This window comes from Rhizobium sp. WYCCWR 11152 (assembly GCF_013087615.1).
In the GTDB taxonomy this organism is placed as follows: Bacteria; Pseudomonadota; Alphaproteobacteria; order Rhizobiales; family Rhizobiaceae; genus Rhizobium; species Rhizobium indicum.
Genome location: NZ_JABFCP010000003.1, coordinates 169,955 through 285,297, shown reverse-complemented (window position 1 = coordinate 285,297; position 115,343 = coordinate 169,955). Strand labels below are relative to the sequence as shown.

104 protein-coding genes and 2 pseudogenes (2 of these 106 running past the window's edge) are annotated in these 115,343 nt (G+C 60.8%); 66 read left to right on the top strand and 40 right to left on the bottom strand.

What is annotated here, in order from left to right; genetic code table 11:
• Positions 1-60 carry the 5' portion of a hypothetical protein gene (locus G9X67_RS03785; RefSeq protein ID WP_171598126.1) on the bottom strand. Its footprint begins 150 nt before the window's first position, so the window shows 60 of its 210 coding nt (coding positions 1-60); it begins with the start codon at positions 58-60; its stop codon lies off the left edge, out of view.
• 12 nt (positions 61-72) lie between these two features.
• On the opposite strand from G9X67_RS03785, the pseudogene G9X67_RS34835 reads away from it, so the two are divergent.
• The 20 genes and pseudogenes from G9X67_RS34835 to G9X67_RS03690 form a co-directional block, all read left to right on the top strand.
• Positions 73-238 (top strand): annotated as a pseudogene (locus tag G9X67_RS34835) (LysR family transcriptional regulator); the annotation flags it as partial.
• 412 nt (positions 239-650) lie between these two features.
• Positions 651-1,661 carry a GlxA family transcriptional regulator gene (locus G9X67_RS03780; RefSeq protein ID WP_171598125.1) on the top strand — a complete coding sequence of 337 codons (1,011 nt, stop codon included), beginning with the start codon at positions 651-653 and terminating at the stop codon, positions 1,659-1,661.
• Positions 1,662-1,845: 184 nt separating this feature from the next.
• Entirely contained in the window at positions 1,846-3,525 is a 1,680-nt protein-coding gene (locus G9X67_RS03775; RefSeq protein WP_210258766.1) for an ABC transporter substrate-binding protein, read from the top strand.
• Between the two features lie 69 nt (positions 3,526-3,594).
• Positions 3,595-4,608 (top strand): ABC transporter permease, encoded by a 1,014-nt coding sequence (locus tag G9X67_RS03770; RefSeq protein ID WP_171598123.1) that lies wholly within the window; start codon positions 3,595-3,597, stop codon positions 4,606-4,608.
• A 3-nt stretch (positions 4,609-4,611) separates the two neighbouring features.
• Positions 4,612-5,487: an ABC transporter permease gene (locus G9X67_RS03765; protein WP_171598122.1), complete on the top strand. Its 876-nt coding sequence runs from the start codon at positions 4,612-4,614 to the stop codon at positions 5,485-5,487.
• Positions 5,488-5,519: 32 nt separating this feature from the next.
• On the top strand, positions 5,520-7,574 hold the full coding sequence (locus tag G9X67_RS03760) for an ABC transporter ATP-binding protein (RefSeq protein ID WP_246705356.1): 2,055 nt from the start codon (positions 5,520-5,522) through the stop codon (positions 7,572-7,574).
• Positions 7,574-8,833: an MFS transporter gene (locus tag G9X67_RS03755; protein ID WP_171598120.1), complete on the top strand. Its 1,260-nt coding sequence runs from the start codon at positions 7,574-7,576 to the stop codon at positions 8,831-8,833. The genes G9X67_RS03760 and G9X67_RS03755 overlap by 1 nt, the downstream gene beginning before the upstream one ends.
• Positions 8,830-10,263, top strand: a complete 1,434-nt coding sequence (gene hydA / locus G9X67_RS03750) for a dihydropyrimidinase (protein ID WP_171598119.1) — start codon at positions 8,830-8,832, stop codon at positions 10,261-10,263. The genes G9X67_RS03755 and hydA overlap by 4 nt, the downstream gene beginning before the upstream one ends.
• A complete protein-coding gene (locus G9X67_RS03745) occupies positions 10,260-11,021 on the top strand; it encodes an SDR family oxidoreductase (protein ID WP_171598118.1) in 762 nt (253 codons plus the stop codon). The genes hydA and G9X67_RS03745 overlap by 4 nt, the downstream gene beginning before the upstream one ends.
• 33 nt (positions 11,022-11,054) lie before the next feature.
• On the top strand, positions 11,055-12,092 hold the full coding sequence (locus G9X67_RS03740; protein ID WP_171598117.1) for an NAD(P)-dependent oxidoreductase: 1,038 nt from the start codon (positions 11,055-11,057) through the stop codon (positions 12,090-12,092).
• Positions 12,092-13,000, top strand: a complete 909-nt coding sequence (locus tag G9X67_RS03735) for an allantoinase PuuE (protein ID WP_171598116.1) — start codon at positions 12,092-12,094, stop codon at positions 12,998-13,000. Before G9X67_RS03740 ends, G9X67_RS03735 begins: the two co-directional genes overlap by 1 nt.
• The gene (locus tag G9X67_RS03730; RefSeq protein ID WP_171598115.1) at positions 12,993-14,678 is read left to right on the top strand and encodes a thiamine pyrophosphate-requiring protein; all 1,686 of its coding nucleotides are present in this window, start codon (positions 12,993-12,995) and stop codon (positions 14,676-14,678) included. Before G9X67_RS03735 ends, G9X67_RS03730 begins: the two co-directional genes overlap by 8 nt.
• A 17-nt stretch (positions 14,679-14,695) precedes the next feature.
• Positions 14,696-16,030 carry a dihydroorotase family protein gene (locus G9X67_RS03725; RefSeq protein WP_171598114.1) on the top strand — a complete coding sequence of 445 codons (1,335 nt, stop codon included), beginning with the start codon at positions 14,696-14,698 and terminating at the stop codon, positions 16,028-16,030.
• Positions 16,031-16,040: 10 nt separating this feature from the next.
• Positions 16,041-16,814: an SDR family oxidoreductase gene (locus G9X67_RS03720; protein WP_171598113.1), complete on the top strand. Its 774-nt coding sequence runs from the start codon at positions 16,041-16,043 to the stop codon at positions 16,812-16,814.
• 45 nt (positions 16,815-16,859) lie between these two features.
• Positions 16,860-17,645, top strand: coding sequence for an SDR family oxidoreductase (locus tag G9X67_RS03715; RefSeq protein WP_171598112.1), 786 nt, complete (start codon positions 16,860-16,862; stop codon positions 17,643-17,645).
• Between the two features lie 711 nt (positions 17,646-18,356).
• Complete coding sequence (locus G9X67_RS03710) at positions 18,357-18,671, top strand: EamA family transporter (RefSeq protein ID WP_033183755.1); 315 nt, start codon at positions 18,357-18,359, stop codon at positions 18,669-18,671.
• A 148-nt stretch (positions 18,672-18,819) separates the two neighbouring features.
• Positions 18,820-19,569 carry a sulfite exporter TauE/SafE family protein gene (locus tag G9X67_RS03705; RefSeq protein ID WP_171598111.1) on the top strand — a complete coding sequence of 250 codons (750 nt, stop codon included), beginning with the start codon at positions 18,820-18,822 and terminating at the stop codon, positions 19,567-19,569.
• 357 nt (positions 19,570-19,926) lie between these two features.
• A complete protein-coding gene (locus G9X67_RS03700) occupies positions 19,927-20,187 on the top strand; it encodes a DUF982 domain-containing protein (RefSeq protein WP_171598110.1) in 261 nt (86 codons plus the stop codon).
• A 57-nt stretch (positions 20,188-20,244) separates the two neighbouring features.
• On the top strand, positions 20,245-20,487 hold the full coding sequence (locus tag G9X67_RS35390) for a hypothetical protein (protein ID WP_348649095.1): 243 nt from the start codon (positions 20,245-20,247) through the stop codon (positions 20,485-20,487).
• Positions 20,480-21,181, top strand: coding sequence for a DUF899 family protein (locus tag G9X67_RS03690; protein WP_171598109.1), 702 nt, complete (start codon positions 20,480-20,482; stop codon positions 21,179-21,181). Before G9X67_RS35390 ends, G9X67_RS03690 begins: the two co-directional genes overlap by 8 nt.
• Positions 21,182-21,190: 9 nt before the next feature.
• Here G9X67_RS03690 and G9X67_RS03685 read toward each other — a convergent pair whose 3' ends face one another.
• From G9X67_RS03685 to hutI, 6 genes are all read right to left on the bottom strand, one after another.
• On the bottom strand, positions 21,191-21,820 hold the full coding sequence (locus G9X67_RS03685) for a DnaJ domain-containing protein (protein WP_171598108.1): 630 nt from the start codon (positions 21,818-21,820) through the stop codon (positions 21,191-21,193).
• A 171-nt stretch (positions 21,821-21,991) separates the two neighbouring features.
• Positions 21,992-22,567, bottom strand: a complete 576-nt coding sequence (locus G9X67_RS03680) for a HutD family protein (protein ID WP_138389760.1) — start codon at positions 22,565-22,567, stop codon at positions 21,992-21,994.
• A 5-nt stretch (positions 22,568-22,572) separates the two neighbouring features.
• Positions 22,573-24,246 (bottom strand): urocanate hydratase, encoded by a 1,674-nt coding sequence (gene hutU / locus G9X67_RS03675; RefSeq protein ID WP_017992264.1) that lies wholly within the window; start codon positions 24,244-24,246, stop codon positions 22,573-22,575.
• A gap of 24 nt (positions 24,247-24,270) precedes the next feature.
• Complete coding sequence (gene hutG, locus G9X67_RS03670; RefSeq protein ID WP_138389759.1) at positions 24,271-25,074, bottom strand: N-formylglutamate deformylase; 804 nt, start codon at positions 25,072-25,074, stop codon at positions 24,271-24,273.
• Between the two features lie 202 nt (positions 25,075-25,276).
• A complete protein-coding gene (hutH, locus tag G9X67_RS03665; RefSeq protein WP_171598107.1) occupies positions 25,277-26,812 on the bottom strand; it encodes a histidine ammonia-lyase in 1,536 nt (511 codons plus the stop codon).
• Positions 26,809-28,071: an imidazolonepropionase gene (gene hutI, locus G9X67_RS03660; protein ID WP_171598106.1), complete on the bottom strand. Its 1,263-nt coding sequence runs from the start codon at positions 28,069-28,071 to the stop codon at positions 26,809-26,811. The genes hutH (G9X67_RS03665) and hutI overlap by 4 nt, the downstream gene beginning before the upstream one ends.
• Before the next feature lie 122 nt (positions 28,072-28,193).
• Between hutI and G9X67_RS03655 the strand changes: the two genes are divergently transcribed.
• The gene (locus tag G9X67_RS03655; protein WP_171598105.1) at positions 28,194-29,540 is read left to right on the top strand and encodes a formimidoylglutamate deiminase; all 1,347 of its coding nucleotides are present in this window, start codon (positions 28,194-28,196) and stop codon (positions 29,538-29,540) included.
• Positions 29,541-29,702: 162 nt separating this feature from the next.
• Positions 29,703-30,422, top strand: coding sequence for a histidine utilization repressor (hutC, locus tag G9X67_RS03650; RefSeq protein ID WP_171598104.1), 720 nt, complete (start codon positions 29,703-29,705; stop codon positions 30,420-30,422).
• A 38-nt stretch (positions 30,423-30,460) separates the two neighbouring features.
• On the opposite strand, the gene hutC (G9X67_RS03645) is transcribed toward hutC (G9X67_RS03650), so the two are convergent.
• Positions 30,461-31,216 carry a histidine utilization repressor gene (hutC, locus tag G9X67_RS03645; RefSeq protein WP_171598103.1) on the bottom strand — a complete coding sequence of 252 codons (756 nt, stop codon included), beginning with the start codon at positions 31,214-31,216 and terminating at the stop codon, positions 30,461-30,463.
• Between the two features lie 197 nt (positions 31,217-31,413).
• Here hutC (G9X67_RS03645) and G9X67_RS03640 point away from each other — a divergent pair, with 197 nt between their 5' ends.
• The 5 genes from G9X67_RS03640 to hutH (G9X67_RS03620) all read left to right on the top strand — a co-directional run bounded on the left by G9X67_RS03640 (position 31,414) and on the right by hutH (G9X67_RS03620) (position 36,203).
• On the top strand, positions 31,414-32,256 hold the full coding sequence (locus G9X67_RS03640; protein WP_171598102.1) for a transporter substrate-binding domain-containing protein: 843 nt from the start codon (positions 31,414-31,416) through the stop codon (positions 32,254-32,256).
• 218 nt (positions 32,257-32,474) lie between these two features.
• The gene (locus G9X67_RS03635) at positions 32,475-33,200 is read left to right on the top strand and encodes an ABC transporter permease subunit (protein ID WP_171598101.1); all 726 of its coding nucleotides are present in this window, start codon (positions 32,475-32,477) and stop codon (positions 33,198-33,200) included.
• Positions 33,201-33,210: 10 nt separating this feature from the next.
• Positions 33,211-33,915 carry an ABC transporter permease subunit gene (locus tag G9X67_RS03630; protein WP_171598100.1) on the top strand — a complete coding sequence of 235 codons (705 nt, stop codon included), beginning with the start codon at positions 33,211-33,213 and terminating at the stop codon, positions 33,913-33,915.
• 27 nt (positions 33,916-33,942) lie between these two features.
• Complete coding sequence (locus tag G9X67_RS03625) at positions 33,943-34,719, top strand: ATP-binding cassette domain-containing protein (RefSeq protein ID WP_027687824.1); 777 nt, start codon at positions 33,943-33,945, stop codon at positions 34,717-34,719.
• The gene (gene hutH, locus G9X67_RS03620; RefSeq protein ID WP_171598099.1) at positions 34,716-36,203 is read left to right on the top strand and encodes a histidine ammonia-lyase; all 1,488 of its coding nucleotides are present in this window, start codon (positions 34,716-34,718) and stop codon (positions 36,201-36,203) included. Before G9X67_RS03625 ends, hutH (G9X67_RS03620) begins: the two co-directional genes overlap by 4 nt.
• A 6-nt stretch (positions 36,204-36,209) precedes the next feature.
• Here the strand turns inward: hutH (G9X67_RS03620) and G9X67_RS03615 are convergent, their stop codons facing one another.
• Positions 36,210-36,752: a hypothetical protein gene (locus G9X67_RS03615; RefSeq protein WP_171598098.1), complete on the bottom strand. Its 543-nt coding sequence runs from the start codon at positions 36,750-36,752 to the stop codon at positions 36,210-36,212.
• 192 nt (positions 36,753-36,944) lie between these two features.
• Here G9X67_RS03615 and G9X67_RS03610 point away from each other — a divergent pair, with 192 nt between their 5' ends.
• A complete protein-coding gene (locus tag G9X67_RS03610; protein WP_171598097.1) occupies positions 36,945-37,682 on the top strand; it encodes a phosphatase PAP2 family protein in 738 nt (245 codons plus the stop codon).
• Between the two features lie 11 nt (positions 37,683-37,693).
• Here G9X67_RS03610 and G9X67_RS03605 read toward each other — a convergent pair whose 3' ends face one another.
• From G9X67_RS03605 to G9X67_RS03580, 6 genes and pseudogenes are all read right to left on the bottom strand, one after another.
• Positions 37,694-39,214, bottom strand: a complete 1,521-nt coding sequence (locus G9X67_RS03605; RefSeq protein WP_171598096.1) for a mechanosensitive ion channel family protein — start codon at positions 39,212-39,214, stop codon at positions 37,694-37,696.
• 380 nt (positions 39,215-39,594) lie between these two features.
• On the bottom strand, positions 39,595-42,156 hold the full coding sequence (locus G9X67_RS03600; RefSeq protein ID WP_171598095.1) for an FAD-dependent oxidoreductase: 2,562 nt from the start codon (positions 42,154-42,156) through the stop codon (positions 39,595-39,597).
• A gap of 129 nt (positions 42,157-42,285) precedes the next feature.
• Positions 42,286-42,381, bottom strand: a pseudogene (locus tag G9X67_RS34830) (bifunctional methylenetetrahydrofolate dehydrogenase/methenyltetrahydrofolate cyclohydrolase); the annotation flags it as partial.
• Positions 42,382-42,432: 51 nt separating this feature from the next.
• A complete protein-coding gene (locus G9X67_RS03590) occupies positions 42,433-42,672 on the bottom strand; it encodes a hypothetical protein (RefSeq protein ID WP_017957896.1) in 240 nt (79 codons plus the stop codon).
• Between the two features lie 9 nt (positions 42,673-42,681).
• Positions 42,682-42,942, bottom strand: coding sequence for a hypothetical protein (locus tag G9X67_RS03585; protein ID WP_171598094.1), 261 nt, complete (start codon positions 42,940-42,942; stop codon positions 42,682-42,684).
• A gap of 3 nt (positions 42,943-42,945) precedes the next feature.
• On the bottom strand, positions 42,946-43,266 hold the full coding sequence (locus G9X67_RS03580) for a helix-turn-helix transcriptional regulator (protein WP_171598093.1): 321 nt from the start codon (positions 43,264-43,266) through the stop codon (positions 42,946-42,948).
• A gap of 250 nt (positions 43,267-43,516) precedes the next feature.
• Here G9X67_RS03580 and G9X67_RS03575 point away from each other — a divergent pair, with 250 nt between their 5' ends.
• The gene (locus G9X67_RS03575) at positions 43,517-44,578 is read left to right on the top strand and encodes a class I SAM-dependent methyltransferase (RefSeq protein WP_171598092.1); all 1,062 of its coding nucleotides are present in this window, start codon (positions 43,517-43,519) and stop codon (positions 44,576-44,578) included.
• 25 nt (positions 44,579-44,603) lie between these two features.
• Here G9X67_RS03575 and G9X67_RS03570 read toward each other — a convergent pair whose 3' ends face one another.
• Positions 44,604-45,629 (bottom strand): AraC family transcriptional regulator, encoded by a 1,026-nt coding sequence (locus G9X67_RS03570; RefSeq protein WP_171598091.1) that lies wholly within the window; start codon positions 45,627-45,629, stop codon positions 44,604-44,606.
• Between the two features lie 60 nt (positions 45,630-45,689).
• Between G9X67_RS03570 and G9X67_RS03565 the strand changes: the two genes are divergently transcribed.
• The 9 genes from G9X67_RS03565 to G9X67_RS03525 all read left to right on the top strand — a co-directional run bounded on the left by G9X67_RS03565 (position 45,690) and on the right by G9X67_RS03525 (position 56,002).
• Complete coding sequence (locus tag G9X67_RS03565; protein WP_065284163.1) at positions 45,690-47,156, top strand: alpha-glucosidase/alpha-galactosidase; 1,467 nt, start codon at positions 45,690-45,692, stop codon at positions 47,154-47,156.
• 123 nt (positions 47,157-47,279) lie between these two features.
• The gene (locus G9X67_RS03560) at positions 47,280-49,367 is read left to right on the top strand and encodes an ABC transporter substrate-binding protein (RefSeq protein ID WP_171598090.1); all 2,088 of its coding nucleotides are present in this window, start codon (positions 47,280-47,282) and stop codon (positions 49,365-49,367) included.
• A 119-nt stretch (positions 49,368-49,486) separates the two neighbouring features.
• Positions 49,487-50,494: an ABC transporter permease gene (locus tag G9X67_RS03555; protein ID WP_026188757.1), complete on the top strand. Its 1,008-nt coding sequence runs from the start codon at positions 49,487-49,489 to the stop codon at positions 50,492-50,494.
• A gap of 1 nt (position 50,495) precedes the next feature.
• Positions 50,496-51,632 carry an ABC transporter permease gene (locus tag G9X67_RS03550; protein WP_171598089.1) on the top strand — a complete coding sequence of 379 codons (1,137 nt, stop codon included), beginning with the start codon at positions 50,496-50,498 and terminating at the stop codon, positions 51,630-51,632.
• Between the two features lie 10 nt (positions 51,633-51,642).
• A complete protein-coding gene (locus tag G9X67_RS03545) occupies positions 51,643-53,310 on the top strand; it encodes an ABC transporter ATP-binding protein (protein ID WP_171598088.1) in 1,668 nt (555 codons plus the stop codon).
• 22 nt (positions 53,311-53,332) lie between these two features.
• Entirely contained in the window at positions 53,333-54,703 is a 1,371-nt protein-coding gene (locus G9X67_RS03540; RefSeq protein ID WP_171598087.1) for an alpha-glucosidase/alpha-galactosidase, read from the top strand.
• Between the two features lie 357 nt (positions 54,704-55,060).
• On the top strand, positions 55,061-55,300 hold the full coding sequence (locus tag G9X67_RS03535; protein WP_138389742.1) for a DUF982 domain-containing protein: 240 nt from the start codon (positions 55,061-55,063) through the stop codon (positions 55,298-55,300).
• 64 nt (positions 55,301-55,364) lie between these two features.
• Positions 55,365-55,571 (top strand): hypothetical protein, encoded by a 207-nt coding sequence (locus G9X67_RS03530; RefSeq protein WP_138389741.1) that lies wholly within the window; start codon positions 55,365-55,367, stop codon positions 55,569-55,571.
• Between the two features lie 209 nt (positions 55,572-55,780).
• Entirely contained in the window at positions 55,781-56,002 is a 222-nt protein-coding gene (locus G9X67_RS03525; protein WP_171598086.1) for a hypothetical protein, read from the top strand.
• A 736-nt stretch (positions 56,003-56,738) separates the two neighbouring features.
• On the opposite strand, the gene G9X67_RS03520 is transcribed toward G9X67_RS03525, so the two are convergent.
• Entirely contained in the window at positions 56,739-57,173 is a 435-nt protein-coding gene (locus G9X67_RS03520; protein WP_171598085.1) for a hypothetical protein, read from the bottom strand.
• Between the two features lie 203 nt (positions 57,174-57,376).
• Here G9X67_RS03520 and G9X67_RS03515 point away from each other — a divergent pair, with 203 nt between their 5' ends.
• Positions 57,377-58,273, top strand: coding sequence for a GGDEF domain-containing protein (locus G9X67_RS03515; RefSeq protein WP_171598084.1), 897 nt, complete (start codon positions 57,377-57,379; stop codon positions 58,271-58,273).
• A 182-nt stretch (positions 58,274-58,455) separates the two neighbouring features.
• Here the strand turns inward: G9X67_RS03515 and G9X67_RS03510 are convergent, their stop codons facing one another.
• A complete protein-coding gene (locus G9X67_RS03510; protein ID WP_065283845.1) occupies positions 58,456-58,755 on the bottom strand; it encodes a hypothetical protein in 300 nt (99 codons plus the stop codon).
• A 284-nt stretch (positions 58,756-59,039) separates the two neighbouring features.
• On the opposite strand from G9X67_RS03510, the gene G9X67_RS03505 reads away from it, so the two are divergent.
• The 4 genes from G9X67_RS03505 to G9X67_RS03490 all read left to right on the top strand — a co-directional run bounded on the left by G9X67_RS03505 (position 59,040) and on the right by G9X67_RS03490 (position 62,293).
• Positions 59,040-59,951 (top strand): HNH endonuclease, encoded by a 912-nt coding sequence (locus tag G9X67_RS03505; RefSeq protein WP_171598083.1) that lies wholly within the window; start codon positions 59,040-59,042, stop codon positions 59,949-59,951.
• Between the two features lie 338 nt (positions 59,952-60,289).
• Positions 60,290-60,865 (top strand): ATP-binding protein, encoded by a 576-nt coding sequence (locus G9X67_RS03500; protein ID WP_171598082.1) that lies wholly within the window; start codon positions 60,290-60,292, stop codon positions 60,863-60,865.
• Positions 60,866-60,879: 14 nt separating this feature from the next.
• The gene (locus tag G9X67_RS03495; protein ID WP_171598081.1) at positions 60,880-61,716 is read left to right on the top strand and encodes a bis-aminopropyl spermidine synthase family protein; all 837 of its coding nucleotides are present in this window, start codon (positions 60,880-60,882) and stop codon (positions 61,714-61,716) included.
• Positions 61,709-62,293: a hypothetical protein gene (locus tag G9X67_RS03490; RefSeq protein WP_171598080.1), complete on the top strand. Its 585-nt coding sequence runs from the start codon at positions 61,709-61,711 to the stop codon at positions 62,291-62,293. The genes G9X67_RS03495 and G9X67_RS03490 overlap by 8 nt, the downstream gene beginning before the upstream one ends.
• On the opposite strand, the gene G9X67_RS34700 is transcribed toward G9X67_RS03490, so the two are convergent.
• From G9X67_RS34700 to G9X67_RS03440, 11 genes are all read right to left on the bottom strand, one after another.
• Positions 62,276-62,929 carry a hypothetical protein gene (locus G9X67_RS34700; RefSeq protein WP_210258765.1) on the bottom strand — a complete coding sequence of 218 codons (654 nt, stop codon included), beginning with the start codon at positions 62,927-62,929 and terminating at the stop codon, positions 62,276-62,278. The genes G9X67_RS03490 and G9X67_RS34700 overlap by 18 nt on opposite strands.
• Before the next feature lie 7 nt (positions 62,930-62,936).
• Positions 62,937-63,932: an ImmA/IrrE family metallo-endopeptidase gene (locus G9X67_RS03485; RefSeq protein ID WP_171598079.1), complete on the bottom strand. Its 996-nt coding sequence runs from the start codon at positions 63,930-63,932 to the stop codon at positions 62,937-62,939.
• A 44-nt stretch (positions 63,933-63,976) separates the two neighbouring features.
• Entirely contained in the window at positions 63,977-64,738 is a 762-nt protein-coding gene (locus G9X67_RS03480; RefSeq protein WP_171598078.1) for a hypothetical protein, read from the bottom strand.
• Between the two features lie 434 nt (positions 64,739-65,172).
• The gene (locus tag G9X67_RS03475) at positions 65,173-65,985 is read right to left on the bottom strand and encodes an ABC transporter ATP-binding protein (protein WP_171598077.1); all 813 of its coding nucleotides are present in this window, start codon (positions 65,983-65,985) and stop codon (positions 65,173-65,175) included.
• The gene (locus G9X67_RS03470) at positions 65,982-66,971 is read right to left on the bottom strand and encodes an ABC transporter ATP-binding protein (RefSeq protein ID WP_171598076.1); all 990 of its coding nucleotides are present in this window, start codon (positions 66,969-66,971) and stop codon (positions 65,982-65,984) included. The genes G9X67_RS03475 and G9X67_RS03470 overlap by 4 nt, the downstream gene beginning before the upstream one ends.
• A 1-nt stretch (position 66,972) precedes the next feature.
• The gene (locus G9X67_RS03465) at positions 66,973-67,830 is read right to left on the bottom strand and encodes an ABC transporter permease (protein WP_171598075.1); all 858 of its coding nucleotides are present in this window, start codon (positions 67,828-67,830) and stop codon (positions 66,973-66,975) included.
• A 3-nt stretch (positions 67,831-67,833) separates the two neighbouring features.
• Positions 67,834-68,838 (bottom strand): ABC transporter permease, encoded by a 1,005-nt coding sequence (locus G9X67_RS03460; RefSeq protein WP_003548897.1) that lies wholly within the window; start codon positions 68,836-68,838, stop codon positions 67,834-67,836.
• Positions 68,839-68,950: 112 nt separating this feature from the next.
• Positions 68,951-70,855 (bottom strand): ABC transporter substrate-binding protein, encoded by a 1,905-nt coding sequence (locus G9X67_RS03455; RefSeq protein ID WP_171598074.1) that lies wholly within the window; start codon positions 70,853-70,855, stop codon positions 68,951-68,953.
• A 190-nt stretch (positions 70,856-71,045) separates the two neighbouring features.
• Positions 71,046-72,554 carry an alpha-N-arabinofuranosidase gene (locus G9X67_RS03450; RefSeq protein WP_171598073.1) on the bottom strand — a complete coding sequence of 503 codons (1,509 nt, stop codon included), beginning with the start codon at positions 72,552-72,554 and terminating at the stop codon, positions 71,046-71,048.
• A 210-nt stretch (positions 72,555-72,764) separates the two neighbouring features.
• Complete coding sequence (locus G9X67_RS03445) at positions 72,765-73,691, bottom strand: ArsR family transcriptional regulator (protein WP_171598072.1); 927 nt, start codon at positions 73,689-73,691, stop codon at positions 72,765-72,767.
• Positions 73,692-73,793: 102 nt separating this feature from the next.
• Positions 73,794-75,083: a cytochrome-c peroxidase gene (locus G9X67_RS03440; RefSeq protein WP_171598071.1), complete on the bottom strand. Its 1,290-nt coding sequence runs from the start codon at positions 75,081-75,083 to the stop codon at positions 73,794-73,796.
• Between the two features lie 198 nt (positions 75,084-75,281).
• Here G9X67_RS03440 and G9X67_RS03435 point away from each other — a divergent pair, with 198 nt between their 5' ends.
• Positions 75,282-76,826 (top strand): acid phosphatase, encoded by a 1,545-nt coding sequence (locus G9X67_RS03435; protein ID WP_171598070.1) that lies wholly within the window; start codon positions 75,282-75,284, stop codon positions 76,824-76,826.
• Between the two features lie 55 nt (positions 76,827-76,881).
• On the opposite strand, the gene G9X67_RS03430 is transcribed toward G9X67_RS03435, so the two are convergent.
• Positions 76,882-77,640: an IclR family transcriptional regulator C-terminal domain-containing protein gene (locus G9X67_RS03430; protein ID WP_171598069.1), complete on the bottom strand. Its 759-nt coding sequence runs from the start codon at positions 77,638-77,640 to the stop codon at positions 76,882-76,884.
• 157 nt (positions 77,641-77,797) lie between these two features.
• Between G9X67_RS03430 and G9X67_RS03425 the strand changes: the two genes are divergently transcribed.
• The 4 genes from G9X67_RS03425 (at position 77,798) to G9X67_RS03410 (ending at position 80,979) form a co-directional block, all read left to right on the top strand.
• On the top strand, positions 77,798-78,505 hold the full coding sequence (locus tag G9X67_RS03425) for a 3-oxoacid CoA-transferase subunit A (RefSeq protein WP_130705548.1): 708 nt from the start codon (positions 77,798-77,800) through the stop codon (positions 78,503-78,505).
• Positions 78,502-79,206: a 3-oxoacid CoA-transferase subunit B gene (locus G9X67_RS03420; protein WP_130788450.1), complete on the top strand. Its 705-nt coding sequence runs from the start codon at positions 78,502-78,504 to the stop codon at positions 79,204-79,206. Before G9X67_RS03425 ends, G9X67_RS03420 begins: the two co-directional genes overlap by 4 nt.
• An 8-nt stretch (positions 79,207-79,214) precedes the next feature.
• Entirely contained in the window at positions 79,215-80,420 is a 1,206-nt protein-coding gene (gene pcaF / locus G9X67_RS03415; RefSeq protein WP_171598068.1) for a 3-oxoadipyl-CoA thiolase, read from the top strand.
• 76 nt (positions 80,421-80,496) lie between these two features.
• Positions 80,497-80,979 carry a GNAT family N-acetyltransferase gene (locus tag G9X67_RS03410; protein ID WP_171598067.1) on the top strand — a complete coding sequence of 161 codons (483 nt, stop codon included), beginning with the start codon at positions 80,497-80,499 and terminating at the stop codon, positions 80,977-80,979.
• Here the strand turns inward: G9X67_RS03410 and G9X67_RS03405 are convergent, their stop codons facing one another.
• Positions 80,980-81,888: a LysR family transcriptional regulator gene (locus tag G9X67_RS03405; RefSeq protein WP_138389719.1), complete on the bottom strand. Its 909-nt coding sequence runs from the start codon at positions 81,886-81,888 to the stop codon at positions 80,980-80,982. It lies immediately after the preceding gene.
• 244 nt (positions 81,889-82,132) lie between these two features.
• Between G9X67_RS03405 and G9X67_RS03400 the strand changes: the two genes are divergently transcribed.
• From G9X67_RS03400 to G9X67_RS03385, 4 genes are read left to right on the top strand one after another with little or no spacing between them, the layout of a single operon-like run.
• Positions 82,133-83,425, top strand: coding sequence for a sugar ABC transporter substrate-binding protein (locus G9X67_RS03400; protein ID WP_171598066.1), 1,293 nt, complete (start codon positions 82,133-82,135; stop codon positions 83,423-83,425).
• A gap of 2 nt (positions 83,426-83,427) precedes the next feature.
• A complete protein-coding gene (locus tag G9X67_RS03395) occupies positions 83,428-84,390 on the top strand; it encodes a sugar ABC transporter permease (protein WP_171598065.1) in 963 nt (320 codons plus the stop codon).
• On the top strand, positions 84,387-85,244 hold the full coding sequence (locus G9X67_RS03390; RefSeq protein WP_138389716.1) for a carbohydrate ABC transporter permease: 858 nt from the start codon (positions 84,387-84,389) through the stop codon (positions 85,242-85,244). Before G9X67_RS03395 ends, G9X67_RS03390 begins: the two co-directional genes overlap by 4 nt.
• 37 nt (positions 85,245-85,281) lie before the next feature.
• On the top strand, positions 85,282-86,775 hold the full coding sequence (locus G9X67_RS03385; RefSeq protein ID WP_171598064.1) for a sulfatase: 1,494 nt from the start codon (positions 85,282-85,284) through the stop codon (positions 86,773-86,775).
• Positions 86,776-86,934: 159 nt separating this feature from the next.
• Here G9X67_RS03385 and G9X67_RS03380 read toward each other — a convergent pair whose 3' ends face one another.
• Positions 86,935-88,740, bottom strand: coding sequence for a caspase family protein (locus tag G9X67_RS03380; RefSeq protein WP_171598063.1), 1,806 nt, complete (start codon positions 88,738-88,740; stop codon positions 86,935-86,937).
• 302 nt (positions 88,741-89,042) lie between these two features.
• Here G9X67_RS03380 and G9X67_RS03375 point away from each other — a divergent pair, with 302 nt between their 5' ends.
• The 8 genes from G9X67_RS03375 (at position 89,043) to ligD (ending at position 101,409) form a co-directional block, all read left to right on the top strand.
• Positions 89,043-90,257, top strand: coding sequence for an MFS transporter (locus tag G9X67_RS03375; protein WP_171598062.1), 1,215 nt, complete (start codon positions 89,043-89,045; stop codon positions 90,255-90,257).
• Positions 90,258-90,852: 595 nt separating this feature from the next.
• Entirely contained in the window at positions 90,853-95,331 is a 4,479-nt protein-coding gene (locus G9X67_RS03370) for a caspase family protein (RefSeq protein ID WP_348649093.1), read from the top strand.
• Positions 95,318-95,758, top strand: coding sequence for a hypothetical protein (locus G9X67_RS03365; protein WP_138389712.1), 441 nt, complete (start codon positions 95,318-95,320; stop codon positions 95,756-95,758). Before G9X67_RS03370 ends, G9X67_RS03365 begins: the two co-directional genes overlap by 14 nt.
• On the top strand, positions 95,755-96,345 hold the full coding sequence (locus tag G9X67_RS03360) for a hypothetical protein (protein WP_138389711.1): 591 nt from the start codon (positions 95,755-95,757) through the stop codon (positions 96,343-96,345). The genes G9X67_RS03365 and G9X67_RS03360 overlap by 4 nt, the downstream gene beginning before the upstream one ends.
• Before the next feature lie 111 nt (positions 96,346-96,456).
• Complete coding sequence (locus tag G9X67_RS03355) at positions 96,457-97,251, top strand: SDR family oxidoreductase (protein WP_003548952.1); 795 nt, start codon at positions 96,457-96,459, stop codon at positions 97,249-97,251.
• Between the two features lie 103 nt (positions 97,252-97,354).
• A complete protein-coding gene (glgX, locus tag G9X67_RS03350; RefSeq protein ID WP_171598060.1) occupies positions 97,355-99,511 on the top strand; it encodes a glycogen debranching protein GlgX in 2,157 nt (718 codons plus the stop codon).
• Between the two features lie 15 nt (positions 99,512-99,526).
• Positions 99,527-100,534 carry a DNA topoisomerase IB gene (locus G9X67_RS03345; RefSeq protein WP_171598059.1) on the top strand — a complete coding sequence of 336 codons (1,008 nt, stop codon included), beginning with the start codon at positions 99,527-99,529 and terminating at the stop codon, positions 100,532-100,534.
• Positions 100,531-101,409 (top strand): non-homologous end-joining DNA ligase, encoded by an 879-nt coding sequence (ligD, locus tag G9X67_RS03340; protein WP_171598058.1) that lies wholly within the window; start codon positions 100,531-100,533, stop codon positions 101,407-101,409. Before G9X67_RS03345 ends, ligD begins: the two co-directional genes overlap by 4 nt.
• Positions 101,410-101,421: 12 nt before the next feature.
• On the opposite strand, the gene G9X67_RS03335 is transcribed toward ligD, so the two are convergent.
• A complete protein-coding gene (locus G9X67_RS03335) occupies positions 101,422-102,147 on the bottom strand; it encodes a glutathione S-transferase (protein WP_171598057.1) in 726 nt (241 codons plus the stop codon).
• 5 nt (positions 102,148-102,152) lie between these two features.
• A complete protein-coding gene (locus G9X67_RS03330) occupies positions 102,153-102,443 on the bottom strand; it encodes a DUF3175 domain-containing protein (protein WP_138389706.1) in 291 nt (96 codons plus the stop codon).
• 218 nt (positions 102,444-102,661) lie between these two features.
• Here G9X67_RS03330 and G9X67_RS03325 point away from each other — a divergent pair, with 218 nt between their 5' ends.
• Entirely contained in the window at positions 102,662-103,021 is a 360-nt protein-coding gene (locus G9X67_RS03325; RefSeq protein ID WP_171598056.1) for a hypothetical protein, read from the top strand.
• Positions 103,022-103,052: 31 nt separating this feature from the next.
• Here the strand turns inward: G9X67_RS03325 and G9X67_RS03320 are convergent, their stop codons facing one another.
• The 4 genes from G9X67_RS03320 to G9X67_RS03305 all read right to left on the bottom strand — a co-directional run bounded on the left by G9X67_RS03320 (position 103,053) and on the right by G9X67_RS03305 (position 107,132).
• Positions 103,053-105,770: a response regulator gene (locus G9X67_RS03320; protein ID WP_171598055.1), complete on the bottom strand. Its 2,718-nt coding sequence runs from the start codon at positions 105,768-105,770 to the stop codon at positions 103,053-103,055.
• Positions 105,771-105,945: 175 nt separating this feature from the next.
• Positions 105,946-106,119, bottom strand: a complete 174-nt coding sequence (locus G9X67_RS03315) for a hypothetical protein (protein ID WP_018071066.1) — start codon at positions 106,117-106,119, stop codon at positions 105,946-105,948.
• A gap of 315 nt (positions 106,120-106,434) precedes the next feature.
• Positions 106,435-106,689, bottom strand: coding sequence for a DUF2934 domain-containing protein (locus G9X67_RS03310; protein WP_171598054.1), 255 nt, complete (start codon positions 106,687-106,689; stop codon positions 106,435-106,437).
• 122 nt (positions 106,690-106,811) lie between these two features.
• Entirely contained in the window at positions 106,812-107,132 is a 321-nt protein-coding gene (locus G9X67_RS03305) for a uracil-DNA glycosylase family protein (RefSeq protein WP_246705355.1), read from the bottom strand.
• 266 nt (positions 107,133-107,398) lie between these two features.
• On the opposite strand from G9X67_RS03305, the gene G9X67_RS03300 reads away from it, so the two are divergent.
• From G9X67_RS03300 to G9X67_RS03290, 3 genes are all read left to right on the top strand, one after another.
• Positions 107,399-108,862: a phosphatidylserine/phosphatidylglycerophosphate/cardiolipin synthase family protein gene (locus G9X67_RS03300; RefSeq protein ID WP_138389878.1), complete on the top strand. Its 1,464-nt coding sequence runs from the start codon at positions 107,399-107,401 to the stop codon at positions 108,860-108,862.
• Between the two features lie 92 nt (positions 108,863-108,954).
• Positions 108,955-109,770, top strand: coding sequence for an endonuclease/exonuclease/phosphatase family protein (locus G9X67_RS03295; RefSeq protein ID WP_171598053.1), 816 nt, complete (start codon positions 108,955-108,957; stop codon positions 109,768-109,770).
• Between the two features lie 210 nt (positions 109,771-109,980).
• Positions 109,981-110,871, top strand: coding sequence for a LysR substrate-binding domain-containing protein (locus G9X67_RS03290; RefSeq protein WP_171598052.1), 891 nt, complete (start codon positions 109,981-109,983; stop codon positions 110,869-110,871).
• A 105-nt stretch (positions 110,872-110,976) separates the two neighbouring features.
• Here G9X67_RS03290 and G9X67_RS03285 read toward each other — a convergent pair whose 3' ends face one another.
• Both G9X67_RS03285 and G9X67_RS03280 read right to left on the bottom strand, forming a co-directional pair.
• Positions 110,977-112,551: a carboxylesterase family protein gene (locus G9X67_RS03285; RefSeq protein ID WP_246705354.1), complete on the bottom strand. Its 1,575-nt coding sequence runs from the start codon at positions 112,549-112,551 to the stop codon at positions 110,977-110,979.
• A gap of 419 nt (positions 112,552-112,970) precedes the next feature.
• A complete protein-coding gene (locus G9X67_RS03280) occupies positions 112,971-113,249 on the bottom strand; it encodes a hypothetical protein (RefSeq protein WP_171598050.1) in 279 nt (92 codons plus the stop codon).
• 353 nt (positions 113,250-113,602) lie between these two features.
• On the opposite strand from G9X67_RS03280, the gene G9X67_RS03275 reads away from it, so the two are divergent.
• Both G9X67_RS03275 and G9X67_RS03270 read left to right on the top strand, forming a co-directional pair.
• A complete protein-coding gene (locus G9X67_RS03275) occupies positions 113,603-114,325 on the top strand; it encodes a FadR/GntR family transcriptional regulator (protein ID WP_171598049.1) in 723 nt (240 codons plus the stop codon).
• On the top strand, positions 114,322-115,343 hold the 5' portion of the coding sequence (locus tag G9X67_RS03270) for a PLP-dependent transferase (RefSeq protein WP_171598048.1). It continues 151 nt past the right edge of the window; only the first 1,022 of its 1,173 coding nucleotides appear in the window; the start codon lies at positions 114,322-114,324; its stop codon lies beyond the right edge, outside the window. The genes G9X67_RS03275 and G9X67_RS03270 overlap by 4 nt, the downstream gene beginning before the upstream one ends.

Below are 115,343 nucleotides of genomic sequence, written 5' to 3'. Positions count from 1 at the left end.
CTCGTAGATATCGAGCAGCTTCTGCTTTTTGGCCTCGCTGTCGATCTCGCCGGCTTCCATCCTCTCCACAAAGTTTACGCCGGTCTCGGCATCGGCTTTGCGCCGGAATGGTCGACTGACAGTCCAAACCGCACGTTCGTGCTCAAGGGGGCTCGGTATTGCCCGGTCGACGGAGCATCCGACGGCCTCACGGCATGATGTCGTCGAGATTGCCAAGTCGCCGGTCCGGCGCAGCTAACCCTTGGCGATCATGTACCGACTGCTTTCAAGCCGCCGCTGACATGGGTGTGGTGACGTCGCCTCTGGTTCGTCGCTGAGTTTGTTCCCGGTTCTGTCGAGCTTCCTGGTGGCCATTGCCACCACATCCTACCCCAGCTCTGGTCCTTCCGGATTGGCAACTGAATATCATTCGTTTTGCCGCTGGCTGGGGCTCACGTCGGCTGCGCGCGATTAGCGCCTTCGGTGCTGCAACCCATTCAACGCCGCCCTAAATCGACCGCGCTTGCAATTCGCACTTGAATTGCAGGGCAGCGCGCCGCTTAGTCTATATGTTCGGGGCAGGGCAACACGTTGCGGATCAGAAGGCCGACCATTCCGGGATACTTTTAGAGAAACGAGGCCGCGAGACTCCCATTTATTGGAATTTCCCGATGACAGAGCAGACATACACTCTTAAACAACTGGCCCAAGGTGACCGACCGATCCGGATCGGCTTTTACCTGGTCCCTGATTTCCCCTTGATGACCTTTGCCGCAGCACTCGACTCCCTTCGCCAGGGCAATCGTCTGACAAAACGAAAAGCCTTTGAGTGGCTCATTCTGTCGGCTGACGGCGGCCATGTGAAATCCAGTAGTGGGTTGGGTTTCGATGCTGACGCCTCGATCGGCAGGGCGCCACGCTGCGATATCGTCATTCTCTGTGCCGGCATCAACTATGCCGATGCCTATGACGCCAATGTGTTTGCATGGTTGAGGCGCATCCATTCGGAAGGATGCGTGCTCGGAGCGGTCAGCACGGCCGTGTTCTTCCTGGCAAAGGCCCGATTGCTGGAAGGGCGGCGATGTGCTGTCCATTGGGAGTCGCTTGCGAGCTTTCGCAGCGAGTTTCCGAACTGTCTTGCCACGGACGACATTTTCGCGATCGACGGACGTTTTCTGACCTCGTCGGGCGGAACTGTCACATTGGACATGATGCTTTACCTCATCTCGGCCGTGGAGGGTCGGGAGTTGGCAGCACTCATTTCGGACCAGTTCAACCACGCGCGCATACGGCGCCAGGACGACGTTCAGAGGATGTCGCCCGAAGATCGTTTCGACATCCGGAATGCCAAGCTCGCCTTCGTGGTTCGTCGGATGGAAGCCAGCCTCGGCGATCCGGTCGAAATTTCCGATCTCGCCAGTAGCGTGGCACTTTCGCTTCGGCAGCTCGAGCGGCTGTTTCACGCCAATCTCGGCAAGAGTCCTACCCATTTCTACATAGAGCTTCGCATGACACGCGCGAAAGAACTGCTGGTCTACACGGAATTGGCGATCGGTGAGATCGCCGAAATCTGCGGCTATCAGTCGGCTTCGCATTTCGGCCGCTCATACCGCACGCGGTTTCGCGAGAGCCCTGCCGCGACTCGAAAGGCAGAGAAACGGCGAGAGGAGCCAATGTCATGAACAATGTCGATTCGCGCAGAGAAGATGTCGGATCACCGCATGTCACAGAGGTCCATCCCGTTTTAACGTAATCAAGACGGATGGGTGACGGACAAAAAGTCCGCTGCGACCGAGCCTGGGGCGAGTGTCTCGCCGGCCGGTCCGACCAACAAAAATTCGGAACAGTTAAAGCGCTAACTAGGAGATGACTACCGTGGACAAGTCTCAGCATTCCTATATCCCGACTCTGGTCGAACAGATGTCGAGCGGCTCGATCGGCCGCCGAGAATTTCTGCGTAAAGCGACGCTTCTTGGTGTTTCGGCCGCAGCCGCATATTCTCTGGCCGGCGTTCCAATGCCGGGCGACGGCGCCCGGGCCGACGATATGCCGAAGGGCGGAAACTTGCGTATCGGCATGCGTTGCATGGAAATCAAGGATCCGCATCTGGCCGATTTCGCCGAGAAGTCGAACGTCATCCGCCAAGTCTGCGAGTATCTGACCCTCACCGATCGCAACAACATTACCCATCCTTATCTGCTGGAAAAATGGGAAGTCAGCGACGACCTGAAGACGTGGACGCTCCATCTCCGCACGGACGTCAAGTGGCGCAAGGGCAGGCCGTTGACCGCAGACGACGTGATCTGGAACCTGAAGCGCGTCTGCGATCCAGCAATCGGTTCGTCGATGCTCGGGCTCTTCACCGGTTATCTCGTGCAGGAATACGAAACCGGCGAAAAGGACGAGAAAGGCAATCCCAAGAAGTCGAGCAAGCTCTGGGCCGACAACGCCATCGAGAAAGTCAACGACCACACCGTGCGTCTCAACTGCTCCTCGCCGCAGATTGCCGTGCCCGAGCACCTCTATCACTACCCGATGTTCATCATCGATCCCGAAGAAAATGGCGCTTTCGGTGCTGACGCGAACGGCACGGGTCCCTTCGTTATCACCGAATACGTCGTCGGCAAGGGTGCCAAGTACAAAGCCCGCACCGACTATTGGGGCACCGGGCCTTATCTCGATACGTTCGAATATGTCGACCTCGGCGACAATCCGGGGGCCGGTATCGCGGCCATAGCTTCCAAGCAGGTAGATGGCCTGTCGGAAGCCGACGCGGTCCAGATCAATGCGATGAAGAATTTCCCGCATGTCGCGGTCCATCAGGTCGAGACGACCCAGACGGTCGTTGCCCGCATGCACCCCGATATCGAGCAGTTCAAGGACAAGCGCGTGCGCCAGGCGATGCGCTATTCGATCGACCGCGACAAGGTCATTCAGACGGCACTCCTCGGCGCCGGTATTCCCGCCGAAGACCATCACGTCGCGCCCTCGCATCCCGAATACGCGGCACTGCCGAAATATCCGCGCGACATCGAGAAGGCGAAGAAGCTTCTGGCCGACGCCGGCTATCCGGATGGTTTCGAATTCGACATGGTCACACGCCCTGATCCGATCTGGGAGCTCAACACCGCACAGATCCTCGCCGAACAGTTCAAGGACATCGGCGTCAAGATCAACATCAAGTCCCTGCCCAGCGCTCAATATTGGGAAGTCTGGACGACGGCGCCATTCAGCCTGACGGCCTGGGGCCACCGGCCGCTGGCAATCATGACGCTGTCGCTTGCCTATCGTTCGAATGCCGCCTGGAACGAGTCCAATTATTCCAATGCGGATTTTGACAGGCTGCTGACCGAAGCCGAGGGCATCCTCGACCCGAAGGAGCGCAGCAAGGTCATGGCGAAAATCGAGGCGATCATGCAGGATGATGGCCCGATCGTTCAGCCCTTCTGGCGGGTGTTCTCGACCGTCATGGACAAGAAGGTCAAGGGCTTCGAGCTCCATCCTTCGCAATACATCTTCGCGCATCAATACGCGATCTCGGCGTAACCTCCCGGCTGGCACCTGGCCGCGTCCGCGCGGTCGGGTGCTGGCCCGGACATTGGGATTCCTCCGGCTATGGCGAACTTTCTTCTTAAGCGCTTGGCGATGATGGTCGTGACGATGCTCTGTGCTTCGTTTCTCGTCTTCGCTGTCTGCGAGTTCACTCCCGGCAGCGTGGCGCGCAAGTCGCTCGGTCCTTTCGCTACCCAGCAGCAAGTGGACCTGCTGTCGCAGAAACTGAAGGCCAATGATCCGCTCCTGGTGCGCTACGGTCGCTGGCTCGGCGTGCTCGTCGGCGCAATCCCCGATCCGCTTCAGGATTCGGCCACCGGGTTGAACTTCAAGGATCCGCGTGGCGCCCAGTATTTCGGTAACTTCGGCTACTCCACCCTGAACAAGCTGCCCGTCAACGATGTCATCTGGGATCGTCTCGGCAATACCTCGATCCTCGCCGGGCTGGCGTTCCTGCTGATCGTCCCGCTGTCGATCATTTTTGGCATCCTCTCGGGGTTGAAAGAAGGTGGGGTGCTGGACCGGACGCTATCGGTCATCTGTATCACCTTCACGTCTATTCCGGAGTTCGCGTCAGGCGTCTTCCTGGTGACGCTTTTCGTGATCCTCTGGCCGATCCTGCCAGGTACCAGCCCGCTCAACAGCGATGGCGGCTGGGCGGTGCCCTACCAGTTCGTCCTGCCGGTTGCCGTGCTGGTCATCTATGACTTCGGCTATGTGGCCCGCATGATCCGCGTCTCGATGATCGGCGTCATGGAGCGACCTTATATCCGCACCGCAATCCTCAAGGGCATGAGCACGCGCCGTATGGTCCTAGGGCACGCACTCCGCAATGCGATGATCGCGCCGTTCACCGTGCTCCTGCTGCAAATCAACTTCCTGATCAGCGGCGTCGTCGTCACCGAGCTCGTCTTTGCCTATCCGGGCTTCGGCCGCCTGATCCTCGATGCAAGTCTGTTCGGCGATATCGCAACGCTTGAGGCCGCCACATTGATCACCGTCGCCATCGCCGTTGTCACGCAGCTGCTTGGCGACCTTGGCTACATGCTGCTCGATCCACGCATCCGGGTGAGGTAAATCATGGCTGTTCAAGACAATATCAGTGGAGCGGTCGCCGCGCCGTCAAAGCGTGCCGCAAGGCCCAGCTGGATGCGCATTTTCCATTCGCGCACGGCCGTCGTCGGTCTCTGCCTTGTTCTCTTCTGGGTGCTCGCAGCCCTTCTTGCGCCCGTCCTGCCGCTACCGTCGCCGACGGATTCCGATGTCATGGCGATGAGCAACCCCTATCCTTCCTCTGCCCACTGGCTGGGGACCGATATTCTCGGTCGTGATATGCTGTCACGGTTGATCTTCGGCGCCCGCACAGTGCTCTCCGTTGCGCCGCTCTCGGTGGCGGTTGCCATGATCGTTGGCATCACCATGGGGATGATTGCAGGCTATTATGGGGGCTGGGTCGACGTGCTGATCAGCCGCTTCTCGGACATCATACTGGCATTTCCGGTTCTCGTTATCTACGTCATCCTGATCGCCAATATCGGACCCTCGGTCCTGAACATCGTCATTGCGACGATGATCGCCTCGGCGCCGGGTATCGGTCGCATAACGCGCGGCCTGGTGCTGGGTCTGAAGCAGCAGGAATATGTCGCGGCAGCAAAGCTGCGTGCGGAAAGCACGCTCTACATCATGATCGTCGAACTGCTGCCGAACTGCCGCAGCCTGCTGATCGTCGATGCCTGTCTTCGCATCGGCTACACGATCATCACCATCGGCATCCTCGGTTTCCTCGGCCTCGGTCTGCCGCCACCGAACCCCGACTGGGGTGGCATGGTCAAGGAAAGTGTCACTGTACTGAACGTCTGGCCACACATGTCGCTTATCCCGTCTGCCGCGCTCGTCAGCCTGGTCCTCGGCTTCAACCTGCTCGCCGACGGCATGCGGGAGGCATGGAAACCATGAACATCATCGCGTCCAGTCTTCAAGGAGCGGCCATGTCCATCACGCCATTGATCGATCGCGAACCCGTTCTCGACATTCAGAATCTGCGCATCGAGTTTCGCGGCAAGAGCGAAACAGTGGTTGCGATCCCCGATCTCTCGTTCAAGGTTATGCCCGGCGAAAGCTACGGTCTCGTGGGTGAATCGGGCTGCGGCAAGAGCACGACGGCCATGGCGATCATGGGTTATCTCGGCGCGACCGGCGTTGTTGCCGGCGGCAGCATCCGCTTCAACGGCAAGCAACTGGTCGATGCCTCCCCCAAGGAACTGCGTTCCATCCGCGGGCGGCAGATCGCGATGGTTTACCAGGATCCGATGAGCGCACTCAATCCGGTGAAGACGATCGGTGCGCAGCTTGCCGAAGTCCCCCTGCTTCACATGGGCGCCAGCAAGAAAGACGCCATTGCCATGGCGGAAGCGATGCTTGCCGACGTCCGCCTGCCGGACCCCGGCGACATGATGAAGCGGTATCCGCATCAGCTCTCCGGTGGCCAGCAGCAGCGCGTGGTCATCGCCATGGCACTGCTTGCCAAACCGTTGCTGTTGCTGCTCGATGAGCCGACAACCGGCCTCGATGTGACTGTCGAGGCTGCGGTCATCGATCTGATCGCCGAATTGCGCCAACGCTATTCGACCAGCCTGCTGTTCATCTCGCACAATCTCGGCCTGATCGCAGAGAGCTGCGATCGTCTCGGCATCATGTATTCCGGCGAGATGGTAGAAGAGGGAACGACATCAGAAGTATTCCGCCGACCGAAACATCCGTATACGCGCGGCCTTATCGATTGCATTCCCGACATTACCGGCGATAAGCGCAGCCGCACGCTCGCTGCCATCCCGGGTTCGATCCCGCTGCCGCAGGAGCGGCCGCAGGGCTGTCTTTTCGGGCCGCGCTGTTCGAGTTTTGTCTCCGGCCTCTGCGACCGTCCGGACCTTGCTCTGGAGCCGGCGGCGGAAGAGCATCTGGTGCGCTGCGTCCGCTGGCCCGAAATTTCGGCAGTAGAAGCCACGCTTGCTCCGGTCGAGACACAGATGATTGCAAGATCGACGGCGATAACGCTGTCCGATGTGAACCGTCTCTATCCCGTCGGCCGCCAGAAGACCGTTAAGGCAAACGAAGCGGTCAGTTTCGAAGCGGCAACAGCCGAGATCGTGGCGCTGGTCGGCGAGTCCGGCTGTGGAAAATCCACGCTGGCGCGCATCGTGACGGGTCTCGACAAGGCGACGTCGGGCGAAATCCGCATGGCTGGCGAAAACATCGCCGAACTGCAGGCCAGCGAACGTCCACGCGCGCTGCTGCAACAGATTCAGATGATCTTTCAAAATCCGGATAGCACGCTCAATCCCTCGCATTCGGCCGCTTTTTCCATTCGTCGTTCGATCAAGAAATTCGGTATCCGCAAAGGAAAGGCCGAGATTGAGCAGCGCGTCCGCGAGCTCCTGGAAATGGTGCGTCTGTCTCCGGCCGTCGCGGACCGAAAGCCGAACCAGCTGTCCGGCGGTCAGAAGCAGCGTATCGCCATCGCACGCGCCTTTGCGGCGGAACCTTCGCTCATCGTCGCCGACGAACCGGTCTCGGCACTCGACGTCTCGGTGCAGGCCGCGGTCGTGACGCTTCTTCTCGATATTCAACGGGAAAAGCATGCCACGATGCTGTTCATCAGCCACGACCTGGCGCTGGTTCGCCACGTGGCAGACAAGGTTGTGGTCATGTATCTCGGCAAGATCATGGAGCAGGGGCCCGTCGAGGAAGTCTTCGGCGAGGGCGCACATCCCTATACCGAAGCACTTCTCTCAGCGATCCGCAGCCCGCATCCGGATGAAGCGCCGCGCGAGCGTATTCGCCTGTCCGGCGAAACACCGAGCGCGGTCAACGTACCCGCCGGCTGCCGTTTTGCGACGCGGTGCCACCGCAAGCTCGGCAGCATCTGCGACACCGCTCCGCCCCCACTGCGCAAGATGTCCGATACACACGAGATTCTCTGCCACATCGATCAGGCAGATCTGGCCGCCCGGCCTTCCGTCCTTGCTTTTGCCGAAAAGGCATAATGATGCGCGATCCCGATCGGATTGGTGACTTCTGGCGAAAAGCCGCGGGGCTTCGTGCAATCCTGCATGTCATGGCGAACATCTGCATCGTCGCGACTGGCAATTCTCTTCTGACGACCACGGTTTCTCTGCACCTCAGTGACCCCGCAATCGATCCCCACATCGTCCAGTTGTTGCTGACGGCGTTTCCCATAGGCTTCCTTGCCGGCTGCCTGTCAGCTCGTGTCATGGTCGTCCGCTTGGGACATGAGCGGGCTTTTCTGGCCGTCGCATTGCTCGCTGCTTTCGGCGCCTGCGGCTACATGCTGACGGAAGCCGCTCCGGTCTGGTTCTGCCTGCGTCTGATAAACGGTTTTTCCATCGCAACGCTGTTCGTCGTTTCCGAAAGCTGGATCAATCTTTATGCCGACCAGAAGAACCGCGGAGCCTATTTCTCGCTCTATATGCTGATGACGTCGCTGGCGACGCTGTTTGCGCAATTGCTTGTAGAAGCGGCCGGAGCGGACTCTCCCCATCTCTTTCAGATCGTGCTCGGTGTCATCCTGCTTGGACTGATCTACGCCCGCTTTGTCGGCGGACCTTGGCCCACGTTGCGCCTGCCGCTGGCAGTAACGGTCGAGGCCGGTAACGCTCACTCCGGGCATCGGTATGGCATCTGGCGGCTCGTCGCTCTCGCACCGGTGGCTGTCGTCTGCGTCTTTCAAGCGGGCATGACGAATATGAATGTCTATACGATGACGCCGATCTATGCGGAGCGGGTGCACCTTGACGCGGCGGTGGCCGTGACACTGGTAACCGCCTTCAGCCTGGGCGGCATGCTCGCTCAGGCGCCGGTCGGATGGTTGTCGGATCGTATGGACCGGCGCGTTCTACTTCTCGTTCAGGGATTGGCGGGAGCAGGACTGTGCGCAGCAATCGCCTGGCCTGGAACCTATCCGCAGATGCTTCTCTACGGTCTGTTTTTCGCCTATGGCGCAATTGCGCTGACGATTTATCCGGTCGGTATCGCTTACGCTAACTCACAGCTCGACAGCCGCCTTATGGTCTCGGCATCGGGTAGCCTGCTGCTCCTTTATTCGATCGGCAACATCATGACACCTGGGCTCGCCGCCCAGCTGATGGAGCTGTTTGCACCTCAAGCACTCTTCCTTCTGCTCGGGAGCGGCGCATTCCTGGTTGCTGTCGCTGCCTGCTTCAATCTCTTTCGCCGTCCGATCGGCGCCACCAAACCTTGCCTCGTTTCGGGAGAAAGCGAATGACGCCCGCCAAGCCTTATGACCTCGTGATCCGTCGTGGCCGTGTGGTGCTGCCGGATGCGACCAGGCAGATAGATATCGGCGTTCGCGACGGCGTGGTTGCGGCGCTCGGGCCGGATCTGCCCGAGGGGAAACATGAAGTCGCGGCCGAGGGGCGTATCGTGCTTCCCGGCGGCGTCGACAGCCATTGCCACATGGATCAGCAGCCCTGGGAAGGGAAGGCGACAGCGGACGATTTCAACACCGGCACGCTGTCGGCGATGTGCGGCGGCACGACAACGGTGGTGCCTTTCGCCATGCAGATGCGTGGCCAGTCGCTACGCGACATCGTCGAGGATTATCACGAGCGCGCCCGTCCGAAAGCGCATATCGACTATGGTTTTCACCTGATCGTCGGCGATCCCTCAGCCGAAGTGTTGCGCAGCGAAATTCCTCAACTGATCGCCGAAGGCTGCACCTCGATCAAGATCTACCTCACCTATGACGGTTTGAAGCTCGATGACTATGAGGTGCTGAATGTGCTCGACCTTGCCCGCGCGCAGGGCGCAATGGTCATGGTTCATGCGGAGAACGATGCCTGCATTCGCTGGCTGACCGAAAAGTTCATTGCCGCGCGCAAGACCGAATTGCGCTACCATGAAAAGGCACATTCAGCGATCGGCGACCGTGAAGCGACCTTCCGGGCGATCAGCCTTTCAGAACTGATCGAAACACCGATCCTCGTCAGCCATGTCGCTGCGGGCGGCGCCGTCGAGGAGATCCGCCGCGCCAAGGCGCGCGGGCTCCCGATCTACGCCGAAACCTGCCCGCAATATCTCTTCCTTTCGGCCGAGGATATCGACACCCATGATCTCTCCGGCTCCAAATGCGTCTGCACGCCGCCGCCGCGCGACAAGTCGAACCAGCCTGCAATCTGGGCCGGTATCCTGGACGGAACGCTGGAGGTTTTTTCTTCGGATCATTCGCCGTGGCACTATGCCGATAAGATAGCGGGCGGGCCGGGGACGCCGTTCCACCGAATTCCCAATGGCATTCCCGGCATCGAGACGCGACTTGCTTTGCTGTTTTCAGCTGGGGTGAATGGTGGCCTGATCTCGCTGCAGAAATTCGCCGACCTGGCGTCCGGCGCGCCGGCACGCCTTTTCGGGCTTGCTCCGCGCAAGGGGCAGATTGCCGTCGGGGCAGACGCCGATATTGCGATCTGGGATCCGGATCGCAGCGTGACGATCAGCAATTCCCTGCTGCACCACGCCACCGACTACACGCCCTACGAGGGGCAGGTGGTCAAGGGCTGGCCCGTCATGACGATCTCGCGGGGCGATATCGTCTGGGACGATGGAAAGATCTTGGCGGAACCGGGCCGTGGCCAGTTCATCGCCAGAGAGCGGCCTTTCCCGCCGCAGCAGGGACTTTCGAAGGTGCTGGCATCATGACGACGCCGATGTCACGCCTTGAAGGCAAGGTAATCTTTCTGACGGGCGCGGCAAGCGGCATCGGCGCGGCGATCGCGCGCCGCTGCATCGACGAGAAAGCCTTCGTCATCTGCGCAGACCAATCGCTCGATGGAGCCGACGCGCTTGCAAAATCTCTCGGTCGGCAGGCGCTGGGCATTCAATGCGAGGTTACCGAGAGCGGCTCGGTCAAGCGTGCGGTGGAGGCTGGCGTTGAACATTTCGGGCGCCTCGATGGCCTCGTGCACAATGCGGCTGCACCCTCGATGGATGGGAGTGTCGTCGACCTTGCCGAGCCGCAATGGCGGCTGGAGATCGATGTCATCCTGACCGGCGCCTTCCTTGCCAGCAAACATGCGCTTCCGGCCATGATCGAAGGTGGCGGCGGCTCGGTCGTCTTCATTGCATCGCAATTCGCTCATGTGGCAACCGGCAAGGCCGTCGCCTACTGCGCCGCAAAGGCCGGTCTCGTGCATCTCGCCAAGGCCATGGCGGTTGACCATGCGGCTGATGGCATCCGCGTCAACAGCCTTTCGCCCGGGGCCGTCGCCACTCCGCGGCTGCTGCAACGGTGGCCGGATCTCGAGGCGGCCAATGCCGGGTTGGGGCCTGCGCATTTGCTCGGACGCATCGGGCAGCCGGAGGAAATAGCCGCCGCCACCGCCTTTCTATTGTCGTCGGATGCATCGTTTGTCACCGGAACCGATCTCCTGGCCGACGGCGGCTACGCGACGCGCTGATACCTGTGTTGAAAATCTTTGGATGGATTTGAAATGACCCTTCTCGTCACCGGTGGAACCGGCTTCGTCATGAGCGTCCTTGCACGGCAATGGCTCGAACGCGATGCAGACGCGCGCGTCGTCATTCTCGATCGCGCCAGCCTTGATGCGATGGCGGAGCGCTATTTTGCGCCGGTCCGCGATCGACTGACGGTGGTCACCGCCGACATCTCCGAGCCCATTCAATGGGAAGCGACACTCGACAGCCACGATATCCGCTACGTGGTGCATGGCGCCACCGTCACCCCCATTTCGCGCGGCAGCGCGGCTGAGGCAAAGCGTCAGCCAGAGGCCGAAGATCCGGCCAGGATCGTCGATGTCAATTTCATGGGCACGGTGCATGTTCTCGAATGGCTGAGAAAGCGTCCCGGCATCCAACGCCTCGTCTTCGTCAGCTCGGGATCGGTCTACCGTCATCACGGGCCGGACTGGACGGGCGAACCGCTTCCGGAAGACGGCTATGTTGCACCACTGACGCTGTACGGCATTTCCAAGTTTGCAGCTGAGATGGTCGTCAACCGCTACGCCGATCTTTTCGGCCTGTCGGCAGCCTCCGTCCGGCTTGCATCGGTCTATGGACCGATGGATCGGGTCACCGGCAGCCGCAATTTTCGGCATGTGCCAAACCGAGTCGCCCATATGGCGCTTGCCGGGGAGACCGTCCGGCCGAACAGCCTGGAACCTGTCGGCGACTATGTCACCTCGACGGATGTGGCTGATGCAGTCATCGCGCTGCTTCTCGCAGAGCGCCTCCGTTACCGGCACTACAATATCGGCAGTGGCGAAACCTCGACCATCGGCGACATCATCGGCTGGGCGAAGGAGCGCGCGCCTTCTCTGCAGGTCGAAGTGAGCCCGGCGGAAACCGCCAACATCATCCAGGACATTTCACTGAAGGACGGCATGTGGGGAGCCTACGACATCGCCCGCATCGCGCGGGACACGGGCTGGCAGCCACGCAGCGCCAGGCAGTCGTTCCACGACTACATGGACTGGATCGTCGAAAACGAACATCAGAGCGAGGGAAAGTGATGAGCGCTGGTGCAAAAGACCAATCGCGCGATTTTGTCGGCTATGGCCCGAACCCACCGGTCATCACCTGGCCAGGTGGCGTCAAACTGGCGATCAACCTCGTGCTGAACTACGAGGAGGGCGCCGAATATTCCTGGCTCGAGGACGGACGAAACGATAATTGGGGCGAGTACAATATTCCCAACAGCCCGCCGCTGCGCGACCTCGGCACCGAGACCCATTTCGAATACGGCAGTCGCGCCGGCGTCTGGCGCTTGGCACGACTGTTCGACCGCTACGATATCCCGGTAACGGTCTCGGCCTGTGCCGTTGCGCTGGAGAAGAACCCGGCTGTCGTCGAGTGGATGAATGCCCGCGGTCATGATCTGCTCGGCCACGGCCTGCGCTGGAGCGAATATTCCGGCATGCCACGCGATGAAGAGGAGCAGCAGCTCCACGAAGCAGTCGCCCTCTATGAGAAATTGACCGGCAAAAGGCCGATCGGCTGGAATTGCCGCTCCTTTCCGAGCGTCAACACCCGTGACCTCATCGTCAGGGAAGGCGGCTTCCTCTATTATTCAGACCCCTGCAACGACGATCTTCCGTATTTCCTCGATCATGAGGGTACGAAGCTTCTCGTCGTACCCTATTCGAAGACGCTGAACGACAGCCGCTATCTGATCGCGCCGGGCTACAGCAATCCGCGCGACTTTGCCGAAGATTGCCGATCGGCGATCGACTACATGATCGGCGAAGCGGACGAAACCGGTGGGCGCATGCTGACGATCGGCGTACATGCGCGCTGGATGGGCCAGCCCAATCGCGCCTCCGGCCTGCGTGACGTTATCGAACACGTCAAGAAGACCCCCGGCGCCGCCTTCATGCGGCGCGAGGACATCGCCCGTTACTGGATCGATCATCATGGCTGACGGCACGCATGCACTGCCGGACGGCCATTTGCGTACGGAGACGATGAGTGGCGCGGAATATATTGCCGGAGTCCTAAAGGAGGAAGGTGTCAAGCAGATCATCGGCTTCCCGGCGAGCGAGCTTTTCGATGCCTCAGCAGCGCTCGACATTCCGCCGCTGATTGCGCGGACGCAGCGCGTCGCCGTCAATATCGCAGAAGGCTATGCCCGAGCGACAGCCGGCAAGGAGCTTGCCGTGGTCACTGTGCAATATGGTCCGGGAGCCGAGAGTGCATTTGCTGGCATTGCCCAGGCTTTCAACGACCGCGTGCCAATGCTGTTCCTACCGACCGGTTACCCGCGCGGATCAGAAGCGATCGCCCCCAATTTCGAATCCCGCCGCAACTTCCGGCACATCACCAAATGGTGCGAGGCGGCAGCGCAGGTCGATGATCTGCCGAAGCTCATGCATGCTGCGATATCGCGGGTCAGGAATGGGCCACCGGCGCCGGTCCTGCTCGAATTGCCGGTCGACTTGTTGGCCGAAAGGCTTGATGCTCTGCCGGCCGATCATCGCCGCCCGCGTCGCAGCGTACCGCAGGCTGGCGACCGTGAGGTGGTCGATCTAGTCGAAAGTCTGCTCGCCGCCAAAAATCCGGTTATTCTCGCGGGGCAGGGAGTGCTGTCAGCATCGGCCACGCCGGAGTTGATCGAGCTTGCCGAACTCTTGAACATTCCGGTCATGACGACGCCGAACGGCAAGAGTGCCTTTCCGGAAGATCATCCGCTTGCTCTCGGAACGGCCGGACGCGCCCGGCCCGCGACCGTCGACCACTTTCTCGAAAAGGCGGATGTGGTGTTCGCACTCGGCAGCAGCCTGACGCGCTCTTACTACATCCTGCCGGTCCCGGACGATAAAACCATTCTCCAGGTCACGCTCGACGAGGCGGATCTCGGCAAGGACTATGCGGTTGCCCACGGCGTGGTCGCAGACGCCGCCTCGGTCCTGAAACAGATGATCGCACTCATCCGCAGCGATCACCTGCCTCTCGGCGAACGTCAGCAGCCGGCGACGGAAATCGCCGCCATCCGCGCGGCTTTCATGGAAAAGTGGATGCCGCTCCTGACATCGGACAGTACGCCGATCTCACCTTACCGTGTCGTCTGGGAGATCATGCAGGCGATCGATCCGAAGACCTCGATCGTCACGCACGACGCCGGCAATCCGCGCGACCAGTTCTGCCCATTTTATGTGGCAAGCACACCCGGCAGCTACATCGGTTGGGGCAAGACCACCCAGCTCGGAAGCGGCCTTGGGTTTGCGATGGGGGCCAGGCTTGCTCGCCCCGATGCGACCGTCGTCAATCTGATGGGAGAGTCCGCGTTCGGAATGGTCGGCATCGACTTCGAAACCGCGGTCCGCTGCAATCTGCCTGTCTTGACCATCGTGCTGCGCAACAACGTGCTCGGCGGCTACGCGAAAAGCATGCCGATTGCCACCACGAAATACGGCGCGAATCGGGTGACAGGCAGTTACGCGCCGATCGCGGAAGCTCTCGGTGGTTACGCGGAATGCGTCGTGGACCCGGAAATGCTGCGCCCCGCGTTGCTACGTGCCCTCGACAAGGTCAAGGCCGGGCAGGCGGCCCTTATCGAGGTCGTCACGCACGAAGAGCCGCGGCTCGCGGGTCTATGGTAGGGGAGGCGGAGGCGACTATGTTCGACACGCTGATCAACGGCGGCATGGTCGTCAACGCAAGCGGTCAACTTCCTGCGGATATCGGCATTCTCGACGGACGCGTCGCGGCCCTCCTTGCGCCTGGCGAGCCCGCCATGGCACGCGGCTTCATCAATGCGAGCGGCAAAAAGGTGCTGCCCGGCCTGGTCGATGCGCATGTTCATCTGCGCGAACCGGGAATGACGCAGAAGGAGGATTTCGAAAGCGGCACGCACGCAGCGGCGCTCGGCGGCGTGACGACCATCCTCGACATGCCGACGGACGATCCCTGGACGGCGACTGCGCAGCAATTGTCGGATAAGATGGCGAGCGCGGCGGGGGGTATTCACGTCGACGTCGGCTTTCAGGCCGTGGTTTCGAAGAGTTATGACAGCCTGGAGGACCTGCTTGCTTTGTCGCCGGTCTCTCTTGAACTGTTCACGGCCGACGTACCCGTCGACTATCGGTTCGATAGTCTGGATGCTGTCACCGAGATGCTGCGCCGGCTGGCGGGTACCGGCGCGGTGATAGGCGTTTCCCCCGGCGACCAGTCGATCCTCGAGGGTGCCGGCTTGCGTGAGCGCAGTGTTGGTATTCCGGCATTTCTGGCCAGCAGACCGCCGCTCGCCGAGGCCGGCGGTATCGCACGCGCGGTACTGGCGGCGGCTGAGACCGGCGCGCGCGTGCATGTGCGTCAAATCAATTCGAGGCTCGGCGTCGAGACCTGGCGCCGTCTTCGGAGCATGGCTGATGTCACCGTCGAAACGACACCGCAGAACCTGTTCTTCACATCCGACGACTACGAGACGGAAGGCGCCCGGCTGAAGGGATCGCCTCCGTTTCGCGGCCGCGACGATGTCGCCGCCTTGCGCCGAGCGGTCTCTGAGGGCCTGATCACAATCATGGCAACGGATCATGCGCCGCACAGCCCGGCCGAAAAGTCGGCAGTCTATGGATCTTTCGCAGATATTCCGGGCGGGATGCCGGGTCTTCAGACATTGCTCTCGGTGATGCTGGACCTTGTGGCGGAGAAGGTAATAGGGCTTCCGGATCTCGTGCGGATCTGCGCCTACAATCCCGCCCATCGCTTCGGACTTGGACGTTCGAAAGGGTCGATTGCCGTCGGCAGCGATGCCGACATTCTAATTGTCGATATGGACCGATCGGCTGTTATCACCAATACCGAGCAGGCCTCCCGTGCCGCCTATTCACCATTTCACGGCAAGCGCACGGCCGGCCGGTTGACCGACGTCTTCCTGCGCGGCGCACGCATCGTCAAAGACGGAACGCTTCTTAGTCCCCGTCGCGGCCAGGTCGTCCGCAGGACTGCATAAAGGAACGCCAATGCCTTTCCTCGATAGGAAAATTGCCATTGTCACTGGCGCGAGTTCCGGCCTCGGCCGCGCGATCGCACTTCGCTACGCCGAAGAGGGCGCGACCGTCGTGATCGCCGACGTCTCCGAGGCCCCGATCGAGGGTGGTGAAACGACCCTTTCCTGCATCGTCGCGGCAGGCGGAAAGGGCATGTTCCTAAGGACCGACATCTCTAACTGGGCAGACGTCGATGCGCTGGTCTCACAAACGGTGAAAGAGTTCGGTCGGCTCGACATCATGGTCAACAATGCCGCGATCTACACCTCGACCAATCTCCTTGAAACCTCGCCCCAACAATGGGATAGGGTGATCGCCGTCAATGTCACCGGGTTCTTTTATTGCTGCAAGCGAGCCGCGCAGCAATTTCTGGCGCAGGAGCCGACCGGTGAAACGCGTGGCCGCATCATCAACATTTCATCGCAGCACGGCATGGTCGCTTGCCCTGGTGATTTCCCATACGGCGTCAGCAAGGGTGCAGTCGTGCAAATGACCCGGCAAATTGCCGTCGACCATGCTGCGACAGGTATCGTTTGCAATGCGATCGCCCCCGGCAAGATCGTCACCGGCAAACCGGGTGTCGCCAACGATCCCGACGCTCTCGATTATTCGCGTCGTCGCACGCCTTGGCCGCGGCTCGGCGAGCCACACGATGTCGCGAGTGCCGCGCTTTTCCTCGCCAGCGACATGGCGAGCTACATGACCGGCGTTAACCTGATGGTCGATGGCGGCTGGATGGCGGGCTAATCTGATGCCGAACAAAAATCGACAACAACGGAAAGGAAACGGACCATGGATCTGGGATTGAAAGGCAAGACAGCTCTTGTATTGGGGGCTGGCGGGGGATTAGGCGGGGCGATCGCAAAAACGCTTGCCGCGGAAGACGCGCAGATCGCGGTTGCCGACCTCAACAAGGAAGCGGCTGAAAAGACGGTTGCCGATATTCGCACGGCCGGTGGCTCGGCGTTGGCACTGGAGTGGGACCTTGCCAGTCTCGACGTGATCGCACCCAATCTCGCTGCCATCGAAAAGCAGTTCGGTTCGGTTGATGTGCTCGTCAACATTACCGGTGGCCCGCCGCCGACGCTAGTATCCGGTCAGAGCGCCGACAACTGGCGCAAATATTTCGACAGCATGGTACTGTCGGTCATCGCCATCAGCGATGCCGTTCTTCCGAAGATGCGCGAAAAGAAATGGGGCCGCATCATCACCTCGACGTCGTCTGGTGTCGTGGCGCCCATCCCCAACCTCGGGCTTTCGAATTCGCTGCGCATGTCACTTCTCGGCTGGTCGAAAACGCTGGCGGGCGAAGTCGGCCGCGATGGCGTGACTGTCAATGTCGTGCTTCCGGGACGTGTTGCAACCCAACGCATCACCTTCCTTGACGAACAGAAAGCCAAGCGAGAAGGCAAATCAGTTGAGGACGTCTCGGCAGCTAGCACGGCGTCGATCCCAATTGGTCGCTATGGTGATCCGCAAGAGTATGCTGATGTCGTCGCTTTCATGGCGAGCCGCCGGGCATCCTATCTTACCGGCTCGATTATTCGCGTCGACGGAGGCTTGATACAAAGCGTTTAGGGGCGCTCGGCCTGAATTCAACCCTGCCGCGATCGGTCAAAGCAAACAGTCGCAGGGCGCATGCCGGGAATACGGCCAAACCGGACAACGCTATTCGCCAGCATACCCGAGGTCGGCGGCCGGGTGTTTGAAAGATACGCGATGAGCGGGCTGCCGATGTTGCTCTACGCAGAGGGGCGAGGACAGCGTTACATAGAAGATCATCTCATCCGGACATTTTCAGGTCTGATTGCCATGAGGGTCAACGCTCCGTCGTCGGCTCTAAGCCACTGAGCACGTTCTCTAAATGCCACGCGGCCTGGCCAGGTGAGGGGCAGTGCAAAGCGATGACATACATCGCAAGTACGGTTCCTGCTTCCTCAAGGATACGCGCTGGTCCGGAACGGTGATGCCATCGCCCCTACTCCTCCAACAAGGCGACTGACGTCATAATGTCCGATTTCACAAGCTACTCGGGCTGGATGTTCCGGGTGCTATCTAGTGCTTCATGGCTTATGTCCGGGGCAGTTCGTGCAAGGCGTTTGGCATGTTTTGAAAAGCCAGAATGCTGGTTGAAGGACGCACTCAGAAAGCCCGCGCCTCGAAAGCCGTCGAGCTGGGTGTAACGTCGACTGATTACCAACTAGGCCCCACCTCGAGATCGAGGACTAGTCTCTGATGGATTGACGGGCCGCCCGGCGTTAGACAAAACGCGTCAGCAGGAGTTTATCGATGCGTGTTGCCGCCATCCTCTTCATAGCCGTCTGCCTATTCCTGGCGGGAGCGACCGCTTCCCGCGCATACGTGAGCAACTCGAACCTTTGGCTGCTCGCCACTGCGCTTGTCCTCTACACATTAGGCAATCTTTCGATGATCGCTCTCATGCGGACAAGCGGGCTTTCCCTTGCTATTTCGTTATCGTCGGTCGCGCAGCTCATCGCCATCAACGCGATCGCCGTTTTGGTTTTCGACGAGAGGCTCGGCTGGCATCAGGCGGTTGGCGTACTCCTCGGGATAGCATCGGTTACGCTCATGGTGATCGGATGAATGGCTCTCGATTGCGTTTCCTTGACTACGGCGAATGGCGGTCGTGGGGTGGACTCTTCTGGACGCGCAACGGCGTGCGGCGATTTGACGGCGGTATTGGACAAGAGGCTCGGCCGGAATCAGGCTTGGGTGCTAAGGCGACCTGAACATGTACGATATCATGCTTCTTTTCCTTGCTGGCTTGTTAGCAGGCAGCATGAATGCGTTGGCGGGCGGCGGGTCGTTCGTATCCCTGCCTGCGTTGATATCGGTCGGAGTGCCGTCGGTAGCCGCAAACGCCACGAGCACCTTAGCCTTGTTTCCCGGCGGTATGGCGAGCTCGTGGGTCTACCGTGACGGGGTTAAGAGTGTGTGCGGCGTCAATGTGGTGCCCATTGCCATCGTGACGGTGATGGGTGGTGTGGCCGGAAGCATTCTATTACTGCTAACCCCATCCAGGATTTTCGATGGTCTCCTGCCATGGCTTTTGCTCGTGGCGACATTGATGCTGACTGCAGGTCCGAGGCTCAGCGCCCGGTTCCAGACGCAGGCACGTGCGAATGTTCTGGCGTTTGCAACGGTTCAGTTCTTTCTCGGTCTTTATGGCGGCTATTTTGGCGGCGCGGTGGGTCTCATGATGCTTGCGGCATGGAGCGCGCTCGGGGGCGGGGACATCAAGAGTCTGAATCCGACAAGAATGGTGATGGTCACAGCCGCCAACGCGGTCGCCGTCGTCGTCTTCATACTTGCCGGGGCTATTGTATGGCAGGAGTGCATTCCCATGACGATTGGAGCCGTTATCGGCGGATGGATTGGAGCGCATATTGGACGTCGTCTGCCATCATCGGTCGTCCGGTTGCTAACCCTCGCGGTCGCCATTTTGACGACCGCGATGTTCTTTTCGCGAGCTTACCTTTGAGCGGAGGTCCGGCACCTCTCAGGCTCTCAGTCAATAACTCTCTTGTTTTATAGGTATTGAGCTTCCTGCGATTGTGCGCCGCCTCCATTGGAGCCAGCCGGCCGAAGGCAGAGCTGATCGATCTTTCGGCGGCGGCCTTATCGGCTTCAGCATGGCGGGTAATGAGGCCGGCAACCGTTTCCCTGCCAACAGGTGCCCATGCTGACGCTGGCGATGCTGAGGCGACTAAAGCGCCCTTTAAGACATGTTCTCCTTTTCATTATGCAGCCTCCGAAACCAGCTTCGGCATGCCAGCGGAGATCACGGAACGGTTCTTGCACGGTTACTAATATGTTTACTGTGGGGAGACCTAATGTCATGAAGTGGCGCACATCTGCAGAGTTTGCCCCTCTGATGCTCGTTGTGAGTGGGTCGGAAAAATACAAGCTTGTCGCAACCCTTTTTCAGGCTGCCGAGATGCTGACGGCTGGCTGGCCGATCGACGACGGAGAAGAATATCTCATAGCGATTAGGGCGTGCCGGAATGCAATTCATGGGGAAATTCCGGCTCAGGACGCGCGAGCAGCGCTTATCCGTGCCGCCGACGAAGCCGGCATTCCGGTGATCACCGTTCATTGAGTTTCGCAGCCGACGGTGAAATGAGTTCACGGGGCGGCGCCCTCTCGGAAGGGCGCAATGCTGATGATGAGCGGGTTCGATGGTCCGCATTTCGGAACGCGCGATCTTGATCTGCTGGGCTTTGGCGATCCGGGCGCTGAGCCGGCCAAAGCACGGGGCGATTATTTTCCGTCGGCTCTGTCGATTTTCGCCTCAGCCGATCGTCCTTGTAATGATGTGCTGGCACCCGGTCGTGGCTTCAGCACGTCCTTTGCGCGTCTGAGACGCGCGGCAATAGAAGGAGGATATCGTCATGGATAATCAGCATCTGGTACCCGCCGCCGTGCTTGCGGCCAAGAACGGCGTTCGGTTTCCCAATGAGAGTGAGGCGTATCGCAGCGCCCGCGACGCGCTGCTGGCTGAAGAGATCGAATTGCGCCGGCACATCGAGCGCGTGGCGGTACAGCGCCGGGCGCTGCCGCCGGGCGGCGAGGTGACGAAAGACTACCGCTTCGAAGGCAGCGATGGGCCGATATCCTTCAGCGAGCTCTTCGCCGACAAGGAGACGCTGATCGTCTACAGCTACATGTTCGGCCCGCAACGCGAGCGCCCGTGCCCGATGTGCACCTCGCTGCTGTCGGCCTGGGACGGCGAGGTGCCCGATATCCAGCAGCGCGCAGCCTTGGCCGTCGTCGCCCGCTCGCCGATCGAAAGGCTGCTCGCCTTCAAGAAGGAACGCGGCTGGCATCACCTGCCGCTCTATTCCGACATGACGGACGATTACAGCCGCGACTATCGCGCGATCGGCGGAGACGGCAGCGATGGCGCCGCCTTCAACGTCTTCACGCGCCGCGACGGCACCATTCGCCATTTCTGGAGCGAGGAGATGGGCGAGGCGACGGCCGACCCGGGCGAGGATCCGCGCGGCGCGCCCGACCTGATGCCGCTCTGGACCGTGCTCGATGCGACGCCGGAAGGTCGGGCACCGGACTGGTATCCGAAGCTGTCCTATTAGGATCAGCCGTCAGCCGGTGGAGCGGTTTCTGGAGGGCTCGGCCCATTCGATGCTGGTGACCGCGTCATCCGGCAGTGGCGGCGGATCGATGTCGTAGACATAGCCGGAGATCATGTCGGCGGCGCGTTCCGTCGCCTTGATCTTCGCCTCGGTTTCCGAGACCGCCTTGGATATCGCCTCGATGCGGGCGCGGAACATGTGGGCGAGCACATCGCGGCCGGACTGTTTTTCTAGCCGCTCCAGATGCAGGCCGATTCGCGAGGCGTGGCGCTCCAGCTCGCTCTTGCTGAAACGCGCCTTGCGCAGTTCCTCGGAAAGGCTGTCTTGCATGACGGCGACGGGATCGAAACTTCCTGGTGCGCGCTCGTCGAGGACTGCGTCGGTGACGAGCTTCTCGATCATCACAAGCGCCTGCAATTCGGCCGCATCGGCGAATTCGACGTCGTAGCCGGTATCGTCGTAGACCTTGCGCCGGACCGGATCGAGAAGCAGCCCGTAGGCTTTCTGCAGATGGGCGAAGGCGTCCGAATCACCGCCTGAATCGGGGTGGGCAACCTTTGCCAGGCGCCGATAGGCGGCCTTCAGCTGCGCCTCGTCCGCATCGCGTTCAACGCCGAGAATATCGTATGGATCCGTCACGCCTGCTCCCTTGCTCCCCGCCACGTTGCGGGCAGTCTAGGTCTTCTTCTTCATCAGAAGGGCGAAGTTTAGACCGAAACGAGGAATGACGTCCATGGCCCGAGATGGCGATGGTTTATGCAGATGCTTCGTCAAACCTCGATTGCTTAATGTTTTTAAGTTGTTCGAAGATCAGCCCGTGGTGATCGAGGCGAGATAACATCTGGCTTCGCCATCGATTTCCAGCACGGTGGCAGTCGCGTCCTCGATCAGCAGCGCATCGCCGGCCGCAAGCGCGCCGGTCTCGTCCTCCCGCCGGAATGACACCGCACCGCGATGGCAAAGCAACAGGCATGCCGAGGGCGAAAGCCGCACGGTCTTGCTGCCATCGAGGTCGATGCGGATCAGCGTATGGGCGAGCCCGTCACGGCGCGTCATGACGTTGAGATCGGTGATCGCTCCGTCCTCGAGCCTGGCCGCGACGGGGACATCCGCCGGGAAGGCCAGCGGATCGCTTGTCGTTGTCAGCAGCACGGGCGAGCTGCCTGCGACATCGAGCACCATGCCGTTGCCATCGAGGATCGCCAGCGTGCGGTCGATGCCGGGAAAGATCGAAAACGGGCCGTCCTCGGCGACCGTCGCCATGCTGATGCGCCAGTCGAAGTCGTTGATCGAAGCGCCGGGTGGAAAGACGGCGATTTCCACCGTCTCTCCCTTGCCGTTTTTCCAGGGCATGCGTTTGTGATCGCCGGCGCGCAGGATCCTCACCGGGCTCAGTTCCCGAGAATGCCGGGCAGGCGCAGGCCCTTTTCCTTGGCGCAGTCGATGGCGATTTCGTAGCCGGCATCGGCGTGGCGCATGACGCCGGTCGCCGGGTCGTTCCAGAGCACGCGCTCGAGGCGTCTTGCGGCATCGTCCGTGCCATCGGCGCAGATGACCATGCCGGAATGCTGCGAGAAGCCCATGCCGACGCCGCCGCCGTGATGCAGCGACACCCAGGTGGCGCCCGACGCCGTGTTGAGCAGGGCGTTGAGCAGCGGCCAGTCGGAGACGGCGTCGGAGCCGTCCTTCATCGCCTCCGTCTCGCGGTTCGGCGAGGCGACGGAGCCGGAGTCCAGATGATCGCGGCCGATGACGATCGGGGCGGAGAGTTCGCCTGTTCTCACCATCTCGTTGAAGGCGAGGCCGAGCTTGTGACGGTCGCCCAGGCCCACCCAGCAGATGCGCGCCGGCAGGCCCTGGAAGGCGATGCGCTCCCTGGCCATGTCGAGCCAATGATGCAGGTGCTTGTTGTCAGGCAGCAATTCCTTCACCTTGGCATCGGTCTTGTAGATATCCTCCGGATCGCCGGAAAGGGCTGCCCAGCGGAAGGGGCCGATGCCGCGGCAAAACAGCGGGCGGATATAGGCCGGCACGAAGCCCGGGAAGGCGAAGGCGTTTTCGAGGCCTTCGTCCTTGGCGACCTGGCGGATATTGTTGCCGTAATCGAGGGTCGGCACGCCGGCGTTCCAGAAGGCGATCATCGCTTCGACATGCTCGCGCATCGAGGCGCGCGCCGCTTTTTCCACGGCCTTCGGATCGCTTTCGCGCTTTGCCTTCCACTCACCCATCGTCCAGCCCTTCGGCAGGTAGCCGTTGATCGGGTCGTGGGCCGAGGTCTGGTCGGTGACGATATCGGGGCGGATGCCGCGGCGAACCATCTCCGGCAGGATTTCGGCGGCGTTACCGAGCAGGCCGACGGACTTCGCCTCGCCGGCCTTGGTCCAGCGGTCGATCATCTCAAGCGCTTCATCCAGCGTCTCCGCCTTGGCGTCGACATAGCGGGTGCGGAGCCGGAAATCGATCGAATCGGGATTGCATTCGACGGCAAGGCAGCAGGCGCCGGCCATGACGGCGGCGAGCGGCTGGGCGCCGCCCATGCCGCCGAGGCCGCCGGTCAGGATCCATTTGCCCTTGAGATTGCCGCCGTAGTGCTGGCGGCCGGCCTCGACGAAGGTCTCGTAAGTGCCCTGCACGATGCCCTGGGTGCCGATATAGATCCACGAACCGGCCGTCATCTGGCCGTACATGGCAAGGCCCTTCTTATCCAGTTCGTTGAAATGATCCCAGGTCGCCCAATGCGGCACGAGGTTGGAATTGGCGATCAGCACGCGCGGCGCATCCTTGTGGGTGCGGAACACGCCGACCGGCTTGCCGGATTGCACGACCAGCGTTTCTTCTTCCGTCAGCGTCTTCAGCGTCGCGACGATGCGGTCGAAATCCTCCCAGGTGCGGGCGGCGCGGCCGATGCCGCCATAGACGACGAGCTCGTTCGGATTTTCGGCGACGTCGGGATCGAGATTGTTCATCAGCATGCGCAGCGGCGCTTCGGTCATCCAGCTCTTGGCATTGAGATCGTTGCCGCGGGGTGCGCGGATTTCGCGGATATTATGGCGTGGATTGTTCATGGCGGTTCCCCTGTCGAGAGATCGTTATCGTTTCAGGCCTGGCGCAATCTGTTCGATGCGCACCAGAATGTTTTTGAGATGAACGCGAAGTCTGTCTGCCTTGGCGGCGTCGTAGGCAAAGGGCGCAGTCTCGGTCTGGAGATGGGTCGATTGTGCGAGCTCCATCTGGATCGCGTGCACACCAGTGTCGGGCCGACCATAGTGGCGTGTCGTCCAGCCGCCCTTGAAGCGGCCATTGAGCACGCCGTCGTAACCTTCGGCGGCTGCGACGACTGTGAGCGTCGCCTGCTCGATCGCGCTGTCGCAGGTCTTTCCCATATCGGTGCCGATATTGAAATCCGGCAGCTTGCCTTCGAAGAGAAAGGGAATGTGCGACCGGATCGAGTGGCAGTCGTAGAGGATTGCGACGCCGTGGATTGCCTTGACGCGTTCGATCTCGGCGGCAAGCGCAGTATGATAGGGGGCATGAAAATCCCGCAGCCGCGCCGCGATGTCGGCCTCATCGGGTGCAGCGCCTTCCTTCCAGATCGCCTTGCCGTCGAAATCCGTCTGGGGAATGAGGCCGGTGGTGTTCTGGCCGGGGTAGAGGCTCACGCCTTGGGGATCGCGGTTGGCGTCGATCACGTAGCGGTGGAAGGTGGCGCGCACCACTGTGACATTGTCGAGCAGGCCATCATAGAGGCGGTGGATGTGCCAGTCGGTGTCGGCGAGGATGCGGCCGTTGTCGTTGAGGCGGTCGGCGATCTCAGGCGGCACGTCGGTGCCGGTATGGGGGAAGCCGAGGATGACGGGGGAGGTGCCCTGGCGGATTTCGTATGGTGTGGTCATAGGCAAAGCGCTCCGGTGTCTGGGGCGCTACCCCCCTCTGTCCTGCCGGACATCTCCCCCACAAGGGGGGAGATTGACTCGTGGATGGGGCTTTGCCAAACAATTGATGTCGGAGCGAGCGGGGCCAACCAGCCGATCTCCCCCCTTGTGGGGGAGATGCCCGGCAGGGCAGAGGGGGGTACCAAGTCCAGAACCATCACGATCAACCCTCCAGAACCGGCAGAATACCATTCGAAACCGAGGCGTTCAGGGCGCCCGTTGCCACCAGTTCGGCGGCGGCGGCGAGGTCGTTTGCCATGTAGCGATCGACGTCGAGGCTCGAAACCTTGGTGCGGATCGCGGTGATCGCCTTGCTCAGTTCCGGGCTCGTCGACAGCGGTGCGCGCAGTTCGACGCCTTGGGCGGCGGTCAGCGCCTCGATGCCGATGATGCCGAACAGGTTCTCGGTCATGCCGAGGAGCCGGCGGGCGCCGTGGCAGGCCATGGAGACATGGTCTTCCTGGTTGGCCGATGTCGGCGTCGAATCGACCGAGGCCGGGTGCGACATCTGCTTGTTCTCGGACATCAGCGCCGCAGAGGTGACCTCGGCGATCATCAGGCCGGAATTCAAGCCTGGCTTCTTGGCGAGGAAGGCCGGCAGGCCGTAGGAGAGGGTCGGATCGACCAGCAGCGCGATGCGGCGTTGCGAAATCGCGCCGATCTCGCAGACGGCCAACGCGATCTGGTCAGCAGCGAAGGCGACGGGTTCGGCGTGGAAATTGCCGCCGGAAACGACGGAATTGTCCGAGAGCACCAGCGGATTGTCGGTGACCGCGTTGGCCTCGATTTCAAGGGTGCGGGCGACCGAGCGCAGCAGATCGAGACAGGCGCCGTCGACCTGCGGCTGGCAGCGGATGCAATAGGGATCCTGCACACGCTCGTCGCCCTCGATGTGGCTCTGGCGAATGATGGAGTTTTCGAGCAGCGCGCGAAGGGCTGATGCCGTGTCGATCTGGCCCTTGTGGCCACGCAATGTGTGAATATCCGGATGGAACGGCGCCGAAGAGCCCATGGCGGCGTCGGTGGACATCGCGCCGGTGATCAGGGCGGCCTGCGCGGCACGATGGGCGCGGAAGAGGCCGGCGAGCGCCAGCGCCGTCGAGGTCTGGGTGCCGTTGATCAGCGCTAGGCCCTCCTTGGCGGCGAGCACCACCGGTCTGAGGCCAGCTTTTTCGAGGGCTTTGGCGCCTGAGAGGCGTTGGCCGGCGAAGAAGGCTTCGGCCTCGCCCATCATCACCGCCGCCATATGGGCAAGCGGAGCAAGATCGCCGGAGGCGCCGACCGAGCCCTTTTCCGGGATCAGCGGAATGACGCCCTTTTCCAGCATGGCTTCGATCAGCCGCACCAGCTCCAGCCGCACGCCGGAGGCGCCGCGCCCGAGCGAGACCAGCTTCAGCGCCATGATCAGCCGCACGATATTCTCAGGCAGTGGCGCGCCGACACCGCAGCAATGCGACAGGATGAGATTGCGCTGCAAGGTGGTCACATCGGCGCTGTCGATCTTGATCGAGGCGAGTTTTCCGAAGCCGGTATTGATGCCGTAGACCGGCGCGTTGCCGGCGGCGATCTCGGCGATGCGGGCAGCGGCCTTGGCGATCCCCGTATCGAAGGCTGGATCGAGCCTTGCCGGCACACCGGTCCAGTAGATGGTTTCGAGGTCCTTAAGCGAGACGGAGCCTGGGTGGAGCGTGATGGTCATCGACCGTTCCTTTCGCCCTTGAAGACGCGTGCGTGAAGCGGATTGAAGCCGATGCGGTAGACGAGTTCGGCAAGGCTTTCGATATTCCAGACGGCGAGGTCGGCGGATTTGCCGGCTTCGAGCGTTCCCGTCTTGTCGAGCAGGCCGAGCGCGCGGGCGCCTTCGCGGGTGGCGCCGGCGATGCATTCCTCGACGGTGAGACCGAAAAGTGTGGCCGACATGTTCATGGTGAGCAACATCGAGGTGAGCGGCGAGGTGCCGGGATTGCAATCGGTGGCGATCGCGATCGGCACGCCTGCCCGCCGCAGCGCCTCTACCGGCGGCTTCTGCTTTTCATGGATGGCGTAGAAGGCGCCGGGCAGCAGCACGGCGACGGTGCCGGCTGCGGCCATCGCCGCAACGCCATCTTCGTCGAGATATTCGAGGTGATCGGCCGAAAGCGCGCCATAGGATGCGGCGAGCTTGGCGCCGCCGAGATTGGAGAGCTGCTCGGCGTGCAGCTTGACCGGCAGGCCGAGCGCCTTGGCCTTGTCGAAGACGCGGGCGATCTCGGTCGTGGAAAAAGCGATGCCCTCGCAAAAGCCGTCGACGGCATCGGCAAGACCGAGGCCATGCATGTCGTCGAGACCGGGCAGGACGACATCATCGAGATAATCGCCGTTGCGACCCTTATATTCCACAGGCGTCGCATGGGCGCCGAGATAGCTGGTGGCGACGCGGACCGGTCTGATATGGCCGAGCAGGCGGGCGCTCTGCAGCATCTTCACTTCACCGGTCCGGTTCAGCCCGTAGCCGGATTTGATCTCGATCGTGGTCACGCCTTCGGCAAGCAGCGTGTCGAGCCGCGGCAGGGCCTGCGCGACAAGCTCCTCGACCGACAGCGCATTGGTCGCCTTCACCGAGGAAACGATGCCGCCGCCGGCGCGGGCGACCTCCTCATAGGTCGCGCCTGCAAGGCGCATTTCGAACTCGCGGGCGCGGTTGCCGCCGTGAACGATATGGGTGTGGCAGTCGACGAGACCGGGCGTTACCCAGCGGCCTTCGAGATCGACGATGTCGGAATGTTCGATGGCCGATGCCGGCAGCTCGCTTTCGGCGCCGGCAAAGGCGATGCGGCCGTTTTCGATCAGCACGGCGCCTTTTTCGACGATGCCGAGCCCTTCTTTAGCAGGCGCCAGCGTGGCCAGCCGCGCATTGCGCCACAGCGCCGGGCGGGTGTCGGCAGATGGGGCTTCGTCTGAAAAATTGTTCCCGGTCATCAGCTTTGCGCCTTTCCTTATGCCAAAACATGTATATACATAATCGACAGGTGACAAGAGAAATTTTGTGCGCTTTTCTGGAAAAGAAAGATCGGCGGCACGGCAAGAGGAGAGGGAAGGCCATGACCACACTTCACGCAGACACGGCGCTGACGCCGCAGGGCTGGCAGAAGGACGTGCGGCTGACGCTCGAGGCCGGGCGCATCGCGCGGGTCGAAATCGGCACTGCTCGCGAGCCCGGCGACGAACGCCACGCTCTCCTCGTTCCCGCCATGGCGAACCTGCACAGCCATGCCTTCCAGCGGGCGATGGCCGGCCTTGCCGAAGTGCGCGGCCCGGCCAATGACAGCTTCTGGAGCTGGCGCACTGTCATGTACAAGTTTGCCCTGGCGATGACGCCGGAGCATGTCGAAGCGGTCGCGGCCAAGCTTTATACAGAGATGCTGGAGGCCGGTTTTTCCCGCGTCGGCGAGTTCCACTATCTCCACCACGACAGGGATGGCGGCACTTACGCCAATATCGCCGAGCTTGCCGAACGCATCGGTGCGGCAAGCGAAGAGGCCGGTATCGGGCTGACGCTGCTGCCGGTCTTCTATGCCCATTCCGGCTTCGGCGGAGCTGCCCCGATCGACGGCCAGCGGCGTTTCATCAATTCGCTCGAAAGCTTCGAAAGGCTGATGGAGGGATGCCGGGCAGTGACCGGCCGGCTCGACGGCGCCGAGCTCGGGCTGGCACCGCACAGCCTGCGCGCTGCAACACCGGACGAGCTCACACGGCTCGTGCCGATGGCGGGGGACGGCCCCATCCATATCCATGTCGCCGAGCAGGTGAAGGAAGTCGAGGACTGCATCGCCTGGTCCGGTGCGCGGCCTGTGCAATGGCTGCTCGATCATGCGCCTGTGGATGAGCGCTGGTGCCTGATCCATGCGACGCACATGACCGAGGACGAAACGCGGCGGATGGCGAAAAGCGGCGCTATCGCCGGCCTCTGCCCGATCACCGAAGCCAATCTCGGTGATGGCGCCTTTGCCGCACCGCTCTTCCTCGAAGAGGGCGGGCGTTACGGCATCGGTTCGGATTCCAACGTGCTGATCTCGGTGCCGGAGGAACTGCGCCAGCTCGAATATTCGCAGCGCCTGGCGCTTCGCGCCCGCAACGTCATCGCAGCACCCGGCGGTTCGACGGCGCTTTCGCTGTTTACCCATGCACTTGCCGGCGGCGGTGCCGCATTGAAAGCACCGGCAGGTCTCGTCGAGGGCTATCACGCCGATATCGTATCGCTCGATGTCACGGCCGTTCCTTATCTCGCAGGCGACCAGGCCCTCGATCACTGGCTGTTTGCAGGCGGCATTTCCGTCGATTGCGTCTGGGCGCGCGGCCGCAAGCAGGTGGAGGGCGGACGCCATCTCAGGCGCGACGCCATCGACCGGCGATTCCTCGCTGCGATGGGGGAATTGCTTGCTGCCTGAAAAGGAGCTTTTCCTGGCGGGCTATTGGAATTACAGCGCCGCGTGTCTTTTCAGGCGCGCAAAGGACGCTGTAACACTTTGAATCGACGCATCGTGCTTCCGAGAATCGATTTCGATTTTCGGGCCGATGCGCTAGAGCGGGAGACCAACCGGAGCGTGGCAATGGACCAAAGCAGGGATCCGACCTTGCATCAGCGCATCCTGAGCGACATCGAGGGCCATATCGTCTCGGGCGTATGGCCGCCGGGGCACCGCATTCCCTTCGAGGTCGATCTCGCCACGCAGTATGACTGCTCGCGCATGACGGTGAACAAGGTGCTGACCCAGCTCGCCAAGGCCGGCCTCATCGAGCGCCGCAAGAAGTCCGGCAGCTTCGTCACCCAGCCGCAGGCACAATCGGCCATTCTCGAAATCCACGACATCAAGGCTGAGGTGCAGTCGCTGAACCTGCCTTATTCCTATGCGGTTTCGAAGAAGGTGAGCCGCAAGGCCAAGGCGGACGACAGCCGCCGTCTGGAACTGCCTGTGGCGTCCTCGGTCGTCGAGGTCGTCTGCATCCACAATGCCGGCGCGCGGCCCTTTTGCCTGGAGGAGCGGCTGATCAGTCTTGCGACGGTACCTGAAGCCGCCGATGCCGATTTCCTGACGATGGCGCCCGGCCCCTGGCTGCTCAACCAAGTGCCGTGGAGCACGGCCGAACACCGGATCCATGCCGTCTCAGCTGGTGCCGAGCTGGCCGCGGCTCTCGATATACCACGCAATACCGCCTGCCTCGTGGTAGAACGCCGCACCTGGAGCAATGCCGGCCCAGTGACGCATGTGCGCTTCACCTATCCGGGCGATCGTCACGCGCTGGTGGCACGTTTCACGCCGGCATCCTAATAGCTGCCCATGTTCCATATACAACACGGGCAGTGTTTTCATTCCTCGAACATCTTGCCACTGCGCGCTTCGAGCCGATAGCGGTGGCCGGGATAGACGAGACGGGCGGTTGAGACCACCTGTTTTGCCGACCATGTGCGCCGGCGGATCGTCAGGCACGGTTCGGTCTTCATGATGGTCAAGAGCTTGCATTCCCAGGCCTGCGGCATCGCCGCCTCGACGACATGCTCGGAGCCGCTGAGCGGGGCCGCGGCCGTCAGATAGGCGTTCGGCGTCAGCGTCGAAAAATCCTGAGCGAGATATTCCGGGGCAGCCTCCGGATGGACGAAGCGGTCCTCGATCTGCACGGGAACGCCGTTTTCGCTGTGGACGATCAGCGAGTGGAAAACCGCAGCGCCAATCGGCAGTTCGAGCGCGTCGGCAACCTCGGGAGAGGCGGTTTCCTGGGCGAGAACGACGACGGAGGCCTCGTGGACATGGCCGCGTTCGGCGATTTCCTCGGCGATGTTGCGCACTTCGAACAGCGCCGAATAGCCCTTGCGCTCGGCGACGAAGGAGCCGACGCCCTGGATGCGGATGAGCTCGCCCTCATTGGCAAGTTCGCGCAGTGCCCGGTTGGCGGTCATCTTGCTGACGCCGAGTTCGACGACCAGCTCGTTTTCCGAGGGCACGCGGTATTTCGGCGGCCACTCGCCGCTCTGGATGCGGTCGAGGATCACCTGCTTGACGCCGGCATAGAGCGGGGTGCTGTCATTTTCCGCCAATTCGCGCTTCATCTCGCCGGGACGTTTCATTGCCTATTCCTTTTGCACGAAGGGAATTCGCCACATAATTCGACTTTCCCTCTTGCATATCACAAAATATCTCATATGGTACCATATACAACCTCCCAATCGGTCCTTGAAACAGAAATAGGACGGGAAAGGGCAAGCCGGCGAAGATCGGCCGTGGTGCCGCAAGGTCTGTTTCAACTCCAGAGGAGAATTCACAAATGAAATTCAGCGCAATCCTGTTTTGCGGTGTGGCGGCTTTTTCCGCCTTTGCCGCGCCTGCCTTTTCCAAAGACTGGACGAAGGCGACGATTACCCTCGAAGGCGCCTACGCGCCTTGGAACCTCACCAATGCCGACGGCACGCTCGGCGGCTTCGAACCGGAACTCGCCAAGGTGCTGTGCGAGCGCGCCAAGATCGAATGCACGCTCGTTGCCTCCGATTGGGACGGCATGATCCCGGCGCTCAACGCCGGCAAGTTCGACGTCATCATGGATGCGCTGTCGATCACAGAGGAGCGCAAGCAGGTGATTGGTTTCACCATTCCTTACGCCGCCACCCCTGCAGCGTTTGCCACCGCCAAGGATAGCCCGCTGGCAAAGGCCGCCGGCACCGGCGCCACGATCAAGATGACACCCGGCCAGACCGGCGTGAAGGAGATCGACGCGCTGAAGGAAGTCTTCAAGGGCAAGACGATCGGCATCCAGGCGGCAACCGTCTATGCCAAATTCGTCTATGACAATTTCGGCGACATTGCCGAGATCCGCGAATACAAGACCGGCGCCGACCGCGACCTCGACCTGCAGAACGGCCGTATCGACCTCGGCTTCGATGACGCCGTCTATTTCGCCAACGCGTTTAAGGCTGCCAACGACACGCTCGACTTCACCGGCCCGGAGATCGTCGGCTCGATCTGGGGCGAGGGCGAAGGTCTCGGCATCCGCAAGGCCGATACGGATCTGCGCGACAAGTTCAACGAGGCGATCAAGTCGACGCTTGCCGACGGCACGGTCAAGAACCTGTCGATGAAGTGGTTCAAGGTCGACGTCAGCCCGCAGGAATAAGCGTTTCGGCCTTTCGGCCGCAAACACCTGTCTCCGGCTTTATCGCCGGAGACAGCATGCTCGAACAGGATGATTTTAGGCCGGGCCGGCCTAAAATCTGAATCCTGTTCTAAATAAAAGAGTTAGAGCATGATGTCGTCCGAAAACCGCTCACACTTTTCGGCATCATGCTCTGGTGTCAATCCGCAAAACACTGCCACGGACGGGGAACGGACGATATGGCAAGCTTGGAACTGCTCGGCTTCGGCTCGACCGGATGGGGCGCGCTGCTCATTGCCGCCGCCTTGATGACGCTGGCCGTCACGGCAACGGCGCTGGCGATCGGCGCGGTACTCGGCGCGATTGTCGCGGCGGCGAAACTCTCCGGCAATCTTATCCTCGTCGCGCTCGGCAATGTCTATACGACCGTGTTTCGCGGCGTGCCCGAACTGCTGATCATCTATCTCATCTATTTCGGTGGCTCCTCGGCCGTCACCGCGATCGGCCAGGCGATGGGTTACGAGGGTTTCCTCGGCTTGCCCTCCTTCATCGCCGGCGCGCTTGCCGTCGGCATCATCTCCGGCGCCTATCAGGCGGAGGTGTTCCGCGGCGCTTTTCTCGCCATTTCCAAGGGCGAGCTCGAAGCCGCCTCGGCGATCGGCATGCATCGTGGCATGCGTCTTCGCCGCATCATCATGCCGCAGGTGTTTCGCCTCGCCATTCCCGGCCTCGGTAACGTGTGGCAGCTCAGTCTCAAGGATTCGGCGCTGATCTCCGTCACCGGGCTTGCCGAGCTGATGCGCACCAGCCAGGTTGCGGCAGGCTCGACCCGGCAATATTTCCTGTTCTTCATCGCCGGCGGTTGCCTCTATCTGCTCCTGACCAGCCTTTCGGACCGCATCTTCAACGGGGCGGAGCGCCGCGCCAACCGCAGCATGCCGGCATCCGCCATGGGCCAGGCGTAAGGAGGCGACAATGGATTTCACCTTCATCGCCTCGACCATGGTCACCTTGCTCAAGGCCGTACCGACTACGCTCATCCTGTTTTCGCTGTCGATCATCACAGGTGGCCTGCTGGCACTCGTCATCGTCTGGATGCGGACCAGCGGTAACCCGGTGCTTACGAGCTTCGCAAAGGGTTACATCTTCATCTTCCGCGGCTCGCCGCTGCTGATCCAGATGTTCCTGGTGTTCTACGGCCTCGGCCAGTTCGGCTTCATCCGCTATTCCTTCCTCTGGCCGTTCCTGCGCGAGCCGATGGTCTGCGCCGTGCTGTCGCTGGCGCTCTGCACGGCCGGCTATACGGCGGAGATCTTTCGCGGCGGCATTCGCGCCGTCTCGCCGAAGGAGATCGAGGCGGCGCGCTCGATCGGCATGTCCGGCTTCCTGCTGGTCCGCCGGATCCTCGCGCCAATCGCCTTCCGCCACGCACTGCCGGCCTATTCCACCGAGATCGTGCTGATGATGAAGTCGACGGCGCTCGCAAGCCTCGTCACCGTCTGGGAAGTCACCGGCGTCGCCCAGCGGCTGATCTCGCAAACCTACCGTACGATGGAAGTCTTTCTCTGTGCGGCGATCATCTATCTCATTCTGAACTTCATCATCCTGCAGGGCATGGCTCTGCTCGAATATTCGCTCTCCCGACACCGCCGCGCGGCCCCGCAAGCGCTGAAGGCGTGAGCGGCTTTTGACCCGATTGGAGCACCCATGCCAGGCGTAACCCGACTATCGGTCCGCAATATCCGCAAGAGCTTCGGTACGCACGAGGTCTTGCGCGGAATTTCCCTCGATGCGGAAGACGGCGATGTGATTTCGCTGCTCGGCGCCTCCGGCTCCGGCAAGTCGACCTTTCTGCGCTGCATCAACATGCTCGAAACCGCCAGCGACGGCGAGATCTGGGTCGACGGCGAGGAGATCCGCATGGTGCACAAGAACGGGCGGAGCAAGCCGGCCAGCCAGAAGCAGGTGGACCATATCCGCTCCGAACTCGGCATGGTGTTCCAGTCCTTCAATCTCTGGTCCCACATGACGATCCTGCAGAACGTCATCGAGGGGCCGATCCATGTGCTGAAGCGGCCGCGCGCCGACTGTATCGCCGAGGCCGAAGCGCTGCTCGAAAAGGTCGGCATCGCCGATAAGCGCCATGCCTATCCGGCCCATCTCTCCGGCGGCCAGCAGCAGCGCGCCGCAATCGCCCGGGCGCTGGCGATGAAACCGAAGGTGATGCTGTTCGACGAGCCGACTTCGGCGCTCGATCCGGAGCTTGTCGGCGAGGTGCTGCGCGTCATGCGCGCGCTTGCCGAGGAAGGCATGACCATGCTCGTTGTCACCCATGAAATGAGCTTTGCCCGCAACGTCTCGAACCGCGTCGTCTTCATGCGCGAAGGCCTGATCGAAAGCAGCGGCAAGCCGGACGAGATGTTCACCGGCGGCGCGACCCCCGCTTTCCGCCAGTTCATCGGCCATTTCGGAAGCGGTCAATGACAATCACGATCCAGTCCGTACTGACTTGGCGCGATGTCGCGCGCGTCGGGGCAGGGGAAGCGCTTGCGCTGTCGCCCGCCGCCTCAGCGCGCGTCGAGCAGGCAAGCCGCATCGTCGCGCGCATCGTCGAGACGGGAGTGCGCGCCTACGGCGTCAATACCGGCGTCGGGGCGCTGGCCGATACGGTGGTCGATCGCGCCTCGCAGAGCCTGTTGTCGCGCAGCATCGTGCTCAGCCATGCCTGCGGCGTCGGGCCATTGCTGGCTGCCCGCGAGGTGCGCGCTATCATCGCAGCACAAATTGCCAATTTCGCCCATGGTCATTCCGGCGTGCGGCGCCAGATCGTCGAGCATCTTGCGGCCATGCTGGAGCATGATTGCATTCCCGATGTGCCGTCCAAGGGCTCTGCCGGCTATCTCGTCCACAACGCCCATATAGCGCTCGTTCTGATCGGCGAAGGCAGCGCCCACCTGGGCGGCCGGCGCATGAGCGGTCGCGAGGCGCTTGCCGCGATCGACCTCGAACCACTGGTGCTCGGCGCCAAGGAGGGCTTGAGCTTGGTCAACGGCACGGCCTGCGCCACGGGCCTGACCACTGTCGCGCTTTCGCGCGCCGAGCGGCTGCTCGATTGGGCCGATGCGATCGCAGCACTGACGCTGGAAGCGGCGGGCTGCCAGATCGCCGCCTTCGACGCGACCGTGCTGGCGCTGCGCCCATCGGCGGGAATCGAGAAAGTGGGCGCGACGCTGCGTGCGCGGCTTCAGGGCAGCGGCCTTGTCGCCGCCGCCTTCGGCCGGCGCACGCAGGATGCGCTCAGCCTTCGTTCGGTGCCGCATGCGCATGGCGCCGCCCGCGATGTCTTCGACAATTCCGCCCGCGTCGTCAATCAGGAGCTTGCTTCGGTGACGGACAATCCGGCTGTCTCAGGCACGCCGGAACAACCGATCGTCTCCTCCGAGGCCCATGCGGTTGCCCCGGCGCTCGGGCAGGCGGCAGATAGCCTGGCGATTGCGCTCGCGCAGATCGGCGCGATCAGCGAACGGCGCATGGACCGGCTGGTAAATCCGCTGGTGAGCGGCCTGCCGCCCTTCCTCGCCAGCGATGCCGGCAGCCATTCCGGGTTCATGATCGCCCAATATACCGCTGCCGCACTCAGCAACGAGAACCGCCGCCTTGCCGCACCCGCGGCCATGGACGGCGGGCTGACCTCGGGCCTGCAGGAGGATTTTCTCGCGCACCCGACGGCCGCGGCCGGCAAGCTGCTCACCGTCATCGACAACGCCGAATATATCCTGGCGATCGAATTGATGGCGGCGGCACAGGCGCATGATTTCCTGGCGGCGACGGCGGCGCGGGCGGCAGGCACGGACCTTGTCTATAAAGCCGTGCGGAAACATGTTTCCCATTACGGCGACGAGCGGCCGCTCAACGGCGATATCGAGGCTGTCCGCAGCCTGATCCGCGAGACTGCGCCGCCGCTATAATCGGCCTCAGAACGGCTGGGTCTCGGAATTCTGCTTTGGTTTTTCGCCGGCCTCGAGACGTTTGAGGCACTGGACGAAGGTCGGGTAGAGCTGCTCCACCCGCGAGAGCGGCAGCGTCCAGTCGCCTTCGTCACCGGCAAAGGTGATCTGCACGTCAGGCATTCCGGCAAAGGAATTCTTGATGATCTTCTTCAGTCCGGCGCTCCCCTTGCTGGCCGGACCCCAGAGGCGAAGCGTGTTCTTGTCGAAGAAATCGGCAGCGATTACCTTCGTCGCCATGCGGTCGGTCAGCGTCACCTCGGTCTTGGTGCCGGCCGGAATGTCCCATGTGGTCTTTGCGACCAGCCAGAACGTCTCGGTCGCGCTCTGGCGGAATTCCATGGTCTTGCCGATTTCGCTGTCCCACAGCAGGCGGCAATAGGGATGCGGGCTCTCATTGGCGAAACCGACCGACCATTGTCTCGCGCCACCGATCCATTCGGTCTCGCCGAAGGCTGAGACCGGCTGCAGGAGGGCTGCCATCAGAACCATCACTGTCGGAATTTTCATCGCCGAAATCACCTCCACCGCAATCGTCTCCAGCGATAGCAAAAGAAGGTTGAGCTTTTGCTACCAAGCGTGTCCAGATCAGGTTACGGCCGCCCTCGGGAATGTCCTTGAATCCCGCAAGGTCTTGAAACCTCGCTTCACATTGCCGATTTGGCGAGGACCGGCACGATTAAAGGGAGCTCGACGGCAGGCATGACCGAGGTTCAACGACGAGGTTTTCTGACAAGGCTTACCGCCTATGAACCGCTGACGCTGATTACGCTCGCATCGATCGCCGGCGGGCTGTTCGTGCTCCAGCGGCTGACCAGCGAAGTCCTGGAAGGCGAGACCTTTCGCTTCGACGAGGTGATCCTGCTGGCGTTGAGACGCGCGGATGATCTTGCCGTGCCGATCGGCCCCGACTGGCTGACGCATGCCGTCGACGATATCACCGCCCTCGGCGGCATTACCGTCCTCTCGCTGCTGACGGCACTGATCACCATCTATCTTCTGTTCGACCGGCGCTGGCCGATCGCCATCTTCGTCGTTTCCTCGGTGCTGACCGGCTGGCTGGCGAGCGCGACGCTGAAGATTCTCGTCGCCCGGCCGCGTCCCGATATCGTGCCGCATCTGGTCGAAGTGAGCGATCTCAGCTTTCCCAGCGGACATGCGATGGTCTCGGCGGTGACCTATCTGACGCTAGGCGCGCTCGTGGCGCGAACGCAGCGTTATCCGTCGACGCGGATCTTCGTCATGGGTGCCGGCGTCTTCCTTGCCGTCGTCGTCGGTTTGAGCCGGATCTATCTCGGCGTTCATTACCCCACGGACGTCTTCGCCGGATGGTGCGCCGGCGCGCTCTGGGCGCTCGGCTGCTGGCTGATCTCGAAGCGGTTCATTCCGAGCCGCGCGCCAGATGAGGCCGTCGAGGCTGGAAACGGCGACAGCAGATAGCAGCGCGGAGCCTATTGCGGCACCTGGAACAGGTGGCGGATACGCGTCACCAGCGAGCTCACCGAGCGGCCGTGCAACGTGGCGCCTTCGGCCGCGAAGGAATGCTGGCCGGTCTCGATACGGTGTAAGAGGGTAGCGGCAAGCTCTTCGGCGATGCCGGGCCGGTCGTGCAGCAGCGGCGTCAGGCTTGCCTGGGCGATCTCGTAGACGACGACGAAGGTCAGGGCACGCAGGCTGGCGGCCTCGCCGACCCCGATCAACAGTCCGCTCTCACCGAAATAATCGCCCGGCGCCAGCCGGCCGAGTTCGATTTCCTTATGGCCTTCCTGACGCGTGGCGACCAGGGCGCCGCTGCGCACGATCATCAGCGATGCGACCGTATCGCCCTGCTCGATAAGAATGGAATCCTTCTTGTAGGTTCGCCTGGTCATCGAGGCTGCGATCGTTTCCTTCTCGTCCTCGGTCAACGAGGAAAACAACGGGATGGCGTCGAGAAGCTTGAGCGGCGTCGGCCGGTGCGGCTTCACCACCTCTTCCGACTGCAACTGCTCGGGCGGTGGGCCGGCGGCGTCGAGCGGCCGTGCCAAGGTGAGGCCGGCGGCCTTGATATGGCGGTAGATGAGATCGAAAATCTCGTTCTTCGCCGGCCCCGTCTGGCCGATATCCCTGACGCGGAAGGAGAGCTCCAGCTCCACTGCATCTGATGTCAGCGATTTGATCTGCACGCCGGGTTTCGGCTCAGTCAGGATCGAGCCGCTGCTCAAAAGCACGGCGCGCATGACCTCGATGATCGCCGACGGCCCGATCGTCGGCACGACCCGGACCGTCAGTGAGGCGCCGTGACTGCGGTCGGGGCTGCTGAGATTGGTCAGGCCGACTTTGGCCAGAAAGCTGTTGGGCAGGACGACGAGGTCGTTCGAGCCGTTCAACAGATGGGTGGAGCGCCAGTTGGTTTCGACGACACGACCCTCGACGCCGTCATTCAGCACGATCCAGTCGCCGATCGTATAGGGCCGGCCGAGATTGAGCGCGATGCCGGAAAAGACGTCGCTCAGGGTGCTCTGCATCGCAAGGCCGAGGATGATGGCAAAGACACCCGAGGTGGCGATCAGCGTGCCGACGGGAAAGCTGAAGACATAAGCGACCACCGAGAGTATCGCGCCGAGATAGATCAGGCCGATGACCAGATCCTGAACGAGACGACCTTCGCGCGGTTGGCGCTCGAAGATCAGGAAGACGCGGACGAAGGCGATCAGCGCCCAGGCGGCATTGATCCACCAGACCACCTTGGCAAGGGCGATGAAGACGCGTTCGAAGGTCGAAGCCGTCGTCGGCCCGACTTCGTAGGGCACGATGTCGTGATAAAGCAGCAGGACGGTGAGCGCCGCGAAGAAAAACACCTGGCCGGCGAGCTTCCAGCTCGGGAAGGGCCGAAGCGCTATGCGCGTGATGATCGCACCGACCACGGCCAACGTCCCGGCCTGGACGACAGGATCGGCAAGCACTCCGGACCATGTGGGATTATCAAGCATTGACTGTCCACTCGCCAGAGCATGATGCTGAAAAGTGTGAGCGGTTTTCGGACGACATCATGCCTCACTCTTGAATTCTAATGATGGCTTCGCCGCATCCTGACTTCCAATCCGACTGCGAGGCAACCGTAAAATAGCGCCAGCACCCAGAGCGTCGGAAGCGGACAGTTGACGGATCTGGGTCACCAGCGACCATCCGAGCCGCCGTTCAGCGTGGCGCTGACGATCAACCTCATGTCTGTGGTGTCCCATCCTTGCGGCGTCACAAGTGCTGGAGCGCTTACAGCGCCGCGCGTCTTTTAAGACACGCGGCGCTGTAACACTTTCAATCCTCGCACGTGCTTTCCGAAAATCGATTCCGATTTGCGGGGCCGATGCGCTTAGGTGCGCGGCTTCAGATTTTCTGGGTCATAGATCGGCTTGTACCCGACGCCGACAACCTCCACCGGATAAGTCTCGGCAAAATACTCGACATTCAGCCTGCGTCCGACCTGGCAATGCGACCAGGGTAGATAGGCCAAAGCAATGTTCTTTCCGACCGTCGGGCCGTAGGCGACCGAGGTCGTGTACGACCGACGGCCAAGCTCGTCGACCAGAACCTCTCCCGTGGCGGGATCGACAACCGGCATGCTGCCGACGGGATAACGCTTCACGCCTGACTTGTCGGTATTCTCGGTCATAACAAGGGTGCAGAGCATGGCCGGCTGGTGCTCGCGCGCCTTGTATTCCAGATGTTTTGCCTTGCCGCGGAAATCGGCTTCCTTGACCTTCGGACGGGCGAGATCGGCTTCGATCAGGTTGTACTGGGTCAAGAGGTCGGCGTTCTGCAGGCGCAGGCTCTTTTCCATGCGGCGCGAGTTTGCATAGGTTTCGACGCCGAAGGCCATCACACCGGTCGAGCGCAGCGCATCCCAGACGGCGAGGCCGTCTTCGTACTTCATGTGCAGTTCCCAGCCCTGCTCGCCGACATAGGAGATGCGGAAGGCGGTGATTGGCTTACCGGCGATTTCGATCGGCTTGATCGCCGCAAAGGCGAAGTTTTCCTGATCGAGGCCGGCCGGATCGGCCACGGCCTTCTTCAGAGTGTCGCGTGCGTTCGGACCCCAGATGCCGATCGTCACGAATTTTTCCGAGACGTCGGTGATGGTCACGTCAAGGCCGCGGTCTTCGGCGACGCGCTTCATATAGTGCAGGTCGCGCGGACCGGCATCGGCGCCGTTGACGAGACGGCACCGGTCGGCCATGCGGAAGACGGTGAAGTCGGCGCGGACCATGCCTTCGTCGTCGAGGAAGTGGGTGTAAACGCCCTTGCCGATGTTCGCATCGCCACCGACCTTGGCGGCGCACAGCCATTCCATCAGTTCGACATGGTCAGGTCCCTCGATATCGACCATGTGGAAGTGGCTGAGGTTGACGATGCCGCAATCCTCGCTCATCGCCAGATGCTCGGCATTCGAAACGCGCCAGAAATGGCGGCTGTCCCATTCATTCTCGCGGACCGGGACGCGGTCGGCGTATTTCTCCAGAAGGTGCTCGTTGGCGGCGTAGCCATGCGCACGCTCCCAGCCGCCAAGTTCCATGAAGTAGCCGCCGAGCTCCTTTTCGCGCTCGTAGAAGGGCGAGCGCTTGGCGTCGCGGCCGGATGCATAGGGTTCGCGGGTGTGAACAGCCGGGAAATAGATCTTCTGGGCGGCTTCATAGCAGCGGCCCTCGATGAACTCTTCCGTCAGCTGATGCGGATAGAAGCGGGCGTAGTCGATGCTGTTGTGATCGATCTCGGTACGGCCATCGGTCATCCAGTCGGCGATCAGCTTGCCATAGCCCGGGCCGTCCTTGACCCAGATGGCAACGCAATACCAGAGGCCGCGCACCTTCTGGCTCTCGCCGCAGGATGCGCCGCCGCCGGCGGAAACCTGCAACAGGCCGTTGAAGGAGTGACCCTCGTTATAACCGAGTTCGCCAAGGATCGGCGTCAGTTCCATGGCGCGCTCGAGCGGCTCGATGATCTGTTCCATCTCGAGGTCACGCTGCGAGGGCGAAAGGCGCGCTTCGTGTTTTTCGAGAATATCGCGCGGATGGCACATGCGCGGATTGGTGGCTTCGTAATAGCCCCACTCGATCTGGCCGCCCTCCGTCGTCGCCGGGTCGCCGGTATCGCGCATATAGGCGGAGTTGCCCTGGTCGCGCAGCAGCGGGAAGCCGATTTCCTTGCCGGTGCCTTCGAATTCATTGTACGGGCCGAAGAAGGTGAGCGGGTGATCGACCGGCATGACCGGCAGGTCTTCGCCGACCATCTCCGCGATCAGGCGCCCCCAGAGGCCGGCACAGACGATGACGTGGTCGGCCATAACAGTGCCGCGATGGGTGACGACGCCCTTGATGCGGCCGCCTTCGACGATCAGCGACTTCGCCGGCGTATTGCCGAACACCTTAAGCTTGCCGGCCTTTTCGGCGGCATCGACCAGCTTGCCGGCAACGGTCTGCGAGCGCGGAATGACGAGGCCGGCATCCGGATCGTAAAGGCCGCCCATCACCTGATCTTCCTCGATCAGCGGGAACTTCTCCTTGATCTCGGAAGGGCTGACATAATGAGCGCGGGTGCCGAAAGCGCGTGCCGAGGAAAGCTTGCGCTTGATTTCCTCCATCCAGGTATCGTCGCCGGTGCGCGCCACTTCGAGGCCGCCAATGCGGGCGTAATGGCCCATCTTCTCGTAGAAATCGATCGAATATTGCGTGGTCCAGACCGACAGATAGTCGTGGCTCGTGGTGTAACAGAAGTCCGAGGCATGGGCTGTCGAGCCGATATCTGTCGGGATGCCCGACTTATCGATGCCGACGATATCGTCCCATCCCCGCTCGACGAGATGATGCGCGATGGAGGCACCGACGATACCGCCGAGCCCGATGATGACGACCTTTGCCTTTTCCGGAAATGCTGCCACGTGCTGTTCCTTCTATTTATCGCACGAATTAAAATGACCTAGCCGCGCTTGACGTACGCTTCGCGCGTGAGATGCAGGAGCCATGTCAGCCTCGTAAGGGGTGTCACATTTGCCGAAGCAGCGCCCCCCCCGACCGCTCCGCATGGAAGCTGCGATGAGGGTATTATGCATAAGGCGCGTGATCGTCATTGGTCCTACGCCGCCTAGTAACGGCGTAATTGCGCCAGTCCGGATCGAGGCGGCGAGGCAACCGCAAAACAGCGCCAGCGCCCGGGATCACGGCGCCGCAATCGCTGCAAGTCGGTCGATGTCCACCAGCACGATGTCTTCGGAAACAGGCTCGCGATTGTGCAGCCGGAACCATTCGGCCGCTTCGCGCACGCGGTCACCATGCGGCGGCGGATAGGCGCCAAGTCCGAGAACCCATTCCCGCACGGTCTCGCGCTCCATCCGCCCGGCCCGGTATCGATCGCAGACGGTTTTCGCTGATGCGACCAGATCATTGATGCTTTTCACAAATATTCCTCAATGCACGGATGGTTCTTCATCTTCGAGAAACGATCGGATGCCGTCCCGCGCGACGATGGCCAGGAATTCGTCGAAGGCATCCCGGTCAGTCGCAAATGGCTCGTCCCAGCGGATCAGATCTTCCGCCTGCGTGACCACCTCCATCGTCCAGTCTTCATTGCTGCCCGATGTACGGAAGATATCGACGAGCACGGTGATCCCGTCATCGGTGAATTCTCCTGCCAGTTCGGAGTGTTCGAGCTTTTCTTTCTTTGCCATCATTCAGCCACCTGCACCGGGCGGTGCGTCGTTTTTGAGATATTCTTCATATTGAACCGTCTCGGTCTCATTCGTGTCGATCGACGCATCGGCGCGTTTTGCAAGGCGAACACCTGCACCCCCGCCATTTTCGGGGATGAAAGCAACACCTGCGCCTTCCAGGGCGTGTTTCATATCCTGAAGGGTTCGTTCGTAGGGAGAGCGCTTCCCGGCCTCGAAATTAGCAATCGTCGCTTTGGCGACTTTTGAGGCCGACGAGAGATCGTCCTGAGACCAAGCCAAAAGGGCACGAGCGGCGCGGCATTGAGCGGAAGATAGACACAAAACAATAACCTTGCATCAAAAGTGTGATTCTGCCTCGGGGAGATTATATTAAAAACGTAATCTCGATACAAGCGATGATGAGAGCGGGTGCATGACGGCACAGCATGTTGTGAGCCCTGGAATGGGCACGCCTATTCCATTCTTTCGGCCTTTAATACTCCACGCTCATCTATCGAACGACCAGGTTGATTGACTGAATATTATTAAAGTCTAATTTAGATTACCTTTATCACGCACCCGGGAGGTAACAATGCGTGAGCCAGATATGCAAAAACTCGATGCGCTTGTCGGTCGTCTTGTTGGGGACGTCGGCGCCGCCATGTCAGGTGCCTTGGTCGTGCTTGGCGACCAGGTCGGAATCTATAAGGCGATGGCCGACGGAACGCCGATGAGCGTCCAGGACCTTGCCGCGAAAACGGGGATAAAGGAGCGTTATCTCAGGGAATGGCTGAGCGCCCAGGCGGCTGCCGATTATGTCGCTTACGATGAAAAGACCGATCGTTTCAGCCTGACGCCGGAACAGGCGATGGTGTTTGCCGAGGAAAACAGCCCGGCCTTTTTCGTCGGCGCCTTCGAGGTCGTGCAATCCATGTGGATGGACGAGTCAAAGGTCGCCGATGCTTTCCGTACCGGCAAGGGTCTCGGCTGGCATGAGCACAGCACCTGCCTTTTCCGAGGCACCGAACGGTTCTTTCGCCCGGGCTACAACAGCCATCTCGTAGCCGAATGGATTCCGGCTCTTGCCGGGGTCGAGGCAAAGCTCAAGGCCGGCGCCAGTGTCGCCGATGTCGGCTGCGGTCATGGGGCATCGACCATCCTGATGGCGCAGGCCTATCCCGCCTCCCGCTTTACCGGCTTCGACTATCACGGCCCGTCCATCGAAAGGGCAAAGGCCGCCGCGAAGGATGCGGGTGTCTCGGACCGTGTGACCTTCGAGCAGGGCTCGGCGGCGGAATTTCCGGGGCGCGGCTATGACATGGTCGCCATGTTCGACTGCCTTCACGACATGGGCGATCCGGTCGGCGCCGGCCGGCATGTCAAGGAAACGCTGGGGCCGAACGGCACGTGGCTCATCGTCGAGCCCTTTGCCCATGACCATCTCAAGGACAATCTCAACCCGGTCGGCCGCGTCTATTACGGAGCATCGACGATGATCTGCACGCCGGCGTCACTCTCCCAGGAGGTGGGGCTTGGGCTCGGCGCACAGGCGGGAGAAATGAAGCTTCGAAAGGTCGCGCTCGACGCCGGATTCACGCATTTCCGCCGCGCCACGGAAACGCCGTTCAACATGGTGTTCGAGGTGCGGGCCTGAAGGTTCTGGGTTGCCAGGCGGCCGGCTATCTCAATTTTCCGATGCTGGCATACATGCCCGTCGTGCGGAATTCGGTGGGATTGGTGCCGTAGACGCGGCGGAAGACCTTGGAGAAATAGTTGGGGTCCTCGAAGCCGCACATGATGGCGACTTCCTTGACCGGCAGGAAGTCGGCCTTGGTCAGAAGCTTGACGGCGCGCTGCAGGCGCTGCTGCAGCACGAATTCGGCCGGCGGCATGCCCTCGCTCTCGGCAAAGCTGCGCGAGAAATGCGCGCGGCTGAGGCCGACGATGCTGGCAAGCTCGCTGACCGGTAGCGCCTTTTCGAGATTGGCGTTGATATGGTCGATCACCGGCTGCATGAAGCTGAGCTCGGCGGCAAAGGCCGGCGAGCCGAAGACATCGTCGTAAAGCGCCATCGCCGCTTCATAGGCAATCGCCGAGGCAGCACCCGGCGACGTCGCGCCCTTGACGAGGCGCAGGCTGCAATCGGCGAGATGGTCGATGGTCGAGGGCTGCAGCTTCAGCACCGGGCCGGCGGTGGAAAGCACCATCTGGTGGATGCGCAGCGTTTCCTCGCCATTCATCGAGATCCAGAAATATTCCCAGCGATCGCCCTTCTCCAGCCAGTAGCGATGATTGTGCGGCACCAGAACGAGCAGCGTGTCGCCGCCCTGAAGGCGATAGTTGCGGTGCTGGTAGCGCAGCTGGCCGCTGCCGCTGATCGTGTGCTGCAGCACGGTGAAGGGAGTCTGGCCGCGCCGGCGGCCGTCCCAGTCATAGCTCTCGTTCTCGCGCACTTCGTAGCCGGCGCTGGTCGGCATGGCGTGCAATCGCTGGCGGCCGCGGGGCAGCGAAACCGTCCTCATCGACTGTCCGTTGGCGATCAAATCCTGCAGCACAAATTTACCCCTGAAAGCATAATCCTTCTCTGGTCGCCCTGCCGATTTCGGGCATAATCCCGGCCGACAAGAGGAAGAGACCACGGCCGATAGAGCGGCCGGGAGGAAAAAGGCAGATTTTACGGTGTTTTCAGCCACATGCGTCAGCATGCGGCCTGATCCTCCATGGCCTTCTTTTCCTTAGCATTCGATTGGGTCGAGGTGAAGATCATGAGTTTCAAAATCGCTATCATCGGTGCGGGCAGCGTCGGTTTCACCAAGAAGCTGTTTACCGATATATTGTGCGTTCCCGAGTTTCGCGACGTCGAATTCGCGCTGACCGATCTCAGCGAACACAATCTCGAAATGATCAAGGCGATCCTCGACCGCGTCGTCGAGGCGAACGGGCTGCCGACGAAGGTGACGGCGACCACCAACCGGCGCCAGGCGCTGGAAGGCGCGCGTTATATCATCAGCTGCGTCCGGGTCGGTGGGCTCGAGGCCTATGCCGATGATATCCGCATTCCGCTGAAATACGGCATCGACCAGTGTGTCGGCGATACGATCTGCGCCGGCGGCATCCTCTATGGCCAACGCAACATCCCGGTCATCCTCGACTTCTGCAAGGATATCCGCGAGGTCGCCGAGCCCGGCGCGAAATTCCTGAACTATGCCAACCCGATGGCGATGAACACCTGGGCGGCGATCGAATATGGCAAGGTCGATACCGTCGGTCTCTGCCACGGTGTCCAGCATGGCGCCGAACAGATCGCCGAAGTGCTCGGCGCGAAGTCGCTGAGCGAGCTCGACTATATCTGCTCCGGTATCAACCACCAGACCTGGTTCATCGACCTGCGCCTCAACGGCCGCAGGATCGGCAAGGACGAGCTCATTGCCGCCTTCGAGGCGCATCCGGTCTATTCGCAGCAGGAGAAATTGCGCATCGACGTGCTGAAGCGTTTCGGCGTCTATTCCACCGAAAGCAACGGCCATCTCTCGGAATACCTGCCCTGGTATCGCAAGCGGCCGGACGAAATCACCCGCTGGATCGACATGTCCGACTGGATCCACGGCGAGACCGGCGGCTATCTCCGCCATTCCACCGAAACGCGCAACTGGTTCGAGACGGAATATCCGCAATTCCTGGAATCCGCCGCAAAGCCGATCGATCCCGCCAAGCGCTCGAACGAACACGCGAGCCATATCCTCGAGGCGCTGGAAACAAACCGGGTCTATCGCGGCCATTTCAACGTCAAGAACAATGGTGTCATCACCAACCTGCCGTCCGATGCGATCATCGAATCGCCAGGCTTCGTCGACCGATTCGGCATCAACATGGTTTCCGGCGTCACCCTGCCGGAAGCCTGCGCGGCCACCTGCATCGCCTCGATCAACGTTCAGCGCATGTCGGTGCATGCGGCGATATCGGGCGACATCGACCTCTTGAAGCTTGCCGTGCTGCACGATCCGCTGGTCGGCGCCGTCTCGACGCCGGAAGAGGTCTGGCAGATGGTCGATGAAATGGTCGTTGCCCAGGCGCGCTGGCTGCCGCAATATGCGCATGCCGTGCCGGCCGCCAAGGAGCGGCTGTCGAAATCGAAGGTGCAGACCCGCGACTGGGCGGGGGCCGCACGCCGCAACGTTCGCTCAATCGAGGAGCTGCGCGCGGAAAAGGCGGCGCTGAAACAGGCCGTCTGATTTTCTTGAAGGATGGGTCGTCATGGGTTTCCGGGAGGGAAATCCATGGCGTCAGGCCCGCTTTCATGTCGTTCGAGGAAAAAGGAGCCGCGTGATCGCGCTCCGGAACAAGAGGGAGAAACGATGATGAATTTCCGTAACGCAGGCATCCTGGCCGGACTGGCGCTCAGCGTCTCAGCCGCGGCGCTGAATGCATATGCCTCCGAGCCAACCATCCCACCTGCACCGGCGGACTTTCCGGCCGAAGGCAAGATCAACTATGTGGCGCGCGACTCCATCCTGGAGTTCAAGGCGCTGCCCGAATATCACGAGCCCGACTGGGTCACGAAGAATTTCGTCGCCACCGGCAAGCTGCCGCCGGTCAAGGATCGCCTGCCGAAGGAGCCTATGGTCTTCAAGACCGGCAATATGCCAGACGGCATCGGTGTCTACGGCGATACGATGCGCCACGTCATCGGCGGCCGGCCGGAAGGCTGGAACTATGGCGCCGGCCAGACGCAGGGCTGGGGTGGCATCGATATCGGCCTTTCCGAATGCCTGACGCGCACCGCGCCGCTGTTCCAGGTGCAGGCCTCAGACACCGAGCCGTTGCCGAACCTCGCCAAGAGCTGGGATTGGTCGCAAGACGGCCATAAGCTGACCATGCACCTGATCGAAGGCGCCAAATGGTCGGACGGCGCGCCGTTCAATGCCGACGACATCATGTTCTACTGGGACGATGAAGTCGTCGACCCGAACGTCTCGCCGCTCGGCGGCGGCGCCTCGCCGGAAGCCTTCGGCGCCGGGACGACGCTGAAGAAGGTCGACGATTACACCGTCGAATGGACCTTCAAGGAAGCTTTCCCGAAGCAATATCTCTACACGATGTCCTACCCGAATTTCTGCCCGGGTCCGTCGCACATCCTGAAGGCGAAGCATCCGAAATATTCGAAGAACACCTACGACCAGTTCAAGAACGCCTTCCCGCCCGAGTTCATGAACATGCCGGTCATGGGCGCCTGGGTACCGGTCGAATATCGCCCGGACGACATCATCGTCATGCGCCGCAACCCCTACTACTGGAAGGTCGACGAGAAGGGCGATCAGCTCCCCTATCTGAATGAGCTGCACTACAAGCTCTCGACCTGGGCCGACCGTGACGTTCAGGCCGTGGCAGGATCCGCCGATTTCTCGAACCTCGAGCAGCCGGAAAACTTCGTCGCCTCGCTGAAGCGTGCCGCGGAAGAAACGGCGCCCGCCCGCCTTGCCTTCGGCCCGCGCCTGATCGGCTACAATCTCCGCATGAACTTCTCCGCCAACGGCTGGGGCAGCCCGGACGAGCGCGGTGAGGCGATCCGCGAGCTGAACCGCAACGAGGACTTCCGCAAGGCCGTCACCATGGCGCTCGACCGCAAGGCAATCGGCGACTCGCTGGTCAAGGGACCGTTCACCGCGATCTATCCCGGTGGGCTCTCCTCCGGCACCAGCTTCTACGACCGCAACTCGACCGTCTACTACCCCTTTGATCTTGAGGGCGCCAAGGCGGAACTCGCCAAAGCCGGTCTTAAGGACACCGACGGCAACGGCATCGTGAACTTCCCGGCCGGGACGCTCGGCGGCAAGGATGTCGAAATCGTCATGCTGATCAACAATCAGTACACGACCGACAAGAGCCTTGCCGAAGGTGTCGTCGGCCAGATGGAGAAACTTGGGCTGAAGATCGTCATCAATTCGCTCGACGGCGCAAAGCGTGACGACGCCCATTATGCCGGCCGCTTCGACTGGCTGATCCAGCGCAACACGACGGAACTGTCGTCGGTGGTGCAGAATACCGAACAGCTTGCCCCTGTCGGCCCGCGCACCAGCTGGCACCATCGCGCCGGCAAGGATGATCAGCTCGATCTGATGCCCTTCGAAAAGGAGCTTGTCGACGTCGTCAACAAGTTCAGGACGAGCCAGAACAACGACGAGCGCGTCGATCTGATGAAGCAGTATCAGAAGATCTCGACGGAGCACGTCAACACTGTGGGCCTGACGGAATATCCCGGCGCGCTGATCGTCAACAAGCGGTTCTCCAACGTGCCACAGGGTACGCCGATCATGATGTTCAACTGGGCTGAAGATTCGGTGATCCGCGAACGCCTGTGGGTGGCCGCCGACAAGCAGGGCAAATACGAGCTGTTCCCCGAACAGCTGCCCGGCAAACCCGGCGAAAAGGGTCCCATAAACTAGAGCTCCCTCCCAGCCCGAAGTGAGCTTCCGGCCGCGCGTGCAGCGCGCGGCCGGGCAAAACCAACAAGCCGGCCGCGCTGACAAGGAGCGACTGGCGGCAAGGAGAAGCGAACCGTTCGATGTTACGATTCCTGCTCGTGCGCATAGCCTCTGCGATCCCCATTCTCTTCATCCTGAGCGTGGTGACTTTCGCGATCATCCAGGCCCCGCCCGGCGACTACGCCGATTACATCCGCTCCCAGCTGATCAACCAGGGCGGCGCGTCCTATGCCCAGGCCGAAGCGCAGGCGCAGCTCTACCGGGTCGAACACGGCCTCGACAAGCCGCTGGTCGTCCAATACGTCAACTGGATCGGCGGGATCGTGACGCGCGGCGATTTCGGCTACAGCATGTTCTACAACAAGCCCGTGGCCGATGTCGTCGGTGAACGCCTGCCGCGGACATTGCTTCTGGCGCTCGTCTGCCATCTCTTCGCCTCGGTGCTTGGCATCGGCTTCGGCATCTGGGCGGCGACGCGCCAATATAGCTGGATCGACAGCCTGCTATCGGGGATTTCCTTCCTCGGCATGACGGTGCCGCGCTTCCTGATGGCGCTGATCATCGTCTATCTCCTGGTCTTCCAGCTTAACGTCTCCGAGATCGGCAGCTTCTTCTCGCCGCAATATGGCGGGGCGCCCTGGTCCTGGGCGAAATTCGTCGATCTGGTGCACCATGTCTGGCCGGTCGTGGCGATCGCCACCTTCGGCGGGCTCGCCTACAATATGCGCGTCATGCGCGGCAATCTGCTCGATACGCTGAATGCCCAATATGTCGAGACGGCCAAGGCCAAGGGGCTTTCCGGGGCAGCGGTGGTGATGCGCCATGCGGTGCCGAATGCGCTGCACCCGTTGGTGATGTACCAGGGCGTCGTGTTGCCCTACATGCTGACCGGCGAGATCGAAACCGCGATCATTTTCGCATTGCCGACCGTCGGCCCGGCGATCGTCGGCTCAATGGCGGTCGGCGACGTCTATGTCACCGCCACCTTCATGATGGTGCTGTCGGCGACGCTGATCGTCGGCAACATCATCGCCGACATGCTGCTCGCTTTGCTCGATCCCCGCGTCCGCCAATATGGAGGAGCCTGAGATGTTGGCTTTCGACTCTTCTGCAACGCCGCCGACAACCGACATCGAGACCAAAAAACAATCGCGTGGGCATGAGAGCTATATCGCCCTTGTCTGGCGCCGGCTGAGGCGCTCCTGGACCGGCATGGCCGGGCTGGTGCTCGTCGTGCTGCTGCTCGTCATGGCGATCTTTGCCGATTTCTTTGCGCCGATGGACCCGAAGGCGACCGATGTCGGCTTCGCGCCGCCGCAGGTGATGAGCTTCCACGACAAGGACGGCAATTTCGTCTTCCAGCCGCGCGTCTATGCGCTGTCGGATTCCGAAGAGCTCGACCCGGTCACCTTCCAGCCTATCGTCGGCATCGACTATGACAATCCGCGGCTGCTCGGTTTCTTCGTCAAGGGCGCCGAATACCGGATTTTCGGCCTGATCCCGGCCAACCGGCACTTCTTCGGCTCGACCGACGGCCAGCCGGTGCATTTCCTCGGCACCGACAAGTTCGGCCGCGACGTGCTGTCTCGCGCCATCATCGGCTCGCGCATCTCGCTGACGATCGCCCTGACGGTGGTCTTCATCGTCACCATCATCGGCACGACCGTCGGCATGGTATCCGGCTATTTCGGCGGCACCTTCGATGTCTGGCTGCAGCGTTTCGTCGAGCTGGTGCTCGCCTTCCCGCAACTGCCGCTCTATCTGGCGCTGACCTCGCTGATCCCGGTGACGGCGCCGACCAACGTCTTCCTTGCCTTCGTCATCGCCGTGATGTCGGCGCTCGGCTGGGCGCAGATGTCGCGCGAGGTGCGCGGCAAGACCTTGGCACTCGCCCGCATCGATTATGTCAGGGCGGCAATGGCGGTTGGCGCCACCGACACGCGCATCATCATGCAGCATATCTTCCCGAACGTGATGAGCCATGTCATCGTCGCGGTGACGCTGCACATACCGAGCGTCGTGCTCTTGGAATCCTTCCTCGGTTTCCTCGGCTTCGCCGTCAAGCCGCCGCTGATCTCCTGGGGGCTGATGCTGCAGGACACGGCGACCTATTCGGTGATCGGCTCCTATCCCTGGATTCTCTCCCCCGTCGGCTTCGTGCTCGTCACCGTCTTCGCATTCAATGCGCTCGGCGACGGATTGCGCGACGCCGTCGATCCTTATTGAGGTGATTGATATGGCTCTTGCACTGGTCAATTCCTTCGCCCCGCCCGTCCGCCACGACCATGATGGCCGTTCGGACACGCCGATTATCGACGCCCGCAATGTGGCGGTGAATTTCAAGGTCGAAGACGGCATGGTCGAAGCCGTCAAGGACGTCTCCTTCCAGCTCTATCGCGGCGAGACGATCGCGATCGTCGGTGAATCCGGTTCGGGCAAATCGGTAACGGCGCGCACGGTGATGGGGCTCCTGTCGAAGCGCGCTGTCGTTTCCGAGAAATCGACGGTCGCCTATGACGGCAGCAACATCCTGAAATTCTCCGAGCGGGCGCGCCGCAAGCTGCGCGGCGACCGCATCTCGATGATCTTCCAGGAGCCGATGAGCTCGCTGAACCCGATCTACACGATCGGCAGCCAGATCGTCGAAGCGATCCGCGTGCATCGCCGGATCAGCAAGAGGGATGCGCAAAAGCGCGCGCTCGAACTGCTGGAACATGTGCAGATCCCCGATCCCGCCGCGCGGCTGATGCAATATCCGCATCAGCTTTCCGGCGGCCAGCGCCAGCGCGTGATGATCGCCATGGCGCTTGCCAACGACCCCGACGTGCTGATCGCCGACGAGCCGACGACGGCGCTCGACGTCACCGTGCAGGCGCAGATCCTGAACCTGATCCGCAACCTGCAGAAAGAACTGGGGATGGCCGTCATCCTCATCACCCACGACCTGACCGTCGTGCGGCAGTTCTCTGATTACGTCTATGTGATGCAGTACGGCGAAGTGCGCGAGCACAACACCACCGAAGCGCTGTTTGCCAATCCGCAGGACGCCTATACCAAACATCTGCTTGCCTCCGAGCCGCGTGGCCAGGCCAATCCGCTGCCGGAGGGATCCGATGTCATCCTCGATGCCAAGGGCGTGCGTGTCTCCTTCATGATGCGTCACGGTACCTTTCTCAAGCCGGCGATGCGCGAGCTTGTCGCCGTCGACAGCCTCGACCTGACGCTGCGCCGTCACGAGACGCTCGGTCTCGTCGGCGAATCCGGCTCCGGCAAGACGACGTTCGGCCAGGCGATCCTGCGGCTGAACACGCCTGATAGCGGTGAGATCCATTTCGACCATCAGCCGATCCACGGCCTGTCCAGGGCCGAGATGCGGCCTTTGCGCGCCCGCATGCAGGTGGTGTTCCAAGACCCTTTCTCATCGCTCAACCCGCGCATGACGATCGGCCAGATCATCGAGGAAGGTCTCGTCGTCAACAGGCTGGGCGCAACCAAGGCCGAACGGCAGGACCGGGTGCGCGAAGCGCTGATTGCCGCCGGCATGCCGGGCCATATCCTGTCGCGCTTCCCGCACGAATTTTCCGGCGGCCAACGCCAGCGCATCGCCATTGCCCGCGCCATCGCGCTGGAACCGGAATTCATCCTGCTCGACGAGCCGACATCGGCGCTCGACCTTTCCGTCCAGGCGCAGATCATCGAACTGCTGCGCAAGCTGCAGGACGAGCGCGGCCTCAGTTACCTGTTCATCTCCCACGATCTCAAGGTCGTCAGGGCGCTCTGCCATCGCGTCATCGTCATGCAGCATGGCAAGATCGTCGAAGAGGGGCCTGTCAACGAAGTTTTATCCCATCCCAAGACCGCCTACACCGAACGGCTCGTCAAGGCCGCTTTCGAGGTAGCATAATTGCCGAATGCCGGAGGTTATAATGGCAGCAAATCCCAAAATCACGTTCATCGGAGCAGGCTCCACCGTCTTCATGAAGAACATCGTCGGCGACGTGCTGCAGCGGCCCGCGCTGTCAGGTGCGACGATCGCCCTGATGGACCTCAACCCGCAGCGGCTCGAAGAAAGCGCCATCGTGGTCAACAAGCTGATCTCGACGCTTGGCGTGAAGGCGAAGGCCGAGACCTATTCCGACCAGCGCAAGGCGCTTGCGGGCGCCGATTTCGTCGTCGTCGCCTTCCAGATCGGCGGCTATGAGCCCTGCACGGTCACCGATTTCGAGGTGCCGAAGAAATACGGGCTGCGCCAGACGATCGCCGATACGCTCGGCGTCGGCGGTATCATGCGCGGGCTTCGCACCGTGCCGCATCTCTGGAAGGTCTGCGAGGACATGCTCGCCGTCTGCCCCGAGGCGATCATGCTGCAATATGTCAACCCGATGGCGATCAACACTTGGGCAATCGCCGAGAAATATCCGACCATCCGCCAGGTCGGTCTCTGCCATTCGGTGCAGGGCACGGCGATGGAACTGGCGCATGACCTCGACATTCCCTACGAGGAAATCCGCTATCGCGCGGCCGGCATCAACCACATGGCCTTCTACCTCAAATTCGAGCATCACCAGCCGGATGGATCCTACCGCAATCTCTATCCCGACCTGCTGCGCGCCTATCGCGAGGGCAGGGCGCCGAAGCCCGGCTGGAACCCGCGCTGCCCGAACAAGGTGCGCTACGAGATGCTGACGCGGCTCGGCTATTTCGTCACCGAAAGCTCGGAGCATTTCGCCGAATATACGCCCTATTTCATCAAGGAGGGCCGCGAGGACCTGATCGAGAAATTCGGTATTCCGCTCGACGAATATCCGAAACGCTGCATCGAGCAGATCGAGCGCTGGAAAGGCCAAGCCGAGGCCTATCGCTCAGCCGACAAGATCGAGGTCGCGCCGTCGAAGGAATATGCCTCCTCGATCATCAATTCGGTCTGGACCGGCGAGCCCTCGGTAATCTACGGCAATGTCCGCAACAATGGCTGCATCACCTCGCTGCCGACCAATTGCGCCGCCGAAGTGCCCTGCCTCGTCGATGCCTCCGGCATCCAGCCGACCTTCATCGGCGACCTGCCGCCGCAGCTGACCGCGCTGATCCGCACCAATATCAACGTCCAGGAACTGACGGTGCAGGCGCTGATGACCGAGAATCGCGAGCACATCTATCACGCTGCGATGATGGACCCGCATACGGCCGCCGAACTCGACCTCGACCAGATCTGGTCGCTGGTCGACGATCTGCTTGCCACCCACGGCGACTGGCTGCCCGAATGGGCACGCACGGCCCGCAAGGTACAGGCCGCCTGACCCCCTCTCCCGGGTGAGGCGTCAAGGAGCCCCGCGGTCGCAACAACCGCGGGGCTCTTTGCGTGGGGATGGGGCGTTTTGCGATTTGGGGACGTGACTCGCCTGGCCGGATCGACATCCTGTCACCCCTTTCTTGAATGCACCTTCAGAGCCGAATCGAAGGCGCTTAACCGAAGATAAGGCGAAGCTTTCGAAGCACGGCGGTAGGACGCAGCGCGACAGCGACGGCTATCGCGAGCGGTTGTTGGGTTAAAACGAAAGAGCCTCATGCTGCTGCCAAAATTCCGGCCGGATCGTCCGTTTGGAACAGATCTTCCTAATATACGTTTGTGGGAAGCCTGCCCCACGGAGGACGCCATGATCAGCATCTGGGATGCGAACGTCGAATTGAAGATAGATGATCGTTTTCACGTCATCAGGAGCGCTCGAGAGGCGGTCGCATTTTTGAAGAAATCCTGGCCCGACAACAGAAGCCCGAGCTACGCGACAGCGCGGAAGGTATGCCTGGACGCGGCGAATGGCGTTGTTCCCGGTGCGGAAGCGCGAGCTGCGTTTGAGGCTGCGGCGAAGGAGGCCGGCATCCTGCGACAAACTTAGGGATTACCTTGTTCGTTGCCTGCCATCGAACAGGAGGTGCTGGCGCAGTGCCATGAGGAGCGACATGACAGAGATTGATGCACTCCGCCAGGAAATCTATCGGCTTGCCGCGGCGGCCGAAGCTGACTCAGAAACAACGTCGAATTTGAAGGCGCTGGCCGTGCAGCTCTGGGCAAACTTCGACGAATTCACGGTCGAGGACCTGGAAGATATACTGAGGGACGAATGGAGAACTCGCGGACTGCCGTTCAACGACAACGCGGATATGTAGGCGCTTCTGGAATTGGAGACGTCTGTGCTACCTCAGAGGCCTCTTTGCTGCGTTCGGAATCAGGCCCCTAGCTGACCTTTGTTCGATCTATGACGCATGCTACTCGTGAGCAGTGGCGCCGATATTTTCCGCGCGTGGGTTCCCAAAATTATGGTACTTGAAAGTACCTAAAATGTCCCTATAGTCGGATCCCTTGGGGAAAATCGGCCATGGACTTCGCACTCCTTTTCAACCTGTTCCGGAAGCCCAAGCAGGCTAGCGTCACTGACGTCACACTCTGGCACAAGCACGAGACACTCCTCCCGGTGCCACTCGTCGACGCCGCCGCCCGAAACCCATCGGGACAAATCTGGCGCCGGCTGAACGGTGTGCAATGGGAATATATGCAGGACCCCGAAACGATTGAAGAATTCGATGCTCGACAATATTGAGGCTTAAAGCCCAACTGTCGCACGGAACCTACGCCTCACGTCGGCTGCGGCCCAGCATCATCGTCATGCCTTCCTCCGCGGACAGCGACGATGATATCGGATCGAGCGCCGAGGTTGGTTCGTCGTAAACAGCCAGGCCGTGTTTCTAAAGCGGTCGAAACACTCTCGATGGGCTAGTAACCGCCTATCTCACCGCGAACTGGGCCTATCCCCTGCGGTTGTGCGTAGGTTGTGTTGTCCGATCCGCTAGTTGCACATCCTGCGAGTGTCATGAAGACGATTGCTGCGGCCAAAATGTTTTTCAGAGGCACGGCGTTCTCCGATCATGGCAGGCTGCTCAGGCCTCAAGGGCCACGCCGAGGATTTTCCGTTAAATCACCTACAATGGCAAGCGCGTGGTTAGCTGGCAGTAAGTAGCGATACGGCCTCTTCAAGCGTCTCCCTGACTGAATAGTCGCTCGGCGAGACATCTTTCCGCAGCACGCTGACATAGATGTGGGTGCTGCTGGAGAACGCCCTGATCCAAGTCCCTGGGTGGCGTGGTCGGCCAGCGCAGAAAACCTGGACCCGGCAGCTGACCAGCAGGAGCCGCTTCAGAAATCTGCCCCCTCAAAATGTTAGCGATAGTCGATGCCGCAGGAGCAACGACCCGACCGGTCGGTCGTCGCACGTGCCACCCGCGTCGGGGATCGATGCATCCCCGACCAGCACCTCAGATGGTGGCCTTCGGCCTCAATCAGCCAAACCACGCACGAAGCTGAGCGAAAAACCCGTCTGGTTTGGAGCCCGACATCTTCCGCAAACGGCGAGCGACGACTGCCGCGCTGACGCGTTCACCGAAATGGCAGAAGCAGACAAGATCGTGCAATTGCTCGTCGCCGAGTTCGAAGAACCGTTTGGCTTCTCCATAACTATCATTTTCCATTCCTGCCGCCCGCAGAATGGGATCAGCGAATGCAACGGAGATCGGGGTGCCGTCATCCCTGAGAGCAAGCCGATCGGCCATCGGCTGATATTCGGTTTCGTGAAGTGTCTTGAGAAACGGTCTGGGGCTGCGTTCGAGACTTTCAGCCCAGCGTTCAAGCCGTTCGCGCCGCGTCATTTCAAGGCGCTTGCAGGTCGTGCTGACCTTGGCGACGGTTTTCAACTGATCGAGTGCGTACTGTTCCATTTCGGCCTCCTATCTCCGGAAAAATAGATGGTCCGCCTCCCGAAAACAGCGTCTCTCAGGTCGCAGCCGATGTCCAATCACGATTGAAAACGGCATCTCGTTGACGTTTCCGTAATCACTGCAGGCGCTTTGCTTGCTGACGGGCTCTTTTCTCATAGGGTTTCTGCGCCATCTCATCCCAAGGCAACCAGACAGGGTTCGGTATGGACGAGATATTCGAACAGCTTCTGCACCTTTCCGCACGCACCGAAACGCTGCTTGCGGTCTACGATGGTGATGACCGGCTGCGATACGCGAACAGCGCCTTTCGCTCAGTCTATTTCATCGAGCCGGATGAGACTCCACTCTGGCCGGATCTCATGCGACGCAATTTTGAGCTGCGGCGAGGCACAGTCATTCAGACGAGCAATTTCGACGAGTGGCTGCGGTCGACACAGTCGCGCCGCGGCAAGATCGGCTATCGCGCTTTCGAGACGGACCTCTACGATGGCCGATGGTTTTGGATGACCGAGGCAGTCCAGAAGAACGGTTGGATGTTGTGTATTGCGAGCGACATCACCAGTCTGCGAGCGCATGGCAGGACTGTCCGGCAAGATCGCGATCAGGCGATCAAGGCTTCTTACACCGACGAACTCACGGGTGTCGCCAACCGCCGCTTTGTGATGGCACGCGTCGACGACATGCTGGCAGCCGCTAAGCATGGAAACAACGGATGCCTTGCCGTATTCGACATCGACAATTTCAAACACATCAACGATCGGCTTGGTCACCATGCCGGGGATGTCGTCCTGCGCGATTTTGCCCATCGCATTCATCAGAATGTTCGCCGCAACGATTGTTTCGGGCGGGTCGGCGGAGAAGAGTTCCTGCTGGTGATGCCGGCAACCGGGCCGGAAGACGCCATTGCCATCGTCGAGTGCATGCTGACGGTGATCCGCTTCTCCCGGCCTCTGCCGGAATCTCCCGACTTCAGCTACACCTGTTCTGCCGGCATCGCCGCCTGCGCCCCGTCAGACAGCGCCTCGGACCTTTATCGACGCGCAGATCAGGCACTCTATGCTGCCAAGTTAAGCGGCCGGGACAGGGTGCGCGCAGCCTAAGTGCCTAATGCATGTCGCCCGGAAGTGTGCAGCGGTTCGGGGACAACGACATGCATAAAAACAAAGGGCTATACGGTTGAACCTCAATTTGATCAGGCGACTTCGTCGAGCCGCAGTCGTGGCGGACGGCAATCTGGACCTGTTCGCTGAGGCAGGAACCAATCGGTACTGCGCGCGATCGCTTAAATCCCCGACCCGTAGAGCTCCTGGTCATCTTCGCCTTCCCAGGGAGAGGGCATCGAGGTGCGATTGGCCGAGGGCATCGGCATCCAACACTTCAATTCCGGCTCGGCATATTCGATGATGTGCCCGGGCGAGGAATCAGAGGCGCGCCAGCCTTCTGCAGCGAACTGATCGCCGTTCGACCAATAGGCGAGGTCAACTTCTGCCGGCCCCTGTTCGGACGGGCGAATCGTGACGAGGATCCGGCTACCGTCTCTCGGTGCGCTTGCCATGTCGCGCCAGCGGTCTGTGTCGTCCATCGTTTTCCTCCTGCCTCGCTGCAGCTTGCAAGTGTCGCCTCGCCATCGGAAACGGTCAATTGAAACTTTGCGCTAGCCGTCGTCTGTCGCCGCTCGTCTGCAAACCGAGTTGGCGGGTCGAGGGTTTTCAAACTGGTTGGTGGCCTGCGGCTTGATCATTAGCTGCACTCTTCGAAACCCAGACGCCTTAACTCTTCCTCGCCAATTATTGCTGATCAATTCTCTTTGGATGGAGGATGCAAGCGCCGTATTGCGAACCGACCTAGTCGTGCTACGCATCGGGCATGGCATTCGGCGTTTTCATTCACCGGTCAGATTCGATCTACGACGATAGCCCGGCAGAACAATATCAGTTCCCGAGCCAGTATCTCGGTCGCGTGAAAGCCTGCCTCGGGGATTGGATCATTTACTACGAGCCGCGCAAAGTCGCGGCGACCCGGGGCTATTTTGCCATCGCTAAGGTGGCCCAAGTCATTCCGGATCCGAAGGCGTCCGGCATGTATTTGGCCCTCATCGAACCGGGCAGCTACCTCGATTTCATCAATGCCGTTCCGTTCAGTGGGCCGGACGGTGTCATTGAGCGAGGCGTGCTGAATGAGGAGGGGCGAATTTCCGGTAGGGCACAGGCCGCGGTGCGTCCGATATCCGCGGCTGATTTCAATCGGATCGTGTCGATCGGCCTGGACGAACACGAGCCTGAACTACCGCGGCTGGGTGAGCCGGCAGTAACGCTTGCTACGGACGGATTTGAAGACGGAGCTCAGGCACCGTTCCTATTTGAGCACGAGCGCGACAGGGTTACACAGCTCTCGTCGCGGATCGTTCGCGATCGGCTGTTTCGCCGGCTCGTTTTGCAGGCCTATGACAAACGGTGCGCAATCACTGGTCTGAAGCTCATAAACGGAGGCGGACGTGCGGAAGTCGATGCTGCGCATATTCGCCCTGTGGAAGCAAACGGACCCGACATCCTCACCAACGGCATTGCTCTGTCTGGCACCGCACACTGGATGTTCGATCGCGGCCTGATCGGTCTCTCGGATGACCTCGATATCCTGATCTCGCGGCAAGCCAACGATCCGCAAAGCATCCGAGGCCTCATCAACAAGTCTGGAAGGGCGATCGTCCCTTCAAGACCGTTTGAGCGGCCACATCCTCACTTTCTCCAATGGCATCGCCAAAATTGCTTCAAGCAGTAGCAGTGGCTTGCCGATGGCAAGACCGGCGTGCGCTCTTGGCGAGCGCCGCTTTGTCGTTTGCCAGTTCCAACTATGCTGTCTCTATAAAACAGTAACAATGCAAAAAATCTTCACACCCGTCCGCGTGACCTACTAACTGTGGGAGGGATATAGCATGGATTTGCTTTTGCTATCTAAGCGGAGCCCTTCTACCATGGTGCTCTTCCAAGCGAGCGGAAGGGCTGCCGCTACCCAGGACTTCGATCCCGAGTGATTATGGTTTTTAACCGCATTTACTAAAACCTATTGTGGTCAAGCCGAAATATACTAACTTACTGTAAGTGGTATTGGGGCGGGCTATGAAAACGATATATCTAACCGGGGCACCGGCCGCGGGGAAAAGCACAACTGCGCATCTACTCAAAGAAAAGGTGCCAGGGCTCAAGGTCTGGGAGTACGGAGCGGAATTAACACGCTACGTTCATGATCGACCACAAGTGACCACGCAGGCTGATCTCAGACGCCTCTCTGCGACTGTGATCACACCAGAAGATGTTGCTGCCGTTGACGGAGAGCTTTTGGAGTTTGTCAAAGCAAATCGGGCTACAGCCTCGATTATCATCGACAGCCATCCCGTAACAAAAGAAGATTACGGCTTCAGGATTACAGCGTTTTCAACCGACCAGATAACGGCGCTGGCTCCGGATGAAGTTTGGGTTTTATTCACTCCTCCTGAGATCGCCATCGACCGAATTCGCCGAAACGCAGCGGGTCGCCCGCTGATTGACCTAGAGCAGGCACGTCTACACGCTTCCCTGCAGGCGTCAGTGGCGGCCTCGTACGGTATCGCGACAGGGCGGCCAGTCTATCTTTTCGATACAAGCGGCGATCAGCAAGCCCTCATTGAGCGACTTGCTGCGCGCCTTACTAGTTAGTCGGGGAGGATGCTATGCGGGAGCAAGTTGACCTTCACCGAGCCATTAATGCCGTGTCCGATGTGGTTCAAAATCGCCCTCGGCCACTTAGAGATTTTGATCAGATCCATATGAAGACGGGTGACATGGTCGTCCAAAGCGAGCTTGTGGCCGACTGGGCGGACAAAAAGAGGTTGGCATTCATCGGAGATGGCGATGCGATTAGCGTCTGCGTTGCTTATCTGATGGCGCGAGATGTTCTGTCCTTTGGACCATCTAAGATAACGGTATTTGATTTTGACGAGCGAACTGTGAACGCTGTCAAACGGTTTGCCGACAGGGAACGGCTCGAGCATCTTGATGCGGAGCTCTATAATTGCTTGGACGCATTTCCAGATCGAAGCAAGTACGACCTATTTTATACGAATCCTCCTTGGGGAGCCTCCAACAACGGCGAGAGCGTAAACGTCTTCGTGGAGCGCGGCATAGAGGCCATCCGATATGAAGGCGAGGGTATGATCGTCATCGCCGATGACGATGAGCTCGATTGGCCGAAACAGGTTCTCGCCAATGTTCAGGCCTTCTCTTTAGACCACGGCTTCTACGTCTCGCGAATGCAGCGCAAACTCCACGAGTATCACCTTGATGATGCCCCCGAACTTCGCTCCTGCAATCTATTTGTGAGTTCTCTTCCGAAGAACAGCGAAAGACGCAAGCCAAGCGTAGCGACCGTATCTGAACGCCTCGAGAATTTCTACGGAAAGCTACAGGCTCCGAAGGTCAAGTTTGTTCGAGAGCTGAAGAGACCCGACTACGGAAAAGCTTCGGACGACGAATACGAGCTGGAACTCTTGGAGAAGCACGATGGCTAATTTCATTACGCCGGGAAGTGGCATTCTGTTTATGAAGGTCGGTACGCATGCCCAGGAAACGCTTGCGGATATCATCAAGCGGAAGTCTAAGGAAATCAAAGATACAGGGTATGGCCTGTGGGGATACGGCGGTAATACCTGCCATCCGGCTTCAATGGTCCAGCCGTTTGCGAAGGCGTTGCAGGATGCTGGTAAGCCAATCCATCTCTGTATGGAATCTATGGTTTCCAACCACTTTGCCGAGCCGTTATGTGCGGCTGAATATTCAGTGGACGGAATTAAGTGGGAAACGATACCGGAATCGATCGAGGTCCGCGGATCTCGCTATGCTTTGGTCATCGATGAAATCCTAGAAGACAGTTTCAAGTTGCCGCTGAACAAGACCCGAGTTCCGGTTGGGCCAAGCGCGGGGCGACTCGGGAGCCGTTACATTAAAGGTCGAGTGGACAAAGCGTGTCTTGAGGTTCTTGTCCAACCGGAGCTTGGAAACATCAACGAGCCGGCTCTCGAACGTCAAATCAGCCTCGTGGCTGAGCTTAAAGCACCTTACGCCGTCTTTTTAAGAAACTACCGATGAGAGGTCGGTACCCCGAATGAGGATCGTAGGCGCGGACCTTTGGAGGGAAACAACATAACTCGTGAGACCTTCTTCGATCGAGACGTCAGAAGTGGGTCTTGATCGACTATAGCATGCGAAAGAGATCGATAAAGAACGGTCAACAGCCGGTTCGTTGCAGATGCGCTTTCGAAGCGTGTCGGCGCCTATTCTTTGGAAAAGGGTGAATATCACCTGCTCAAGGCAAGCGACACGCTCTGTCGGAAGGGGGTGGCCGATGGATTCGAGAGCAACGATCGCTCGTTTGTCACCCGTCAGCAACAAGGGCGACATTCGATATATAAGAATAGCAAAGAGCTGACTTTCGCCGCCGTCAAGCTCCACATTTGAGCTCAGCGCGCGTTGTTCGAGCTCTGCAGCGAATTCAATCTCTTCAGACGTAGGTTCGATCCAATCAACGGCTGCCGAAAGCACACTCCATTCACGCCGAAGGTTGTCAACGTCCCGTATGCCCCGCCCTTTCTGGACGCGGCGATCAATCGCATATCGGGCGACGCGAAGCATAGTGAGGGAATGATCTCTGGCCGACCCAAGATCTACGAGATCCCGGGCACTGGCATACGCGCAGAGCTTCAAAGCAATGTCGTTGTCTACCAAGATCAGTTCATGCATCGCGTCCAAGCATTACATTTTCGAGGAAAGTTGCGGAATCGTCGCTAAGTTCAGCCCATTCAATCTGCGAATTTGCGATGCCGTTTACTTCCTGCCACACAGGCTTTCCAGCAGTGTAAATATGCCGCATTGCGGCCATCGCGGCGGGCCATTTTTGCGATCGATGTGCAAGGCATAACGCAAGGGTTCCCGGTTCGATGCCGTGTCTTGGGCCAGCATCCAGCACGGCCTTCGCGAGGGCGCTTGGCCCAAAATTATCGACATTCGTCGTGATCTCCGGATTCGGCGTTCCAGTCAGAAGAGAGATTGCGAATGCATCGGCTTCAACCTCCTGGGGGTCGCCCGGAGCGTCGTATTCGCCTTCCTTAAGGTCCACTATGGCTGAGGTCCCTTCCAAATGACCCAGCATGATGTGTCCGAGCTCATGCGCCAAAGTGAAAGCGATAGGAGCGGGATACTGGGAATCGCGGCCAAGCAAAACCGCAAATCGTCCCTGATCCTCGATGACCATTGCATGCATGAGCTTCCGGTCGAGTGGAAAAACGCGCAAATGAATGACTGGGATGCCTACGCTCCAGCAAATCGTGATGAGCGACAAAAGATCAACAAAAGGGGCGGCGTCCGATAGAATTATCCTACGAAGGTCTTCGGCGGCGACAGCGGGAAATGTTACCGGCGGCGTCGCCTTGAGCAATATCTTTCCGATTGAGACTCCAAACGATGTAATAGCGTCCTGCCGAACATCGTCTCTGGCCGAGAGATGTTTGAAGCGCGCACGGTCGCGCCAGACAAATTCAACGCGCTCACCTAGTAGGGGTTTAGGATTGAGCCCCAGTTTTCTGGCAAGTGTAAATCGGAGCTCGGCGCGACTTGATGGACTTGCTTCAAGGTCATCAGACCACCACGCTGGCCACGCAGCATCGATAGCCCCCTCACTCAAGCCGGATCTCCTTAATTGCTGGCGGAGCTTTTGGGTTTCGGTCGTCATGAGAGTTCTGTTGATTATCCCTCTATAGCCTTCAAACAACGCATCTAGAAGAGCCCGAGCTGACGCTCCGTATCGGCTCGGGTTGAGGTTTTCTCGCGAAGATCCGAGACGAATCCAATCCAGTCCGAGGGATTAATAACGTCCGCCGAATTATAAAGTGCAATTTGCGATTCCGACAGGGGCAGCGGATCAGTTAAACGTACCCAATAGCTGCCGGTGAGTCTGGCCTGGAGATTGATTTCGTATTGAGCAATAGCGGTTTCAATCGACGCATCGCGGGTGAGAAGTGCCGTGACTTGCGATGCACCAATCTGGCCCCCATTCGGTCCAGCGTTGCGATAAGTGTAATGATGGAACGGATAACCATACCTGAGTTCCAACTTGCAATCTGACTGACACATCAATGCGAAGTGTCTGGTTTTCCGACGGCCATTTTCACTATTTCCCCGGCTTGTGATTAAGGCAAAAGGCGGCAACGCTTTTTCCGTCCCACAAAGATCTATGTAACATCGCCAAATGACCAAGCTCGACGGAGCGGAGTCCGCCAACTTGGGTTTGGTCTTCATTATAGAAAAATAAACAGGAATTTCGCATCGAAGGCGTGCCAACGAGGAAATTGCAGTCGAGGGGGCATTCCCTACCCCCCAAAAAAACATGCCGTCGCCAGCTTGTCGTTCGTTTTCTTTCCGCTTGAGGATCTTTGTTAATTCTTGCCCAGCCTCGCTCTGCATACGAGACCAACACACGAACTCAGGGATAGACATCCTCCGCATTTGGTTCTCGGCGGTTTGTTGGGCGATGGTCATCTCATAGTCCCTGATTGGATTTTGAACTTGCACGAGGCCCATGCCGGCTCAACCGTTATTCGCAGTGGCTGCATTAGAGTAGTGGACAACAGCACGCTGAGTTGTGGATGAGTCGATTGTGCCTAGACAATCGGAAAATAGAACATATAGTGAACATGTTCAAGGACGAAAGGGATAATCAGATTTGTGAAACAGGAATAGATGTCGCTGAAGCCTACATTCTCGTAGACAGCAGCAGAGATGAGAAACGCGCGTTTTCCGTTTGCGGTGCAGCGGCGGACAGAGATGCTCTTCGATCTAGCGTAACAACGAAAGACGGTTTCCATTGCGATTTTCGAGAAGGATATCGTAAACCCAATTAATCTCTTCGAGCTATGTCGCGAACTTTGGCAGTTTGGTGGCTGTCGTTAGCTGACTTGAGCGAATGAGCCCACTCACACCACCGCGCTAAAGTCCGCGGCCAGCACCGCATCCTTCAGCGCCCGCGAATACTCATGCTGCGGATCATCCAACACGGCCCGCGCCTGTCCGCGCTCGACGATCTCGCCTTTGCGCATGATGATGATGTTGTCGCTGATGTAATAGGCGGTGGCGAGGTCGTGGGTGATGTAGACGATGGAAAGACCGAGCTCGTTTTTCAGGCGGCCGAAGAGATTGACGATCGCCATGCGCAGCGATGCGTCGACCATCGATACCGGTTCGTCGGCGACCAGCAGACGGGGTTGCGGGATCAGCGCCCGGGCAATGGCAACGCGCTGAAGCTGGCCGCCTGACAATTCGTGGGGGAACCGGCCTTTCACTTCTTCAAGGGTCAGGCCGACATGGACGAGGGCGGCATCCGCCATCTTCTCCGCCTGGTCTCGGTCCGGCCGGTTTCCCGAGAACGAAAAATTGCGGGCGGTCTCGAAGAGATAACGGTCGACCCGTTTCAGCGGATTGAAGGCTTCGAAGGGGTTCTGCAGAACCGGCTGGACCTCCTTCATGAAAGCCTTGCGTTCGGATCGGCTATGGATAGCGACGGTCCTGCCGCTGAATTGAAGCTCGCCTTCCGTCGGTTCAGTCTGGCCGAGGATCATCGCCGCGATCGTCGATTTTCCCGAGCCGGATTCTCCGACGATCGAGAGGATCTCCGGCTCCGCTCCCAGTTCGAAGCTGACGTCCTTGACCGCCGTGATCAGCCGCCGGCCGAGCATGCCGCCCTGCCGGTAGACTTTCGTGACATGCGAGAGGCTAAGAAGAGCGCTCAAACCTGATCTCCCGTAACGGCAAAACACGCCACGCGCCGCTGCGGCTCGACGGTGACGAGCGGCGGAACCTTCTGCGAGCAGATCTCCATGCGCTTCGGACAGCGCGGGTGAAACCGGCAGCCTTCCGGCGGCATGGCGAGGTTCGGCGGACGCCCCTCCAGCGAAGGGCGGGCCGTCGCGTCGCCGATGCGCGGCAGGCTGCCGACGAGGTGCTGCGTATAGGGGTGGAGCGGTTTGTTGAAGAGTTTGGCGGTCGGCGCTTCCTCGACAAGACGCCCGGCATAGACAATGCCGATGCGGTCGGAGACCGTCGCGTGAACCCCCATATCATGGGTGACGAACAGGAAGGACGAGCCCATCTCGCGCTGGATTTCGCGGATCATCGACAGCACGTCGCGCTGAACGATCACGTCGAGCGCGGTCGTCGGTTCGTCGGCGATGATGAATTCCGGCGTCAGGATGGTGGCCAGCGCAATGGTCATGCGCTGGCGCATGCCGCCGGAGAGTTCGTGGGGATAGGCGTCGAGCAGATGCGGATCCAGCTTCAGCCGCTGCAGATGGGTGGCGACCCTTTGGAAAAACTCGGCCTTGCCGACCTTCATGTGGCGAAAGGCGAAATCGGTGAAGGAATGACGGATCCGGCGCACCGGATTGAGCACATTCATCGAGCCCTGCATGATATAGGACAGATGCCGCCAGCGCAGCGCCAGGCGCTCTTCCGGCTTCATCGCATAGATATCCTGGGTGCCGCCGTCGAAATGGAATGTCACCTTCCCGGACACGACCCTCAGCGGCGGCCGGATCGCGCCGGCGATGGTCTTGATCAAGGTCGTCTTGCCGCTGCTCGATTCACCGGCGACGCCATAAACCTCACCGCGGGCAATCGTCAGGCTGATATCGTCGACGGCGCGCACCTCGCGATCGACGCCATAGAGGAAGGCACGGTAATAGGCTTTCAGATTCTGAATTTCGACCAAAGGATCCATACTAACTTCCCATCCGGTTCAGCCGGCTGCGCGGATCATTGTATTCGTTCATCGACATGGACAGCAGGAAGAGCGCCAGGAAGAGGACGACGATGACGGCGACAGGGGCGGCCACCCACCACCATATGCCTGATATCAGCGCCGAATGCGCATTGGCCCAGTAGATCATCATGCCCATGGTCGGCGTCTCGATATCGGTGAAGCCGAGCACCGAGAGGGTGATCTCCATACCGATCGACCAGATCATGTTGTTCATCGTGGTGGCAAAGACGATCGGCAGGACATAGGGCAGGTGCTCCTCGACGAGGATCTTGCGCATGCTCATGCCGGAATAGACGCTCTGGGTGGTGAAGGATCTCGTCTTCAGGCTGATCGCCACCGACCGAATGAGGCGTGCATCATAAGACCAGCCGAGCGCAGCCATGATGACGATCAGCGCCGTCCAGGTCATGCTGTCCTTCAGCACGAAGTAGAAAAGGATCAGCAGCGGAAATTGCGGGATGACCATGACGCTGTCGTTGATGGCCATCAACACCCGGTCGACCGCGCCGCCGGCATAACCGGCGACGAGGCCGACGACCAGCGAGATGATGCGTGAAATGAAGGCGACGCCGATGCCGAAGAACAGGGTGTTGCGAAGCGCGGTCGTCAGCTGCCAGAAAACGTCCTGGCCGCGCGACGTCGTGCCGAGCCAATAGTCGCCATCCGGCGGCATGTCAGGCGGCAGCAGATAGATGTCGGTCGCGCCGTAGGGCGAGAAATAGGACACCACTATCAGTGCGACGATGACGGTAAAGAGCAGCAGGCCGCAGAGGAATTCCATATTCTGGCGCGCGAGGTCGCGGACGATCGTAAACATACTCTATTCCACCTTGATGCGCGGGTCGATCAGCGGGCTCAGAATGTCGATGATGAAGACGGCGGCGGCGACGCCGACAATCGACAATGCGCTGAGGCCGAGCACCAGGCTGTAGTCGCCCGCATGCACCGCTTCGATCAGCAGGTTGCCGATGCCCGGATAGCCGAAGACGATTTCGGTGATGACCGTGCCGTTGAAGATCGCGCCGAGCGACATGGCAAGCCCGGTGAACTGCGGCACCATGGCATTGCGGGCGATGTAGGAGCGCAGGATCTTTCGCTTCGGAACGCCGCCAAGCTCGGCGAAGACGACGTAATCCTCGGTGATGATGTTGGAAACGAGCGCGCGCATCCCGATCAGCCAGCTGCCGGCGCCGACCATGATTAGCGACAGGGCCGGCAGGATCGAGTGTTTCAGGATATCGAGGACCAGGGCAAAGGAGAGGTCGAGATTGGCGTTCATCTCGTAGCCGCCATTGATCGGCAGCACCGGCCAGAGATAGCCGAAGACAATCAGAAGCACGAAGGCCAGGATGTAATAGGGAATGGGAAGCAGGGCGATGAAGACGAGGCTGACGGCCTTCAGCACCATGTCCTTGCGGTAATAGCCGGCGAGTGCGCCGATCGCATTGCCGAGCACGAAGGTGATCAGGGTCGACACCGTCATCAGACCGATGGTCCAGGGCAGGGACCGCAGGATGATGGTCGAAACAGGTGTGGGAAAAGCCGAGAGCGAGGGACCGAGATCACCGGTCGCAAGCCGCAGCCAGAAATGCAGGTATTGCTGCCAGATCGAGCCCTCCATGCCGTAAAGCTCGCGAAGCGACTGGCGCATCAGCTCGATCGCATTCGGATCGGACTGACCCATCTGGGTGATGGCGCCTATGCTTTCTTCGACCGGATCGATCGGGGTCAGGTGGGTGACGAAGAATGTGATGGTCACGCCGAGAAATACAACGAGCAGAAACTGACCGAACCGCTTCAGCACAAAGATCAGATAGGACGTCATAGGGCGGTGGTTCCTCTCTGGTTCCCTTCATCAAGTGGAAAGGATCGACGGACATGCCACATGCCCGTCGATAGGGGGCCGGCGCGCAACACCCGCGCCGGCGTTGGGAGGATTATTTCGGTTGTGCCGGCTTCAGCTTGACCATCATCAGCCTGGAGTTGGCCCAATTCGGTACCGGATCGGTATAGGGATCTGATATCGTCGGATAACCGGTCCAATAGGTCGTATCCATCGAGGTGAAGACGTTATACGACATCAGCGGGATCGTCGGCATTTCGCGGGCAACCAGCTTCAGATAATCCTTGCCGAGCTCGACGCCCTTGGGATCGTCGGCGCTGATGCCGCGGATGCTTTCGATGATCTTGTCGAGCTCCGGATTGCTCCAGCGCTGCCAGTTGCGCGGCGGCTGATTATCACCCTTCTTGGCCACGAACTGCGAATGCCAGCTGTCGAGGAAGAACGACAGGTCGGGATCGCCGCCCCAGGTTTCGACGCTCCAGGCGATCGCCACCTGGAAATCGCCGGGCTGTAGCGCCGTCTGCCACAGTTTCGCGGCCGGCACGGCTTTGGCGTCGATACCGAATGCGGCCCATTGCTGTGCAATCAGCGTCCCGGCACGGGTGAAGACCGAGCGTGTGTCGCCCTCGACCGTCATCCGGATCTTGAAGGGCTGTCCATCAGGGGTCAGCCATTTGCCTCCGGATTTCTTGAAGCCTGCCTTTTCCAGCAGTTCGCCGGCAGCCTTCGGATCCGGTTTCCACCAGCCATAGCCAAAGGCACCGCTGATTGCCTCCGGGTCGGTCGGGATCTGGTCCTTGAACTTCGGCTGCTTGCGCAGGATATCGGCGATCTGTTGCCCGACCGTCGGGTCATAAGGCTTGATCTTGCTCTTGCCGGTATCGATCTCGAAATTCTTCAGCCAATCCTGCATCGGCGCCTGATAGTCCTTCATCGTGGCCGCCGTCGGCGGCACGCCGAGCGCCGAAAGCGTCGCCGCCCCGCGATAGCTCGCCATATCAACCGCCTTGATGTCGATCAGCAGGGCAAGCGCCCAGCGTACATCGGCGTTGTCGAAGGGCGGATTCTGGGTGTTGAAGATCACGGCCGGAAGCGTCGGGTCCGGATGGGCGAAGGGAAAGCCCGGGAACCAGGTCTCGATCGTCTTGGATTTTTCCTTCAGCGTGAACATGCCCTCGGGCGTGTTGTCGTGGATGATATCGAGATTATGCTCGAGCTGAGCGATGGTGCGTTTATCCGGCGGGCCGGGATCGGCATAGGTGACATATTTCGGAGCCGGCTCGCCGAAGCGGGCAAGCGATGTCCGCTGCCAGTCGTCGCGCTTCTCCCAGGTATACCACTTGCCCTGGGGATCGAAGGACTTGAGCTTGTAGGCGCCGAGCGAGACGGGATTGGCGAAATCATAACGAAGCGGATCTTCGACTTTCTCGAAGACATGCTTGGGCATGATCCAGGCGCCGTTCCAGCGAACGGTGAAGATGGCGTGGAAGCGCGAATTGGGCTTCTTCAGCTTGAACACGACCGTCGAGGGGTCGGTCGCCTCGACGCTTGCCACCTGCACCGAGAAGGCAGCACTCCAGATCATGCCGGGGTGATCCATCTGCGTCTTGACGGTATAGACCACGTCGTCTGCCGTGAACTCCACGCCGTCGCTCCAGAAGAGCCCCTTGCGAAGTTTCACGGTCATCTCGGTAAAGTCAGCATTATATTGCGGCTTGTCGGCAGCCAGCGAATTGTCCCAGGTCGCGCCGCCAAGTCCTTGTTCGGGGTCGATATACCAGAGCGTATCCATGGTCAGCTGCTGCAGGCCGGTCGATACGCCGCCGCCGCCATTGACCCAGATGTTGAACCAGCCGGGATTTTTGATCGTCCCTTCCGGATTTTCGACGATGAGCGTCTCCTTGCGCGGCAAGGAGGTGTAGTCATCGGCCTTGGCCGTCGCTGTCAGGCCGAGTGCGGCCAGCGCGACGCCAAATGCGAGCCTCTTCCACTGTTGCATGAACTCCTCCCTAGAAAGCGACGATACGGCGGCCGCAAGGGCACGCATGGGCACGTCGCGGTTGTCGGTTCGCAGAAGCGTCAGGACTTGAACAGTCAGGTCCCGAGCTTCGGTGAACCATCCCTCCGGTTCCCTGCCTCCTCGCAGCGAGCCGAATATCTTCAGCCGGGGGCTTACCCGGCGACGGCTGTCACACCGACAGCCGGATGACGTTGTAGGAGAACGGTTTCAGCGCGGCCCGCAGCCGTCCCTCCTCGATCTTTCCACTTTCGACATTGATGGGGGCGACGGTCTTCGGCCGTGCAGCCGTGTTGACGGCTTCCAGCTCACCGTGGGTCATCTCCACCTGCTCGATCACCCGGGCATTTCCGAAGCCTTCCAGCCGCACATCGAGATCGAGCGCCGTGCTCGGATGGCGGTTGACGGCAAAGAAGGTCAGGGTCTTGCCGTCCTCGGAATGCACGGCCGACACGTCGAGATAGGGGACGTCATTCTCCTCGTCGCTGTCATAGGTCGGGCCATCGACGACCAGCTGCAGCGCCGTTCCACGGCCATATCTGGAGGCATAATAGAACGGGTAATAGATGGTCTGGCGCCAGGCCGCACCACCGTCCTCGGTCATGATCGGGGCAATGACGTTGACGAGCTGCGCGATGCAGGCGATACGCACGCGGTCGGAACGGCGGATGAAGGTGTTGAGGATGCCGCCGACCTGCAGCACGTCCTCGAAATTATAGATGTCTTCCAGGAGATGCGGCGCATCCGGCCATTCGTCGCGCGCCAGGATCTCCTTGTCCTGCTGGTTGGAATGATACCAGACATTCCATTCGTCGAAGGAAATGCCGATCGTCTTCTTCGAGCGCTTTTTCGCCTTGATGTAGTCGATCACGCCGCCGATCGTGGTGATGTAGCGGTCGAGCTTCGTCGCGCGGGCGAGATAGTTGAGCGTGTTTTTCTCGCGGTTGGCAAAATACATATGCAGCGAGATATGGTCGGCGCTGTCATAGCACTGTTCGAGAACCTGAGCCTCCCACTCGGGATAGGTCTTCATGTCGGAATTGGACGAGCCGCAGACCACAAGTTCGAGCGACTTGTCGAAGCCGCGCATGGCCTTCGCCGTCTCATCCGCCAGCCGGCCATATTCATAGGCCGACTTGTGGCCGACCTGCCAGGGACCATCCATCTCGTTGCCGAGGCACCACAATTTGACATCGTGCGGATTGGACCAGCCGTGCTTGCGGCGCAGATCCGACCAGTAGGTGCCGCCCGGATGATTGCAATATTCGAGGAAATTGCGGGCGGCATCCAGGCCGCGTGATCCGAGATTGACGGCAAGCATCGGCTTGGTATTCGCCTTCTTGCACCAGTCGACGAATTCATTGACGCCGATCTGGTTGGCTTCGCGGGTGCGCCAGGCAAGGTCGAGGCGAACTGGGCGTTCCTCACGGGGGCCGACGCCGTCTTCCCAATTATAGGCCGAGACGAAGTTGCCGCCGGGATAGCGGCAGTATGGCGTGTCAAGATCACGGACCAGATCAAGCACATCCTGCCGGAATCCGTCCTCATCGGCGGTCGGGTGTCCGGGCTCATAAATGCCCCCGTAGATCGCCCTGCCGAGATGCTCGAGAAATGAACTGTAGAGCCTGGAATCAATGGTCGCGATGCGGAAATCGCGGTGAACCACAACGTTCGTCTTCAACGGATCCTCCCGTTTATATATCAGAAATTTTGTTTTCTTGCCTCTAACTTGATATCAGGAATGTTGTTCTGTCAACCAAGTTGCGACTTTAATCATACTAATATGGATTTCAGAAAAAATTATTGTTTTCCAGTTGCTTGGGCGACTTTCTCGGCGGTCGAAACTGGAAAGAATCGCGATATTTAAATCAAGATTTCCGATTTCGAATTTTCAGACGTGCAGCCGCATGATGATATCGCGTCCGTGATTTCCGAAGCCGCGGCCGAATATGTTGACGCCGCCGGTATGGCCGGCATTCTCCGCGATGCCGACCCGGAGCCGGATGGAGGAGTGCTGCGTAAGTGCGAGATCGCTGAGCGTGACATTCGAGGCGGCGACACCGTCGATGAAGGTTCCGCGCGTGGAGATGCGCCAGGTCTTCATCATACCATATTGCGAGCCCTCAAGCTTCCACCATGCCGGCGTGAAGGCGCCGCGCTTGTCGCCATAATCGCCGGGCGACGTCCAGGTGCCGATCGCCATTCCATTGACCCAGAGGGTTATATCAGAGGGCCAGTCCGGATTGGTGCCCGGCACCTCGGACGACAGCTCCAGCGAAAACTCTATGGCGCGGATATCCTTGTTCAACACCTTGGCGTTGTTGGGGAATTTATATTCCACATAGCCCCTGCCGAACCAGACGAGCCCGGCCTGCATGCGCTGCGGATCGAGGAAATAGTCGGGAACATCAAGGGGGCCGATGACGCTCTCAGTGGAGCAAAGACCGCATGGCGCATGCACGTCACAGCTGGTGTAGAGCCCGACCGGCATCTCGACTTCGATAATATTGTTGGCCCTTTGGGCCGCACTTTCCTCAAAGCTGATCAGAATTTCGCTGTAGATCGCCGAGCAGATCTTCTGGTTTCCCTTGCGGGCCTTCGTCAGCTGGGAATCGACAAGCCGGGCGTCTTCCAAAATCTGGATCCCGGTGGCGACGGTCGATTGAGGCAGCGAAAGAGCACGCGCGATATCGTTGATATTCATCGGCCCTTTGGCGCAGAGCAGCTTGAGCATCTCGAGCCGCGCCGGCGCCGAAAGCGCGCGTATCGCATCATTATTCTCGCCGGCGGCAATCGTCAAAAACGAACGTTCCATCATTCCCCCAGTATTTCCGATGGAATGATGTATATCGGAAATTATGATACATCAAGTGGGAATGCTTCGACGGTTTGATTGTTATTGTTGAGAAAGACGTCATTCCTAATGCCCGGTCGCCTCAGGCTGCAGATCGGCATCGGTCAGGGTTCCGAGGAAAGCGACGATGTCGTCGATCTCGGGATCGGTGAGGGCGGGCGCGTCGCCCGGCTTCCTGCCGAAAGGCGGATCCTGGTTGAGATTGTCCCAATAGGCCTGCGGCAGGTCGTCATATTTGCGAACCGCGCCGTCTGAATTTTTCGGATACCAACGGCCGGGATCACTGTCGCGCGTCGCGTAGAAGGAGACGACGTCGCGCAGCGAGTGGAAATAGCCATTGTGGAAGAAGCTCTGCTTCAGCGCGACATTGCGCAGCGTCGGGGTGCGGAACAGGCCGCAATAGTCGCTGCGTCCGGCAAAGTCGGTGCGTTGCGGGCCGCAAAGACCGAGATCGTGATATCCAGGGTCGTTGTTGGCCGGGATCGCCATGTTGCGGGGTGCGGCGAGCCCGAGAAAGCCGAAATCGGAAAATTGCGGCGGCTCGCCGTCTTTGGCGGGTTCGCTTAAGTGACAGCTCGAACAATTGCCTTTGGCGGGATCCTCGAACAGTTGTCGTCCGTGCAGCTCCTGCGCCGTCAGCGTTGCCTTGCCGGCGAGAAAGGTGTCGTAGCGGCTGGAATAGGGATAGAAATCCGGGCCACTTTGTTCGAAGGTGGCGAGCGCTTCGGCGACGGCATCGAAGGCATCTTGCGGATTGTCGAACACCGTCTCGCCGAATGCTGCCTTGATGTCGTCGGCATAGGCGGCCTTCTGCAGCTTCGCCACCACCTCGGCCGCATCCCTGTTGCCCATCTCGAAAGGCGAGAGCAGCGGGATTTTTGCCTGATCGGCGCCGTGATCGACCCGGCCGTCCCAGGTCAGGCCGCCCGTCGGGCCATTGTCGACACTTTCGTCGCCCTCGTCCTCGGAATCGTAATAGTGCTCGGTGAAAGCAGGTACCGATTGCAGATATCGCAGCGTCGGAACGGCGCGCAGGCCCGGCTGGTCCCGATGTTTGCCGCCCATTTCCACCGGCATGGCCGACGCCGGGCCGAAGGCGTGAGCCGGATCATGGCAGGACGCGCAGGCCTGAAGTCCCGAGGCTGACAGCGAGGTATCTGAGAATATCTTGCGGCCGAGCGCGGTGAGCGTTTCGGCCCGGGCGAAGGCTTCCGTGCGCGACATCGGTCCTGGATGTACGCCGGAGGCGGTCGCCGCGCTGCTTTGCCGCAGGGGAAGAATGGCAAGACAGAGCGCTACGGCACCCATGCTCACCGCCACGCCGGACCGCACAAGCCAGATGGTCTTGATTGTCATGATAAGGATTCCAATAGCTTAAGACTGGTTTCCTCCATGATCGAACCTCGTTGCAACAAATTGATGACGGCTATTCCCTGCGGCATCACGGCAACCCCTGATGTCACAAAGTTGATAGACGGCCGGAATAGCGTCCAAACGCCCCCCGAGCGTTCTTCGCTCCCTCTAGCCAACGCCCCCTAGCCATGAGGTACCCCCGTGAAAAGACTGAAACTCCTCCATTCGATCTGTCTCGCCGGATCGGCCATCGCGCCGCTTGCGGTGTCGACGGCAGCCCATGCGGCGCCGGCCGGTTACGACAAGATCGACAATGTCGTCGTCATCTATGCCGAGAATCGCAGCTTCGATAATCTCTACGGCAGCTTTCCCGGCGCCGACGGGCTCTCGAACGCGACCGCCGATCGCGCACGCCAGCTCGACCGCGACGGCCAACCGCTCGCCGAACTGCCGCCGGCCTGGGGCGGCCTCACCGCCAAGGGTGTCTCGCCTGCCGTCACCGAGGTGCAGTCGGCCCATCTCGCCAACGCCTCCTTCGCGATCGACGATCCGAAGGGTTTCGCAGAGGCGCCTTCGGTCATCACCCGCGACCTCTGGCATCGCTTCTACCAGGAGCAGATGCAGATCGACGGCGGCAAGAACGACAAGTTCGTCGCCTGGGCCGATTCCGGCAGCCTGGTCATGGGCCATTACGACGGCTCCATCCTGCCGATGTGGCAGGTCGCCAAGAAATACGTCATTGCCGACAATTTCTTCCAGGGTGCCTTCGGCGGTTCGTTCCTCAACCATTTCGCACTGGTCTGCGCCTGCACGCCTTATTATCCGGATGCCGACAAGAGCCCGGCCAAGCCGACTATCGCCAAGGTCGATGCGGACGGCACCTCGTTGACCGTGGCGGAGAACGCCCCGAAGTCGGCGCTGGAGGGCGTACCGAAATTCGTTTCCGACGGCACGCTGACGCCTGACTTCTACGCCGTCAACACCATGCAGCCGCCCTACCAGCCGAGCGCCAATCCGCCGGCCAAGGACGGCGATCCGGCCTATGCCGATCCCGCGGCCGCGACGACGCTGCCGCCGCAGCATGAAATCACCATCGGCGACCTCATGTCGCTGAAGGGCGTCAGCTGGGCTTGGTATAGCGGCGCCTGGCAGGCAGCCCTTGACGGCAAGAATGCCACGCCGGTGCCGAACTTCCAGTTCCATCACCAGCCGTTCAACTATTTCGCCAATTTCGCGCCCGGCACGCCAGCGCGCGCGGAGCATCTGAAAGACGGCGGCCTTGGCGGCGAAGCCTTCCTCAGGGATATCGATGACGGCAAGCTGCCGGCGGTTTCCTTCTACAAGCCGCAGGGCAACCTCAACGAACATGGCGGCTATGCCGATGTTGCGAGCGGCGACCAGCATCTTGCCGATATCGTGTCCCACCTCGAGAAGAGCCCGCAATGGGGCCATATGCTCGTGATCGTCACCTATGACGAGAATGGCGGCTTCTGGGATCACGTCGCGCCGCCGAAGGCCGATCGCTGGGGTCCGGGCAACCGTATTCCGGCCTTCATCATCTCGCCCTTTGCCAAGGGCGGCATGGTCGATCATACCCAGTACGACACGACGTCGATCATCCGCTTCATCACCGCGCGCTACGATCTGCCGGTGCTGCCCGGCGTCATCGCCCGCGACAAGGCACTGCGCAACAACGACCGGCCGCCAATGGGTGACTTGACGGCCGCGCTCGACCTGAGGCATTGACCGATTACGAGCGGCCCCGGCGCTGACCGGGGCCGCTCTGCAACAAAGTCTATCGTCATCGGCGCAGCAGCGGCCGCAACGCGGCCTGTGTTTCCTTCAGCAGCGGCAGATAGCGTTCCTTCATCTCCGCGGCCGGGACGAGGGCGGCCGGCGCGCCGATATTGATCGCCGCGACCGTTTCGCCGCGGTCGTTGTCGATGGGCACGGCAATCGAGCAGAGGCCGATCTCCAGCTCCTGATCGATGATGGCGTAGCCCTCGGTGCGGACGCGGCGGAATTCGGCGATCAGCTCGTCTGGATCGGTCTTCGTATTCGCTGTGTTTTGCTTCAACTCGCTGCGGGCAAGGATGGCGCGGGCCTCGCTCTCGGCAAGGGCCGCAAGCAGCACGCGGCCCATCGAGGCGCAATAGGCGGGCAGGCGGCTGCCGGGGGTGAGATTGATCGACATGACGCGGCGCTGCGAGGCGCGGGCGATATAGACGATGTCGGTGCCGTCGAGCACCGAAGCCGAAGCGCTCTGGCCGGCCTTTTCCGAAAGGTGATCGAGATGCGGCTGCAGCAGCGCCGGCAGCGGCGTCGCCGCGAGATAGGCATGGCCAAGGCGCAGGATCTTCGGCGTCAGCGTGAAGAACTTGCCGTCATAATCGGCATAACCAAGCTCGGCGAGCGTCAGCAGCGAGCGGCGCACGGTGGCGCGGTCGAGCTCCGTCAGTTTTGAAGCCTCCGCGATCGACAGGCGCTGGCGTGTTTCGCCGAAGGCCTCGATGACTTTCAGGCCACGGGCGAAGCCGCTGACGAAATCTGTTTCGCGCATGGGTCCGGTTCTCCGATCGATTCATCCACTTTGTGCGATATATGAACAAATGTCAAATAACGCACAAAATTGTTGCCGTCCGGCCCGCTGCGCTTTATCCCTGACGCTCAAAGGACGGGAACCAGTTCCCGATCGCATAGCCAAGGAGAGGTCCCGCATGGACAAGACAGTCGGGAGCACGGCGGAAGCCGTCTCTGAGATCGGTGATGGCGCGACCGTCATGATCGGTGGTTTTGGTGGCTCGGGCGCGCCGATCGAGCTTATTCATGCCTTGATCGACAAGGGCTCCAAAAACCTCACCGTCATCAACAACAATGCCGGCAACGGGCGCATCGGCATCGCTGCGATGATCGATGCGGGCATGGTGCGGAAGATGATCTGCTCTTTCCCGCGTTCGTCGGATCCGCGCGCCTTCACCGATAAATATCTGGCCGGCGAAATCGAGCTCGAGCTCGTGCCGCAGGGAACGCTGGCCGAGCGCATCCGCGCCGGCGGGGCCGGCATCCCGGCTTTCTATACGCCGACGGCCTACGGCACCGAACTTGCCAACGGCAAGGTCATCGCCGAATTCGATGGCCGCCATTACGTACAGGAGCGCTGGCTGAAGGCCGACTTCGCGATCGTGAAGGCTGAGATCGGCGACATCCAGGGCAATCTCACCTACAACAAGGCCGGCCGCAACTTCAATCCGCTGATGTGCATGGCGGCGGCGAAGACCATCGTCCAGGTCTCATCCATCGTGCCGGCCGGCGGCATCGATCCCGAGCAGGTGGTGACACCAGGCATCTTCGTCGACCGCGTCGTCACTGTTCCCAATCCCCAGCAGGAAGAAGAGCTCATTCGAGCCGGAGTGGCCTACGTATGACCATCGACACCCGCCCCATCAACACCCGGGAAGACATCAAGCTTTCCAATGCGCAGATCGCCTGGCGCGCCGCGCAGGACATCGCCGACGGCGCCTATGTCAACCTCGGCATCGGCTTTCCCGAAATGGTCGCCCGTTATCAGCCGCCCGGTCGCCAGGCGATCTTCCACACCGAAAATGGCATCCTGAACTTTGGCGAGCCGCCGGCGGCAGGCGAAGAGGACTGGGATCTGATCAACGCCGGTAAGAAGGCGGTGACGCTGAAGCCGGGTGCTGCCTTCTTCCATCACGCCGACAGCTTCGCCATGGTGCGCGGCGGCCATCTCGACGTCGCGATCCTCGGCGCCTATCAGGTCGCCCAGAGCGGCGACCTTGCCAACTGGCGGGTGGGCAGCAAGGGCGTGCCGGCCGTCGGCGGCGCCATGGACCTGGTGCACGGCGCCAAGCAGGTCTGCGTCATTACCGAGCACGTCACCAAGACAGGCGAGCCGAAGCTGGTGGAGGCATGCACCTTCCCGCTGACCGGCGTCGCCTGCATCACCCGCGTCTATACGAGCCATGCCGTCATCGACATCGTCAAGGGACGCTTCGTCCTGCGCGAGAAGCTGGCCGCGATGTCGCAAGAGGAATTGCAGGCCATGACCGGTGCGCCGCTGCATGTCGACGGGCCGGTTGCCGACCTCGTCGTCCCCAAACTCTGAGGAAAACCATGACCGAAGCCTTTATCTGCGACTATATCAGAACGCCGATCGGCCGCTTCGCCGGCTCGCTGTCCCAGGTGCGGGCCGACGACCTCGGCGCGATCCCGCTGAAGGCGCTGATGGAACGAAATGCCGCCGTCGATTGGGAAGCCGTCGACGATGTGATCTTCGGCTGCGCCAACCAGGCGGGCGAGGATAACCGCAATGTCGCGCGCATGTCGGCCCTGCTGGCCGGCCTACCGATCGCGGTACCCGGCACGACGATCAACCGGCTCTGCGGCTCCGGCATGGATGCGGTGATCACGGCGGCGCGCGCTATCCGCTCCGGCGAGGCCGAGCTGATGATCGCCGGCGGCGTCGAGAGCATGTCGCGCGCGCCCTTCGTCATGCCGAAGGCCGAGGCGGCCTTTTCACGCGCGGCCGAAATCCACGACACGACGATCGGCTGGCGCTTCGTCAACCCGCTGATGAAAAAGCAATACGGCGTCGATTCCATGCCGGAGACCGGCGAGAATGTCGCCGAGGACTATCATGTCAGCCGCGAAGACCAGGATGCCTTCGCGGTGCGAAGCCAGGCGAAGGCGGCAGCGGCCCAGGCAAACGGACGGCTGGCGAAGGAGATCACCCCGGTGACCATCCCGCAGCGCAAGGGCGATCCTGTTGTCGTCGACAAGGACGAGCATCCGCGCGCGACGACGATCGAAACGCTGGCGAAACTCGCCACACCTTTTAAAAAGGAAGGCGGCACGGTGACGGCAGGCAATGCCTCCGGTGTCAATGACGGGGCTGCCGCACTGATCGTCGCTTCCGAAGCGGCGGCGCGAAAATACGGCCTGACGCCGATCGCCCGCATCCTCGGCGGCGCGGCTGCCGCGGTTCCGCCAAGGGTGATGGGTGTCGGGCCGATCCCGGCCTCACGCAAGCTGATGGCACGGCTCGGCATGACCGCGGACCAGTTCGACGTGATCGAACTCAACGAGGCCTTTGCCAGCCAGGGGCTGGCGGTGCTGCGCGCGCTCGGGATTGCCGATGACGACGCACGCGTGAACCGCAATGGCGGCGCGATCGCGCTTGGCCATCCGCTCGGCATGTCGGGCGCACGCATCACCGGCACGGCGGCACTGGAGCTTCTGGAGACCGGCGGGAAATATTCGCTGTCGACCATGTGCATCGGCGTCGGGCAGGGGATTGCGATAGCGCTTGAAAGGGTTTGAGGCCGGGACGCTTCCGGCTTTTGCCGGAGGCTGCTGACCCGTTGCGCGGCGCGCCCGGTTTCGCTAGAGATCGGGCATGCTGATCCGACCCGCAGACAAGAACGATCGAAGCGCGATCTGGAGGATCATCGGTCCGACGATCCGCGCCGGCGAAACCTATGCGCTCGATCGTGATCTCTCCGAAGCCGATGCGCTCGCCTACTGGATGGGACCGGACCGCGAGACCTTCGTCGCCGAAGAGGATGGCGTGATCCTCGGCACCTATTACATCAAGGCTAATCAGGCAGGCGGCGGCCGGCATGTCTGCAATTGCGGCTACATGACCGATGCCGCCGCGAGCGGCCGTGGCGTCGCCCGGCTGATGCATGAGCATTCCCTGGAGCATGCCCGCTTGCGGGGCTTCCGGGCGATGCAGTTCAATTTCGTCGTCAGCAGCAATGAACGCGCGGTTTTTCTGTGGCAATCTCTCGGCTTCGATATCGTCGGCCGGCTTCCTGGTGTCTTCCTTCATCCGACGCAGGGTTATGTCGACGCATTGGTTATGTTTCGCACGCTTTGATCACGCAGTTTCAATGAGCGAGAATTCAGGCAACGCCAACAACGGCATCGAACCACGCACCAGACGCAGGAAATCGCGGACCGGGGATTTTTCGAGTGCGCGCGGAAAATAGATTGCGCCCGATTCCTGTACCCGGCCGTGGTCCTGGAACATCACGGGTCTGATCCCGAATCCATCGAATAATTTCACAAAGCCGCTGGAGGCGGCCATCACCAGCGGCGAACCCTGCATGATCAACAGAGCCTGCAGCATGGAGTCCACACGTACGGCAAAATCTCGGGTCTGACGCTCGAGCTGACCAGGCCCTTCATCATCTCCGTAACCGGGACTGATCCAGCGCTGACGCAGAAGATCATCGAGGGTGACAGTTGCCGCTTTGGCCAGGTGGTGATCCTTGTCGCAGTAGATGTAGGTCGCCTGTCTTGCCAGGGTTTCGAACTCGACCTGCATGACGGCTTCATATTTGTAGGAGAGCGTTCCGAAGACGAGATCGTAGACGCCGTGCCGCATTCCCTCGAAACGCGTGCCGTCATCGGCTATCTCGACGTGGACGACGACACCCGGATGCGTCCGGCTGAAGGCTTTTATGATCCCCGGCAATATCACGAGCCCCCAAAGATCGCCGGTGGCCACCCGAATAACGGCCTTGGCGCGACCCTGAAGGTGTTCGATCTCTTCTTTCGCTTCATCGAGCGCCGGCAATATCCGCACTGCCCGGCTATAAAGGGCTGAACCGTAAACACTCAATTCGACGCCGGCTCCGGTCCTGTTGAACAGCGGAACGCCGTAGCTGTCTTCGAGTTGCCGGATCGCCCGGGAAAGCGCCGGCTGCGAAATATTCAGCTTCTTGGCGGCACGCGAGATCGATCGCTGGTTTGCCACTTCGACGAATTGGCGTAGCTCCCGCATCTATCTCTCTCCCTATGCGAATTATGCATAACATATAGCATGTTTGCATTTGACCTCAGCGCCATCTGCGCCACATTGTACACAACAATAGTAGACTAATTCGAGCGTGCCAAGTGCTGCGAAAGCCCCAATGGAAGGGAATTTCGTGCTCATGGGCACGTTCTCGACGGACGCTCTACACAGAAGAATAAGCCTTCGACAAGGAAATCGGGGCGCGGGATGGGGATAGAAGGAGGAGGAACCGATGTTTAAAAATAGCATAGGCCGACAGCTGATTTTCGCCGCGACGACGGCGGCGTCGATGATCTTTGCGATCGCTCCATCGGCCGCACAGGACAAGGTCCAACTGACGTTTCGTCAATTCGATCCCCCAACCGAAATTCAAGGCCTGATTGCCGCCGTCGATGCCTGGAATTCCAGTCATCCCGATGTCCAGGTTAAATTGGAGACGATGTCGGGCGGCGACACGCTTGCCCAGTTGGCGCGCGAAATTCCCGCCGGTGCGGGACCGGATGTTCAGCAGCTGGCTTTCGTGTGGACGCGTGATCTGGCGCGATCGAAGCTGCTTCTCGATCTCAGTCCTCTCATCCAATCGAATGCGCCTGGAGCTGGCACCGACGATTTTCTGGCTCTCGACCTCGCCACCCTCGACGATAAGATCTTCGGCCTGCCATGGACGGCAGATACATTCTCGATGGCCTATCGCCCTGATCTCCTGCAGGCAGCCGGTATCTCAAACTTTCCAGACAGCTGGGATGATCTTGCTGCAACTGCCAAGAAATTGACCACCGAAGGTGGCGGAACTGAACAATACGGTTTCTGCTTCCCCGCAGGCAGCGCACCCGACAGCGGCATGTGGACGCTTGTGAATTATTACCTCTGGAGCAATGGCTCGACCCTGGTCACGGAGGAAAGCCCGGGGAAATGGAAAGTGTCCGTGACGCCCCAGCAACTGGCGGCGGCAATGAACTATTTCAATCAGTTTTTCGTGGATGGAACAGCACCCGAAAACCTCATCACCGTGAATGCGTGGGGCGATCCCGAGCTGATCGGCGGGCTCGGCCGAGGCGATTGCGCGATCACGTTCTTTCCGCCGCAAACCTTCAGGGCCGCCCAGAAACAATCGGACAAGCCCCTGCTGACCGCACCTATTCCGAAAGGGACGGAGAAGCGCATCTCCCATCTTGGCGGACGTGCGCTGGGCATCAATCCCAACACCAAGCATCAGAAGGAGGCCTGGGAGTTCGTCAAATACCTCGTCGGCCCCGAGACCTTCAAAACCTACAACCAATATCCCTCGCAGAAGTCGCTGCTTTCACAGCTCCAGTTTCCTCCGGCCGAGCAGGGCTATGTGACGATGCTGCCATTGGCGCAGACCTTCGAGCGGTACATCTCTTCCCCGATCAAGGTGTCGAGCATGACAGCCCTTATCAATCGCGAGTTCGGCGCCGTATTCTCCGGGCAGCGCAATCCTGATGAGGCTGCGGATGTCATCATCAAGGAACTCAACGACTTGCTCGCCCGCGGCAAGGGCTGACAATGTCTGTTTCCGCAAACCCGGACGGCGCGCTGGCCAAGCGCGTCGAAAGACGAGGATTATTCCGGAGTTGGCATTTCGAGCCTTATGGCCTGGTCATGCCGGCGATGCTCATCCTGGCAATCTTTTTCGCCGGCCCGGCATTCTACAATATTGCGCTGAGCTTTCAGGAACTCAGTCTTTTCGATCTGGGAAAGCCGGGTCAGTGGGTCGGCATTGCCAACTTTGTCACCGTCCTCAAAGATGAAGGAATTGCCGGCGCGTTGTTCAACACGGCTTTCCTGCTGACATTCGTGACGGTCGTCATTCGACTGGCACTCGGACTTGCGCTCGCGATCCTTCTCAACGCTGAGGTCTTTGCCAGATGGCGCATCGGCTGGCTCGTCCGGTCGCTGGTCCTTGTCCCCTTCGTAACGCCGCCGGTCGTCGCCGTCGCCGCCTGGAAGTGGCTGCTCGACCCCCGCTACGGCGCGGTCAACCAGTTTCTCCTGTCGACAGGACTGATCGACAGGGGAATTCCGTTTCTTTCCAGGACGTCGACGGTCTGGGGGGCGGTCGAAACCATGTTGATCTGGCGCGAGCTTCCTTTCGTCATCATCACTTTCCTCGCGGCGCTGCAGTCGATTCCGAGGGAACTGAGGGAAGCGGCCCGCATCGACGGGGCGTCCGAGTTTCAGATACACCTGCGCATCATCCTGCCGATGCTGAAGCCCGTGATCGCGGTGGTCGCGCTGCTGACGACGATCTGGACCTTCAACAATTTCGTCTACGTCTGGCTCGCCACGCGGGGAGGGCCGGGCGACTACACGCAGGTTCTGGCAACGAAGATGTATACGGTTTCGTTTGTCGACTATCGCGTCGGCGAGGGTGCCGCCATCGGCGTTCTGATGAGCTTGATGATGTTCGCCTTTGCGCTCATCTACCTCGGGGTTCTCTCCCGCAGGAAACGGGGAGCGTCGTCATGAATGTTTCGATGGCGCATCGGGCGCGGCATATCAGGTTTGCCAAGGACCTGATCACCGTCATTCTGGGTATCGGCCTGCTGCTGATTTTGGCGTTTCCCTTCATTTGGGTGGTGCTGATTTCCTTCCGCCCGGACAAGGAAATATTCACCCGGACGTTTCAGCTGTTCACCAGCGTTACCCTGGAAAACTACTACACCCTCCTTCAAAACTCGCCGTTCCCGAACTACCTCAGAAACAGCCTTGTCGTCTGCACGATCTCGACTGTTGCGGCCGTTACCATCTCGCTGATAACCGCCTATGGCTTTTCGCGGAACCGCGATTTCCGCGGCCGCGGCCTATTGCTGATCCTGGTGATCTGCACGCAGCTCTTTCCCTACGTGATCCTCATCACGCCGCTTTATTCGATGTTTTTCGCCGTGGGGCTGATCAACAATCCGCTGAGCCTGGTTCTGTCCTATACGGCGATGAACCTGCCATTCGCCATCTATCTGCTGCTCGGCTACCTCGACACAATTCCCCAGGATCTCGATGAGGCGGCCAAGCTCGACGGCGCTTCGACGATCCAGATCATCTTCAAGGTCATTCTGCCGATCGCCTGGCCGGGTGTGGTGACGGTCGCGGTCAACGCCTTCGTGTCGGCGTGGGATGAATTTCTGTTTGCCCTGACACTGATGACAGCGGACGAAAACAAGACCGTGCCGGTGGGGCTTGCCGGCTTTTTCGGCGAATACACCACGCAATGGAATCTGGTGATGACGGCGTCGGTGATTTCGACGCTGCCGACACTTGTCCTTTTCATGCTGCTTCAGCGAAAGCTCGTCTCCGATCTCGCGGCCGGTGCAGTGAAGCTGTAGCGGTTGAACGCCTCGAACGAACATCGAAGGTCCTTCCATGAACATCATACTCGTGCTTATCGACAGCGTTAACCGCAATGCTCTCTCGGCCTATGGCGGAACCGAGTTCGCGACGCCGAACCTTCAGTCTTTCGCCAAAAAGGCGTGGCGTTTCGACAATCACTTTGTCGGAAGCCTGCCCTGCATGCCGGCGCGGCGTGAGATTTTTGCCGGGTTCAGCGGCATGCAATGGCGTCCTTGGGGACCGCTCGAACCCTTCGACCTACGCCTGCCGAAACTGCTGGAGAGTGCGGGTTACACAACCGCGATCGTCACCGATCACTATCACTACTGGGAGGAGTCGGCGAACGGCTACATCCAGAGCTTCCAGGGCGCGGAATTCATTCGAGGGCACGAGCTGGATTTCTGGGAGCCGCTCGTGCCTGAGGCAGATCTGCCGCAATGGGTGCACAATATCGAAAAATGGCGCCCGGGTTATGGTCACCGTTACTTCTCGAATGTCGCAAACTTCAAGGATGAGGCCGATTTCTTTCCTGCCAAGGTGATGACATCAGCGAGCGAATGGCTCGCCAAGCCGAAGACCGGAAAGCCGTTCTTCCTGCAGGTCGAGTCCTTCGACGTGCATGAGCCGTTCGATGTCCCGGAGCCCTATGCCTCGATGTACGGCGACGGTGCGGCGCGAGACCGCTTTACGCTGTGGCCACCCTATCAGGATGCGGCGCGTCAGGCGGAGTTCATGAGCCAGGCGAGCCCCGAGGAACTGGCCTTCGTTCGCTCCCAATATGGCGCCAAACTGACGATGACGGACCGGTGGCTCGGCAAGCTGTTCACCACCCTGGACGAACTGCAGCTATGGGACGACACGGCCGTTATCGTCACTACAGATCACGGACACGACCTCGGCGAACGGGGCGGCTATGGCAAGCAATTCCCGCATTTCGACAGCCATGCGAACATTCCGCTGCTGGTCTGGCACCCCGGCTTCCAAGCCAATGGCGGCGCGATTGAAAATCTGACCTCGACCGTCGACCTCTTCGCGTCGATCCTGGCGATCGCCGGCCTCGAGCCGCCACGAAAGACGCATTCGCATTCATTTCTGCCGCTTCTCAAAGGAAATAACAGCAACGCGCGGAACGCCGTCATTTACGGGACATTCGGGCAAGGCATCTGCTGCACCGATGGAGAATGGACGCTGATCCAGCCGCCGGATCGCGACAAGCCGCTTTATGCCTACTCGACCATGGTACCAACCACCATCGAGCCGCAGGACAAGCCGGTCGATCACGGCTATTACATTCCTGGCGTCGACATGCCGCAATGGAAAATTCCCATCACTCCCGACGGCCCCGGAGACCGGCGGAACCTCGACAGCCAGCCGCTGCTATTTAATCGACGCAATGATCCAGGCCAAACGCACGACCTCTGGCAAGACCGGCCCGAAGAGCGGGAACGAATGCTGCGTCTTATGCGGCAAGTTATCGAACGGTACGGTGCACCGGCCGAACTGTTTCAGAGGCTGGGATTGAGCTAGCTTCGGAGACCAGATCACCTCCACGGAAACTCGCTTCGTCGTGATCGCTCATAACCCGATTAGCCTGGCCGCATGAACCGCCTGTTCGGCGTCAGCTTGGCCGAACAGGCCGTCTCCGCCGAACTGCAGACACCAGAGCAACTGCGCGAGGATATGTGATTATTCGAATTCGATCACCAAGCTGTGCGACGAATTCGATGGACCCATGTCGTCCCAGCTGTTGACCCCCAATTCCTTCGGATCGCGTTTGCCGGAAACATTGGTGTAGTACATGGCGAAATCGTCGCCCGGCTTGTGTTCGTTCGGCATGTCTCGCAGCCACTTGGTGAACATCATTGCCTCGCCGGTTATCCAGCGCCAGCCTCCTTTGGGCTCCCGGCCGCTTTCGTCCTGGATCAAGCCGATCCACGGTCCATGCCTGCTTGTCTCGTTCCGGGATGCGTCATATTCGGAATCGACGAGGCGGTCGTCCTTGCTGAAGAGCGAGACGATAAAATCGTTCTCCTCTTTCGAAGTGATCGTCGCCAGATGCCCGCCGCAGCGCTTGGCCGCCAGATCCGCCAATTTCCACGTTGTCGATTGCGAATACATCACCGCGTACATATGCCCTTGGAGCGAACCGTAGACCTTTTCCTCCCATGGAGCGCAGTCGATGACCTTCCAGACACGCTCATCTGTTTCCAGCCCTTCGAAATCCTTCCGCAGATACCGCCGCGCCGTGGGCGAGGAATAGAGACCGTCTGCGGCCCTGACCACGTCAATCCCGAGCGCCTTTGCCGTCGGTTCATTGAAGTAACCCGTGGCAGTAATGCCGGCGGATTTCTGGTAGTCGGTTATGCCCCTGCGGGTCTGCGCACCAAATACGCCATCGGCGTTCCCCGTGCCGAAGCCCTTTGCGGCGAGCGCCAACTGGATCTCGCTTCTCTTCGCCGTGTCGAGAGTAAGTTCGTTCTCGCGTTGCTCCGGCGTCGGGAACAACACGGAGGCAACGGCATTGGGCTGCATCACCGACAGCATCTGCCGGGCGACATCGGCCTTTTCGCCGCTGCGATGCTTTGCGAGAAAGAACGTCCAGATGCGTGGCGTATTGATACGCAAGGCCTTCTGGAAATCTGCCTCGGCCTCCAATGTTTTTGGATCGATCGTCGGCGTGGCGACAGGCGGCTGCTCCGGTTGCTGCGGGGCAGGCGCGAAATAGAATTCGAGCGAAAGGGACGACAGGATCTGCGGCGACTGCTTGCCGTCGGTCGCTGTTCGAACATCGCGGATCACCCGCTTGAACGCGGTGCCGATTTCAATCCCCGGGCTCGCCAGATGGTTCACCAGCGCTGCGGTGAAAGGGGAATTCTCGCCACGCCCGTCAGCTGCGACCTGTCCGGGCGCGGCCGCGAAAGCAATCATGGTGCCTGCGCTCTCCGTTTCTATCGGCGCCAGCCCCCGCGTCGCAAGGCTTCTGGTTGCTCCCTCGATCTCCTCGTTGAGACGGTTGGCCAGCGGATTGTTGCGGCAGGCGTCCAGGAAGACGAGGGCAATCTTGGCTTTCCCTTCCATTGCCCGTACCACGTCTTCCAGAGCGAGCGTCTCTGCAGCGACGTCGAATTCGCTCGTAAGCCGAGCGTTGGTGGCGACGAGGTAGTTCTCCCCGCGAAGCTGCATGCCGTGTCCCGCGTAGTAGAAAAGTGCTACGTCGTCGGCCGTGATCTTGCGCGAAAAACGCGTGACGGCTTCCGCAAGCTGACTGCGGTTCGCATCGACGACGATGTCTGCATCAAAACCCCGGGTGGATAAGAAAGCCCCGAACGCCCGCGCATCGCGCGCGGCATTGGGGAGCGCACCGGCGGCTTCATAAATCGAGTTTCCGATAACAAGCGCCAGCCGCCGGCCGCCTTCAGCGGCGGCCGCCTCAAGGGACCCGATAATGGTGAACACGAGCATGGACAGGCACGCCAGGCGTATTCGCATCATGATCACCTCCCTCAAGGTCGTCACAAAATCGAACGTTTGATGTTACTTGAAAATTCCCCTCAGCTGGCAGGCGAGGGTGCGCGCCTCGATTGGCTGCCGTTCAATGCCCCATTTTAGCATCGACTTAATATCGAGCAATGCCCGTACACGATACGAGACCACCATCGTTGGTGCACGGAAAAAAGATGGAAGGGCGCTGTCGAAATCGTGGCGGTTCAAACGTCTTGAGATCGCAGGCGCGAAATACGGTAGGCTTGCCGCATGCGTCGTGATCACTCTGTCGGCATGGAGGTTATGAAGCCATGGGTGTTTCCTATCGTTGGGTCATCGTCGCTGCGGGCGCATTGATGACATGCGTTGCGCTCGGCGCGATGTTCTCGCTGGCGATTTTCCAGGAGCCGATTGCAACGGCGACCGGCTGGTCGCATGTCGGCATAGCGAGCGCGATGACGCTGAACTTCATCGTCATGGGTTTCGGCGGCTTCTTCTGGGGGGCTGCAAGCGACCGCTTCGGCCCGCGCGTGGTCGTGATGATAGGATCCGTGCTGCTCGGCCTGGCGCTGGTGCTGGCGAGCCGGGCGGAGACCCTGCTGCAGTTTCAACTGACCTACGGCATCCTTGTCGGATTGGCCGCCAGCACGTTTTTCGCGCCGATGATCGCGGCGACGACCGCCTGGTTCGACGAAAACCGCGGCCTTGCGGTGTCGCTGGTCTCCGCTGGCATGGGCGTTGCGCCGATGACCATCTCACCTTTCGCGCGCTGGCTGATCACGGCCTATGAATGGCGGCCGGCCATGCTGATCATCGGCATTGCCGCCTGGGTGCTGCTCGTGCCGGCCGCTCTGCTGGTCAGGCGTCCGCCGGCCGAGACCACTGACACCGGAGCCGAGTTCGCGGCCGACGGCGCCCGGCCGCAACTGTCGAAAGTCTTTCGATCGCCGCAATTCATCGTGCTTGGCCTGACCTTCTTTGCCTGCTGTGCGGCGCATTCCGGGCCGATCTTCCACATGGTCAACTATGCGACGATCTGCGGCGTCGCACCGATGGCGGCCGTCAGCATCTACAGCGTCGAGGGCCTGGCGGGACTGGGCGGCCGATTGCTCTATGGCAGCCTTGCCGACAGGATCGGGGTGAAGCCGGTGCTGGTCGCCGGCCTGCTGGTGCAGGCGGCAGCCCTTGCGTCCTATCTCTTCGTCAGCCAGCTCGGCGAATTCTACGCGCTCGCAATCGTCTTCGGCAGTGCCTATGGCGGTGTGATGCCGCTCTATGCCGTGCTGGCGCGTGAATATTTCGGGCCTCGTATCATCGGCACGGTCTTCGGTGCGGCGACGATGCTCTCCAGCCTCGGCATGGCCTTCGGCCCTCTCATCGGCGGCTGGATATTCGACACCTTCGCCAATTATTCCTGGCTGTTCATCGGCTCCGCGATGGTCGGGCTGGGGGCTGCGGCGATAGCGCTCGCGTTCCCGCCTCTCGCCCGCCAGAAACCGCAGCCGGCGTTCGGCATGGCGCCGTAACAGGCGCCTTACAGTCCTCACGAGCAGTATCGAGAGTGGACGTCGGTGACGACGCCCACTCAAGGTTTTCGCATCTTCGCGACTTTTGCCGCCAAGTCGCCAACACCGCAGGCTGCACATTCGCCTCCACCGTAACAAATGGACGAGGACGCCGGACCGCGATCATTCAGATTCGCTGGCTTGTGTGCCATTCTGGATGGCGAAAGAACAAAGCGTTACAAGGCAAGGAATAACTTGATTCACGCAAAAGTAGAGTTCGTGTTGGTGTAGTAGCGGACGATGCGGCGACGCTCTCTGCTAGGGAAGTAACCGCTAAGACGCACCAATCCTTAAATATTCACTTGAGGAACCCTCAGTTCTTCGGCAGTATACTGTTTATTAACTTTTGGCTGGGGGCCATGCTGCAGCAATGAGGGTCATAGGGATTGCTCTGGCATGTGTCATGTTGCTGTCGCAGCCGGCTCTGGCGCAGTCTCCACTTGACGTCATCAGGAGCTTGACCGACGGCGTCACGCGTGATGCCGCGCCGCCAGATGCTGGTCGCCGAACGTCTAAACCGATACCGACTCTTCGGTCGCAGCTGACAAGATCGCAAGTGCAACGCCTGCAGCGTGCCCTGGAAGCGCTCGGTTACTATCATGGTCCGATCGACGGAGATGCCGGGGTCGAGACGTGGAGTTCGGTTATAGCGTGGGCACGCGACCGGGGATGGGAGGCTCCAACAACCCTCCGTGTCGCGCATCTCAATTCCCTGGAAGCTGAACGCGGGCAGGGACAGGTTGCAGAACAGGATCGTCCAAGCTCTGGTCCAGAAGATGGGACTGTTCGTCGCGTTCAAACGGCCCTCTCACGGCTCGGCTACTATTCTGGGCCGGTGAATGGGCAGACAGACCAAGCGACCATGGCTGCGATGGCGGCCTGGGCGGCGGATCGGAGCTGGGAAGCCCCGGCATCGATCCGCGAAGCACATGCCGTCAACATGGAGGAGGAGCTCTCCCATAGGACAGGCCCGGTTGTCAGCGATGCGGTCTTGCCACCGTGGCAGCCGGACGACACCGGGATCGGCAGCAAAATCTGCGCCTCCACCGGCTACAGCAAAGTCTGCCTTCGTCTTGTCTGCGATGCCGAAGCCGGTGTGGTCCTTGATTTCGAAGAGGTGGCGGGTTACTCCACCCAGTCGGTCTCAAGCGCCGGACTGACGGTGGATCGGGGCCCTGAGGCAATGCTTCCTCTCGATGGCATCCGCAAGAGACCGGTCCTCGATGCCGCTCGTGATGCAGCGCTCATCGCCCGCCTTTCCTCCGGGCGGTCGCTGAACCTCAAGTTGGGGACATGGTCGATGTCCTTCGGTCTCGCGCAATTCGGCCCCGAGTACGACCGGGTTGGAAAGGCATGTGCTACCCTCCTCGCCAGGCTCCGTAGCGGCCAGGATCCCTTCCCTGGGCAGTTCGCCCGCCTTGCCGACGAACTGGCCGAGGTCACCGTGTCCGAAGGAACGTGGACTTCGCAGCCGAATACGGATCTTGGCGGCGATGACATTCGACAAGGGCTGGCCGATCCGCTTCTGCGTGGCCTGACGGAAGGCCACTGCATCGCGATCTGCTCGGAAACCGACATGTGTCGGGCCTATACGTTCAACCCGAGCGGCGGGGTATGTTTCCTGAAGTCCGAAAAGGGCTCGCCCAAACCCTACGCAGCCGCAAAGAGCGGCGTTTTCGACGGCCGGAAAGCGGGTTTAGCACCTCCACCCACCCGCGGTGCGGGACCGATCGTGGATGGAGCGGTCGGGTGGCGAGAGGGCGACACGCTGGAAAGCTTCCAGGTCCGCGTGAAACAAGCGGCTGGCAGGCTCGGCGGGTCATGCGACGAGGAGAAGGAGACGCTCCGGCGCCTGGCCGAAAAATTCCAATGGACACTGCCGCATCAGGGACCGCTCCGCGCCGGGAACAGTTTTGAAATCGAGTGGTCGGGCAACACGCTCGAAGATCGCATACCGGTTTGGTTCATGGTCAAAGCAGAACAGCCCGTCCGTTTTAAAGGCAAGGGGCATGTCGCGTTGGGTCCTGACGCACCCAATCCGTTCGCGATGAAAACCGGTCTCGGCAAGACACGCGCCATGGTCGCTCTGGCGACGCGTGGCGCCGCAGCGAGTGGTTCAGTTTCAACCATTCCGCTGCAAGCCGGGCCATTGACCCTATCCGTCTCATTAGTGGGTTATCTGCGCGCCTGCGAGGAGGAGATCGTTCTGAAGGAAGAGTCAGAGCGGCTCGAAATCGCACCGGCGCCCGCCGAGATCGTCCTCAACACCGCAGAGGGCCGCGCGGCGTTCACACATAGTATCGATGTCCCTAAATTCTCCCGCCGCATCCTCCTCAACGAAACCCGCTTTCTTCTGCTGGATACGGCAAGCGGGACGGAAATCGTCGAGCGGGCAGGCACACACCTCCAGATCTCGCCGACCCACCGCTTCATCGGCGTCGAGCATAATGGCCGGCTCGACATCGTCGACATGGTCGATGGGCATACGGCTGCGACAGCGGATGCCGGCGACCTTCGCTGGGCGCTCGGCGACAGTGTCGTCTTCACCACGCTCGCGCCTTGGGCGGAGGTGAATTTTTCCTCCACCTTCGGTGATCATTTGCGCATACGGGAGCAGATTACCGGGCCGTCTTGTTGCACCGCGGAACGCGGTCAGACGCGCGTGGCGATCGATCTGGAGAATGCCGCCTACGCCATCTGGGGTGGCGCCGGCTACCGCGTTGGTGCGCTCCAGAACCCGGATTACGCCTCGACGGCAAATTCCTCCGGCGCTTACAGTTCTCAAGGTGGCGAGACCATTCCCCTTCATTTTCATATGTTCTGGTCGCTTGGCATGGTGTCGCCCGTCAGTGTCGCTCGGGAATTCGATGTTGCCGGCGGCTTCAAGACGACCAGTACCTGGGAAGACTGGGAGGTCGCGGACGCCGACAGCCGCCGCCCCCGCGATTTTACGGAGAGCCTGTCGCGCACATTGGGCAAAATTGAGCTTCAGGCAGTCATGATCGATACGGCCGTGGCATCGAACGACCAAGGCTCCATCAGAGCCGGCAACGACACACCTCTCGCCGCAGCCTTGCCCGAACAACTCTTGCGCCTCGGCGTCGCGCTCGATCCAATGGTCGACGGTGAACGCCTCGTCGCGTCCTACGCGGCAGGTGAGAATAGCGACCTTCACGCGCTTGATCGTGACAAGCGGCTGAAACGATCCGCAGAGGCGATGGGGCGCTTCCGCCGCGAGGCGGAGCGTGCGGGCTGGCGCTTCGACTGGGCTCTGCCCGTCGGGGACGAGGGTCCGATCTCCGACTGTGAACATCTTCTGCTCGGAGAATCCTCGAACACGGGGGGCACGGGCTCGCTGTTAGCGCCTCGCGATGTTGTCGAGGTCTCGACGGTCCGCACGTCTCGCGGGGCAGTATGGGTGGCGCGTGCGGAGTGTGTCGCGGGCGCGACGTTCGGGAGCCTCAGGCCCTATGCTGCCCTTTACGTCATGGATATCGCGCGCCCCGCGCCGGCGGCGAGTGCGGCACTTCAGGCGGAAGGCGCATTTTTCTTCGAAAACAATGCCCATCGTCTGTGGTACGAGCACTCTTTTCGTATCAAAGCCAATGACGACCTTCTGCTGACCTATGCGCCCGGCAACGGCGTCATTACCGTGCGTGACCGCGCAACGCAGAAATTCCTCTGGATCGGCGAGAATCTTCCGAATGGCGACCTCCTCGTCGAGGCCTGGTTGACGAAAGACCGTCGCCATGCGGTGCAACTTAATTCTGACGGCAACTTCTATATTCACGCCATTCTAGACGATAGGCAGTCGCTCCTGTCCGGGCGCATCGCCGACGACGAGATCGCGGTCTGGACCAAGGACTACTTTTACGACGCGACAGCCGAGGCCGCCGCCCTCATCGATCTGAAGTTTCCCGGTAGGGTTGGACAGTATAGTCTCGACCGGTTTGGCACGGCGCGCCTGGTTCCAGATCTGGCGCGCGCTGTCCTTGATCGCGGGCAGACGCCGCAGGCCGTCTCCGAGGTGGGCGTACCGCCGTCGTTGACAGGCGAGATCGCGCTCGAGGAAAACGGCGGTCGCGTAAGAGCCGTATTGCACTTCGATCCGGCCGAGACGGTGCATATGTCCGTTTTTCAGGACGGTGTGCTGACCGAAACGGTTGATGCGGCCACCGTCGCAAATGCAGTGTCGTTCGAGAGGCTCAAGGACGCGCGTTGGGTGTCGGTCATCGGATTCAATTCTGCGGGCCTGGCGAGCCTCCCGGTATCCGCTGATCTCGGCGAGCCTCTTGCGCGCCGTGCGGTCACCCGCGCGCTCGTCATCGGCGTGAACACTTACGAGGATGAGCGCCTCCGTTCGCTCAACTACCCTCTGCGCGATGCAGGCACGGTGCTCGAAACGCTGACCGAGCCGCTTGGCAAAGAGCCACCGTTCCGCGGCGAGGTAGGGCCGAAGGACAGGCGTGCCACGCCCGAGGCCATACTGGAGGCGACGGCGCGACTGCTGGACGGGCTGGCCCGTGGGGACCACGCGGTCCTGTTTCTGGCCGGCCATGGCATGCAGGATCGCAATGGGCGTTTCTATTTCGCGACGTCGGCCACCGATCCAACGGATCTCGAACACACAGCCTTGCCTTTCGACCGGCTGGCCGCGCTGTTCGAAAGGACCGAGGCGCGCATCACCATCCTTCTTGATGCCTGCCACTCGGGCGCCGCGGGGACCGGGTCTTTCACCACCAACGACGATCTCGCCAACAGCCTCGCTGCCCTCAGATCCAATCTCACCGTTCTCGCCGCTGCGAAAGGGCGGCAGGAGTCGCTCGGGCGGCGCGAGGTCGGGGGCCTGTTCACCAACGCGATCGTTACCGTCCTCGGAAAGGAACGCGATCGTTATGACCACAACCATAATGGTCGCATTGAGGCCTCCGAACTGTATCGCGGCGTCAAGACGCTGGTTTTCGCGGCGAGCGACGGCAAGCAGACACCCTGGATCATCAACAGCCGACTGGTGGGAGACTATGCCCTCTTTTAGATTTCGCGACGCGTATAAAGCGGTTGCGGTCCTAACCGTTGCCATGCTGCTTCTGCCTCCGGCGGCCTCCCTTGCTGCGTGCCTCATCTGCGACGAGGTCGTCGAGCTGGATGGAGTGCGGGCAAATTGCTTCCGTCAGGACTATGAAAAGTTTCTTTCAACTGCTCGAAGCGCGGAAACGAGCAATGCGGAGGTCGATCTCTCCGCCTGCGCCGGGGACGACGGACGCGAACGACGCGGTCTTGATCGGATGCCCGGGCTATTACCAGCCGGAAGTGAATCCAGCGCGCGGAACCAGCGTGAGCTACGCTCGGTCTACATTTTCGATGAGGCAAGCCTTATTTGCCTCAAGCGATTGCTGGATGGGCACGAAGGTACGATCGATCCGTCGGTGCGGTTCGATCTGGTCGAGAACTGCAAGCCATGAGCCAGCCATCATCCAAGCGGCGGGTCGGGCTCTCTTTCTTCCACGTTTCGGATGCCGGCTGGTCGCTTCTGAGCAGCATTGTCACCGTAGTGACCTTCGTCGGCGCGGTGGGGGGTATCTTTTGGGCGGTCTTCGAGTACCGCGAGAGCCAGGAGACCGAACGCACGAAATATACGCTCACTCTCATCGAGACATGGGAAACGCAGGGCTATCGGCAAGCCTATGGTGAACTTCGTAAGTTCTATACGGCGTTCATCGAGACGGTCCCGCCCGCCGACAGGAGGACGGCCGAGACGAGCGGACACGCTAGGGACAACCTTCTGCAGTCCTTTAACCGTCGGATCGCGCAGGAGCCCGCGCACCAGGAGCAGGTTAGGGAGGTCGTCTATTTCTTCAACCGGCTTGGTCTTTGCGTGAGCGCGTCGCTCTGCTCCAAGGAAACAACCGCGGTCTTCTTCAATGATACCGTGCAGTCTTTCCTAGATGCTTACGGCCCTTATATCGAAAGCAGCAAGGAAACTTTGCCAGGCCGGGGCGCGACACTTGTCGATCTCTCTCGGGAACTCAATCCCGCTGGTCGGGACTAGGCACCATATCTCCCGCTTTCGTGCATTGCCCTTGGTCGAGTTCCCCTGATAAGACTTCTCATATTCGTTTCATCACCTATGTCCTTGGTTTTTCGGGAGGCAATCGTCGCCATGGTCGAACTTGCGCAATCGCTCGCATCCATCAAGCTGCCGGACCTGTCCGGCAAGGCCGTACTGATCACTGGCGCCTCGACCGGGATCGGCGCGGCGCTTGCCCGCGCCTTTGCCGCTCAAGGGGCCAAGGTCGGCGTGCATTACAATGCCAGCCGCGAACCGGCGGAGAAGCTTGCCGAGGAGATCCGGGCTGCCGGCGGCACGGTGCATCTGATCCAGGGTGACGTGTCGAGGGAAGGCGAGACCGAGCGTGTCGTCGAGGAGACGGCGAAGACCTTCGGTCATCTCGACGGGCTCATCAACAATGCCGGCGGCATGCTGGGGCGCAAGCCGACCTCGGACTATACCGACGCGCATTACGCCGCGGTCATGGACCTCAATGCCCGCTCGGTGCTGGCGGCAACGCGTGCGGCGCATCCCTGGCTGAAGAAGCAGGGTGGCTTCATTATCAACACCACCTCGATCGCCGCGCGCAATGGCGGCGGCAATGGTGCGATCCTCTATGCGGCATCAAAGGGCTTCGTCTCGACGATCACGCGTGGTCACGCCAAGGAATTCGTCGCCGACAGGATCCGCGTCAACGCGGTGGCACCGGGTGTCATCGCCACGCCGTTCCACGAGCGTTATACCAATGACGAGCAGATGGAGCTGCAGCGCAAGTCGATCCCGATGGGGTTTGTCGGCACGTCGGAAGATTGCGTCGGCGCCTATCTCTTCCTCGCCTCGCCGACGCTATCGGGTTACATCACCGGCCAGATCATCGAGGTCAATGGCGGCCAGCTGATGCCATAGGCCCTTCCTTCGGCGCGCAACATCGTTCCCTTTTCCCTTTCACGAGGGAACTTTCGAACCGCCGTTACGTTATCCGCTTGGTCTTTTTACCAAGCGGGGCACCATGAGCTTTTCATTTTCGGAACTCGACTTCCTCAAGCCGGAGCTCGGGGCGGAATATATTGGTTCGGGCACCCATTTCGCCATCTTTTCAGCCCATGCGGAACAGATCGAACTCTGCCTCTTCTCGCCTGATGGAAAGAAGGAGGTCGCCCGGCTGCCGCTGCCGAAGCGCGAAGGCGACATCTGGTCCGGCTATATTGCCGGCGTCGGACCGGGCACGGTCTACGGCTATCGCGCTCATGGTCCCTACGATCCTGCCGCCGGCCATCGCTTCAATCCGAACAAGCTGCTGCTCGATCCCTATGCCAAACAGGTGACGGGCGAGCTTAAATGGGACGACGCGCTGTTCGGTTATCAGATCGGCGAGGACGACCTTTCCTTCGACGAGCGCGACAGCGCGCCCTTCATGGTCAAGGGCGTGGTGCAGGATCCTGATTTCGACTGGGCGGGTGAAGAGGCGATCCGCCGCCCCTGGCCGGATACCATCATCTACGAGGCGCATGTGCGCGGCCTGACGATGACGCATCCGAAGGTGCCAGACCGGCTGCGCGGCACCTTTCTCGGCATGTGTAGTGATCCGATCATCGACCATCTCGTCAAGCTCGGCATCTCGGCGATCGAGCTTCTGCCGATCCAATATTTCCTCGACGATCGTTATCTCCTGGAAAACAACCTACGCAATTATTGGGGCTATCAGACACTCGGCTTCTTCGCGCCGCAATCGCGCTACATGTCTGGCGACAAGATCACCGAAATCAAGACCATGGTGAAGAAGTTCCATGCCGCCGGCATCGAAGTCATCATGGATGTGGTCTATAACCACACCGCCGAAGGCAGTGAGAAGGGACCGACACTGTCCTTCCGCGGGCTCGACAATGCGAGCTATTACATTCTCTCCCCCGACGATCCGCGCCATACCTTCGACACGACGGGGACCGGCAACACGCTGAATGTCGCCAACCCGATGGTGATGCGCATGGTTCTCGACAGCCTGCGCTACTGGGTGGGCGTCATGCATATCGACGGTTTCCGCTTCGATCTCGCCAGCACGCTCGGGCGGCAGGATCTGGAATTCGACCGCCAGGGCGGCTTCTTCGGCGCCATAAGGCAGGATCCGATGCTATCGGGCGTCAAGCTGATCGCCGAGCCCTGGGATATCGGCGAGGGCGGTTATCAGGTCGGCGGCTTCCCGCATCCCTTCCGCGAGTGGAACGACAAGTTCCGCGACGACGTGCGCCGTTTCTGGAAGGGTGATGGCGGCATGGTGTCAGAGGTGGCGGCGCGCGTCACCGGCTCGGCGCTGCAGTTCAACCATTCCGACCGGGGAGCGACCTCCTCGATCAATCTTCTGTCGGCCCATGACGGCTTCACGCTGATGGACACGGTCTCCTTCAACGACAAGCACAACGAGGCGAACGGCGAGGATAACCGGGACGGCCATTCGGATAATCATTCCGACAATATGGGTGCCGAGGGTGCGACCGATGATGCCGATATCAACGCCGCGCGGGCACGGCGGCGCCGCAACATGATGGCGACGCTGATGCTCTCCCAGGGCGTGCCGATGATCCTGGCCGGCGACGAGCTCGGCAACAGCCAGGACGGCAACAATAACGCCTATTGCCAGGACAACGAAATCGGCTGGACCGATTGGGCAGGGCTCGACGATCCTTTCCTCGATTTCTGCCGGCAGGCAGTCGCCTTCCGCAAGGCCCATCCCGTTCTGCGGCAGGAGCGGTTCCTGACCGGCGAAACCGGCGAGGACGGCCGCATCGAGATCGCCTGGTACAGACCGGACGGCGGCTTCATGGATGACGATGCCTGGAACGATGATGAGCTGCGGGTGCTCGGCGTCTATCTCTCGAAGAGCGCGAATGCGCCCGAGACCGAGACGATGGATGACCTCTTCCTCATCTTCAATGCCGGCGGCGACTGCGAATTCCACGTGCCGGAGATAAATGGACTGACGAAATGGTCGCGGATTGCCGACACCGGGGCGGAGAGGGATGCTTTCAAGGTTCGCGATCAGGATAATCCGGTCATGGTCTATGCCCAGAGCGTGGCCGTCTTTGCGCCGGAGGGACAGACCGAGCCGCTGAAGGATATGACCAAGGCCGGGCGCCGGTGGTGGTTCCAGTTCGGCCGCAGGAGCAAGTAACGGGTCGCAGAGAACATGAATGCCGAAGCCATCACCGACCTTGGTCTCGTCTATGTCAGCGATACCGAACCAGGCATCCGCAGACGAAGGAAGGGTAAGGGTTTCAGCTATGTGATGCCCGACGGCACGACCCTTGCCGACGAATTGCAGCGGGCGCGCATCGGCGCGCTCGGTCTGCCGCCGGCCTATGAAAATGTCTGGATCTGCCTCCACGACAACGGCCATCTGCAGGCGACCGGCTTCGATGCGCGCGGGCGCAAGCAATACCGCTACCATAAGGAATGGCAGTCCTTCCGAAGCGCGGGCAAATTCCATCAGCTGATCGAGTTCGGCCGGGCCCTGCCTCGGATACGCCGCACCGTGCTGCGGCATCTCGACACCGGTGCGGAGGATGTCAACGGCGTGCTGGCGGCTTTAACGACGCTGCTCGACGAGGCGCACTTACGCGTCGGCAACCAGGCCTATGTCAGGGAGAACGGCACCTATGGCGCAACGACGCTGCTGAAGCGGCACCTGAAGATCGTCGACGGGCAGATCGAGCTGAAATTCCGCGCCAAGGGCGGCAAGCGTGTCCAGCGCAGCCTCAAGCACCCCAGGCTGCAGAAGATCCTGGAGGAGATAGCCGACCTGCCCGGCCGCCAGCTCTTCGTCTGGAAGGATGAAAGCGGGGCGCTGAAGCCAATCGATTCCGGACGGCTGAATGCCTATCTGGCCGAGCTATCGGGCATTCCCATTTCGGCGAAAACCTTCCGCACCTGGGCCGGATCGCTGGCGGCCTTCGGAGCGGCGCGCGAGGCGATCCTCAGTGGCGGCCGGCCGACGGTAAAGCAGATGTCGGAGGCTGCGGCCGAGGCGCTGCACAACACACCGGCGATCTCGCGCTCGAGCTATATCCATCCCGCGATCATCGCGCTCTCCGGCAACGATCATCCGCTGGTCGAGACTGGCATCGAGCCGCTACGGGGCTTGCGGGCCGAGGAAAACAGGCTACTTGATTTCCTCACAAGCGAGATCGAAGAATGAGCCCCGGACATCCGCAGGTATCGGACGTATCCTTGACGCATCCCGACCGGCTCTACTGGCCGGACGAGGGCGTGACCAAGCAGGCGCTGGCGGATTACTACGCCGCGGTCTGGCCGGTCATGGCGCCTTATGTCGTCAACCGGCCCTTGGCGTTGCTGCGCCTGCCGGACGGGATAAAAAGCCACCAGCGGTTTTTCCAGAAACATGCCTGGAAGGGGATGAATCCGCATATCGAGGAGATCGCCGACCCGCAGGATGCGGACGGCGAAAAGCTGCTGCGCATTGCCGATTTCAACGGTCTTACGGCGCTGGTGCAGTCGGCCGTGCTCGAAATTCATCCCTGGGGCGTTACGACCGACGATTGGGAAAAACCCGACATGATCACCATGGACCTCGATCCCGGCGAGGACGTGACCTGGAGCGCTGTCATAACCGCAGCGCTTGAATTGAAGACGCGGCTGGAAGCACGTGGCCTGGCGGCCTTCGTCAAGACGTCGGGCGGCAAGGGGCTGCATGTGGTCACGCCGCTTGCGCCGAAGGCCGGCTGGGCGGAGGTGAAGGATTTCGCCCATTCACTGGCCGAAAGCATGTCGTCCGACGCGCCGGAGAAATATCTGGCAACCGCGACGAAGGCAAAACGCGGTGGGCATATCTACATCGACTATCTCCGCAACGGCCGCGGCAACACGGCAGTCGCGGCCTATTCGACGCGGGCGCGATCGGGTGCGCCGGTTTCGATGCCGCTGGATTGGTCGGAATTGAACGAGGTGAGCGGTCCCGCCGCTTTCACGCTCGGAAACGTGCCGCAACGGTTGGAGACCCAGCCGAGAGACCCGTGGGGAAATTTCTTCGATGCGGCGGTGCCGCTCGAATGAACGGCTCTTAATTCAGCCCGCACCGTCGAGCTCAGGATAGTGCCTGAAAATCCCTTCCTCGTTGAAGGCGAGGCGGCGGTTGGAGGCGAGATAGCGGGCGATGTTCGGACGTTTCGCCACCGCATCATGCAGCGCCAGCAGGGCGGGATATTCCGCTTTGCTGTTCGTCATGGCCTTCGGAAAGGCATAGCTCAGACCGGCGATCACCTGGAAGAGCGAGAGGTCGACATAGGTGAGCGCATCGCCGACCATATGGTTGGCGCCTTTCGGGTTCTGCCGCAGCACCCGCTCGAAATAGCCGAGGAATTTTGGAATGCGGTCGCGAATGAAAGCGGCCGAGCGGGCTTTCGCCTCTGGCTTCTGGTCCTCATAGTAGAGCGACATATCGATCGGGTGGTGCGTATCGTGCGCTTCGGCGACGAAATCGGTGACGGTCAGCTGCAGGCCGTTGACGACGTGGCGAAGGCCTTCATCCTTAGGCGCAAGGCCGAGCTTCGGACCGAGATAAAACAGGATGTTGGCGACATGCGGGACAATGAGCTCGCCGTCCTTCAGGAAGGGCGGGGCAAAGGGAATGTGTGGTTCGCTTTCGCTCTCCATAATGTCGAACATGGCGCCGGTGCCGCGCCCGGGCTGGCGGGTGATGTCGATATAGTCGGCGCCGGCTTCTTCCAACGCCAGCCGCACGAATTCGCCGCGGCCTTGAATGCCGTCCCAATAATAAAGTTCGTATGCCATAGCGCTCAATCTTTCGGTTGACGACCGAAGTCTTTTCGCAGTTCGTCCTTGGCCTTTTCAAGGGTGCCACGCCGCTTTTTCGTCAGCTGTTCGCCGGCGCGATTGATGTAGAAGGTCAGCATCGACATGGCGGCGCGATAAGGGCTCGACTTGCGGCGATCGCTCTCATCGGCAGAGTGCTTGACGGAGCGGGCAATCTTCTTCGGATCGTCCGATTTGAACACGCCTTCCTTCAGGTCCATCGCATCACTGTGTTCGGTGACGTCCTGCGACCATTTCTTCTTCGATTTGGCCATGTCGAAAATCCTTTTACCGGATGCGGTCGGCGGCAAGCCACCGGCTGTCGATCCTTGGTTGGCGGTCGGTTTGCAAAGGGATTGAACCGGTACGGAGCCCAAAAGTTCCGGCCGCGGGCATGGCTTGCAAGCCCCGGATTCGGGAACAAAAGCCGATTTTATCAGGTTTCCGATGGGAAAGCCTGCACACGGGCCGCACATAAGAAGGAGCCGAGAACATGGAAAAACACATCGTCAAAGCCGATGGAAACGGCGCGATCGACGTGAACGGCCAGGTATCGCCGGTCACCTATACCGTCAGCCTCAAGCAAGGGAAGGGGCGTTCCTACGAGGTCGACATCCGCCTGATGGCGCCGCGTGACTGGCTGTTGCAGAGGGGCTTCGAGCGGGATGCCGTGCTGGTCAGTCAGAGCGGTGCGCGCATTCCCGTCTATCACGATAGCGGCAGCCACCACGGTGATGGCTGGCTCGATCCTGCCGACACGCTCTCGATCGAACTGACGGCGCGCGACGACAGCTGCACCAGCGAGGTGGATCTGATGCGCAAATATCCCGAGTTCGACGGCGCCGACGCATAAAGCAGAAGTTACAGCAAAGAACAGAGATACTCTAGGCGCCAGGCCGCTGCTGGACGGCGTTCTTGACCGCCTGGTCGAGCGCCGTGCTGCTGAAGGGTTTCGACAGCAGCACCGAGCCGGGGAGACGGTTTGCATCCGGCAGGCTGCTGTTGCCGGTGGCAAAGACCAGGCCGACCGACGGAAAGGCTTCGCGGGCCTTGGCGGCAAAGACCTGACCCGACATGCCGGGCAGGCCGACATCGGCGACGATGATGTCGACAATGGTGTGTCCGAGGATTTCCACGCCCCTTTCGCCACTATCAGCTTCGATGACGTCATAGCCGAGATCCTGCAGAATCTCGGCAGTATCCATACGGATGAAGGCGTCGTCTTCCACAAGCAGCAGCTTCAGCTTTTCACGGGCGATCTCGGGATGTTTGGGAACGACCACTGCGGCATCGCTCGGCGCTTGGCGGCGTTGCGTCCTGATAGTAAGCACGTGGCGGATCTTGCGGGCGAGTTCCTCACGCGTATAGGGCTTGGAGAGCAGTTCGAGGCCGGGATCGAGCCTGCCGCCATGGACGATTGAATTTTCGGTATAGCCCGATGTGTAGAGTACGGCGATGTCAGGCAGACGCTCGCGCGCCATGCGCGCAAGCTCCGGGCTCCGCAACGGCCCGGGCATGACGACATCGGTAAAGAGCAGATCGATATGGGCGCCGCTTTCGATCACGGTGAGCGCGCTTTGCGCATCCTTGGCCTTCAGCACATAGTAGCCGAGATCTGACAGCATCTCGACGACGGTGGCGCGCACACCCTCATCGTCCTCGGCGACAAGAATGGTTTCCGTGCCCCCGGCTGCCGGTACGCTGTCGGCGGCCGTGACGCGATCCTCGCTTCGGAACGAACGGGTCAGGTAGAGCTTGACGGTCGTGCCTTCGCCGATCTCGCTGTAGATCTTCACGTGGCCGCCGGATTGCTTGACGAAGCCATAGACCATCGACAGGCCGAGACCGGTGCCCTTGCCTTCCGGTTTCGTCGAGAAGAAGGGCTCGAAGGCCTGCTCCATCACCTCCTGCGTCATGCCGGCGCCGGTATCGGTCACGGCGAGCACGACATATTGGCCGGCGGTGACTTCAGGATGGGTGCGGCTGTAGGAATCGTCGAGAAAAGCGTTACCGACCTCGATCGTCAGCTTGCCGGCGCCATCCATTGCGTCGCGGGCGTTGATCGCAAGGTTGAGCAGTGCGTTCTCGATCTGGGTCGGATCGGCGAAGGTGTTCCAAAGGCCGCCGGAGACCATGGTCTCGACTTCGATCTCCTCGCCGAGCGCGCGGCGCAGCATGTCGTCCATGCCGGTGACGAGACGGCCGATGTTGATGACCTTCGGTTCCAGCGGCTGGCGGCGGCCGAAGGCGAGCAGCTGGCTTGCCAGCCGCGAGCCGCGTTCGACGGCGGCAAGCGCGTTGGAAATGCGTTCCTTACCCCGGCCGCTATCTGCCACATCCTTGCCGAGAAGCTGCAGATTGCCTGAGATCACCTGCAGCAGATTGTTGAAGTCATGGGCGACTCCGCCGGTGAGCTTGCCGATCGATTCCATCTTCTGCGACTGCTGCAGTGCTGCTTCGGCCTGCTGGCGTTCGGCGATCTCGGCCGCGACGCGGACCTCGAGCATTTCGTTGAGTTTCCGCAGCTGATCTTCCATGTCGCGGCGCTGGTCGATTTCGACTTTAGCGGCACGGAAGAGCCGGATATTGTCGATCGCGACGGCCGATTGGCCGGCGAGGCTGACGAGGCTCGCCTCGGCCGCTTCGGAAAAACGGCCGGGCTGGCCGTGACCGAAGAACAAGCCGCCGATGACGCTTCCGTCGCGTGATTTCACCGGCACGGCAAGATAGCTTCTGACCGGCAGATGCCCCTTCGGCATGCCTGAGTGCGGCGTATTCTGCCCGTAGCGCGGGTCGAGCAGGATGTCGTCGGAGCGCACGATGCCGTCGCCGTCGAAGGTCGGCGCGAAGACCTTGGTATTGCGCGGCATCGGGAATTTCTCGAAGTTCTTCCGATCGACACCGGAGAGCGCATAGAGCATGTAGCTGCCGCCCTCGCCATCGTCGACATTGTAGAAGAAGGCGCCGAATTCGGCGCCGGTCAGCGTCACGCCGGCATCGACGACAATCTGGGTGAGGCGTTCGACACTGGGCTCGGCGGTGACCGCGGCACCCGCCCGGTTGACGACCGCAAGCGCCTCCGATTTCGCGCGCAATTCTTCCAGCGCCGTCTGTTCGCCGCGCTTGGCCGACACCTGGTCGCTGACATCAAGGGCCGCGCAGAGGATGCCGGCGACCTTGCCGTCATCGTCGCGCAGCGGCGTGTAGGAGAAGGTGAACCAGGTGTCCTCGGTGCGGCCGTCGCGGCGCATCGGAATGAGCAGCTCTTTGAAGAGCTGCGAGCTGCCTTCCAGTGTGCTGGCGACGATCGGCGAAAACTGTTCCCAGATATCCGCCCAGACCTCGCGGAAGGGTCTTCCGAGTGCGTCGGGATGGCGCTGCGGGAAAACAGGCACGTAGGCGTCATTGTAGAGAAAAGCGAGCTCCGGACCCCAGGCGACGAATTTGGGCTGGCGGGAATTCAACACCATTTCGGCGATATGCTTGAGAGACGCAGGCCAGCTTTCGACCGGACCGAGACCAACGGCGTGGAAAGCCGGATGCCGTAACAATTCGCCGATTTCGCCGCCGCCTCTCGGCCAGCCGTTCCCGACGCTTCCCATTCAAAATCGCTTCCTTGTCGTCCGCGCACCGGTGTAGTTGGCCACCTCGGGGGTCAGCCCTTCCAAACCGTCAACATAGAGGCTTCCGATAGGAGGGAAAGGGCGCGGTCGAAATATCCTTAACTGCCGGGCGTTCCACACTTTTAGCAGTCAGCGGACGGCCGCCTGCAGGCTGTTATTTTCGATAGAGTTTCTGCGATGCGGCGAAGGCGCGGCCGATGTAGACGGAGACCAGTTGCACCGGTGCGCGCGGATCGCGGAAAACCAGCCCGACGAGATTGTCGACGACAAGGATGAACCCGAGCGCGAGACCGAGGTAGAGTAGCGCGGCGATGATGAGGAGCGACATCTCCATCCCTCACACGATCGCAGTCGACACGCGGTTGCTGGCTAAAAAGATGATTTCGGTATGACCGTCGTTCATGGCAACTTCCTCGTCCCGCCATAAACAGTCATCGTATCTTCTTGTTCCCCGTTATCGGGGCAAGGCTCAACTTTTTTTGGAAGCCTCAAAGCTTGCAGCGTCATCCGGCCTCTGTTCACCCCCGCATGGAAGCCCACCCCTGCAATTCAATATCGCACAACCAATTCAGGCATATGACAAAAAGGATCAAGGGCGTCGAGCCGACGCCCTTTTTAATCGAGATGCTCAGTATTCTAGTGTTCAGGACGCGGTCTTGCGGCTCGCGGTGCGCTTCGGCGCCGGCGTGACCACGCCATTCGTCTTGGCGCCCGTCGCAGTGCGCTTCGCCTTGGGCTTGACCTCTTTGCCGTTGGGAGACGCAGCCGAGCCCTCGAGCGCGTCGCGCTCGTGTCGTGCCTGTTCCCAATGGATGGACTCTCGCCCTGTCGGATAACCCTCTTCTTCCCAGAGGGTGTATGCACGTTTTTTGATCCACTCTTCCCGAGTTTCTGCCATCGCTGATCTCCAGTCACATGATGCCGTCGTTCGAACGCGATACTTCTTGGATGGTTCCAGAGGAGGGGAGCTCTTTCAAGCGAAATCGCGCCGCAACCTGAAATATTTCGCATCGCAGCATATTAGGGTTGAGAATCGGCCTTCACTGGGGACCGAAACTCCACCGCCTTGTGCAGATCTGAGACGAAATCCCGGCGCTGCTCCGCTTCGTCGCGGATGCGCAAGCGGTTTTCCGGATGCAGGATATGGCCGCGCTCCGGCGTCAGCTTCACCTTCGGCCCGAGCAGCGCATAAAGCGCGGTAGCACCGAGCGTGACGACGAGCTTCGGCTGCAGGATGCTGAGCTCGGCGCCGAGCCACCAGGCGCAACGCCTGATCTCGCCGGCATTCGGTTTGCAGCCGCCGTTTGCCGCGCGGCGTGAACTTGAAGTGCTTGACGGCATCCGCCACTTCGAGCGCCAAGGCCGGACCGACGTTTGCGGCTATGTTCATGATGGCGATCCTCAGTCTCCTCGGGATCAATCGATCCGTGCCGGCATCGTTCCCGCAATGGAATGGGCAGCGCGCTTTCAAATGGACAGGAGGGGGATAGCTTTCGGCGCATTCTCGCGGTCCCGGGCCGGCAAAATGGTCACGGCGAAAAAATTCGCGTCATGGGAGAGCGGCGGCGCGATTGAACGCCGGCGTTTCGCGGCTATATTCGCCAGCGATGTTCTATCTCCTGTCGACCTACTGGCCGCATATCCTCTTTGTCGTCTCGATCGCCATGGGGGCCGCGGCGGCGATCCATGCCGCCATGACCAAGGAGGAAGTGCGTGCCGCGATCGGCTGGGTCGGCGTTATCATTCTGTCTCCGATCATCGGCGCGGTACTCTATGCGATTGCCGGCATCAACCGCATCCGCCGCAAATCGTTGAGCGTCCGCCGTGACGCGCTGCTGCTTGCGGCCGAATTCGACGAGTTGGAGACCTTCGACGCCGAGGCCGAGACGGTGATCAGTCAGTTCGGCCGCCGCTTTGCGGCGCTGCAGACGCTGGGCGACCGGGTGACGCGCAATCCGCTGACTTCAGGCAATACGATCGATGTGCTGGAAACCGGCGACGAGGCCTATGCGGCGATGAAGACCGCCATCGACGAGGCAACGCGCAGCATCCTGCTTGAAACCTATATTTTCGACCGCGACGCTGTCGGTCTTCGCATCGCCGATGCGCTGATTGCGGCGGTCAGGCGTGGTGTGGAGGTCCGGGTGCTGATCGACGCGGTCGGTGCGCGTTATTCGGTGCCGAGCATTCTCGGCCATCTGAGGGAAGGCGGCGTCACCGTTGCCGTCTTCAACGGCAATGTCATCATGGGCTTGCGGCTGCCCTATGCCAATCTGCGCACCCACCGCAAGATCCTGATCGTCGACGGGAAAATTGCGCTGACGGGGGGAATGAACATCAGGGCGGGCTTCAGCGAGGAGGCAACAGGCGAGAGCTTTGCTCACGACACGCATTTCAGCGTCACCGGCCCTGTCGTGGCCGACCTCTTCGACCTCGCCGCCGAAGACTGGCGCTTCTCCACGCAGGAGTTGTTGAACGACGAGCCCTGGCGCATCGAACCGCCGCAGCGCAGCCCCGGCGATCCCATCCTGATGCGCGTCGTCGCCTCCGGCCCGGACCGCAGCGTCGAGACCAACCATAAGATGCTGATGGGCGCCTTTTCCGTGGCGCGCCAATCGATCCGCATCATGTCGCCCTATTTCCTGCCGGACCGTGAACTCATCAGCGCCCTGGTGACGGCGGCGCGGCGCGGCGTCGAAGTCGATATCGTCGTGCCTGCGGTCAACAACCTCGTGCTGGTCGACCGGGCGATGACGGCGCAATTCGACCAGATCCTCAAGAACTACTGCCGCATCTGGCGCTCCACCGGCAGCTTCAGCCATTCGAAGCTGCTGACGATCGACGGCACCTGGGCCTATGTCGGCTCCTCCAATCTCGACCCGCGCTCGCTGCGGCTGAATTTCGAGGTCGATCTCGAAGTGCTGAACGAGGGCTTCGCCGCCGAGATCGACGAGCATATCGAGGAAACCCTGAAAACGGCGACGCCGGTGACGCTTGAGGGGCTGCAGGCGCGACCCTTCGCGGTGCGGCTGCTCGAGAAGGTGCTATGGCTAGGGTCTCCCTATCTCTGACGGATTTTTTGTGATCGGACGTGGCAAGTTCGGCTTGCCTGCCTATACTGCTGTGACAAGCTTTTCGATCAACGGAACAAGTGCGCCTGCCGATGCACGCCAGAAAAGACAGCCTTCCCGCCAGCATTCTCGCCTCGATCAGGAGCAGGAAAAAGCGGCTCGACGCGGCCTATACGGAGACAAGGCCGCGCAGCGCCGGAACGCTGATCGCCTCCTACAACGTGCACAAGTGCATCGGCACCGACCGCCGCTTCGATCCGGAGCGCACCAGCCGCGTCATCCATGAAATCGGTGCCGACGTGATCGCGCTGCAGGAGGCCGACACGCGCTTTGGCGAGCGCACCGGCATTCTCGATCTCGGGCGGCTGGAGCGGGAGACGGGGCTGATCGCGGTGCCGGTTGCCGGCATGGCGAAGGCGCATGGCTGGCACGGCAATGTCGTGCTCTTCAAGAAGGGGCTGGTGCATGACGTGCATCAGGTCAAGCTGCCGGGGCTGGAGCCGCGCGGCGCGCTCGTTGCCGAGATCGAACTCGAGAAGGGCGGGGTGCTGCGCATCATCGCCGCGCATTTCGGATTGCTGCGCCATAGCAGAGCCCAGCAGGCCCGCATGCTGGTCGAACTGATCAATAACAGGCACGAGATGCCGACCATCCTGCTGGGGGACCTCAACGAATGGCGGCTCGGCGACCGTTCTTCGCTCAACACCTTCCAATCCGCCTTCGGACCGCTGCCGCCCGCCGTCCCGAGTTTCCCTGCCGGCCTGCCGCTTCTGGCGCTCGACCGGATCATCGCCAACCGCAAGGGGATCATTTCGGAGGTGGAAGCGCATGACACGCCATTGGCGCGCATCGCCTCCGACCACCTGCCGATCAAGGCGCTGATCGATCTGGAACCGGTGCCGGGCTGATGTCATGGCGACAATGGGTGCTGTCGTCGTCGCCACTTCGGCCGGCGCTTTCACCTGGCCATGGCTGAAACGTCACCAGCCGGATGACGTTCAATATGATCTCGAATATCCGCCTGCGCATCGATATCTCTCCTTCGCGATCATTTGCCGCCTCTTGCCTCCCGCCTTCAAACGAGCTTATCGTCGGCCTCGAATGACTTGAGGTTATGGATGAAGCGCGGAGGCCTGCCATTGACGGCTTTGCGGAGTTTCGAGGTCGCCGGCCGTCTCGAGAGCTTCACGCTGGCGGCGCAGGAGCTGTTCATCTCGCAGGCGGCGGTCAGCCGGCAGATCCGCGAGCTGGAGACGTTGCTGGGCGAAGCCCTCTTCGAGCGCCGCCATCGCGGCGTCCACCTGACCGCCTCGGGCAACAAGCTGCTGGCGATCTTGACGTTATCCTTCGACCGGATCGACGAAGGCCTGGAAGAAATCCGCAGCCGGCCGGCAACGGCAGCGGTGACGATCAGCGCGGAACCCTCCTTCGCGGCCTGCTGGCTGGTTCCCCGCCTGCCGGAATTTCGCAAGAGGCATCCCGACATCGAGGTGACGATTGACTCCGATCCGCGCCTCGTCGAGTTCCGCAGCGGCCAAGCCGAGATCGCCATCCGCCACAGCGCGGTCGCGACCGCCTGGCCAAGGGCCGAGAGCGAGCATCTCGCCGATGTCAGCATGATAGCCGTGGCAGCGCCCGCCTTGGTCGAGGCCGGGCCGGCGATCAAGCAGCCGGACGACATTCTGCGCCATACGCTGCTGCACGAGGAAAATCGGGACGTGTGGTCGCGCTGGTTCGAAGCTGCTGGCACCGCCATCCCAGAGACGGCGCGGGGACCGATCTATGCCGATGGCGGCCTGGTGATGCAGGCGGTCCTGCGCGGGCAGGGCATAGCGCTGATGGACGAGATCTTCGCCGCGGATGAGATCGAGACGGGTCGGCTGCTTCGGCTCTTCGATCTTGCCATTCCTCACGGCGCCTATTGGCTCGTTGCGCGGAGTTTCAAACGGCTCGGCCCACCTGCTTCGCTCTTCGTCCGCTGGATCGGATCTCGGATTGGGGGATCTTGAAGGCGGCAGATGTTGGCGAAGAATAGACGCCTTTGCCGCGAGGCAGGCCGGCGCCGGCCGGGTCGATGTCGCCCGGCGCCGTACGTCCAATCCCTGCAATTGGCGCTAGAGTGCGCCCGCCGCCTGCAGCAGCTTGCGATCGAGATCGACCGCCACGCGGGGCTCCTTGTCGAGAACCATGGTCGCTGGTTTGTCGGTTGTGTAGGCCGGCCAGTCGGGCAAGCCCTCGGCGCTCGGCTTGCCGTTGCGCGCGAAGTTGACCCAGGCTTGGCTCACCTTTTTGGAAAGCGTCAGGGCGTCGCTGCCACCGCCGGTTGACGTCTTGACCAGCGCGGCGTTCGCAAACACGTAGGGCAGTTCCGCACAATGCCAGGCCATGGCAATGCCATCCAGGACGGGTGACTCGTAGGCGAACATGTAGGAGTAGACTGGAGCCCCGTTCTGCTTTGCCTTCAGGTCGAGATCACGGATGGCTCCCGGCCGGAAGCGCAGATCGAGGAAATAGGCGTCGGCGGTCTTTTTCTCGGGGTAGGCGGCCATGAATGCCTTGCCGACCGCGTCGGCCTTGTCGGCGAAGCGCTCCTTCAGCTTGGCCTGAGACTTGTCTTCGTCCCAGTTGTTCTTGTTGTCGGCAAAAAGCTCGCCCGCCTTGTGACTGATCACCGTCTCGAACTCGTTGAGGGTGTTCCCGACCATCAGGGGAATGTCCTTGGCCTGGTCGACCCACTCTGTCCCGACCGGGTTCGCCGGAATATAGTCGCCATCCTGAACGGGTGCATAACGGGCGTCCTTCGCGCCTTGGGCGGTCGCGTCCTTGATGGCCTTGTCGGCTGCGGCAAGGAGATCGTAGTAGTCGACGTCGGCAAGCTTGTCGATTTCCTCAGCCTTGAGACCGAGATTGGCAAGCGTCAGTTCGGCCACCTTCCGCGAGGACCCCTGATCGATGACGGAGTCGGTCCGCGAGCCGCTCTGGACGATGGCCTTCTGGAAGAGGCCCTTCGCGGACGGCGTCCCCATCAGGGCGCGCACCTTGTAGCCGCCACCGGACTGGCCGAAAATCGTCACGTTGCCGGGATCGCCGCCGAAGGCTTCGGCATTTTCGTGGACCCATTTCAGCGCAGCGACGAGATCGGTGACGCTGGCATTGCCCGACCGTTTGTATTTCTCTCCGTAGGCGGAAAGGTCGAGGAAGCCGAGCACATTGAGCCGGTGGTTGAGGGTGACGACAACAACGTCGCCGTCCTTGCTCAGATTGTGGCCGTCATACGAGGTCAGCTCGATGCCGGAGCCATTGGTGAAGCCGCCGCCATGGATCCAGACCATGACCGGCCGTTTCTTTCTGTCCTTGATCGCAGGCGTCCAGATGTTCAGGAACTGGCAGGCTTCGCTCATCGGCAGATAGCGGTGCGGATTGAAGAGTTCGTCGCCGGCCACTTCCTTCATGCGGGGGATGAAGCAGTTCTCGCCATAGGTGACTGCGGGACGGATGCCTTTCCAAGGCGCGACCTCTTCAGCCGGCATGAAGCGGTCGGCATGAGCATAGGGAACGCCAAGATAGCTGTAGATGCCATCGTCGAGTGCCCCGACGAGACTGCCCTTGTTGGTTTCAACGACCGTCTTGCTCTGCGAAGCAACAAACTCTTCGGCGAGAGCGGGCGCGGCGACAATGGAAGCTGTCATCGCCGCCAGCGCAGATATCAAAGCGCAATAATATAGGAACGTCCTTTTCATCAACTGATCCTCTTGTCGTTGATTTCGAGTTTTCAAAAGCCCGACGGCCGCCATCCCCGGCCGTCGGTGACTAACTAGGTCGGCGCCGACAATTGTCAGGCCACAGTCAGATGGTTTGCTGGAGAGAGGATCACACCGGCGGGTTGGACGGGTCTTCTTGCCAACCGGCCTCCAGCCAGGAGATCGGACGCCGCGCGGGCCGCTTCTGCGCGCTTTGGTCTTGCCGGACGTGGAGCGTCTTGAGCGTGCCTGGTGTATCACCACTCGGTGCCCGAGTGGTGGCGATTGGCTATCCGCACAGGTGATCACACGGCGAGATAAACGGAAATCTCGCCGATTGCCAGGATCGCGCTAGCGTCCGCCACTTGTCAGAAAGATGACGAAGGGACCACGCCGATCGTTGGGACGGGTGGTTTGTGCTCCGGCATCTTGTTTCCTTGCTCGTCGCCGGCGCTCAGTGCCTCGCGCACCTCATCCTCCTCCCAACCCGCCTCGATGGCGGAAGCCACGAGCGTTTCGATTTTCTCTGTTTCCGAGTTGCGCGAAGTCTCATCGAGGTGGTGTCTGGCAGTCTCGAGACACTGACGAAGGTTCGACGCGCGGCTGGCGTCGTTACGGTCGTAGCTTGGCGATGCGACGTAGGTCATTTGAAAGCTCCCTGCTGATCGAGAGGAACACCTGAAGAGAGAGCCGGTTCCACGGCGTGTCTGCAGTAAGCGCCACCGGGTGCCGCCTCGGGGACTGACGGCATCTACTGGCGCTGGTGCGCCTGCATCTGCGGCTCCGGATATCAAAGAGACTTTGACCACGGCGCCGTCCGGCAGGCCAACCACATCGCGTGTCGAGGTATTTTCGAGACCGTTTCGAAGGTGCAAAGGGAATTGTGGAGCGGCGGGCCAACCTACGAACAAACACCCCTTGACGTCTTTCGCTCTTTGATAAATGCTAAGATGTCAGACCAATTCTAGAGGCTGACTGCCTGATAAGAAAATGGGGAACCATGAAGGCAAATAGTAGCGACAGGCCAGTGATCCGGCCGCTTCCGGTCATGGACCGCGCGCGTCAGGTGACCGATGCGCTGGCGGATTATGTCGAGGAGGCACGGTTGAAGGCGGGCGATCGGCTCCCGGCCGAGCGCGAGCTGATGGCGGCCCTTGCAGTCGGCCGCTCGACCATCCGCGAGGCGATCCGCCACTTCCAGGCGCTCGGCGTCATCGAAACGCGCAAGGGCAGCGGCACTTATCTGCTGAAACCGGTTTCCAGAGCGACGATCCACATGCCGCTGTCGTTCGACACGGTTCACCTGCGCGACGTGCTGCTGCAGACGCTGGAGGTTCGCCGTGGCATCGAATGCGAGGCAGGCATGGTCGCGGCGCGGCGGCGCACGAGCACGGACCTCGTCGTCATCGAGGAAAAGCTGAACGCGATGGAGCGTGTGCACTTGGAGAAGGGCACCTCCGGGCCGGAGGATCTGGCCTTCCATCTCGCCGTCTACGACGCCACCCACAATCCGCTGTTTCGCCAGCTTCTCGAGCAGATGCGCGAGACCTTTGAGCGCTTCTGGGAGCATCCGTTCGACCGGCAGGATTTCGCGCGCCGGTCCTTTCCCTTTCACCGCACCCTTTTCGACGCGATCGCTGCCGGGGATCCCGAGGCGGCGCGCGCCGAAACATTGAAAATTCTCGATATCGTCGAGGAAGACATCAAGGAAATGTCCAAATGAGCAACGGCGCAGAACCGTTCGATCTTGCTTCCCTCATCACCGCGCATGACGAAGGCAACTTCGCCGACGCCGTCGTGCCGCCGATTTTCCAGACGTCGCTTTTCACCTTTTCCGATTATGACGACATGATCGCCTCCTATCGCGGCGAGAAGGTGCGGCCGATCTATACACGCGGCCTGAACCCGACGGTGCGTGCCTTCGAGGAAATTCTCGCCAAGCTCGAAGGTGCGGAGGATGCGCTGGGCTTTGCCAGCGGCATGGCGGCGATCTCGTCGGCGGTGCTGAGCTTCGTCGAGCCGGGCGACCGCATCGTTGCCGTCAAACATGTCTATCCCGATGCCTTCCGGCTGTTCGGCACCATCCTGAAGCGGATGAAGATCGAGGTGACCTATGTCGACGGGCGCGACGAGGAAGCGGTCGCCCAGGCGCTGCCCGGCGCCAAACTGTTCTACATGGAAAGCCCGACGAGCTGGGTGATGGAGGCGCATGACGTCGGCGCGCTCGCAGCACTCGCCAGACAACATGGCGCCGTCTCGATGATCGACAACAGCTGGGCGAGCCCGTTCTTCCAGCGGCCGCTGACGCTCGGCGTCGACCTCGTCATTCATTCGGCCTCGAAATATCTCGGTGGCCACAGCGATGTGGTGGCGGGCGTCATCGCCGGCTCGAAGGCGATGATTGCGCGCGTCAAGGCAGAGGCCTATCCTTATCTCGGCGGCAAGCTTTCGCCGTTCGACGCCTGGCTCCTGATCCGCGGGTTGCGCACGCTGCCGCTGCGCATGCGGGCCCACGAGGCATCCGCTCTCGAAATCGCCAGGCGCCTGCAGAAGCTCGACGTGGTGGAGGCAGTCTGCCATCCGGGGCTCGCCAACCGTCTGCCCACCGGGCTCAACGGCACCTCGGGTCTGTTTTCCTTCATATTCCGCGAAGGCGTCGATATCCGCGCCTTCGCCGATCACCTCAAGCTCTTCAAACTGGGCGTAAGCTGGGGTGGACATGAAAGCCTGATCGTACCGGG

Bases quoted from the DNA above. Each gene is read 5' to 3' on its own strand.
- G9X67_RS03345 (WP_171598059.1), top strand. From the start codon at position 99,527: ATGAATGCCGAAGCCATCACCGACCTTGGTCTCGTCTATGTCAGCGAT.
- G9X67_RS03735 (WP_171598116.1), top strand. From the start codon at position 12,092: ATGAGCGCTGGTGCAAAAGACCAATCGCGCGATTTTGTCGGCTATGGC.
- G9X67_RS03655 (WP_171598105.1), top strand. From the start codon at position 28,194: ATGACCACACTTCACGCAGACACGGCGCTGACGCCGCAGGGCTGGCAG.
- G9X67_RS03295 (WP_171598053.1), top strand. From the start codon at position 108,955: ATGCACGCCAGAAAAGACAGCCTTCCCGCCAGCATTCTCGCCTCGATC.
- G9X67_RS03310 (WP_171598054.1), bottom strand. From the start codon at position 106,689: ATGGCAGAAACTCGGGAAGAGTGGATCAAAAAACGTGCATACACCCTC.
- G9X67_RS03315 (WP_018071066.1), bottom strand. From the start codon at position 106,119: ATGTCGCTCCTCATCATCGCCGCGCTACTCTACCTCGGTCTCGCGCTC.
- G9X67_RS03725 (WP_171598114.1), top strand. From the start codon at position 14,696: ATGTTCGACACGCTGATCAACGGCGGCATGGTCGTCAACGCAAGCGGT.
- G9X67_RS03755 (WP_171598120.1), top strand. From the start codon at position 7,574: ATGATGCGCGATCCCGATCGGATTGGTGACTTCTGGCGAAAAGCCGCG.
- hutC (WP_171598104.1), top strand. From the start codon at position 29,703: ATGGACCAAAGCAGGGATCCGACCTTGCATCAGCGCATCCTGAGCGAC.
- G9X67_RS03780 (WP_171598125.1), top strand. From the start codon at position 651: ATGACAGAGCAGACATACACTCTTAAACAACTGGCCCAAGGTGACCGA.
- G9X67_RS35390 (WP_348649095.1), top strand. From the start codon at position 20,245: ATGCTGATGATGAGCGGGTTCGATGGTCCGCATTTCGGAACGCGCGAT.
- G9X67_RS03705 (WP_171598111.1), top strand. From the start codon at position 18,820: ATGTACGATATCATGCTTCTTTTCCTTGCTGGCTTGTTAGCAGGCAGC.
- hutH (WP_171598099.1), top strand. From the start codon at position 34,716: ATGACAATCACGATCCAGTCCGTACTGACTTGGCGCGATGTCGCGCGC.
- glgX (WP_171598060.1), top strand. From the start codon at position 97,355: ATGAGCTTTTCATTTTCGGAACTCGACTTCCTCAAGCCGGAGCTCGGG.
- G9X67_RS03305 (WP_246705355.1), bottom strand. From the start codon at position 107,132: ATGCCGTCAAGCACTTCAAGTTCACGCCGCGCGGCAAACGGCGGCTGC.
- G9X67_RS03405 (WP_138389719.1), bottom strand. From the start codon at position 81,888: ATGCGGGAGCTACGCCAATTCGTCGAAGTGGCAAACCAGCGATCGATC.
- G9X67_RS03455 (WP_171598074.1), bottom strand. From the start codon at position 70,855: ATGCAACAGTGGAAGAGGCTCGCATTTGGCGTCGCGCTGGCCGCACTC.
- G9X67_RS03290 (WP_171598052.1), top strand. From the start codon at position 109,981: ATGAAGCGCGGAGGCCTGCCATTGACGGCTTTGCGGAGTTTCGAGGTC.
- G9X67_RS03380 (WP_171598063.1), bottom strand. From the start codon at position 88,740: ATGATGCGAATACGCCTGGCGTGCCTGTCCATGCTCGTGTTCACCATT.
- G9X67_RS03505 (WP_171598083.1), top strand. From the start codon at position 59,040: ATGGCATTCGGCGTTTTCATTCACCGGTCAGATTCGATCTACGACGAT.
- G9X67_RS03720 (WP_171598113.1), top strand. From the start codon at position 16,041: ATGCCTTTCCTCGATAGGAAAATTGCCATTGTCACTGGCGCGAGTTCC.
- G9X67_RS03495 (WP_171598081.1), top strand. From the start codon at position 60,880: ATGCGGGAGCAAGTTGACCTTCACCGAGCCATTAATGCCGTGTCCGAT.
- G9X67_RS03545 (WP_171598088.1), top strand. From the start codon at position 51,643: ATGGCTCTTGCACTGGTCAATTCCTTCGCCCCGCCCGTCCGCCACGAC.
- G9X67_RS03640 (WP_171598102.1), top strand. From the start codon at position 31,414: ATGAAATTCAGCGCAATCCTGTTTTGCGGTGTGGCGGCTTTTTCCGCC.
- G9X67_RS03610 (WP_171598097.1), top strand. From the start codon at position 36,945: ATGACCGAGGTTCAACGACGAGGTTTTCTGACAAGGCTTACCGCCTAT.
- hutC (WP_171598103.1), bottom strand. From the start codon at position 31,216: ATGAAACGTCCCGGCGAGATGAAGCGCGAATTGGCGGAAAATGACAGC.
- G9X67_RS03745 (WP_171598118.1), top strand. From the start codon at position 10,260: ATGACGACGCCGATGTCACGCCTTGAAGGCAAGGTAATCTTTCTGACG.
- G9X67_RS03365 (WP_138389712.1), top strand. From the start codon at position 95,318: ATGCCCTCTTTTAGATTTCGCGACGCGTATAAAGCGGTTGCGGTCCTA.
- G9X67_RS03630 (WP_171598100.1), top strand. From the start codon at position 33,211: ATGGATTTCACCTTCATCGCCTCGACCATGGTCACCTTGCTCAAGGCC.
- G9X67_RS03335 (WP_171598057.1), bottom strand. From the start codon at position 102,147: ATGGCATACGAACTTTATTATTGGGACGGCATTCAAGGCCGCGGCGAA.
- G9X67_RS03485 (WP_171598079.1), bottom strand. From the start codon at position 63,932: ATGACGACCGAAACCCAAAAGCTCCGCCAGCAATTAAGGAGATCCGGC.
- G9X67_RS03605 (WP_171598096.1), bottom strand. From the start codon at position 39,214: ATGCTTGATAATCCCACATGGTCCGGAGTGCTTGCCGATCCTGTCGTC.
- G9X67_RS03465 (WP_171598075.1), bottom strand. From the start codon at position 67,830: ATGTTTACGATCGTCCGCGACCTCGCGCGCCAGAATATGGAATTCCTC.
- G9X67_RS03690 (WP_171598109.1), top strand. From the start codon at position 20,480: ATGGATAATCAGCATCTGGTACCCGCCGCCGTGCTTGCGGCCAAGAAC.
- G9X67_RS03385 (WP_171598064.1), top strand. From the start codon at position 85,282: ATGAACATCATACTCGTGCTTATCGACAGCGTTAACCGCAATGCTCTC.
- G9X67_RS03325 (WP_171598056.1), top strand. From the start codon at position 102,662: ATGGAAAAACACATCGTCAAAGCCGATGGAAACGGCGCGATCGACGTG.
- G9X67_RS03765 (WP_171598122.1), top strand. From the start codon at position 4,612: ATGGCTGTTCAAGACAATATCAGTGGAGCGGTCGCCGCGCCGTCAAAG.
- G9X67_RS03410 (WP_171598067.1), top strand. From the start codon at position 80,497: ATGCTGATCCGACCCGCAGACAAGAACGATCGAAGCGCGATCTGGAGG.
- G9X67_RS03730 (WP_171598115.1), top strand. From the start codon at position 12,993: ATGGCTGACGGCACGCATGCACTGCCGGACGGCCATTTGCGTACGGAG.
- G9X67_RS03275 (WP_171598049.1), top strand. From the start codon at position 113,603: ATGAAGGCAAATAGTAGCGACAGGCCAGTGATCCGGCCGCTTCCGGTC.
- G9X67_RS03560 (WP_171598090.1), top strand. From the start codon at position 47,280: ATGATGAATTTCCGTAACGCAGGCATCCTGGCCGGACTGGCGCTCAGC.
- G9X67_RS03540 (WP_171598087.1), top strand. From the start codon at position 53,333: ATGGCAGCAAATCCCAAAATCACGTTCATCGGAGCAGGCTCCACCGTC.
- G9X67_RS03430 (WP_171598069.1), bottom strand. From the start codon at position 77,640: ATGCGCGAAACAGATTTCGTCAGCGGCTTCGCCCGTGGCCTGAAAGTC.
- G9X67_RS03775 (WP_210258766.1), top strand. From the start codon at position 1,846: ATGACTACCGTGGACAAGTCTCAGCATTCCTATATCCCGACTCTGGTC.
- pcaF (WP_171598068.1), top strand. From the start codon at position 79,215: ATGACCGAAGCCTTTATCTGCGACTATATCAGAACGCCGATCGGCCGC.
- G9X67_RS03550 (WP_171598089.1), top strand. From the start codon at position 50,496: ATGTTGGCTTTCGACTCTTCTGCAACGCCGCCGACAACCGACATCGAG.
- G9X67_RS03565 (WP_065284163.1), top strand. From the start codon at position 45,690: ATGAGTTTCAAAATCGCTATCATCGGTGCGGGCAGCGTCGGTTTCACC.
- G9X67_RS03425 (WP_130705548.1), top strand. From the start codon at position 77,798: ATGGACAAGACAGTCGGGAGCACGGCGGAAGCCGTCTCTGAGATCGGT.
- G9X67_RS03710 (WP_033183755.1), top strand. From the start codon at position 18,357: ATGCGTGTTGCCGCCATCCTCTTCATAGCCGTCTGCCTATTCCTGGCG.
- ligD (WP_171598058.1), top strand. From the start codon at position 100,531: ATGAGCCCCGGACATCCGCAGGTATCGGACGTATCCTTGACGCATCCC.
- G9X67_RS03760 (WP_246705356.1), top strand. From the start codon at position 5,520: ATGTCCATCACGCCATTGATCGATCGCGAACCCGTTCTCGACATTCAG.
- G9X67_RS03740 (WP_171598117.1), top strand. From the start codon at position 11,055: ATGACCCTTCTCGTCACCGGTGGAACCGGCTTCGTCATGAGCGTCCTT.
- G9X67_RS03635 (WP_171598101.1), top strand. From the start codon at position 32,475: ATGGCAAGCTTGGAACTGCTCGGCTTCGGCTCGACCGGATGGGGCGCG.
- G9X67_RS03360 (WP_138389711.1), top strand. From the start codon at position 95,755: ATGAGCCAGCCATCATCCAAGCGGCGGGTCGGGCTCTCTTTCTTCCAC.
- G9X67_RS03320 (WP_171598055.1), bottom strand. From the start codon at position 105,770: ATGGGAAGCGTCGGGAACGGCTGGCCGAGAGGCGGCGGCGAAATCGGC.
- hydA (WP_171598119.1), top strand. From the start codon at position 8,830: ATGACGCCCGCCAAGCCTTATGACCTCGTGATCCGTCGTGGCCGTGTG.
- G9X67_RS03490 (WP_171598080.1), top strand. From the start codon at position 61,709: ATGGCTAATTTCATTACGCCGGGAAGTGGCATTCTGTTTATGAAGGTC.
- G9X67_RS03535 (WP_138389742.1), top strand. From the start codon at position 55,061: ATGATCAGCATCTGGGATGCGAACGTCGAATTGAAGATAGATGATCGT.
- G9X67_RS03470 (WP_171598076.1), bottom strand. From the start codon at position 66,971: ATGGATCCTTTGGTCGAAATTCAGAATCTGAAAGCCTATTACCGTGCC.
- G9X67_RS03500 (WP_171598082.1), top strand. From the start codon at position 60,290: ATGAAAACGATATATCTAACCGGGGCACCGGCCGCGGGGAAAAGCACA.
- G9X67_RS03300 (WP_138389878.1), top strand. From the start codon at position 107,399: ATGTTCTATCTCCTGTCGACCTACTGGCCGCATATCCTCTTTGTCGTC.
- G9X67_RS03480 (WP_171598078.1), bottom strand. From the start codon at position 64,738: ATGACCATCGCCCAACAAACCGCCGAGAACCAAATGCGGAGGATGTCT.
- G9X67_RS03280 (WP_171598050.1), bottom strand. From the start codon at position 113,249: ATGACCTACGTCGCATCGCCAAGCTACGACCGTAACGACGCCAGCCGC.
- G9X67_RS03525 (WP_171598086.1), top strand. From the start codon at position 55,781: ATGGACTTCGCACTCCTTTTCAACCTGTTCCGGAAGCCCAAGCAGGCT.
- G9X67_RS03575 (WP_171598092.1), top strand. From the start codon at position 43,517: ATGCGTGAGCCAGATATGCAAAAACTCGATGCGCTTGTCGGTCGTCTT.
- G9X67_RS03460 (WP_003548897.1), bottom strand. From the start codon at position 68,838: ATGACGTCCTATCTGATCTTTGTGCTGAAGCGGTTCGGTCAGTTTCTG.
- G9X67_RS03515 (WP_171598084.1), top strand. From the start codon at position 57,377: ATGGACGAGATATTCGAACAGCTTCTGCACCTTTCCGCACGCACCGAA.
- G9X67_RS03700 (WP_171598110.1), top strand. From the start codon at position 19,927: ATGAAGTGGCGCACATCTGCAGAGTTTGCCCCTCTGATGCTCGTTGTG.
- G9X67_RS03555 (WP_026188757.1), top strand. From the start codon at position 49,487: ATGTTACGATTCCTGCTCGTGCGCATAGCCTCTGCGATCCCCATTCTC.
- hutI (WP_171598106.1), bottom strand. From the start codon at position 28,071: ATGACCGGGAACAATTTTTCAGACGAAGCCCCATCTGCCGACACCCGC.
- hutH (WP_171598107.1), bottom strand. From the start codon at position 26,812: ATGACCATCACGCTCCACCCAGGCTCCGTCTCGCTTAAGGACCTCGAA.
- G9X67_RS03395 (WP_171598065.1), top strand. From the start codon at position 83,428: ATGTCTGTTTCCGCAAACCCGGACGGCGCGCTGGCCAAGCGCGTCGAA.
- G9X67_RS03420 (WP_130788450.1), top strand. From the start codon at position 78,502: ATGACCATCGACACCCGCCCCATCAACACCCGGGAAGACATCAAGCTT.
- G9X67_RS03440 (WP_171598071.1), bottom strand. From the start codon at position 75,083: ATGACAATCAAGACCATCTGGCTTGTGCGGTCCGGCGTGGCGGTGAGC.
- hutG (WP_138389759.1), bottom strand. From the start codon at position 25,074: ATGACCACACCATACGAAATCCGCCAGGGCACCTCCCCCGTCATCCTC.
- G9X67_RS03625 (WP_027687824.1), top strand. From the start codon at position 33,943: ATGCCAGGCGTAACCCGACTATCGGTCCGCAATATCCGCAAGAGCTTC.
- G9X67_RS03375 (WP_171598062.1), top strand. From the start codon at position 89,043: ATGGGTGTTTCCTATCGTTGGGTCATCGTCGCTGCGGGCGCATTGATG.
- hutU (WP_017992264.1), bottom strand. From the start codon at position 24,246: ATGAACAATCCACGCCATAATATCCGCGAAATCCGCGCACCCCGCGGC.
- G9X67_RS03510 (WP_065283845.1), bottom strand. From the start codon at position 58,755: ATGGACGACACAGACCGCTGGCGCGACATGGCAAGCGCACCGAGAGAC.
- G9X67_RS03400 (WP_171598066.1), top strand. From the start codon at position 82,133: ATGTTTAAAAATAGCATAGGCCGACAGCTGATTTTCGCCGCGACGACG.
- G9X67_RS03520 (WP_171598085.1), bottom strand. From the start codon at position 57,173: ATGGAACAGTACGCACTCGATCAGTTGAAAACCGTCGCCAAGGTCAGC.
- G9X67_RS03570 (WP_171598091.1), bottom strand. From the start codon at position 45,629: ATGCTGACGCATGTGGCTGAAAACACCGTAAAATCTGCCTTTTTCCTC.
- G9X67_RS03390 (WP_138389716.1), top strand. From the start codon at position 84,387: ATGAATGTTTCGATGGCGCATCGGGCGCGGCATATCAGGTTTGCCAAG.
- G9X67_RS03445 (WP_171598072.1), bottom strand. From the start codon at position 73,691: ATGATGGAACGTTCGTTTTTGACGATTGCCGCCGGCGAGAATAATGAT.
- G9X67_RS03355 (WP_003548952.1), top strand. From the start codon at position 96,457: ATGGTCGAACTTGCGCAATCGCTCGCATCCATCAAGCTGCCGGACCTG.
- G9X67_RS03285 (WP_246705354.1), bottom strand. From the start codon at position 112,551: ATGACAGCTTCCATTGTCGCCGCGCCCGCTCTCGCCGAAGAGTTTGTT.
- G9X67_RS03615 (WP_171598098.1), bottom strand. From the start codon at position 36,752: ATGAAAATTCCGACAGTGATGGTTCTGATGGCAGCCCTCCTGCAGCCG.
- G9X67_RS03330 (WP_138389706.1), bottom strand. From the start codon at position 102,443: ATGGCCAAATCGAAGAAGAAATGGTCGCAGGACGTCACCGAACACAGT.
- G9X67_RS03770 (WP_171598123.1), top strand. From the start codon at position 3,595: ATGGCGAACTTTCTTCTTAAGCGCTTGGCGATGATGGTCGTGACGATG.
- G9X67_RS03715 (WP_171598112.1), top strand. From the start codon at position 16,860: ATGGATCTGGGATTGAAAGGCAAGACAGCTCTTGTATTGGGGGCTGGC.
- G9X67_RS03585 (WP_171598094.1), bottom strand. From the start codon at position 42,942: ATGGCAAAGAAAGAAAAGCTCGAACACTCCGAACTGGCAGGAGAATTC.
- G9X67_RS03530 (WP_138389741.1), top strand. From the start codon at position 55,365: ATGACAGAGATTGATGCACTCCGCCAGGAAATCTATCGGCTTGCCGCG.